Below are 115,016 nucleotides of genomic sequence, written 5' to 3'. Positions count from 1 at the left end.
GGAGCGCTCAAGCCGATCTCCACCGTCCCGCGCGCGCTGCGCACCATCGATGTCGCCACCGGCGAGCAGACCACCGCGAACCACCAGCGCTCGGACGTCTGCGCGGTCGCGCCCGCCGCGGTGATCGCGGAGGCCGTCGTCGCTCTCACCCTGGTCGACGCACTGCTGGAGAAGACCGGCGGGGACAGCGTCGAGGAGATCCGTGCCCATCTGGCGGGCACGGTGGATCTGCAGTCCCGGATCGTGGGCGGTGGCGCGGGCGCAGCATCGTGACCGACCTCGTCGGCCCGGCCGTGATCCTGCTCGGCCCGATGGGGGCCGGCAAGACCAGCGTCGGCAGAGTGCTCGCCGCCCGCCTCGAGGTCCCCTTCGACGACCTCGACGCGATGATCGTCGCCGAGGCCGGGCGCCCCATCCCGGAGATCTTCCGCACCGAGGGGGAGCCCGGCTTCCGCGAGCTCGAGGCGCAGATGCTCGCTCGCGCCCTCACCACCTGCCGGGGCGTGCTCGCCCTGGGCGGGGGAGCGGCGATGCACCCCGCTTCGCGGGAGCTGCTCCGCGGCGGCCCCCTCGTGCTGCTCGAGATCTCCCCGGAGCTCGCCGCCGTCCGGCTTGGCCGGGGCAGCGGCCGCCCCCTGCTCGCCGGCGACGCCGATCCCATGGTCCGCTGGCGCGAGCTCGCCCTCGAACGTGACCCCGTCCACCAGGACCTGGCCCGCTGGCGCATCGACGCCGGCCGCGGCAGCGCCGCCGCTGTCGCGCGCGGCATCACCGACATGATGGGGCAGGACCTCCTGGCCGCCCCGGAGAAGGAGGATTCATGAGCACGACCGTGATCCCTGTGACCACCCCGACCGGCGGATACGAGGTGCACGTCGGCCGCGGGATCCTGGAGTCGATCCCGGGCCTGATCCCCGACCGCGTGCGACGCGTCGTCATCGTGCACCAGCCGAGCCTGCGCGAGGTCGCCGACGAGGTGCGCTCCGCGATCGTGGACAGCGGGCGCGAAGCCTTCGCCGCCGAGGTCCCCGACGGCGAAGAGGCCAAGACCGCCCAGGTCGCCGGCTTCCTGTGGGGAGTGTGCGGACAGGCCGAGATCGGCCGCGGCGACCTCGTGGTGGGGCTCGGCGGTGGCGCCGCGACCGACCTGGCCGGCTTCGTGGCCGCCTCCTGGCTGCGCGGCATCGACGTGCTGCAGGTTCCCACCACGGTCGCCGCGATGGTGGACGCAGCCGTGGGCGGCAAGACCGGGATCAACACCTCCGAGGGCAAGAACCTCGTCGGCGCCTTCCACCCGCCGATCGCCGTCGTGGCCGACCTGGACGTGCTCGCGGGCCTCGGCGCGCATGATGTCGCCGCCGGCCTCGCCGAGGTGGTCAAGGGCGGATTCATCGCCGATGAGCGGATCCTCGAGATCATCGAGGAGGACCCGCAGGCCGTGCTCGACGTGTCCACCGATGCCTTCCGGGAGGTCGTCGAACGCAAGATCCGGATCAAGGCCGAGGTGGTCTCCGAGGACCTCACCGAGCAGGGCAACCGCGAGATCCTCAACTACGGCCACACGCTCGCCCACGCCATCGAGCGCAACGAGCGCTATCAGTGGCGCCATGGAGCGGCCGTGTCGGTCGGCATGATGTTCGCCGCCGAGCTCTCCCACCTCGCGGGCAAGCTCTCGGAGGCCGACGTGGACCGCCACCGCTCCGTGCTCACCTCTCTCGGACTGCCCACCACCTACCGCGACCGCCAGTGGCCGAAGCTCGAGGACGCGATGAAGCGCGACAAGAAGACCCGCGCCGGCGTGCTGCGCTTCGTCGTCCTGGACCGGGTCGGCAAGGTGACTCGGCTCGAGGGCCCCGATCCTGTCCTGCTGCTGTCCGCCTACGCGGCGATCACTGCTGAATGAGGGAGGAACCGATGACCGAGAGCATCCCGATCACGGCCACCGTACGAGGCATCGAGCTCGGGCGTGCGCGCCCCGAGATCATCGTGCCCCTGGTGGGCGATGACCACGAGGCCGTCATGGAGCAGGCCGCTGCGGCGGTCGCGACCCCGGCGCGCATCATCGAATGGCGGATCGATCTCTTCCGCCCCGATCTCGACGACGCCGAGGACCATCGGGACGTCGTGCTCGCCACGCTCCCGCGGCTGCGGGCCGCGCTCGGCCCGGACCGCGCGCTGCTGGCGACCGTGAGGACCTCCGCGGAGGGAGGCGGCCGGCAGATCCGCGACATCGATCTGGCCGTGCTGCTCGAGGCCCTGATGGGGGAGCGGCGCGCCGGCACGCAGTCACAGGTCGACATGATCGACGTGGAGACCTCACGGGCCCCGGCGATCGTGTCCCGCGTGGTCTCGACCGCGCATCGCAACGGCGTGGTCGTGGTGGGGTCGTACCACGACTTCGAGGGCACGCCCGAGGAGGAGGAGCTGTGCGAGCTGCTGCGCTCCCAGCGACGCCTCGGGGCGGACGTCCCGAAGATCGCTGTGACGCCGCAGACCCCGCGGGACGTCCTGACGCTGATGTCCGCGAGCCTCACGGTCGCCTCGGAAGGGGCCGGGCCGCACATCGCGATCAGCATGGGGCCCCTCGGCGTCGCCAGCCGGGTCGCGGCCGAGACCTTCGGCAGCGCAGCGACCTTCGCGACCGCCGGGCCCCGCTCGGCGCCGGGCCAGCTCGAGGCGGACGATGTCGCCCGGATGCTCGAGCTGCTGCGCCCCTGACATCACCCGCACCTCACCGGCGCAGCACCGGCTCGGCGCGGAGCAGTGCCGATGTGCCGCGCCGACCTGCAGGGACGCTCCCAAGCCTGAAGCTCACGTTGAGGTTGAAGCCGTGGGTGCTCGAGTAACCCTGAACCCCATGTTGAGACTGAGGTTTGCGGGGTTCAGCAGGTCGGATGGTCACAGTTCCTCGGCAGGTGGTTCCTGCTCGTCGGCCTGCTCATCGGCGTCGCCCCGGTTCGGCCCCACGGTCGCGTCGCCGTCGGTGCTCGCCTGGCCCTGGGTGCCCACGACGCGTCCGGCGGAGCGGTCGTGCCCCTCCGTGTGATCGCCGTCGTGGAAGGTGCGCTCGGCGTACTGGCCGGAATCAGGGTCCAGGAAGCTCACGTCATCGGCGAGGTCGTCGGTGGTCGCATCGATCACCGGGATCGCGCCGGTCTCCAGAGCCACCCGCTCCCGCTCGGAGCGTCGGGTGCGGCGCACCAGTGCCTTCAGCTGCGAGGCCGACATGGTCACCTCCCACTCGCCGTGCTTGGGCAGCGACCAGCGCCGCCACGACGCGAGACCCGCCAGCAGCGCTCCGAGCGCTACGGCGACGAGCACGAACGGCGACGGGATGCCGAGCGCGATCACGACCCACGTGATGATCGCGGTCACGAGCGCCCCGGTCGCATACAGGGGGCCGCCGCCGAAGATCGCCGGGATGCGGCCGACGAGCACATCACGGATCACGCCTCCGCCGACGGCGCTGGTGATCCCCAGCAGGATCGCCGGCAGCGGATCCAGCCCGTATCCCATGGATTTCGCCGTGCCGGTCGCGGCCCACAGCCCCATCGCCGCGATGTCCAGCGCCGTCACCGTACGGCGCCACCACGGGCCCTCCGGGGAGATCAGGAACGAGAACAGCGAGCCGGCGAGTGCGCAGGCCAGGTACCAGGGGCCGTCGAACGCCGCCGGAGTCCCGTAGTCGAGGATCAGGTCTCGCACCAGACCGCCGCCGAGTCCGGCGGCGATCCCGATGATCGCGAAGCCCACGGCATCGAATTTGAGCCGGGCGGCCAGGGCTCCCGACGCCACTCCCATGACGAACACGCCGATGAGATCCAGCACGCGCAGGAAGTCATTGGAGATGAGCAGCTCGAGGGGGTCCACGCCTCGACGGTAGCCCGCGGCGAGGGCAGGCGGCCCGCCGTCCGCGGAAGGAGTCGTCCGCCGGGCTCTTCGCGGGGGGCCGGGCCGCCAGCTCGTCCGGCGCGTCCGAATGATCCGACGCGAGTGAGCCGTCTGAGCCGTCTGAGCCGTCTGAGTCGTCTGAGGCGTCCGATCACCGCGTCCGATCACGCCGTACGATCGCGCTATGACCGCGTCCTCGCCCTCGTCCCTGCTCCGCATCGGCCTGACCGGCGGCATCGGCTCGGGGAAGTCCACCGTGGCCGAGCAATGGCGTCGGGCCGGGCACCGCGTGGTCGACCTCGATGCGCATTCACGTGCTGTGCTGGACGTGCCCGGCGCGGGGGTCGAGGAAGCCGTCGACCGCTTCGGGGAGCGCTATCGGGATCGTCAGGGGACGATCGATCGTGCGGCCCTCGCGACCCTGGTCTTCGCCGATGACGAGGCCCGCGCAGCGCTCGAGGCGATCGTGCTGGGCCGGGTCGACGAGGCGGTCGCCGCCGAGGAGCGTGCCGCGGTGCTGGCGGGGGAGACGCTGGTGGTGCACGACAGTCCGCTGCTGCTGGAGAAGGACCACGAGGACGACTATCTGGCCGTCATCGCGGTGCTGGCCCGGCGGGAGGACCGCATCGATCGCGTGGTGCGTGATCGTGGCCGGGACCGCACCTATGTCGAGTCGATCATGGCGGCTCAGGTCACCGATCTCGAGCGGATCCGGCGCGCCGATCGGCTGATCCTCAACACCGGGGACCGGGAGGTCCTCGCCTGCCGCGCGGACCGGGCGCTGGGCGCGGTGCTCCAGCAGGCAGAGGATTCCGCCGTGCGCTGACTCCGGCATCGCGTCGTTTCGTGTGTCGGAGACGGGACGTAGGCTCGGATCATGCGTCCTGTCACCGATCTGGTCCGCGCCGAGCATCCCTTCGAGGTGGTCTCCGAGTACTCGCCCTCGGGAGACCAGCCGACGGCCATCGCGGATCTCACCCGCCGCGTCAACGACGGCGAGCAGGACGTCGTGCTGCTCGGTGCGACAGGCACCGGCAAGTCCGCGACCACTGCGTGGCTCATCGAGCAGGTGCAGCGCCCCACGTTGGTGATGGCCCACAACAAGACGCTCGCCGCGCAGCTGGCCAGTGAGTTCCGTGAGCTGCTGCCGCACAACGCGGTGGAGTACTTCGTCTCGTACTACGACTACTACCAGCCCGAGGCGTATGTCCCGCAGTCGGACACCTTCATCGAGAAGGACTCCTCGGTCAACGCCGAGGTGGAACGGCTGCGCCACAGTGCCACGAACTCGCTGCTGACGCGACGGGACGTCGTCGTGGTCTCCTCGGTCTCCTGCATCTACGGCCTGGGCACCCCGCAGGAGTACGTGGACCGGATGGTGCAGCTCAGCACCGGTCAGCAGATGGACCGTGACGAGCTGCTGCACCGCTTCGTGGACATGCAGTACGACCGCAACGACGTCGCCTTCGAGCGCGGCACGTTCCGGGTGCGCGGCGACACCGTGGAGATCATCCCGATGTACGAGGAGCTCGCGATCCGCATCGAGTTCTTCGGCGACGAGATCGATGCGCTGTACACGCTGCACCCGATGACCGGCGAGGTGATCCGGGCGGAGGACCACATCCACATCTTCCCGGCCTCCCACTACGTGGCCGGCCCCGAGCGCCTCTCCCGGGCGATCGGGACCATCGAGGTCGAGCTCGCCGAGAGGCTCGAGGAGCTCGAGGCGCAGAACAAGCTGCTCGAGGCGCAGCGCTTGCGGATGCGCACCACGCATGACCTGGAGATGCTGCGGCAGGTCGGCTCCACCAACGGCGTCGAGAACTATTCCCGCCACCTCGACGGTCGCGATCCCGGCAGCGCGCCGAACACCCTCATGGACTACTTCCCGGAGGATTTCCTGCTGGTGATCGACGAGTCCCATGTGACCGTCCCCCAGATCGGCGCGATGTTCGAGGGCGACCGCTCCCGCAAGCGCACGCTGGTCGACTTCGGCTTCCGCCTGCCCAGTGCCCTGGACAACCGCCCGCTCACCTTCTCGGAGTTCACCGAGCGCACCGGCCAGACCGTCTACCTCTCCGCGACGCCGGCGGACTACGAGCTGGGCAAGGCTCAGGGCGTGGTCGAGCAGATCATCCGGCCCACCGGGCTCATCGACCCCGAGGTCATCGTCAAGCCCGTCAAGGGCCAGATCGACGATCTGCGCGAGGAGATCGACAAGCGGGTCCAGCGCGACGAGCGCGTGCTGGTGACCACGCTGACCAAGCGCATGGCCGAGGACCTCACCGATTTCCTGCTGGAGAACGGGGTGCGGGTGCAGTACCTGCACTCCGACGTGGACACGCTGCGCCGCATCGAACTGCTGCGCTCCCTGCGACAGGGGGAGTTCGACGTGCTGGTCGGCATCAACCTGCTGCGTGAGGGCCTGGATCTCCCCGAGGTGTCGCTGGTGGCGATCCTCGACGCGGACAAGGAGGGCTTCCTGCGCTCGCGCACCTCGCTGATCCAGACGATCGGGCGCGCGGCCCGCAACGTCTCCGGTCAGGTGCACATGTATGCCGATCGCATCACCGACTCGATGGAGTCCGCGATCGAGGAGACGAACCGCCGCCGCGAGAAGCAGATCGCCTACAACACCGAGCACGGCATCGATCCGACGCCGCTGCGCAAACGCATCGCGGATGTCACGGACATGCTCGCCCGCGAGGACATCGACACCGACACCCTGATGGCCACCGACTACCGCTCCGGCAAGGAACGGGTGGCTCGCGACCGTGCGCGCTCGAACGCCGTGGACGCGGTCAGCGGTCGCACCGTCGATCTCGGGGACGACCCGGTCGCGTCCCTCACCGGCATGATCGACGAGATGACCGCTCAGATGCATCAGGCGGCCGAGACCCTCCAGTTCGAGCAGGCTGCCCGACTGCGCGACGAGGTCCAGGAGCTCAAGAAGGAGCTGCGCGCGATCCAGCGCTCGTCGTGACGACGTGAGAGACTCGTCCGGTTCGTCCGCAGCGAACCGGACAGCTCGACGTCGACGACGGGGGAGGGCACGTGCGGACCATCGCGTGGGTCTCCCGGCGCGCCGTGTCGGCGGCTCCGTTCCTGATCATCTCGACGACGCTGCTGTCGCTGGCCCTGGCCGCCGTGCCTGCGCTGCAGGTCCTGCTCATCGCGGCACTGATCTCGGCGCTCGGGGACACGGAACGTCTTGTCGACGTGGCAGGCCTGCTCCTCGCCATGATCCTGGTGGTCGGGCTGAGTCCGTCGGCATCGTCGATATGCGGCGACCTCCAGCACCGTGCCGCCCAGCGGCTGCAGGCCGAGCTGAACTCCTCGCTCGTCCGCGAAGCATCGCGGATCCCACCGGAAGAACTGGTCAACTCCGCGGTCGCCTCCCAGGTGGAGCGGCACTCCCGCGCCATCGGAGAGGGCATCGCCTGGTCCTTCAAGCAGTACATGGATGCGCTGATGGCACTGCTGTCCTCGCTCGGAGTCATCGCCGCCGTCTTCGCGTTCAGCCCGCTCGCCGGTGTGCTCACCCTCATCGCCCTCATCCCTCCGCTGATCTATTCTCGGCATCTCTCGCGCGTCTGGGAATCGCAGTGGGAGACGGTCAGTCCGCATTACGACAGGGAGCGCTACCTGCGAGAGCTCATCGTGCGTCAACGCTCGGCGACGGAGCTGGCCGGTCTGGGGACCTCGGAGCGAGTCGGGCAGATGGTGGCGGATCGCTGGCGGGCGATCGACTCCATCATGGCCAGGGCGGTGCGCCCACAGATCACGGGGAGCCTGCTGAGCGGCCTCGTGGCGGCGCTGCTCCTCGGGGGCGCGATCGTCTCGGTCGTCGTCGGTGCCCGGTTCGAGTCGCCGGCCGTGGCCGGCATCTACGGGGTGATGGCGGCGATGACCGCGTCCGCCGGAGCGGGGTTGAATGCAGGGCTCGCCATCGAGACCCTGCCGCTCGCCCGAGGGTTCCATCGGTTCCTCTCCGTGGGCAGACCGAGCCGGATGCACGCGGTCGCGCCTGCGGTGCGAGAACTTCGCGGGGAGCATCTCACGCATCGATACAGCGGCCGAACCGTCGACGCGATCACCGACGTGAGCATCGAGGCTCGCCTCGGTGAGGTGATCGCGCTGGTCGGGGTGAACGGTGCCGGGAAGACCACCACGGTCAACGCACTGCTCGGTCTGGTGACGCCCCGAGCAGGTGAGGTCCTCCTGGACGGGGTGGGTCGCTCGGAGCTCAGCGAGGCCGCGTGGCTCGCGAGGTTCGGTCTGCTCACCCAGGAGTTCGGCCGCTTCGAGCTCACGGTGCGGGAGGCCGTCCGCCTCGGCTCTCCCCGGGAGGACGTGACGGATGCGGAGATCTGGGACGCCCTGCGCTCCGCGCACGCGGCGGAGATGGTCGCTGCGATGCCGGATGCTCTGGATCAGCAGCTCGGGGAGCAGTGGGGCGGTGTCGGGATCTCCGGGGGCCAGTGGCAGAGGCTCGCGCTCGCTCGCATATATCTGAGGGACGCCCCGGTCTGGGTGCTGGACGAGCCGACGTCAGCGATCGACGCGGAGGCCGAGCAGGAGATCTTCCACGAGCTGCAGCGGACGAAGCACCGCAGGATCACGATCGTCGTCTCCCATCGGGCATGGACCCTCAAGGAGATGGACCGGATCTACGTCATCGACGAGGGCCGGGTCGCCGAGCAGGGGACCTACGAGGACCTGCTCGCCCTTGACGGCAGGTTCGCCACGATCTTCGCCGAGCAGAGGTGACGGACCGGGGCAGAGCTCTCGCTCAGAGACGGCGCTCAGAGCCATCGCTCCGGGCGGGCTCCCTCACCGCGCGGCGCGTTCCCAGGGCTCGACGTCTCCGGGGACCGCCTCGAACAGCGGGTGCAGCTCGGGCCCGGTGCGGGCGGACTCCCGCTCCCAGCGCTCAGGGTCCCGTCGGGACAGCTTGAGCAGCAGATGCTCCCACTCCACCGCGATCTGTCCCTCGGTCACCGGGATCCGGTCGACGGACACAGGCGCGCCGTGGTCCCCTTGCCCGTCGGGCCCATGCCCGGCGGCCCCTTGGTCCGCCGCCGTGCGTGGGCGGTCGATACGGGAACGGTCGAAGCGGTAGCCCCTCTCGGCGGCTTCCTCGGCAAGTGCCTCGAGGTAGGCCCCGACGGCGGCGATCGGGTCCTCCTGGGCGCGGAACCGCTCGAGCTGAGGGTGGGAGCGGTAGCCCGTGGTCCTGCCGGCGAGGACGGCCTGGGCGAGCAGCGACTCCCGCCAGCAGCCGGTCAGCCCCGGGCGATCGAGGTGACGGGGGTGCAGGGTCCACAGGCGCATGCCCCTATCCTCCGTCAGATCCGAGCGGACGACCGCACCGTCCTCAGCGTGCGGAGGCCGGCGCACGCCTGCGGCCGGGTGATCCCGGCATAGCGCGCACCGTGCGGGCCCCCTGCGGCGCCGCCCGCTGCGTGCCCTGCGAGCGTCGCAGGAGATCCAGCCGTTCGTCGGGGCCGAAGGCCGGCCCCTGTTCGGTACCGTCGAGACCCGAATCGATGGCCGTGCCCCCAGGCTGCGGCCCACGCCACCGACCACCAGGAGCGATCCACCGATGCCTGCAGCACGACGCCCGACGATCCTTGCCCACGTCGTGGGAGGCGCAGCTGCGGCGGCGCTCGGAAGCATCCCGCTCCATCGGCTGCCGCGGCCGGTGCAGGTCTGCTACGTCGCGGTCCCCGCAGCCCTGGCAGGGCTCGTCGTCTATGTCGGCCAAGGTCCCGGAGGCGGCGGGGAGCCCGTCGCCCCGGAGACGAGCGAGCCGGCGGACTCCGGACCCGAGGAACCCTCTGCGCGGCGTGCGGCGGAGCCCGGAGCCGCCGAGGGTGCCGCTCCCGTGGTGGACGAGGCCGGTGAGGCCCTCCTCGAGCCGGGAGGACCCGCCTCCGAGCGCTTCCGCATCGGCCTCGCCCTCGGGCTCGGAGGCCTCACCGCGGCAGCGGGCGCTGCCGGGATCTGGGTGGATCGCCGGGTGGAGGGAGCTCTGCGGTCCCGGGGCGTCCCCGTGCCGCGACTGGTCATGGGCGCGGCGACGGGTCTCGTCAGTGTCGGGCTGGCCGCGCTGGATCAGGACGAGGCCGGCGAGATCGAGACGGGGCGGAGCCGAGCCGGCGGCTGAGAAGACCCCGTGCCAGGGACGAGCCCGCGCCTATGACGCCGGGGAGCGCTCGGTGATCGTGAGGTCCAGTGGGAAGTCGACCGGACTGCCGGGGAACAGCAGCCGTCCCGCAGCGTCGGCCGTCGCACGGATGGCCTCGGCGGCGGCCTCGGCCTGATCAGCCGGCGCATGCACGATCACCTCGTCGTGGAGGAAGAACGCGAGGTGCGCACGGCGCGCGAACACGGGGCCCGAGGCGGGTGCCGCGGCCTCGGGGGCCACCGGTTCGAAGCGCCCCAGCGCGAGTCTCAGCGCCGCGAGCCAGGACAGCGCCCATTCCGCAGCCGTGCCCTGGACGACGAAGTTGCGGGTGAAGCGGCCACGATCGCGCGCGGAGCGTCGCGCCCGCTCCTGCTCGCCGGAGGACGCTTCGGGGCGGTACGCACTGGTCTGGGCCTGCGTCCAGGCCGCCTCGGGAGCGGGGGAGGAGCGACCCAGCCAGGTCGAGACCGTCCCTCCGCGCTCACCGGTGGCGGCGGCGCCGTCCACCAGGGCCATGGCGTCGGGGAAGGTCCTCCGCAGCCGCGGGACCACCCGGCCGCTGTCCCCGGTGGTGCCGCCGTACAGCGCGCCCAGCACGCCCACCTTGGCCTCCTGGCGGGAGGCGACGATCCCGGCGTCGACGATCCCCGAATAGAGGTCCTTCCCGGCGCCGGCGGTCGCCATCGCGGTGTCGGCGGACATCGCGGCGAGCACCCGTGGTTCGAGCTGGGCGACGTCCGCGCTCACCAGGCGCCAGCCCTCGTCGGCCCGGAGCGCCGGTCGCAGCTGCCGGGGGATCTGCAGCGCGCCGCCACCGCTGCTGGCCCAGCGCCCGGTGACGACGCCGCCGGGCACGTACACGGGTCGGTAGCGACCCTCGTGCACCCACTCGTCCAGCCATGCCCAGCCGTTCGCGGCGAGCAGGCGGGACTGCTTCTTGTAGCGCAGCAGCGGCTCGATCGCCGGGTGGTCGTAGCGCGTCAGCTCCCATTTCGAGGTGGACTCCACATCGATCTCGGCGCGGTGCAGGGCGCGCAGGAGCCGCGGCGGGGAGTCCAGGCTCAGCTGAGGATCGCCCAGGGCCTCCCGCACCTGGGCGGCGGATTCCACCATCCGCGCCGGCGGATGCCCGGGGGAGGGCCGGGGCCCGAGGGACTCGGCGAGGATCCGGTCGTGCTCGGCGACGTCCCAGGGGATCCCGGCGGCGTGCAGCTCGGCCGCGATCAGGCTCCCGGCGGACTCCGCGGCGACCAGCAGCCGCAGGCGCGAGGGATCCGTGGCGCCGTCGATCGCGGCGCGCTGACGGGCGAACTCCGTGAGCGCTTCCTCGATGCCGTGGGGGACACCGCCGGGACGAGCCGAGGAGGCGTCCAGCTCGAAGAGGGTCTCCCCGGCGCTGCGGTCCTCGAGCTGCAGTTCGATGGGCGCATCCCAGTCCACGGCCTCGCGGAGCGCCCGGGCCTCACGGACCATCTCGGAATGACGCAGGATCACGTGGATCAGGCGCAGGTCATGACCGCGGGAGACCGTCACCCCGGCGTCGAGGAGACGGGCGTACCAGGTCGGGGTGTCGCTCCAGACCCAGCGCGGGGAGACCGCGGACTCCCGGCGCGCCACCTCGTCGGCCAGCTGCTCCGGTTCGACCTCGACCTCGCGGAGCCGTGCACCCAGCGCATCGAGCTCGACGAGCGCGCAGCGCCCGCCCGTGCCTCGGCCGACGACGCACCAGGCGGGCCTCTCGTCGGAGGTCACCAGCCCCGCTCTCGCCACTGGGCGAGCGAGGGCCGCTCCGCACCCAGCGTGGTGTCGTCCCCGTGGCCCGGATACACCCAGGTCGAATCCGGCAGCACGTCGAACAGCCGCTGCTCGACGTCGTCCATCAGCTGCGCGAAGCGCTGCGGATCCTCGTTCGTGTTCCCCACCCCTCCGGGGAACAGCGAATCCCCGGTGAAGAGGTGGCTGGAGCGCTCGCCGTCGTCGTCCGAGCCCTCCCACAGCACGGCGATCGAGCCGGGGGTGTGGCCGCGCAGCGCGATGATCTGCACCGACTGCTCCCCGAACCGCAGCTCGTCGCCGTGGGAGAGCGGCAGGTCGATCTTCGCGGCGATCTCCTTCGCGTCCTCCGCTCCGGCCGCCGTGCGGGCACCGGTGGCAGCGGCCATCTCCTCGAGCGCGCCGATGTGGTCGTGGTGGCTATGGGTGGTGACGATGAGGTCGAGCCAGTCGTGCTCGGCGCCCTCGGCGAGCAGCCGCCGCAGCCGGTCCGGCTCCGCGGCGGCGTCGATCAGCAGCTGGGCCCCGCTCGACCGACAGGTCAGCAGGTAGGCGTTGTTGTCCATCGGCCCGACGGAGGTCTTGCGGATCTGCAGCCCGCCGATCGAGCGCACGGCGCTCTCACCATGGGGTTCGACATGTCCGGTGTAGGCGTTCTCAGTCATGCCCCCAGTATGTCGCCTACGTCTCCGACGAACAGAGGTTCGAATGTCGTGTCCCGCTCGTAGGATGGTCCGGTGACTGATTCTCTCGTCGTCCGCGGTGCGCGCGAGCACAACCTCAAGAACATCGACATCGACATCCCCCGGAACCGCCTGGTGGTCTTCTCCGGGCTGTCCGGTTCCGGCAAGAGCTCGTTGGCCTTCGACACGATCTTCGCCGAGGGCCAGCGTCGCTATGTCGAATCGCTCTCGGCCTACGCCCGGCAGTTCCTGGGCCAGATGGACAAGCCGTCCGTCGATCTCATCGAGGGACTCTCCCCGGCCGTGTCGATCGACCAGAAGTCGACCAACCGCAACCCGCGCTCGACGGTCGGCACGATCACGGAGATCTACGACTACCTGCGTCTGCTGTTCTCGCGCACCGGCGTGCAGCACTGCCCGATCTGCGGCGAGCCGGTCAGCTCCTCCTCGGCCGAGCAGATCGTGGACACGCTGATCGAGCAGCACGAGGGCACCCGCTTCCAGCTGCTCGCGCCCGTGGTGCAGGGACGCAAGGGCGAGCATGCCGATCTGCTGTCCTCGCTGCGCTCCCAGGGCTATGCGCGCGCCCGGATCGACGGGACGACACGCCGCCTGGACGAGGAGATCTCCCTCGACAAGAAGTTCAAGCACACGATCGAGGTCGTGGTGGACCGCCTCGCCGCCAAGCCCGACGCGCGACGGCGACTGACCGACTCCGTCGAGACCGCACTGCGACTCTCCGAGGGCCTGGTGCTGGTGGACTACGTCGACGTCGACGAGGACTCCGAGGAGCGCACGCGCCGCTTCTCCGAGAAGCGCGCCTGCCCCAACGACCATCCGCTGGCGATCGACGACATCGAGCCGCGCACCTTCTCCTTCAACGCCCCCTACGGTGCGTGCCCCGAGTGCACCGGCATCGGCATGCGTCTCGAGGTCGACCCGGAGCTGGTGATCCCCGACGAGGACCTCAGCCTCGCCGAGGGCGCCATCGCCCCCTGGACGATGGGTTCCACCGACCGACATGTCGAGGTCATGTCCGCGCTCGCCGAGGAGCTCACCTTCTCGATGGACGTCCCATGGAGGGCGCTGCCCGAGCGCGCCCGCGATGCGCTGCTGCACGGCAAGGACCACAAGGTCCACGTGAAGTACCGCAACCGCTTCGGCCGGGAGCGCACGTACTCCACGGGCTTCGAGGGCGTGATGCACTTCCTCGAGCGCCGCCACTCCGACACCGAGTCGGACTGGGCCAAGGAGCGCTACGAGCAGTTCATGCGCGAGGTGCCCTGCCCCGCTTGCCGGGGCGCCCGGCTGCGCCCCGAGGTGCTCGCCGTGACGGTCGGCGGCCGTTCGATCTCCGAGGTCACGGAGATGTCGATCCGCGACGCGCTCACCTTCCACGAGGAGCTCGAGCTCGGCGTGCGCGAAGCCGCGATCGCCGACGAGGTGCTGCGGGAGATCCGGTCCCGGCTCGGCTTCCTGCTCGACGTGGGCCTGGACTACCTGAACCTCGCTCGCGCCGCCGGCACCCTCTCGGGCGGCGAGGCGCAGCGCATCCGCCTGGCCACGCAGATCGGCTCCGGCCTGGTGGGCGTGCTGTATGTGCTCGACGAACCCTCGATCGGGCTGCACCAGCGTGACAACGCCCGCCTCATCGGCACGCTCGAACGGCTGCGCGACCTCGGCAACACCCTGATCGTGGTCGAGCACGACGAGGACACTCTCAACTCCGCCGACTGGGTGGTGGACATCGGTCCGCTGGCGGGCGAGCACGGCGGGAAGGTCGTCCACTCCGGCAGCGTCGAGGAGCTCAAGAAGAACGCCGACAGCCTCACCGGGCGCTACCTCTCCGGCGACCTCGCGATCCCGCTCCCGACGGCCCGGCGCCCGGTGGACCATGACCGCATGATCAAGGTCGTCTCGCCGCGCGCGAACAACCTCCAGGGCCAGGACGCCAGCTTCCCGCTCGGCGTGCTCACCGCGGTGACCGGTGTCTCCGGATCGGGGAAGTCGTCCCTGGTCAACGACATCCTCTATGCGGTCCTCGCCAAGGAGCTCAATCGGGCCCGCATCGTGCCGGGACGGCACAAGCGCGTCAGCGGCCTCGAGCACCTCGACAAGGTCGTGCACGTCGACCAGTCGCCCATCGGCCGCACTCCGCGGTCCAACCCCGCCACCTACACCGGCGTGTGGGACCGGGTGCGCACCCTGTTCGCGCAGACCACTGAGGCGAAGGTGCGCGGCTACACCGCCGGGCGCTTCTCCTTCAACGTCAAGGGCGGCCGCTGCGAGGCCTGCTCCGGCGACGGCACGCTGAAGATCGAGATGAACTTCCTGCCCGACGTCTACGTCCAATGCGAGGTCTGCAAGGGTCAGCGGTACAACCGCGAGACCCTCGAGGTGACCTTCAAGGACAAGAACGTCGCCGAGGTGCTGAACCTGTCGATCACCGAGGCGCTCGACTTCTTCGACGCGGTCCCGGCGATCCGTCGGCAGATGCAGACCCTGGTGGACGTGGGCCTGGGCTACGTGAAGCTCGGCCAGTCCGCCACCACGCTCTCCGGCGGCGAGGCCCAGCGCGTCAAGCTCTCCTCCGAGCTGCACAAGCGCTCCAACGGTCGCACGATCTACGTGCTCGACGAACCCACCACGGGCCTACACTTCGAGGACGTCCGCAAGCTGCTCGAGGTGCTCGGCGGGCTCGTCGACAAGGGCAACACCGTGATCGTCATCGAGCACAACCTCGACGTCATCAAGACGGCCGACCACGTCATCGACCTCGGCCCCGAGGGCGGCGCCGGCGGCGGCCGCATCGTCGCCACCGGCACCCCCGAGGACGTCGCGACGGTGAAGGGCTCCTACACCGGGCAGTTCCTCGCCCCGATGCTCGGCAGCGGACGAGCAGGCCGCGCCGAGCGGGCATGAGACCGTACCGCCATGGCTGATCCGTCCACCTACCGCCCCGCCACCGGCTCGATCCCCACCCGTCCGGGCGTGTACCGGTTCCGTGACGAGCACGGTCGCGTCATCTACGTCGGCAAGGCGAAGAACCTCAGGCAGCGCCTGTCGAACTACTTCCAGGACCTCGCCGTCCTGCACGAGCGCACGCGGCGCATGGTGACCACGGCTGCGAGCGTGGAGTGGACGGTGGTGGGCACCGAGGTCGAGGCCCTGACGCTGGAGTACACTTGGATCAAGGAGTTCGACCCGCGGTTCAACGTGAAGTTCCGCGACGACAAGTCGTACCCGTATCTCGTCCTCACAATGGGGGAGAAGGTGCCGCGGGTGCAGATCACCCGTCGGCCGCGCACCAAGTCCGATCGCGTCTTCGGGCCCTATCCGCAGGTGGGCGCGATCCGGGAGACGCTCGACCTGATGCTGCGGGTGTTCCCCGTGCGCTCGTGCAGCGCAGGCGTCTACCGCCGCGCCGAGCGCTCGGGCCGGCCCTGCCTGCTCGGATTCATCGGCAAGTGCGCCGCCCCCTGCGTGGGCGACATCTCCGAGGCCGAGCATCGCCGGCTCGCGGAGCAGTTCGCGGATTTCATGGCCGGGAACACCGCGACCTACACCCGCCGCATCGAGAAGGAGATGCGCGAGGCCGCCGCGGCGATGGACTACGAGCGCGCCGCCGGACTGCGCGATGACCTCCAGGCCCTGACCACGGTGATGGAGAAGAACTCCGTGGTGCTCTCCGACGCCACCGACGCGGATCTCGTGGGCTTCGCCCAGGACGAGCTCGAGGCCTCCGTGCAGGTCTTCCACGTGCGCGGCGGCCGGATCCGCGGGCAGCGCGGCTGGACCGCCGAGATCCTCGACACCTCGACGGCTGCGGACCTCATCGAACGGGCGCTGACCACGCTGTACACCGAGGGCGCCGCCCCCAAGGAGGTGCTGGTCCCGGTGCTGCCCACGCACCGCGATCAGGTGCTCGAGCTCATCGGCCGTCCCGTGGACCTGCGGATCCCGCAGCGCGGTGAGAAGAAGGACCTGCTGGCCACGGTCACCGAGAATGCGCTCGAGGCGCTGCGCCTGCACCGGCTCAAGCGCACCGGCGACATCACCGCGCGCACCAAGGCGCTCGAGGATCTCGGGGAGGCGCTCGAGCTCGCCGAGCCGCCGCTGCGCATCGAATGCTTCGACATCTCCCATTCCCACGGGACCAACGTGGTGGGCTCGCAGGTCGTGTTCGAGGACGGGCTGCCGAAGAAGAGCGAGTACCGGCGCTACTCGGTCACCGGCGACGCGGCCCGTGACGACACCGCCTCGATGTACGACGTCATCACCCGCCGTCTGAAGCACCACCTGGATCCGCCGGAGAAGACCGAGGAGGAATCGCGCCGCTTCGCGTACCCGCCGTCGCTGATCCTCGTCGACGGCGGCGCCCCTCAGGTGGCCGCCGCCCAGCGGGCCTTCGACGAGCTCGGGATCACCGACATCGCCCTGGCCGGGATCGCCAAACGCCTCGAGGAGATCTGGGTGCCGGGGGACGAGTACCCCGTGATCCTGCCGCGCACCAGCGAGGCGCTCTTCCTCGTGCAGCGCCTGCGCGACGAGGCGCACCGCTTCGCGATCACCTACCACCGCTCCAAGCGCGGCCGGGCGATGCAGGCCAGCGCCCTGGACGGCATCCCCGGGCTCGGGCCCGCCCGACGCCGCTCCCTCCTGGATCGCTTCGTGACCGTCTCCGCGATCCGCAGCGCCTCCGAGGAGGAGCTCCAGCAGGTCGACGGGATCGGCCCCGCGTTGGCCGCGCAGATCCTGGCCGCGCTACGATCCGAGGAAGCCCCGGAGACGGACGCCGCGTCCGCGTCCGCCACGGACGACGACTCGCTCGGCGTCACGGTGGACATGGCCACCGGCGAGATCCTCGACACCTGACAGCCGTCAGTCGGCCGCCGTCAGCGGAGTGCTTCGCACCCGACGTCCCCGACATCCGCCGTTCTTGGAAGGAGCGATCCGTGCACGACGAGTCCTCGAGGGTGCCCGATTCCGATACGACAGGTGACATCGTCATCATCACCGGCCTCGCAGGAGCTGGCCGTGAGACCGCGGCCCATGCCCTCGAGGACATGGGCTGGTACGTCGTCTACAACATCGCGCCCCAGCTCATCACCACCCTGTACGACCTGCAGGCATCGGCGGAGGGCCGTCAGAACCGCTTCGCCGTGGTGGTCGACCCGCGCTCCGGCCCGTTCTTCTCCGAGCTCTCCGACGTGGTCGCCCAGCTGCGCCGCGCCGACCTCCGCCTGCGACTGCTGTTCCTCACGGCGGACGAGGCGACCCTCGTGCGCCGCTTCGACTCCGTGCGCCGTCCCCACCCGCTGCAGGGGGAGGAGGGAGTGCTCGAGGGGATTCGCCGCGAACGCGAGATGCTCGCGCCGTACCGCCGCATGGCGGATCTCGTCATCGACACCGCTCCGCTGAACGTCCACCAGCTGACGATGAAGATGCGCTCCACCTTCGGGACCAGCCTGGAGCAGCAGCTCACCGTCACGATGCTGTCCTTCGGCTTCAAGTACGGCATCCCGCTGGAGGCCGATCACGTCAGCGACGTGCGCTTCATCCCGAACCCGTACTGGATCCCCGAGCTGAGGGACAAGCGCGGGCTGGACCCGGAGGTCGCCGACCACGTGCTCGGCGATGCCAACGCCACCGAGTTCGTCGAGAAGTACCTCGAGATGATCACCCCCGTGCTGCGCGGCTACACCGCCGAGAACAAGCACTTCACGACTCTCGCGATCGGTTGCACCGGCGGCAAGCACCGCTCCGTCGCCATCTCGGAGAAGATCGGTGAGGAGCTGCGACGGGCCGGGCACGCCGTCCGCATCCGCCACCGGGATCTGGGGCGGGAATGAACAGCATCGCGCCCCGCGCGGGGGGTCATCGGATACGCGGCGCGGACCGCTCGGGCAACGCCCGGCGCGGTCGACGCGGCGACCCGCAGAGGCCCCTCCGGGTGGTCGCGCTCGGAGGCGGCCACGGCCTCGCGGCGAACCTGCGTGCGCTGCGCCTGCTGGCGGACGACATCACCGCCGTGGTCACCGTCGCCGACAACGGCGGCTCCTCCGGCCGGATCCGCACCGAGATGCCGGTCCTGCCGCCGGGCGACCTGCGCATGGCGCTGGCAGCGCTGTGCGAGGACTCCGACTGGGGCACGATCTGGGAGGACGTGATCCAGCACCGCTTCGAGACCGACGGCGAGCTGGGCGGGCACGCCCTGGGCAACCTGCTGATCGTCTCCCTGTGGCAGATCCTCGACGACCCCATCGAGGGCCTCGACCAGATGGCCGAGCTGCTCGGCGCCCGCGGACGCGTGCTGCCGATGGCCCTGGACCCGCTGGACATCGAGGCGGACGTGCGCGGGGCCGACGGGGAGCTGCGCCTGGTCAGCGGCCAATGGCAGGTCGCCACTGCCGAAGGACGGGTCGAGCAGGTGCGCCTGGTCCCCCCGCGGCCGCGGGTCCCCGAGGACGTCCTGGAGGCGATCGCCCGGGCCGACTGGATCTTCGTGGGCCCCGGGTCCTGGTACACCTCCGTGCTGCCGCATCTGATGATCCCCGAGATCGCCGAGGCGATCCGCACCAGCCCCGCCCGGCGCTGCATCACCACGAACCTCTCGGTGGGTGCGCAGGAGGCGGAGGGGATGACCAGCCTGGACATGCTCGACGTGCTGCTCGAGCATGCGGATGGGTGTCGCTTCGACGCCCTGGTCGCCGACCCGACCACGCTGGACGACGCCCTGGAGCTCGCCCAGACGGCGAAGGCGCGGGGCATCCGCGCCCTGCTGCGCCAGGTGAGCGTCGGCGATGGCAGGCCGCACCACGATCCGGTGCGACTGGCCGCCGCGTACCGGGATCTCTTCGACGACGCCTATGGCGACGTCGAACCGGAACAGGACGGATGGGGAAGCCCGGCGCCCCCGCTGACGGACCGCGCGTCGATCGCCGACGCCGCATCGAACGAGGAGGACCTGCATGGCACTGACGGGTGATGCCAAGGAGGAGCTGAGCCACCTCGAGGTGACCCGGCCCTCGGCACGCAAGGCGGAGGCGGCAGCCATGCTGCGCTTCGCCGGGGGGCTGCATCTGGTCGCCGGGCGCGTCGTGGTGGAGGCGGAGCTGGATTCCGCCGCCGTCGCCCGACGGCTGCACGCGATCATCGGCGACATGTACGGCCACCGCGCCGATCTCGCGGTGCTCGCCCCCTCGGGGATCCGGCGCACCACCCGGTACATCGTGCGCGTGGACCGCGAGGGCGGGATGCTCGCGCGCCAGACCGGGCTGCTCGATGCCCGCGGTCGTCCCGTGCGCGGCATGCCGCCGTTCGTCGTGGGCGGCGCGACGGTGACGCCGAGGCCGCGTGGCGCGGGCGCGTTCCTGGCGCGCGGCTCGCTCACCGAACCGGCGCCGCTCTCGGCCCTCGAGCTCTCGTGCCCCGGCCCGGAGGTGGCGCTGGCGATGGTCGCGCGCCGCACGCCGCCTCGGCGTGGCCTCGAAGGCCCGGGAGGCGCGCGGCGCGGACCGCGTGGTGCTCCGCGACGGTGACGCGATCTCCGCGCTGCTGGCCCGCATGGGAGCTCAGCAGACGGTGAGGACCTGGGAGGAGCGCCGCACCAAGCGCGAGGTCAAGGCGACCGCGCACCGTCTGGCGAACTTCGACGACGCCAACCTGCGCCGCTCCGCGCGGGCAGCGGTCGCGGCCGGGCAGCGGGTGCAGCGAGCCCTCGAGATCCTCGGCGACGAGGTGCCCGAGCATCTGCAGGCCGCCGGGCAGCTGCGCCTCGAGCACCGCCAGGCGAGCCTCGAGGAGCTGGGCCGTCTCGCCGATCCTCAGCTCACGAAGGATGCCGTCGCCGGGCGGATCCGCAGACTGCTCGCGATGGCTGATAAACGTGCGGAGGACCTGGGACTTCCGGGCACCGAGCACGGCGTCGACGACGGGCAGCTCCCGCCGTCTCCCGATCCCGTGGGATGAACGTCCTGCGGAAGCACTCTGTGACATTGATAGGATCTACTTCGGTCGTCGGTCACAGCCGGCGCCGTCCGAGCGTACGAGGGCGTGCGCGCCACTGTCCATATTTCGCAGATCCCCTGTGAATCTAGGAGGAACCGTGACCATTAAGGTCGGAATCAACGGATTCGGTCGTATCGGGCGCAACTACCTGCGCGCGGCGCTCGAGCAGAAGGCTGACATCCAGATCGTCGGGGTCAACGACCTCACGGATAACGCGACGCTCGCGAATCTCATCAAGTACGACTCCATCGGCGGTGTGCTGCCCTACGAGGTCACCCACGACGAGGACTCCATCACCGTCGGCGACCTCACCTTCAAGGCGTACGCCGAGCGCGACCCGAAGAACATCCCGTGGGGCGAGATCGGCGCGGACGTCGTCATCGAGTCCACCGGCATCTTCACCGACGCCGAGAAGGCCAAGGCCCACCTCGAGGCCGGCGCCAAGAAGGTCATCATCTCCGCTCCGGCGAAGAACGAGGACGCGACCTTCGTCATCGGCGTGAACGAGGGCGACTACGACCCCTCGTCGCACCACATCGTCTCGAACGCCTCGTGCACCACCAACAGCCTCGCACCCGTGGCCAAGGTGCTGAACGACGAGTTCGGGATCGTCAAGGGCCTCATGACGACCATCCACGCCTACACCTCCGACCAGGTGCTGCAGGATGGCCCGCACAAGGACCCGCGCCGTGCACGCGCCGCCGCCCTGAACATCATCCCGACCACCACCGGTGCGGCCAAGGCCGTGGCGCTGGTGCTCCCTGAGCTCAAGGGCAAGCTCGACGGCTACTCGCTGCGCGTGCCGGTCCCCACCGGCTCGATCACCGACCTGACCTTCGAGGCGAGCCGCGAGGTCACCGCCGACGAGGTCAACGCCGCGGTGAAGAAGGCCGCAGAGGGCCCGCTCAAGGGCGTCCTGCGCTACACCGAGGATCCGATCGTCTCCAAGGACATCGAGGGCGACCCGCACTCCGCGATCTTCGACGCGCAGCTGACCAAGGTCATCGGCAACCAGGTGAAGATCTTCTCCTGGTACGACAACGAGTGGGGCTTCTCCAACCGCCTCGTCGAGCTCTCGCAGCTCGTCGGCAAGTCCCTCTGATCTCCCTCTGATTCCCGAGCTGTCGCCCTGACGGCCAGGACATCCCCGGAGCCCGCCGGTCGCCACCCCGAGGGGTCGGCCTCCGGCGGGCTCCGCTCGTCCCACGGTCCCCGCGCGCATCCCATGCGTCGGGACCACGAAACGAAGGAACCATCATCGTGCTGAAGACCATCGATTCGCTCGGGGAGCTGCGCGGCAAGCGCGTGCTCGTCCGGGCCGATCTCAACGTGCCGCTGGACGGCACCACGATCACCGACGACGGCCGCATCCGCGCCGCTCTGCCCACTCTGACCCGTCTCGTCGAGGCCGGCGCCCGGGTCGTGGTCATCTCCCATCTCGGCCGTCCGCAGGGCGCTCCGGAGGACAAGTACTCCCTCAAGCCCGTCGTGGGTCGCCTCGGCGAGCTGCTGGGCCAGGACGTCGCCTTCGCGACCGACACCATCGGGGATTCCGCGCGCGAGACCGTCTCCGGTCTCCAGGACGGCGAGGTCGCCGTGCTCGAGAACCTCCGCTTCAACCCCGGGGAGACCGCGAAGCAGGATGGCGAGCGGCATGTGTTCGCCCAGGCCCTCGCCTTGCTCGGCGACGCCTTCGTCTCCGACGGCTTCGGGGTCGTGCACCGCAAGCAGGCCTCCGTCTACGAGCTCGCCTCCCTGCTGCCCTCGGCGGCCGGAGAGCTGGTGCTCGGTGAGGTCGAGGCCCTGCGCAAGGTCACCGAGGAGCCCGAGCGCCCCTTCGTCGTGGTCTTGGGCGGTGCGAAGATCGCCGACAAGCTCGGCGTCATCGACGCGCTCCTGGGCAAGGCCGACCGCATCCTCATCGGCGGCGGCATGGCCTACACCTTCCAGAAGGCCAAGGGCTTCGAGGTCGGCAAGTCGCTGCTGGACGAGAGCAAGATCGACGTGGTGCGCGAGTACATGCAGCGCGCCGAGGCCAACGGCGTCGAGCTCGTGCTGCCGGTCGACACGATCGTCGCGCCGGAGTTCTCGGCCGACGCTCCCACGACCGTGGTCAAGGCCGGCGACATCCCGGCCGATCAGGAGGGCATGGACATCGGCCCGGAGACCGCGAAGCTGTTCGGCGAGAAGATCGCCGATGCGGCCACCGTGTTCTGGAACGGCCCCATGGGCGTCTTCGAGTTCGAGAGCTTCGCCGGTGGCACCAAGGCCGTCGCGCAGGTCCTCTCGGAGGCCGACGCCTACACCGTGGTCGGCGGTGGCGACTCCGCCGCTGCGGTCCGCATCCTCGGATTCGACGAATCCGGATACTCGCACATCTCCACCGGCGGCGGAGCGAGCCTCGAACTCATCGAGGGCAAGGACCTGCCGGGCATCTCGATCCTCGAGGAGGGCACCAAGTGAGCACCCGTACCCCGCTGATGGCGGGCAACTGGAAGATGAACCTCGACTGGAAGCAGGGCCTGGCCCTGGTCGAGGAACTGGGCGACCAGCTCAAGACCGTGAACACGGACGCCGTCGAGGTGGCCGTGCTGCCCCCCTTCGTCGACCTGCGCACCGTCCAGGTGGCCGTCGAGGCCGGCAAGCTCCCGATCTCCTACGGCGCGCAGGACATCTCCGCGCACGAGTCCGGTGCGTACACCGGTGAGGTCTCCGGCCCGATGCTGGCCGCGCTCGGCGCCACCTACGCGACCGTGGGCCACTCCGAGCGTCGCCAGCTCCACGGGGAGGATGAGCAGGTCACGAATGCCAAGGTGAAGGCAGCCTTCGCCGCGGGCCTGACCCCGATCCTGTGCGTCGGCGAGCCGCTCGAGGAGCGACAGGCCGGCAAGCACGTCGAGTACACCCTCGCGCAGCTCGAGGGCGGCATCGAGGGCGTCAGCGCCGAGCAGGCTGCGAAGATCGTCATCGCGTACGAGCCCGTTTGGGCGATCGGCACCGGCGAGGTCGCCAGCGCCGACGATGCGCAGGAGGTCTGCCGCGCGATCCGTGAGGCGCTGCGTGCGCTCCACGGCGACGTCGTCGCCGATGCCGTGCGCGTGCTGTACGGCGGCAGCGTGAAGTCCTCCAACGTGGTCGAGCTGATGGGCAAGGAGGACGTCGACGGTGCGCTCGTCGGCGGTGCCTCGCTCAAGGCCGAGGAGTTCGCCAAGATCGCGGGCTACCAGGGCTGATCGCGTCGGATCCGGCCCTGTGGGCCGGATCGACGACCGGGCGCGGGCCTCGCTGAGCGAGAGCCGTGCCACGCGGGCCGGGTCCCTCCGGGGCCCGGCCCGTGGCGTATGCTTGATCGGTCCGCTCGTCTCCGTGGAAGGTGTCTCCCCTCGTGGATCTGCCCCTCCTGAAGCTCATCCTTCAGATCTCGCTGGCCGTGTTCAGCCTGCTGACCATCATGCTCGTGCTCCTGCACAAGGGGCGCGGCGGTGGCCTCTCCGACATGTTCGGCGGCGGTGTCTCCTCCTCGGCCAGCGCCTCCGGTGTCGCCGAGCGCAACCTGAACCGACTGACCGTCACGGTCGCGGTGCTGTGGGGCGTGAGCTGCGCGGGTCTCGCGATGCTCGAGCGTTTCCTCTGAGTCCTCGCCTCTGATTCGTCACGCAGCGGGCCGGTCACCATGAGGGTGACCGGCCCGCTGTGCTGTGCAGGGCGGGTACGGCGCTGCGGCACGGCACGGCCGGGCCCTGCGGAGGATCCTCCGCGGGGCCCGGCCGTTCGTGGCGGATCCGGTGCTGCTGCTCTCAGCCCTTCAGGCGGGACGCCGCAGCGGTGTCCAGGAACCAGGTGGTCGTCTCCAGCCCGCGCACTGCGGAGGCGGGCACCGGCCACGGATCGATCTCCCCGTGCCCGTCGGCCACCGCGTCGGCCTTCTCGCCACCTGCGACCAGCAGGGCCACGTGGCGGGAGGAGTTGAGCACGGGCCAGGTCAGGGAGACCCGCTCCGACGGCGGCTTCGGGGACCCCTTGACCGCGATCGCGCTCGCACCGACCTGACGCTGATCCGGATGCTCCGGGAACAGCGAGGCGACGTGGCCGTCCGGGCCGACGCCGAGCATGAGCACGTCGAAGAAGGCGCCACCGCGGGTGCGGAACGGCTCATCGCCGCCCAGCAGATCCAGCTGCTGCCCGTACCAGGCGGCCGCGTCCTCGAGGGACATGCCGTCGGCGGGGGAGGGCATGACGTGGATGTTGCGGCTCGGCAGCCCGGCCTCCTGCAGAGGCTCGAGCAGACCGGCGCGCACGGCGACCTCGTTGCGGTCGGCGGATTCCGGATCCACGAACCGCTCGTCGCCCCACCAGATGTGCAGGTGGGTGAGGTCGGCCCCCGTGGACCGGAGTGCCGCCGGGAGGGCCCCGGCGGTCTTCGTGCCGACGGTGCCGCCGGTGACCACGAGATGCGCGACCGAGCGCTCCTTCAGGGCCGTGGCGAGCTGGGAGGCGGCGGATTCGGCCGCAGCGACCGCCACCGCGTCCGCGTCCGCGACCACCGTGTCGGTGGGGGCGGGCTTGCCGGTCGCGAAGGTGCCGGAGTCGACGATGTCGCTGAAGGTGCTGGCGAGGACCTCGCCGTAGACCTCATCGGGATCGAGTCGCCGCAGCTCCTCGGCGAGCAGCTCGTTGAGCGTGCGTCGGGGCATCGTCACATGCTGGCCGGAGTCGTCCGTGGGGAGGGTCAGCACGATCGCTTCGTCGCTCACGCGGGTGAGGTCGATGGTGCCGTCGGCCCGGAGGAGCCGCACCCCGTGCACGCCCGCGTAGTCGGGTGCGTCGTCGGAGGGATCCACGATCTTCGCGTCGACGCCCAGGGTGTGGGAGAGCCAGGCCGCCATGAGCACCACGGAGGGGTTCTCGGCGGAGCCGGCGACCTGGACCTGCTTCGGCACGGAGACCGGCGGCACCTCGTAGGCGCTCGCGACCAGCCCGCGCCAGCGCGTCAGCCGGGCCCAGGCGAGGTCGGAGTCGCCGTGGGAGTAGCCGCGGCGCAGACGCTTCAGCGTGGCGATCGGCGCCGGGCAGGCCGCGGAGTCCGTGATCCGGCGCTGCGACATCGAGCCCAGCACGTCGTGCACGGGGGCCGAGGGAGCGCCCTCGGGCCACCAGGTCACGATCGGGGCGTCGGGCAGCAGGAGCGCCATGACGAGCGTGTCCAGTGAGGACATGATGTCCCCCCGGGCCCGGAGGATGACGATCTCGCCGGCGCCGGCATCGCGGCCCACACGGATCTCGGCGTCCAGCCCGGAGACCTCGGCCTCGGGATCCGCGTCGACCACGAGCACCCGGGCCGGGTGCTCGTGGCTCGCGCTGATGGCGGCCTCGAGGGGCTCCTCGATGTCGCCGGTGGCGATGATGATGAGCGTGAGGACCCGGCCGATGGTGTTGGCGCCGAAGGTCTCCCGCATCTCGATCATCTTCTTGTCGATGGCCGATGCGGTGGTGTCGGTCAGGGTGGTGATCACGGTCGCCTCCAGGTACGTCCGTCACGGGCGAGCATCTCGTGCGCGGTGTCGGGGCCCCAGCTGCCGGGGCGGTACGGAGCCGGGTCCATCTGCTCGGCCCAGTAGTCGGTGATGGGGTCGAGGATCTTCCAGGAGAGCTCGACCTCCTTCTGGCGGGGGAACAGCGGCGGGTCCCCCAGGAGCATGTCCAGGATCAGACGCTCGTAGGCCTCGGGGGACTCCTCGGTGAAGTTCATGCCGTAGGCGAAGTCCATGGTCACGTCCCTCACCTCCATCTGGGTCCCGGGCACCTTGGAGCCGAACCGGATGGTCACGCCCTCGTCCGGCTGGACACGGATGACGATCGCGTTCTGGCCGAGGTCCGCGGTGTCCGTGGAGCGGAACGGCAGGAACGGCGCCCGCTTGAAGACCAGGGCGATCTCGGTGACGCGGCGCCCCAGGCGCTTGCCGGCACGGAGGTAGAACGGCACGCCCGCCCAGCGACGGGTGGCGATGTCCAGCCGCATGGCGGCGAAGGTCTCCGTGGTCGAGTCGGCGGGGATCCCGTCCTCCTCGAGATAGGGACGTACTTCCTCGCCGCCCTGCCAGCCGCCGACGTACTGACCGCGCGCGGTGTGCTCACCGAGATCCTCGGGCAGCTCGATGGCGGAGAGCACCTTCTCCTTCTCCGCGCGCAGGTCCGAGGCGCGGAAGGAGACGGGCTCCTCCATCGCGGTCAGGGCGAGCAGCTGGAGGAGGTGGTTCTGGATGACGTCACGCGCGGTGCCGATGCCGTCGTAGTAGCCGGCACGCGAGCCGATGCCGATGTCCTCGGCCATCGTGATCTGCACGTGGTCCACGTATCCCGCGTTCCACACCGGCTCGTAGAGCTGGTTGGCGAAGCGCAGCGCGAGGATGTTCTGCACCGTCTCCTTGCCCAGGTAGTGGTCGATGCGGAAGACGTCCTCGGGCCGGAAGACCTTTTCGACGACAGCGTTGAGCTCGCGAGCGGACTCCAGGTCGTGGCCGAAGGGCTTCTCGATGACCACCCGGCGCCAGGAGCCGTCGCGCGGGGTGTTCAGTCCCGACTCGGCGAGCTGGCCGCACACCTTGGGGAAGGCGTCCGGGGGGATCGAGAGGTAGAAGGCGTGATTGCCACCGGTGCCACGGGTGCGGTCGAGCTCACCGACCACCTCGGTCAGCCGCTCGAAGGCGGCGGAGTCGTCGAACGTGCCGGTGACGAAGCGCAGGCCGCCCCGGAGCTGCTCGAAGACGCTCTCGGAGAAACCGGTGCGGGAATGCTCGGAGACGCTCTTGCGCACGTACTCGGCGAAGTCGTCGTCGGACCATTCACGACGGCCGAAGCCGACCAGTCCGAAGCTGGGCGGCAGCAGGCCACGATGGGTGAGGTCATAGATCGCCGGCAGCAGCTTCTTGCGGGCGAGGTCGCCGGTGACGCCGAACATCACCATGGAGCTGGGCCCGGCGATCAGGGGGAGGCGACGGTCGCGGGGGTCGCGCAGGGGATTGAGCAGATCCTCGGCGTCTGCCCCGACCGGGGGAGTGTTGGTATCGGTCACGATGGTCCTTTCTCGGACACACACGGCGCGAGCACGGCCCGCCGATGGCGGGACCGTGCTCGGCAGTCGGCTCAGGCGCGGGCGTCGTCGATCGAGGCCGACACGGTCTCGAGCAGCTCGTTCCAGGCCTTCTCGAACTTCTCGACGCCCTCGCGCTCCAGGAGTGCGAAGACGTCGTCCAGGTCGACTCCGGCCTGGGCGACGCGCTGCAGGACCGTCTCGGCCGAGGCGGCCTTCTCAGCGGTCAGCGGCGCGGCCGGCTCGGAGTGATCGGCGGTGGCCTCGAGGGTCTTCTCCGGCATGGTGTTCACGCTCGGATCGGCGACCAGGTTGTCCACGTAGAGGGTGTCCGCGTAGTCGGGGTTCTTCACCCCGGTGGAGGCCCACAGCGGACGCTGCACGTGCGCGCCCTGGGAGCTCAGCGCGGTGAAGCGCTCGGAGCCGAAGACCTCGAGGTACTTGCCGAAGGCGACCTGGGCGTTGGCGACGCCGGCGCTGCCGCGCAGCGTCTCCGCCTCTCCGCCGAGGTCGGCCAGGCGCTTGTCGATCTCGGCATCCACGCGGGACACGAAGAAGGAGGCCACGGAGTGGATCGTGGAGAGATCCTTGCCGGCCTGCGCGGCCTGCTCGAGACCGGCGAGGTAGGCGTCCATGACCTCGAGGTAGCGGGTCACCGAGAAGATGAGGGTGACGTTGACGCTGATCCCCTCGGCGATGACGGCCGTGATCGCCGGGATGCCCGCGGCGGTGGCCGGGATCTTGACCATCACGTTCTCGCGGCCGACGACCTCGAACAGGTGCTTGGCCTGCTCGATGGTCTTCTCGGTCTCGTGCGCGAGGCGAGGATCGACCTCGATGCTCACGCGGCCGTCGAAGCCCTTGGTCGCGGCGTGGACGTCGGAGAACAGGTCGGCGGCGCTGCGCACGTCATCGGTGGTGAGCACCTCGACGACGGCGTCGACGTCCTTGCCCTCGCCCGAGAGGCGCGCGATGTCCGCGTCGTACTCCGAGCGGCCGGAGATCGCGGCCTGGAAGATCGAGGGGTTCGTCGTCACGCCGACGACGTTGCGGGTGTCGATGAGCTCCTGCAGGTTCCCGGAGGACATCCGCTGACGCGAGAGGTCGTCGAGCCAGATGGACACACCGGCGTCGGAGAGGTTCTGGGTATTGGAGTTCTGAGTCATGAGCGTTCCTTCCGGGCGCTGGGCGCCCTGTGTCGAACTGCGGTCGTCATGGTCAACGCGGAACGGCCCGTCGGACTTCCCTCCTGTGGCGGACGGAACCCATGGGGCCGGGTCGAGCGACGGCGGGGCGGGGTCCGCGGACCCCGCCCCGCTGCGGATCAGGCGTGTGCTGCGGCGAGGGATTCCTTCGCGGCGGCGACGACGGCCTCGGGCGTGAAGCCGTACTCGCGGAACAGCGTCTTGGCATCGGCCGAGGCACCGTAGTGCTCGAGCGACACGGCGCGACCGTGGGTGCCGAGGAAGCGATGCCACGGCATGGCGATACCGGCCTCGACGGTGACGCGAGCGGCCACCGAGGACGGCAGCACCGACTCCTTGTACTCCTCGTCCTGCTCGTCGAACCACTCGACCGACGGCATCGAGACGAGGCGCGCGGGAACGCCCTCCGCCTCGAGCTGCTTCTGCGCCTCAGCGGCGTACTGCAGCTCGGAGCCGGTGCCGATGAGGATGACCTGCGGCTCCGCCGAGGCCTCCTTCATGACGTACCCGCCCTTGGCGAGGTTCTCGGCGCCGGCGTACTCGGTGCGGTCGAAGGTGGGCATGGCCTGACGGCTCAGGATGAGGCCGACGGGACCGTTGTCCCGCTCGAGCAGGACCTTCCAGGCCTGGCTGGTCTCGTTGGCGTCCGCGGGGCGCACGATCGACAGGTTCGGGATCGCACGGTAGGCGGCCAGGTGCTCGACCGGCTGGTGCGTCGGGCCGTCCTCGCCCAGGCCGACGGAGTCGTGGGTCCACACGTAGGTGGCCGGGGTCTTCATCAGCGAGGCGAGGCGCACGGCGCCGCGCATGTAATCGGCGAACTGGAAGAACGTGCCGCCGTACGGGCGGGTGAGGCCGTGCAGCGAGATGCCCGAGAGGATCGCGCCCATGGCGTGCTCGCGGATGCCGAAGTGGAGCGTGCGGCCGTACTCGTCGCCGGAGAACTCGGAGGAGCCGATCTCGGACGGGAGGAAGGACGGCTCGCCCTTCATCGTGGTGTTGTTCGAGCCGGCGAGGTCGGCGGAGCCGCCCCACAGCTCGGGCATGACCGCGGCGAGCTCGCCGAGGACCTTGCCGGAGGCGGCGCGGGTCGCGATGCCCTTCTCGTCGGCCTCGAAGGCGGGGAAGGCCTCGGCGAAGCCCTCGGGGAGCTCACGGGCGACGAGGCGGTCCAGCAGGGCCGCCTGCTCGGTGTTCGCGGAGCGCCAGGCCTGGTAGCCCTTGTCCCACTCGGCCTTGTCCGCGGCTGCGCGCTCGGCGAGGGAGCGGGTGTGCGCCAGGACGTCCTCGTCGACCTGGAACTGCTGCTCCGGGTCGAAGCCGACGGCCTTCTTCAGTCCGGCGACGCCCTCGGCACCCAGCTTGGCGCCGTGCACGGCGTGGCTGCCGGCGAGCTCCGGGATGGGCCAGCCGATCACGGTGCGCAGACGGATGAAGGTCGGCTTGTCGGTGACCTTCTGCGCCTCGAGGATCTCGGCCTTGAGCGCGGCGACGTCCTCGAGGTACGCGGTGCCGCCCTGGGTCCAGTCCACGGTGCGCACGTCCCAGCCGTACGCCTCGTAGCGCGCCGCGGTGTCCTCGGTGAAGGCGATCGAGGTGTTGCCCTCGATGGAGATCTCGTTGTCGTCCCACAGGACGATGAGGTTGCCGAGCTGCTGGGTGCCGGCGAGCGAGCTCGCCTCGCTGCTGACGCCCTCCTGGAGGTCGCCGTCCGACGCGATCACGTAGGTGAAATGGTCGAACGGGCTGGTGCCGGGGGCCGCATCGGGATCCAGCAGGCCGCGCTCGCGGCGCTGGGCCATCGCGAAGCCGACGGAGGAGGAGATGCCCTGGCCGAGCGGGCCGGTGGTGATCTCCACGCCCTTGGTGTGGAAGTTCTCGGGGTGGCCCGGGGTCTTCGAGCCCCAGGTGCGCAGCTCCTCGATGTCCTTCTTCTCGAGGCCGAAGCCGCCGAGGAAGAGCTGGATGTACTGGGTCAGGCTGGAGTGCCCGGCCGACAGCACGAAGCGGTCGCGGCCCAGCCAGGTGGGATCGGTCGGATCGTGGCGCATCACGTCCTGGTAGAGCAGGTACGCGGCGGGTGCCAGGCTGACGGCGGTGCCGGGGTGGCCGTTGCCGACCTTCTCCACCGCATCGGCAGCGAGGACGCGGACGGTGTCCACCGCGCGCTTGTCGAGCTCGGTCCAGCCCTCGGGGGCCTTGAACGTATCGGTCACGTCGATGAGTTCCTTTCAACGGAGTGCGGCCGCAGCGGCCGCTCGGATCCACAGCTCCGGCACGGGCCCCGACGTGATCGCGTCGACGAGGGGCCCTGCGTGCAGAGCGATGCCCCTACCTTAATGCTGGTGGCGCCCGATCACCTCTTTTGTTCAGCCTGTTGCCCCGCGGACGGGGCGAACCGCCGCCCGGGAGGGCCCCGGAGGTTCCGTAGGTCACCGTCACGGTGCGGGGACTCACCCCGGGAACACTGGGTCCCGGTTCCGTGACGGCCTAGACTGGGGTCGTTCACGCGACGACATCGTCGCGCTCAGAAGGGGAAGGACGGTGGGCGGTGACCGCCACCCAGGGAGCTTCGATCCGGCACGCAGGCCCGGGCGGTGAGCATTCTCCGCAGCGCACTGCGGGGGCCGTGATCCGGGCGTACGTGGCGCTCACCAAGCCGCGCATCATCGAGCTGCTGCTCATCACCACGATCCCGACCATGTTCCTGGCCGCAGGAGGGTTCCCCTCGCTGTGGCTGATCGTGGCCACGGTCGTCGGCGGGTATCTCGCCGCCGGCGGTGCGAACACGCTGAACATGTACCTGGACCGTGACATCGACGCGAAGATGAAGCGGACCAAGAACCGTCCGCTGGTCACCGGTGTGGTGACCCCGCGGGCCGCGCTCATCTTCGGCATCGTCCTGTCGATCTTCTCGAGCGTCTGGCTCGGCGTGCTCGTGAACTGGGCATCCGCTGCCCTCGCGCTCGGCGCGATCCTGCTGTACGTGGTCTTCTACACGATGATCCTGAAGCGCCGCACCAGTCAGAACATCGTCTGGGGAGGCATCGCCGGCTGCATGCCGGTGCTGATCGGCTGGTCGGCGGTGACCGGCACGGTCTCCTGGACCGCCGTGCTGCTCTTCCTCGTCATCTTCTTCTGGACGCCGCCGCACTACTGGCCGCTCGCCGAGAAGTTCTCCAGGGACTACGCCGACGCCGGCGTGCCGATGCTCCCGGTCGTCGCTGCGCGCAGCAATGTCGCCCGGCAGATGATCATGCACACGGTCTTCATGGTCGCGTCCAGCCTCGCGATCATCCCGCTGGGCCACACCGGCTGGGTGTACGGCGTCAGCGCCGTCGCCGTCGGCGCCTGGTTCCTGTTCCTCGTGATCCGGTACGCCGTGCGCGTGCGTCGGGGCCTGACCGGCAAGAAGCTCGGTCCCATGACGGTCTTCCACGGCTCCATCACGTACCTGACGCTGCTGTTCGTCGCCCTCGCGATCGATCCGTTCGTCGTGCTGTGATCTCGAGGTGACCCCCAGCAGCGGTCCGTCGTCCTCCGGGGAGCAGACGCTGCGCCCGGGGGACACCCGGATCCTCGAGCAGTACCTGAGCCATCTGCGCATCGAGCGCGGGCTCTCGCAGAACACGCTGTCGGCCTACCGTCGCGACCTCGAGCGATATCTCGCCGAACTGGCCCGGGAGGACGTGGACCCCGCCGACGTGGATCCGCAGCGGCTCACGGACTGGGTGCAGACGCTGCGCACCGGGAGCGACGGGGGCAGTGCGCTGTCGGCCTCATCGGTCGCCCGGGCCCTCGCCGCCGTGCGCGGCCTGCATTCCTTCCTCGACGCCGAGCGGGTCTCCACCACCGGGGACCCCTCGCGTCTGGTCCCCACGCCGTCGATCCCCTCGCGGCTGCCGCACCCGCTGTCCATCGACCAGGTCGAAGCCCTGCTCACGGCCGCCGGGAGCCCCGGCACCGGGCGGGACTCCGCCGAGAGGGCGCTGCGCGACCGGGCCCTGCTCGAGCTCCTCTACGGGATCGGAGCCCGCATCTCCGAGGCCATCGGGCTGGACCTCGACGACGTGGACCGCGACCAGCGCTGCGTGATCCTGCGCGGCAAGGGGGACAAGCATCGGATCGTGCCGGTCGGACGCTACGCGCTCGAGGCCCTGGACGCGTACCTCACCCGCGGGCGTCCCGCCCTGGCCGCTCACGGCGCCGGCACCGCGGCCATCTTCCTGGGCTCCCGCGGGACCCGCCTCACACGGCAGGCCGCCTGGCAGGTGGTCCAGCGAGCTGCTGAGGACGCCGAGCTGGGGGAGCTGCCCACCCCGATCAGCCCGCACACGCTGCGTCATTCCTATGCGACGCATCTGCTGCACGGCGGCGCCGACGTGCGCAGCGTCCAGGAGCTCCTGGGGCACGCATCGGTGACCACCACCCAGCTGTACACGCAGGTGACGGTGGACTCGCTGCGGGAGACCCATGCCGGTGCCCACCCCAGGGCGCGGCGAGGGGCTTAGACTTGTCCGGCACGGCGACCCCGCACGACCCCATCAGCGGGCGTCGTCGCCGATCTTCCGGCGACTGCATGCAGCCGCCTCTTCCCGGGCTGGGTCCGGAGCCCGTCGGCAGGCACGACGGCTCCTCCCGCCCGCGCACCGCCCTACGACGCCGACGACAGGACACCGACGTGAGCTCGACCTCCAATCAGCAGCTGGACATCGACCTCGGACCCACTGGTCGACCGATGCCTGAGCTGCCGGAGCCAGCACCGCTCGACGGCCACGGACCGGCCCGCATCATCTCGATGGTGAACCAGAAGGGCGGGGTCGGGAAGACCACCAGCGTGATCAACCTCGGAGCCGCTCTCGCCGAGCTCGGGCGCAAGGTGCTGCTGGTGGACCTCGACCCGCAGGGCGCACTGAGCGCCGGCACCGGGGTGAACCCCTACGACCTCGATGTGACCGTCTACAACCTGCTCATGGAGCGGGACCACGACGTGCGCGAGGTGATCCGCTCGACCTCGACCGACGACCTCGACGTGCTGCCGGCGAACATCGACCTCTCCGCCGCGGAGGTCACTCTCGTCAACGAGGTCGCCCGCGAGATGGCGCTCGCCCGCGTGCTGCGTCCCGTGGTCGACGACTACGACGTCATCATCATCGACTGCCAGCCGTCCCTGGGACTGCTGACGGTCAACGCGCTCGCGGCGAGCCACGGCGTGATCATCCCGCTGGAGGCCGAGTACTTCGCACTGCGCGGTGTGGCGCTGCTGGTCGAGACCATCGAGAAGGTCCAGGACCGGATCAACCCGCGCCTGGAGATGGACGGGATCCTCATCACGATGTTCGATCCGCGCACGCTGCATGCCCGTGAGGTGTGCCAGCGCGTTGTCGGGGCCTTCCCCGACAAGGTCTTCCACACCACGATCAACCGCACGGTGAAGTTCCCCGACGCCTCCGTCGCGGCCGAGCCGATCATCTCCTTCGCCTCCTCCACCAAGGGCGCCGACTCCTATCGGCAGCTGGCCCGGGAGCTCATCGCTCGCGGCGCCGCGGCCTGATGGCCGCCGCGAAGGGCCCCCAGGGCCGGGGACCTCGACGACGCAGCGCCTTCACGCCGCCCCGGAACGTGAAGCTGCGCGACGGCGAGGGCACGAAGCGTCCCGCGCCTGCGGACAGGGGCGGCGAGGGACCGGATCTGCACCGTGCGGAGGGGGAGCGCCTCCAGAAGGTGCTCGCCCGCGCCGGCTTCGGCTCCCGCCGCGCGTGCAAGACGCTGATCTCGACCGGCCGGGTGATGGTCGACGGCGTCGCCGTGCGGGAGCTGGGCGTGCGCGTGGACACCGCCACCCAGGTGCTCCACGTCGACGGGCGGCGCCTCCAGCTGGACGACGCGAAGGTCACCGTCGTGCTCAACAAACCGCGCCACGTGGTCTCCGCGATGAGCGATCCGGAAGGGCGGCGCGACCTCACGGAGTTCGCGGAGCGCTACCCCCATCGCCTCTTCCACGTGGGCCGGCTCGACTACGAGACCGAGGGTCTGCTGCTGCTGACCAATGACGGGGACCTCGCCCACCGGCTCACCCATCCGAGCTTCGAGGTCGACAAGACGTACGTGTGCCGCTTCGACGCCCCGGGCGGCCCGCCCCGGGGCCTGGTGAAGACCCTCCGGGACGGAGTGGAGCTCGACGACGGCGCCGCACGCGCCGACAGCGCCCGGGTGCTCGCGCAGAACGGTCGTGAGGCCGTCGTCGAGATCACCCTGCACGAGGGCCGCAATCGGATCGTGCGCCGCATGTTCGCCTCCCAGGGCTTCGAGCTCACCGCCCTCGTGCGCACCCGGATCGGTCCGGTGGTGCTCGGGGACCTCGACGAGGGGGAGACCCGCGAGCTGACCGGCCGCGAGCTGGGCACGCTGATGGCCGAGGTGGGTCTGTGACGACTCTCGTGCCCTCGCCGGTGCGGATCATCGGCACCGGCCTGATCGGCGGCTCGCTGGGGATGGCGCTGAGCAGCTCCGGTGCCGCCGTGCAGGTCGAGGACATCTCCCCGGGCACCAGGTCGCTCGCCGTCGAGCTCGGCGTGGGCTCGCTGCCCTCGCCCGAGGACCCGGACCCGCAGCTCGTCCTGGTGGCCGCACCGCCGGACGTGGCCGCACAGGTCATCGACCGGGCGCTGCGCGCCTGGCCGCAGGCCGTCGTCGCGGACGTCGCGAGCGTGAAGACCACGGTGCTCGAAGGGGTGCGCGCACTCGCCCGCGGGGAGGACCTTCCCCGGTACATCGGCGCCCACCCCATGGCGGGCCGTGAGGTCTCGGGCGTGATCGCCGCCCGCGGGGACCTCTTCCAGGGACGTCCTTTCGTGATCGTGCCGCACCAGGGCTCCCGGGCCGAGGCGGTGACCGCGCTCAAGGCCGTCGCCACCGAGATCGGCTCCGTGCCGGTCACGATGGACGCCGCCGCGCACGACACCGCGGTCGCCCAGGTCTCCCACGTCCCGCAGGTGATGTCGAGCCTGCTCGCGAGCACTCTGCTCGCACCCACCGAGACGGCCCTCGGCCTCTCCGGGCAGGGTCTGCGCGACACCACACGCATCGCCGACTCCGACCCACGGCTATGGGTGGAGATCCTCGGCGCCAACGCCGCCTCGGTCGCCGGGGTGCTCGGCGAGGTGCGCGATCGGCTCGACGGGGTGATCGGGGCGCTAGAGTCGCTGCGCGGCTCCCCGGACCCGTCGATCGGATCGCGCAGGGCGCTCGCGTCGCTGGTCGCCGACGGCAACCGCGGGGTGCGACGGATCCCCGGCAAGCACGGAGGCCGCACCGACGCGTTCGCGACGCTGACCGTCCTGGTCCCGGACCGTCCCGGGGAGCTCGCGAGGCTGCTCACCGAGATCGGGCAGATCGGGGTCAACCTCGAGGATCTCCGTCTCGAGCACGAACTGGGCCGTGCCGTCGGGCTCGCGCACGTCGCCGTGGACGCCACCCGTGAGGAGCTGCTCACCCGATCGCTCGGAGAACGCGGCTGGACCGTCGCGGAGGCGTGAACTCCCCGTATCCTTGAACGATGCACACCAGCGCGCCGCACGATCCCTCTGCCCTCGCGATGCCCGGCTCCGAGTCCGGCATCACCATCGCGATCGACGGTCCTGCCGGATCGGGCAAGTCGACCGTCTCTCGCCTCGTCGCCGACGCCCTGGACGGCGGGATGCTCGACACCGGCGCCATGTACCGGGCGATCGCCTGGTTCTGCCTGGACCAGGGGGTCGACCTCTCCGACCGTGAGGCCGTCGCCGCGGTCGCCGAGTCCCTCGACCTGGACCTGGGCACCGATCCCGCGGGGGCGACCGTCGCTGTCGGCGGTACGGACATCACCGCCGCCATCCGCGAACCGCGGATCTCCCAGCAGGTCAGCACAGTGGCCACCAACACCCTCGTGCGCCCCATCCTGCAGCGCCGTCAGCGCGAGGTGCTGTTCCGCACCGCCGCCGAGCGCGGCTTCTGCGTCGCCGAGGGACGGGACATCACCACGGTCGTCGCGCCCGACGCCCACGTGCGCATCCTGCTCACCGCGTCCGACGAGGAGCGCATGCGGCGCCGCGCCTCCGAGCTGCAGCTCGAGGACACCGAGGAGACCCGTGCCCAGATGGCCGATCAGGTGCTGCGCCGCGACCGCGACGACTCCGAGGTCTCCCAGTTCCTCACCGCCGCGGAAGGCGTGCACGACCTGGACACCACCGGCCTCGGCATCGACGACGTGGTCGAGCAGGTGCTGATGCTGGTCGCCGAGGCGGAGTCGGCCCAGGAGGAGGAGCAGCACGGCGCCCCGGAGCCCGTCGTCCGCACCCCGTCGGCAGGCGCCGTCGGGGCACCCGGCCAGCGGGACGCCGACGGCCCGTCGGACGAGGACGTGGAGACCGCGCTGCGCGCCGGGCTGAGCGACTACGCCCTCGACGACGAGGACATGGAGCTGCTCCTGGGCGAGGAGGGCGAGGGTCCCCGGCCCACCGAACAGCGCAACCTCCCGGTGGTCGCGGTGGTCGGTCGTCCGAACGTCGGCAAGTCCACCCTCGTCAACCGCATCCTCGGCCGCCGCGAGGCCGTCGTCGAGGACCGTCCCGGGGTGACCCGCGACCGCGTCTTCTACGAGGCCGAGTGGACCGGCACGGACTTCTGGCTGGTCGACACCGGCGGCTGGGAGGATCGCGTCCAGGGCATGTCCTATCGCGTCGCCGAGCAGGCCGAGGTCGCGATCTCCCTGGCGGACGTCGTCCTGTTCATCGTCGACGCGAACGTCGGGATCACCACCACCGACGAGCAGCTGCTGAAGGTGCTGCGCAAGGCGAAGTGCCCCGTCGTGCTGGTCGCCAACAAGGTCGACGATCCCCGCGGCGAGCTCGAGGCCGCCGCGCTGTGGAACCTCGGGCTCGGCGAGCCCTTCCCGGTCTCCGCGCTCCACGGCCGTGGTTCGGGGGACATGCTCGACGCCATGGTCGCCGTGATGCCCGAGGAAGGGCGCGGCGCCGCCGTCGACCACGGGCCGCGTCGTGTCGCGCTGCTCGGACGGCCGAACGTCGGGAAGTCCTCGCTGCTGAACCGTCTCGCACGGGAGAACCGCGTCGTGGTCGACGACGAGGCGGGCACCACCCGCGACCCCGTCGATGAGCGGATCACCCTCGGTGGCAAGGACTGGACCTTCGTCGACACCGCCGGCATCCGCCGGCGCGTGCTGCAGTCGCAGGGCGCCGACTACTACGCCTCGCTGCGCACCCGGGCCGCGCTGGACCGCGCCGAGGTCGCCGTGGTGCTGCTGGAGGCCTCGGAGCCCATCTCCACGCAGGACCTCAAGATCATCGACATGGTGCTCGAGTCCGGCCGTGCGCTGGTGCTCGCCTTCAACAAGTGGGACCTGATCGACGAGGAGCGCCACAAGCAGCTCGAGCGCGAGATCGAGCGCGATCTCGCCCACGTCGCCTGGGCACCGCGGGTGAACATCTCCGCCCAGACCGGTCGCCACGCGGAGAAGCTGGTCCCGGCGATCGAGCGCTCGCTGAAGTCCTGGGACGTCCGCATCCCCACCGGCCGCCTGAACGCGTTCCTCGGGACGCTGGTGGCCGCGCACCCGCACCCGCTGCGCGGCGGCAAGCAGTCCCGCATCCTGTTCGCGACGCAGGCGCGCACGCGTCCGCCCCGCTTCGTGATCTTCGCCAGCGGTTTCCTCGAGCACGGCTACCGTCGGTTCATCGAGCGTCGCCTGCGCGAGGACTTCGACTTCACCGGTTCGCCGATCGTCATCGGCGTGCGCATCCGCGAGAAGCGCCGCGACTGACCAGGCCCCCAGCCGCTCCAACTGCTCCAGCTCTCCCCACCGCTCCAGCTTTCCAGCCCTCCCGCCGTCCCCGCCACGAGGAGCACGATGCCCGTCCAGGATCCGGAACACACCGTCGACCGCGGGTCGCTCCAGACCAGCGCCATCATGTTGATCGTCGTCGGATTCCTGTGCGGGGCGATGATCCCGTCGGTCTTCGGCATCATCGCCCTCGTCCAGCTGGACAGCGACTCGCGCTCCGCGCGGCAGATGACCAAGATCGGCTGGCTGATCTTCTGGGTGCTCCTGGGGATCGGCGTGCTCTTCATCGTCGGCTGGCTGCTGGTGTCGCTGCTGATGTTCGGCGCGGTCGCCCTCCCGTTCGTCGTCGGCACCTGACCGTTCGTCGAGTCCCTGAGAGAGCCCCCGAGGAGTCGTATGCCCACCCCGGACTTCGTGCTCGCCCTGCGCGAGCACGTCGGTCATGACCTGCTCTGGATGCCCGGTGTGACCGCCTTCGTGCTGGATGCGGACAGGCAGCACATGCTCGCGGTGCGCCGCGCCGACACCGGGGCGTGGACCCCGGTCACCGGCATCATCGATCCCGGGGAGGAGCCCGCCTCGGCGGCCGTCCGCGAGGTCGCCGAGGAAGCAGGCGTGGACTGCGCTCCGCTGCGGCTCGTCGACGTGCGCACGCATCCGCCCCTCACCTTCCCCAACGGCGACCACGCCCAGTTCCTGGACCTGTGCTTCGTGTGCGAGCACACCGGCGGCGAGCCGTATCCGGCCGACGGGGAGAACACCGAGGCCCGCTGGTTCCCGCTCGAGGACCCGCCGCCGATGAACGATCGGTTCCTGGCGCAGCTGCAGATCGTCCTGGCCGATCGCCCCGAAGCACGGTTCCGTCGATGAGCCCCGAGGCACCGCTGCGCCGTCGCGACGGCACTGTCGATCCGCTGCCCGGCACCCGTGCCGCGTTCCCGCTGTCCGACCGCGAGGGCGACATGGCAGTGATGCGTGTCCTCGCCGCCCCTCGTCGGGACATGGCACGGGCCGGCCGGCTCAGCAGACCGCTGCAGCCCTTCGCGGACTCCCTGCTGATCGACGTCGAAGTGGCCGGGCGGATCGTGCTGCCCGGCGCCTGGGTGCGCCACGACGCCCTCGCCCGAGGCACCGCCCTCCCGCCGGCCACCGTCGGTGCAGGGGACCTGCGCCCGCCCGCGGTCATCGTCGGCACCGCCGACGCGGCGCAGCTGCACTGGGGGGAGACCGTGTGGCCGCTGGACCTCGGCGGAGTGGTCGCCATCCCGGACGTCGCCCGGGCCGAGCCGCATCCGTTCTCGCGCCTGCGACGCCTCACCCTCGTCGCGGCGGGACGTCGCGCCGACATCGCGCTGACCCTCTGGCAGGCACCGGGCTTCGAGATCCCCTGGCACGACGTGCGCCTGCTCCCGCGGGCCGCGCGCTGGTTCGAGCTCGCGCAGGTGCCCGCCGGCATGCGCTATGCCGATGCCGAGCGCGCCCAGGGGGTCGGACGGGCGCGCGTCCGGCCCTGATCCGTCTGCTCCCGGCGCGGGCGGCGCTCGGTGCGTGAGCGCATGCACCGGCATCGCCGCGATCGATCCTGGTCACGAACGGAGGTCCGCACGTCGCCGCGCCGAGCCGATGATTTGTGATCCGCCTCGCACCGGTTAGGCTCAAGCGCGTGAACGACGTCGACGAGGAGGTCTTCGTGGCCCACCGACCACCCCACCGGCTGCCCACCGGCCGCCGCACCTTCCTGCGCTACACCGCCGGCGTCGCAGCGGTGCTCCCTCTGGCCGCCCTCGCCGGATGCTCCGGGAACTCGCGGGATCCGAACCTGATCCGGATCGCCTTCCAGCAGTTCGGCTCCGGCACGATCAAGGAGGAGTGGATCTCCGCAGCCGCCGAGGAGTTCTCCGCGGAGAACCCTGATCTGGTCGTCGAACTGGTCCCGATCGTGGCGGCGGAGAACGACTACTTCACCAAGAACGAGCTCCTCATGAGCTCCCCGCGCACCAGCCCCGATCTGGTCTACGAGGACTCGTTCATCCTGCTCTCCGACGTGGGCGCCGGCTATCTGCAGCCGATCACCGACCTGGTCGAGGGCCTGGAGAACTGGGACGACATCGCCGACGCCTCGAAGGACGCCGTCACGGGGGAGGACGGCGAGATCTACGGGGTGCCGATCACCACCGACACCCGCGCGCTGTGGTTCCACCGCGAGGTGTTCGCCGAGGCGGGCCTGCCCGAGGACTGGCAGCCCGGCAGCTGGGACGACATCCTCGAGGCGGCGCGCGCGATCCGCGACTCCGACAGCGAGGCGATCCCCTTCTTCATGTTCGCCGGCACCCCGCAGGGCGAGAAGGCGTCCATGCAGGGCTTCGAGATGTTCATGTACGGCACCGGCGACGGCACCGGCCTCTACGACGGCGAGGCGGAGAAGTGGGTCCTCGGCAGTCAGGGCTTCGTGGATTCGCTGGCATTCCTCAAGACGCTGTTCGACGAGGACCTCACGGGCTCGCTCGGCCAGCACCTGGATCCCAACATCTCCGAGACCATCTACTCCTCGCTGCTCCCGGACGGCAAGCTCGGGATGCTCATCGACGGGTCCTGGATCTCCCAGAACTGGACCGAGACCGCCCCGACGCCGTGGCCGGAATGGTCCGACGTGATCGGTCTGGCGGACATGCCCACCCAGGACGGCGGCGGCACCGGGACGGTGACCCTCGCAGGCGGCTGGGGCCTGTCCATCCCGAAGCACGTCACCGATCGCGAGGTCGCCTTCGGCTTCCTCCAGAAGCTGGTCTCCACCGAGACCCTCGTGAAGTACGCGATCGCGGACAACCACATCACGGTGCGTGCTGATGTCGCCGAACGCGAGGAGTACGCGAGCTATTCGCCGGCGGTCGAGTACTTCACCGACCTGCTCGAGAGCGCCTACTACCGCCCTGCGCTGCCGGCCTATCCGGAGGTCTCCTCGGCGCTCCAGGAGGCGATGGAAGCCGTCATGACGGGATCCACGCCCGAGGCCGCCGCAGCCGCCTATGACGCCACCGTCACCGACATCGTCGGCCCCGAGAACGTGCAGGAGGCCACCGCATGACCACCGATGCACCACCCGTCGCCGCCCGGGCCGGCAGCCCGGCGCCACGTCGGCGCCGCAGCCATCTCGGAGACCGCCTGACCCTCTCGCGCGCCCTGCCCATGGTGCCCGCCGGACTGCTGCTGATCGGCTTCATGCTCGGCCCGATCATCTACTCGCTGTACCTCGCCTTCACGGACAGTGCCATCCGCGGGGACGGGGCGGCCGAGACCAGCTTCGTCGGCTTCGACAACTTCATGGACGCCTTCACCGACGGGGACTTCTGGAACGCGGTGGGCCTGACCCTGATCTTCACCGTGGTCTCCGCCGTGATCGGTCAGAACGTGATGGGCATGCTCCTGGCCCTGCTCATGGAGCGCGCCAACCGGGTGGTCTCCTTCCTGGTCACCTCCCTCATCATCGCGGCGTGGATCCTCCCCGAGGTGGTGGCCGGCTATCTGCTCTACACCTTCTTCGCGAGCGAGGGCAGCCTCAACACCCTCCTCACCTCGGTCGGACTCCCGGCGCAGGACATGCTGTTCACCGCACCGATCCTGGCGGTGTCGTTCGCGAACATCTGGCGCGGGACGGCGTTCTCGATGCTGGTCTACTCCGCGGCGCTCAGCTCCGTGCCGGGGGACGTCTACGAATCCGCGGCCCTCGACGGGGCCGGGCCCGTCCGCCGCTTCCGATCGGTGACGCTGCCGCTGATGCGGCCGGCGATCGCGACCAACCTCATGCTGACGACCCTGCAGACCCTGTCGGTCTTCGGACTGATCTTCATCATGACGGGCGGCGGTCCGGCCCGGCAGAGCCAGACCCTGCCCCTGTACATGTACGAGCAGGCGTTCTCCTACGGTCAGCTGGGCTACGGCACCGCCGTGGCCCTGCTCCTGCTGCTGATCGGGGCCGTCGCCTCGATCGTGTACCTGCGTCTGCTGCCGGAGGAGGACAAGCGATGAGCGCGACGACCACCCGTACCAGCCCGCAGGGTCGGACGAGAGCCACCCCGAAGGCCGCGAAGCAGGGATCCCGTGCACGCAGCGCGTCGGTCGCGAGCACCGTGGTGATGATCGTGATCGGTCTCGGCTTCGTGGTGCCGCTGCTCTGGGTCGTGCTGGCCTCGTTCGACACCGAGGCCTCCCTGTCCGTGGCCTGGCCCGACCGTTGGAGCCTGGGGAACTTCTCCGCCATCTGGAACGCGGAGACGACGTTCCGGCCGCTGCTGAACTCCCTCATCCTGTGCGGCGGCGCGACGATCGTGACGATGTGCGCGGCGATCCTGTGCGCCTATCCGATGTCACGCTTCCGGTTCAAGGCGAAGCGCCCCCTGCTGCTGACCGTCATCTTCTCCACGGGTCTGCCGATCACCGCGATCATGATCCCGGTCTACTCGCTGTTCGTGCAGGTGAACCTCGTGGACTCGATGGGCGGGGCGATCCTCTTCCTCGGTGCGAGCTCGCTGCCGTACGCGATCTTCCTGACCAAGGGGTTCATGGACGGTGTGCCGGTCGAGATCGAGGAGTCCGCGTGGACGGAGGGCGCCGGGGTGCTGCGTGCCCTGTGGTCGGTGGTGATCCCGCTGATGCGCTCCGGCCTGGCGGTCGCCACGATCTTCACCTTCGTGAGCATGTGGGGCAACTTCTTCGTCCCGTTCATGCTGCTGCTGAGCCCGGAGAACCTGCCGGCGGCCGTCACCCTGTACACCTTCTCCTCGCAGTACGGTCAGGTCGCCTACGGACAGCTCGCCGCGTTCTCGATCTTCTACTCGCTGCCGGTCGTGGCGCTGTACCTGTTCCTGGGCCGCAGCCTGGGCCAGGGCTTCGCCGCGGCGGGCGGCGTGAAGGGCTGAGCGGGGACCACGAGCCCTGATCGTCACCGGCGCACGAAGACGGCCCGCGGCCGACGGTGCCCGTTCAACCATGCGCCGATCCAGGTCGAGCGCACGAAGAGGTCGTAGCTCAGCAGAAGGACCGCCATCACCACGATCAGAGCAACGGCGAGCTGAAGCAGGATCGGCGCGCCGAGCGCGGCGAGCGGCACCTCGACGAGGAGCAGCAGGGGGAAGTGGACGAGGTAGATCCAGTAGGAGGCGTCCGTCAGGTAGCGCACCCAGGGGATCGCACGCTGCACGAGCCGTGCGGTGAGTCCGAGCAGCCCGTACACCCAGGCCCAGCCGGCGAGCGCGGCGAACGCGGCGGTCAGGAGCGCAGGGGCGAACATCGGTGCCGCCAGCGCGAGCGGGCTGAGCAGGACAGCGATCACCAGCTGCGGGATCCACTGGCGCTCCAGCCGGGCCAGGGATCCGGATCGCGCTCGCAGGAACCAGCCAGCCAGGAAGGCGCCGCTGTAGCCGATGCTGGCCCCGGCTACCGGGACCAGGGTGTACGGCTCGATGATGCTGGCGTCGCTGCTCTCCTGGACCATGAGACCTGCGGCGTACGGCACCGCGGCCAGCACGACGCCTACGGGCGAGGCGAGCGCCCCACCGATCCGTCCGGCGGCTCCGGCGGCTCGTTCGGTGCCCAGCATCCGCAGCAGGACGGCTCTCACCGCCACCACGACGAGCGCGATCTCCAGCAGGAGGAGCAGGAACCACAGGTGCATCGTGGGCACGGCGAGGAATCCGGGGGTCGCAGCAGGGCCGGTGTCCGCTGCGGCGATCGGTGCGGCTCCGCGGACCACCCCGTTCAGGACCACGGCGGCGATCATGAGCGCGAACAGTCCGGGCCAGAAGGCGACCAGGGGGAGCCCGATCCGGGTGAGACGGTCCTTCACATAGGCCGCGACGCCTCGGCGGTGCAGCACCATGTGGCCGAAGTAGCCCGCCAGCATCATGAACAGCGCCATGCGGAACAGATGGATGACGCCGACCGCGCCTGCCGCCGCCCAGGACTCGTGGGCGTCGTCGACCAGCCAGTTGCCGCCGGGGAGGAAGGGCATCAGGGCGTGGAGCAGCACGCCGAGCAGGAGGGCGCCGCCGCGCAGCGCGTCGAGGTGGTGAAGTCGGGTCGTCGGAGCCCGGGCGGGGATCGTCTCCGTGGGCTCGGGCGAGAGGCTCTGGGACATGCACTCGACATTAGGGGTGCCGAGTCCGGTGCGCCTCGGCCGATCGGGAGCCGACGCATCCACCGATCGGCGGATGCCCGTGCCCTGGCGCCGACGAGGGTCCCAGGGAAGACTGGACGCCATGGCACGATTCCCTGCGCTCGATCCTGCCTGGGTCGGGACCGCGGCCCCGGGCGCACCCCGGGGTCCCACCGGTGGGACCTCGTCACGGCCGCTCGACCCGATGCTCGGCGTATGGATGCCCCCGGTGCTGCTGCTGGTCGCCTGGGCGGTGGGCTGGATCGGTGCGCAGTCGTGGCTGCTGCCCGAGCATGTGCTGTGGGCCCTGGTGCCCACGACCCTGCTGCTGGGCCTGCGCGCCGTCATGGAGACGGTCCTGCGCCGGACCGGTCAGGATTCGACCGCGTTGAGAGCGCTGTACTCGGTTCACGTGGCACTGGTGGCGATCGGGCTGCTGCTGAACCCGCTCACCTGCATCTATGCCTTCGTCGGATATCTCGACTCCGCGAGATTCCTCGACGGGGCACGAGCACGCGCCGTGGTCGTGGCCACCGCGCTGCTGTGCGCTGTCGGCCAGGTGGGCGGCATCCATGTGGTGAGAGCGGAGACGGGACTCTTCGTGGGCCTCGCGGTGGTGAACCTCCTGCTGGCTGCCGGGATGCTGTTCCTCGCCGCCGAGCGCGAGAGGGTCCTCGCCCAGCGGGAGCATGCGCTGATCGAGGTCGGCCGCGTGAACGCGGAGAACGCGGAGCTGCATGACGAGCTGATCGCCGGGGCGCGACGGGCGGGGGCCGACGAGGAGCGCACTCGGCTCTCCCGCGAGATCCACGACACCGTGGCCCAGGGCCTCATCGGGGTGATCCGGCAGCTGGAGGCCGTCGGCCCGGATATCGACGCCGAGTCACGTCATCGGGTCACCGTGGCGGAGGAGGCCGCACGCGACTGTCTGCTCGAGGCCCGGCGTGCGGTGGAGGCGCTCGGTCCCCACCAGCTCCATGACACCGACGTGGTCGACGCGCTGTCGGGGCTCGTGGCCCGCTGGACGCGGACCCATCGGGTGGTCGCCACCTTCGATGCCGACGAGGCGACGCGCGATGGCCCTCATGGGGACGTCCTGGTGCGCATCGCCCAGGAGGCCCTGGCGAACGTGGCCCGGCACGCCGGGGCCACCACGGTCACCGTGACCCTCGCCGGGGACGAGCACGGGTCGCTCCTGCGGATCAGCGACGATGGCGCCGGATTCGAGGCGGACCATGCTCCGCGGGGCCACGGCCTGGCGAACATGGCCGACCGTGCCCGACGGGCCGGCGGCAGCCTCCGCGTGCTCTCCGCGCCCGGTCAGGGGTGCACCGTGACGGCGAGCGTGCCGCGATGAGCGCACGGGCCCCGGTGCGTGCCGTCGTCGTGGACGACCACCCGGTGGTGCGCGACGGCCTGGTCGCGATGCTCGGTGCCGACACCGGCATCGAGGTGGTCGGAACCGCCGCGGACGGTGCAGAGGCCCTCGCGGTGATCGCCGCCGCCGCACCGGACGTCGTGCTCATGGACCTGCGCATGCCCGGGACGAACGGCATCGAGGCGATCCGCGCGCTGCGAGCCCGCGATCCCCGCGCGCCGAGGATCCTCGTGCTCACGACCTACGACACGGACCGGGACATCCGCGGTGCGCTCGAGGCGGGCGCGGACGGCTATCTGCTGAAGGACACCCCCGGCGACGAGGTGACCCGCGCCGTGCACGATCTGGTCGCCGGCCGCGCGGTGCTCGCCCCGGCCGCGCTCGCGGCCCTCACCGGGTCCGGCGGCACGCGCGTCCAGCTCAGCGCTCGGGAGGCCGAGGTGCTGCGGCTCGTCGCCGACGGCTGCACGAACCGGGCCGTGGCGTCGCGGCTGGGTATCGGCGAGGCGACCGTGAAGACCCATCTGATGCACGTGTACGAGAAGCTCGGCGTGGGGGATCGCGCCTCCGCGGTCCGCACCGCGTGGGAGCTCGGGCTGGTCTGAGCGGGCCGACCGCTCGTTCCGTCCCGTGATCGAGCCGGCGCCGAGCGCTACCGTGAGCGGATCGGTCGTGTCCTCGACGTACGAGCCCCGTTCTCGACGAAGGAGTTCCCATGCCTCAGCATGCTGAGCAGTCCCTGCCCTCCGAGGTCGCCCGGAGAGCTCGCGACCTCTCGACCCGCGGCGGCGAGCCGTCGTTCCCCGCGCAGGACCAGCAGCCGCCAGGCCTCACCGCACCGATGCGTCCCGTCCCCGATCACGGTGAGCGCACCTATGAAGGCCACGGTCGTCTGCAGGGTCTGGTCGCCCTGATCACCGGCGGGGACTCCGGCATCGGCCGGGCGGTCGCGATCGCCTACGCCCGTGAGGGCGCCGACGTGGCGATCTCGTACCTTCCCGAGGAGCAGGAGGACGCCGAGCAGACGGCGGCCTGGATCCAGGACGCCGATCGGCGTGCGCTCCTGCTGCCCGGCGACCTCCGCGAGGAGACGACGGCACGCTCCCTCGTCACCCGCACCGTCGAGGAGTTCGGCCGACTGGACATCCTGGTCAACAACGCCGCCTTCCAGTGGGGCCGGGCCGAGCCGAAGGGTCTCGCGGGCATCGCCTCCGAGCGGCTCCATCGCACGCTGACCACCAACCTCGAGGCCCTGTTCTGGATCACCCAGGAGGCGGCGGAGCACCTGCACGCCGGGGCGAGCGTCATCAACTGCTCGTCGATCCAGTCCTATGATCCCTCGGTGCCGCTCATGGACTATGCGGCGACCAAGGCAGCCATCAACAACGTCACCGTGAACCTCGCGGCCGACCTGGGACCTCGGGGGATCCGTGTGAACGCCGTCGCCCCGGGGCCGATCTGGACCCCGTTGAACGTCGCGACCAGGGAGTCCGACGACTACGTCGAGTTCGGGGCGAACACGCCCCTGGGACGCGCCGGTCAGCCGGCCGAGTGCGCCGGGGCGTTCGTGTTCCTGGCGAGCCCGGCGGAGGCCAGCTATGTCTCCGGCACCGTGCTCGGTGTGACCGGTGGGCGTCCCGTCTTCTGACAGCGCACCCGCGGGCCGTCAGCGGAAGATGACGGTGCGGGTGCTGTCGAGCAGCACGCGCGACTGGGCGAACCAGGTGACGGCCTGGCGCAGCGTGCGCACCTCGGCATCCTGCCCGATCGCCATCAGCTCCTGCGGGGAGCGCGTGTGGTCCACACGGATCACGTCCTGCTCGATGATCGGCCCCTCGTCGAGGTCGCTCGTGACGAAGTGGGCGGTGGCGCCGATCTGCTTGACGCCGCGCGTGTAGGCCTGCCGGTAGGGATTGGCGCCCTTGAATCCGGGCAGGAAGGAGTGGTGGATGTTGATGCACCGGCCGGCGAGCTCCGCGCAGAGCTCCGGCGAGATGATCTGCATGTAGCGGGCCAGCACCACCAGCTCGATGTCGTGCTCCTCGATCGCCTCGCGCACCCGGTTCTCGAAGGCCTCCTTCGCGCCCTCGCCCTTGGTGGGGAGGTGCTCGAAGTCGATCCCGTGGAAGGTCGCGAGCGGTTCGAGAGTCGAGTGGTTGGCCAGGATCAGCGGTACCTCGATCGGCAGGTGCCCTGCATCGATCTGGAACAGCAGATCGTTGACGCAGTGCTTCGCGGTGGACCCGAGCACGAGGGTGCGCAGCGGGCGCCCGACCACGTCGAGATGGTGCTCGATGCCGAACCGCTCGATCACCGGGCTCAGGGCCGCGGTGACCTCCTCGGCCGTCGCGGTGGTGACCAGCTGCAGACGCATGTAGAAGCGGTGCGTGGTGCCGCTCTCGAACTGCCTGCTCTCCGTGATGTTCCCGCCCACCTCGACGATCGCGCCGGTGACCGCGTGGACGATGCCGGGGCGGTCCTCGCACACGAAGGTGAGGACGTACTCGACGGCGGGGGAGGGGATGCTGATGGCGGCGGTCGGACTGCTCATGGGGGAAGTCTAGGAGGGCGCCCCGCCGAAGCGCGCCCCGGCCCCGGCGCGGCCCCCGATCCTGGGACCGAGGTCACGGTCGCCCGCCTGTCCGCTCGGCGTCACCGAGGCGTCCTGCGGGAGAGCCGGGAGGGCCACCAGATCGCCCGTCCCAGGTCCAGGGCGAGCGCCGGGACCAGCAGGGTGCGGACCACGAAGGTGTCCAGCAGGACCCCGAAGGCGACGATGAAGGCGATCTGGACGAGGAACAGGATCGGGATCACCGACAGCGCCGCGAAGGTCGCCGCGAGCACCAGCCCGGCGGAGGTGATGACGCCGCCGGTGACGGCCAGGCCGCGCACCACGCCCTCGCGCGCTCCGTGGTGCAGCGCCTCCTCCCGGACCCTGGTCATGAGGAAGATGTTGTAGTCGATCCCGAGTGCCACCAGGAACACGAAGCCGTACAGGGGCACTGCCGGGTCTGCGCCCGGGAAGGCGAAGACATGCTGGAAGACCAGGGCGGCGACCCCGAGCGCGGTGCCGAAGGAGAGCACGGTGGTGGCGACCAGCATGATCGGGGCGAGGACCGAGCGCAGCAGCATCATCAGGATCAGCAGGATCACCACGAGCACGACGGGGATGATCAGCGCGCGGTCATGCGCGGAGGCGTCGTTCGTGTCGAGCGCGGTGGCGGTCTCCCCGCCCACGATCGCCGTGAAGCCCTCGTGGCCGAGGGCTGCTCGCAGGTCGCGCACGGTCTGCTCGGCGGCAGCCGAATCCGGCGCGTCGGTGAGGGTCCCCTGCAGCAGGACCCTGCCGTCGACCACGGTCGGCGACGCGGCGGGAGACCCCGGTGGGCCCTGGGCCTGGACGCCGTCGGCGGTCACCGGTGCGGAGCCGCTGGGGGAGTCCTCCGCGGTCACGGAGACGGAGTCGATGCCGTCGTCCTGGAGGAGGAGATCCGTCGAGGCCTGCAGGTCCTCCTCGTCGACGATGACCTGCACCGGGCTGCCCGCCCCGGCCGGGAAGTGCTCCCCGAGGGCGACCTGTCCGTCGCGAGCGGAGGACGAGCCGATGACGAGATCCGACTGGGGGACGCCGTCGGCCTTCAGCTGGAGGGCGCCTGCGCAGCCGACGGCGAGGACGATCGCGGTGAGCATCCAGATCGTCCGAGGACGCCGGGCCACCGCCGTGGCGATCCGGCCCCACACCCCGTGATCGAGGACCGGCGACGAGACGTCGGACGTGCTGGGGTCATAGACCGGGTGACGGGGCCAGAACGCGACGCGCCCGGCGACGTAGAGGATGGCCGGGAGGAGCGTGAGCGCGGCGAGCATCGCGAAGACGATCCCGATCGCCGCGACCGGCCCCAGGGTGCTGTTGGACTTCAGGTCGGACAGGAGCAGGCACAGCAGGCCGGCGATCACGGTCCCGCCCGAGGCGAGCACCGGCTCCACGGTGCCACGCAGGGCGGTGACCGTGGCGGCCCCCTTCCGCTGCTGACGACGCAGCTCATCCCGATACCGTGCGACGTACAGGAGCGAGTAGTCGGTCGCAGCCCCGATGACCAGGATGAACAGGATGCCCTGGGTCTGACCGCTCAGCAGCAGCACATCGGCCGCGGCGAGGTGCCAGATCAGCAGCAGGGCCGCGCACAGGGCGAACATGCTGGTCGACAGCACGATCAGGGGCAGGAGCACGGATCGGTAGACGATGACCAGGATGATCAGCACCGCGGCCAGCGCGACGCCCAGCAGGAGCCCGTCGATCCCTGCGAAGGCGGCCCCGAGATCCGCGGAGAAACCGGCGGGGCCGGTGACACGGGCCGTCAGCCCGGCGGGAAGGTCGGAGGACAGCTCCTCCTCGAGCTGCGGGACCAGGTCGCCCAGATCGGCGTCGGCGTCGAGCGGGACGAACACCTGAACCGCCAGGCCGTCCTCCGACGGGATCGGCGGGGAGATCTCACCCTCCACCCCGTCGACGTCATCGAGCGCCTCGGTCGCGTCCGTGATCGCCCCCAGCTGGTCCTCTGTGAGCTCCTGCTCGCCGGTGATCACGATGATCGCCGGGATCGCGTCGGAGCCGCTGAAGTCGCCGGCCAGCGCCTGGGCCCGCGTGGCCTCCGCGGAGTCCGGAAGGTACGCGGTGCGGTCGTTGGAGGAGACCTCGTCGACCCGTCCGAAGTAGGGACCGCCGATGCCCGCGGCCGCCAACCAGACCAGGATCAGCACGGCCGGGATGAGGCTGCGCAGCGCACGGGGGACGCGCGGACCGCTGCCGCGGTGGGTGGGGCCGGAGGGGCCGGGGGGAGTGGGCATGGGGTTCCTTCGGGGATTCCTTCGACGCTCGACGGGCCACAGCAGTCTCCCACAAGTTGCTAGACAGGCTAGATAAGTTCTGGGCGAGACGGTTGATCGCTACGATGCCTCGCATGATGTCGTCCGCGCCGGAAGACCCCCGCACTTCCCGTGCCCTGTCCTCGCTGTACAGCCTCGAGGGGAGCGATCCACAGGGAGAGCTCGTGGACCGTGCCGGCCTCTCCGCGGCGGATCTGGGTCAGATCGACGAGCTCATGGCGGCGCTCGCCGGGCTCCGCGACGCGGAACGTGCGCTCTCGGAGGCGTCGCGGCGCTACATGGACCTCGGCGAGACGGACATGCGGGCGCTGCATTTCCTCATCGTCTGCGAGAACACGGACGCCGTGGCGACGCCCAGCGCGATCGCGCATTCGCTCGGCATCTCGAGCGCGTCGACCACCAAGCTGCTGGACCGCCTCGAGCGCGCGGGCCACATCCGGCGCCGGCGGCATCCCTCGGACCGTCGTGCCCTGATGATCAGCATCGAACCGGCCACCCGCGCCTCGGCCATGCGCACCGTCGGCGCCCAGCACGCGCGTCGGGTCCATGCCGCTCGCCGGTTGAGTCCGAGCGAGAGGGGCGTCGTGATCGATTTCCTCGAGGACATGACCGCCGAGATATCGCTCGATGGCACGGAGTGGGGCGGGGCTGCGGCCGAGCACCCCTCGTCACGGCGATCACGCTGATCAGGCCCGGTCGGGCACGCTGATCAGACCAGTCGGACCCACCGGCGGCACACCTCCCGATCACTGCGGCAAGGGCGTCCCTACCATCCGGTCGGCGCAGTGACCTGCAGGGCGTGCTCACGCGGTCTCCCGCGCCTGCTGAAGACTTGACGGGGCGCGACCTGGCGAGTGATGGTCGGCACACCGGTCCACACTTGCCAGACGGAGCGATCTTCGCTATGAGGGCCGGGCATGGAGATCGAGGTCGCTCCCCTCATGAGACGAGGTCTCCCATGGACACGACCGTTTTCGAAACGCACGAATCCGCCATCCGGGGCTACTGCCGGAACTTCCCCACGGTGTTCGAGTCCGCGTCGGGCGCGCGGCAGGTGGATGAGGACGGGAAGTCCTACCTCGACTTCTTCGCGGGGGCCGGGGTGCTGAACTTCGGGCACAACAACCCGAGGATGAAGGACGCTCTGATCGAGTTCATCCAGGCCGATGGCGTCGCCCACAGCCTGGACACCTACACGACCACGAAGCGGGACTTCATCTCGCGCTTCCAGGAGGTCATCCTGGAGCCGAGGGGCATGGACCATCGGATGCAGTTCATGGGCCCCACCGGGTCCAACGCCGTCGAGGCGGCGATGAAGCTGGCCCGACGGGTGACCGGGCGGCGAGAGATCGTCGCCTTCAGCCACGGCTTCCACGGCATGACGCTCGGCTCCCTCGCTGCGACCGCCAACGACGCCTTCCGCCAGTGGGCCGGGGTCCCGCTCGACAACATTCTGCGCCTCCCCTTCGAGTCCGCACCGGGCGGAAGGACGGCGATCTCCGAGTACGCCGCGGCGCTGAAGGACCCCTCGAGCGGCCTGCTGCCGCCGGCGGCCTTCCTGGTCGAGCCCATCCAGGCCGAGGGTGGCGTCAACGTCGCCAGCGCGAGCTGGCTGCATGAGGTGCAGGACCTCGCCCATGAGGTCGGGGCACTGCTGATCTTCGACGACATCCAGGCGGGCATCGGCCGCACCGGCAGCTACTTCTCGTTCGACGGGATGGGCCTGGATCCCGACATCATCACGCTCGCCAAGGGCCTGGGCGGCTTCGGCACCCCGATCGCCATGAACCTCAACAAGCCCGAGGTCGACGACCACTGGGCGCCGGGCGCGCACACCGGCACCTTCCGCGGGCAGGGGCTGTCCTTCGTCGCCGGCACCGTGGCGCTGGACTACTTCACGGACGAGTCCTTCCTCGCAGACGTCCTGGCCAAGGGGGAGGTGATGCGCGAGCGGCTCACGCGGATCGCCTCCGCGCACCGCGACGACGGCTGGGAGGTGCGCGGGCGCGGGATGATCCAGGGCCTGGACACCGGCGACGGCGCCTTCGCCAAGAAGCTCCAGCAGGAATGCTTCGACCGCGGCCTGCTGATCGGCCCCTGCGGCAGCGGCGGACGCGTGATCAAGCTGATCCCGCCGCTGATCATCCCCGACGAGGAGCTCGCAGAGGGTCTGGACCTGCTCGAGCAGGCCATCGACGCCACCGTGAAGGACCTCTGATGCGCCGCCGGTCCGATATGACCTTCGCTCCCGAGGAGTACGAGCGGAGGCTCTCGGAGCTGCGGGAGCGGATGGAGCAGCGAGAGCTCGACGCCGTGATCATCACCGACCCCGAGAACCTGATGTACCTCACGGACTATCAGACCACCGGGTACTCCTTCTTCCAGGCCCTGATCGTGCCGCTGGAATCGGACTCGGTGATGATCACCCGCGCGCTCGAGGAGTCCAACGTGATCGCGCGGACCTGGCTGGAGCACTCCCGTGCCTACCCCGACAGCGGTGACGCGATCCTCGAGCTGGTCAGCACTCTGCGCGACCTGCGCCTCGGGGATGCCCGGGTGGGCTACGAGCGCAACAGCTACTACTTCCCCGCCTATCAGCAGGATCGTTTCCACGATGCCTTCGGGGAGGGCCTGGTGGACTGCTTCGGGATCGTCGAAGAAGGGCGGATCCGCAAGTCGTCGGCGGAGATCGAGGTCATGCAGCTCGCCGCGTACGCCGGGGAGGCCGGGATGGCCGCCGGGCTGCGCGCCGCGATGGCCGGGGCCACCGAGAACGACGTGGCCTCGGCGATCACCGCGGCGATGTTCCGCGCCGGCGGAGAGTTCCCGGCGGTGCTGCCGTACGTCGCGTCCGGCCCCCGCTCGATGATCGGCCACTCCACGTGGGAGGGGCGCATGATCCGTCCTGGGGAGCACGTGTTCCTCGAGGTGGGCGGGTGCTACCGCAGATATCACACGGCCATGATGCGCACCGCGGTCAACGGGGCGCTCTCGGACTCGATGCGCTCGGCGCAGGAGCTGATGAAGCAGACGCTGGCCGAGCTGCGCAGCCTCATGAAGCCGGGCGTGACCATCTCCGAGGTCGCTGAGCTGACCCGCACCCGCATCGAGAGCAACGACGTGGGCGCTCAGCTGGTCACCCGCGCCGGCTACTCCATCGGGATCGCGTTCCCGCCCTCCTGGGACGAGGGATACATCGTCTCCCTCCTGGAGGGGGACGAGCGCCCGCTCGAGGAGGGCATGACCTTCCACCTGCTCCCCTGGATGTGGGGCGTGGACGGGAACAAGACCGTCGGCATCTCGGACACCGTCCACATCACCGAGGACGGCTGCCGGTCGTTCTTCACGCTGCCCGAGGACTTCACCGTCCATGACAGCTCCGCGCGGAGCTTCCGCACCTCCGCCGTCGTCGCGCCGAGCTTCTGAGAGGAGCCGCACCATGACCATGCTGACCGCCATCGACCCCACCACCGGCCGCGTCGTCCGAGAGGTGCCCGCCGCGACCCCGGCGGAGATCACCGCACTCATCGACCGTTCCCGGACCGCCTACACCTCCTGGAAGGAGACCACCCTCGCCGAACGCGCCGAGGTGCTGCGCCGCGTCGCCGCCCATCTGCGCGAGCACACCGACGAGCTCGCACCGCTGATGACCGAGGAGATGGGCAAGCCCATCGGGGAGGCCCGCGGCGAGGTCGCCAAGGCCGCCTGGGCGGCCGAGCACTACGCGGAGAACGGGGCGGAGTACCTCGCGGACGAGCATCTCGACTCCGATGCGACGTCCTCCTACGTCCAGTACCTGCCGCTCGGGCCGGTCCTGGGGATCCTGCCCTGGAACGCCCCGTTCTGGGTCGCGTTCCGCTTCTGCGCGCCGGCGCTGATGGCCGGTAACACCTGCGTCATGAAGCACGATCCCCATGTGCCGGGCTGCGCCGCCGCGCTCGAGGAGGTGTTCCGTGCCGCCGGCGCCCCCGAGGGGGTGTTCCAGACCCTTCTCGCAGTCACCGAGGACGTCGAGCAGGCGATCCGCGACCCCCGTATCCAGGCCGTCTCCTTCACCGGCTCCGACCGCGCCGGGGCCCAGGTCGCCTCGATCGCCGCGAGTGAGATCAAGCCCGCGGTGCTCGAGCTCGGCGGCTCGGATCCCTGCATCGTGCTGGCCGACGCGGATCTGCCCAAGGCCGCGGAGGTCTCGGCGCTCTCACGGATCATCAACGCCGGCCAGTCGTGCATCGCGGCGAAGCGCGTGATCGTGGAGCGTTCTGTGCACGACGAGTTCGTGGAGCTGCTGACCGCGCAGCTCAGAGATCTGGTGGTCGGCGACCCCCGCGACGAGGCCACCAAGGTGGGGCCGATCGCCCGAAAGGAGCTGCGCGAGAACCTCCATCGCCAGGTGAGCACGAGCGTCGAGGCCGGGGCGACGTGCGTGCTCGGCGGCGAGATGCCCGAGGGGGACGGGTTCTTCTACCCGGTGACGCTGCTGACCGGGGTCGAGCCGGGCATGACCGCCTGCGCCGAGGAGACCTTCGGGCCGATCGCCGTGGTGATCGCCGCGGACGATGCGGAGCATGCCCTGGCGCTGGCCAACGACACCCCCTACGGGCTCGGTGCCGCGATCTGGACCGAGACGGAGCGCGGGGTCTCCATGGCCCGTCGCATCGAGGCCGGGCAGGTCTCGGTCAACGGCATCGTGAAGTCGGATCCGCGACTGCCCTCGGGCGGGATCAAGCGCTCCGGCTACGGTCGTGAACTGGGCCCGCACGGGATCCGGGAGTTCACCAACGCCCAGCAGATCTGGGTGGGACCGGTCCGTTCCTGAGATCTGGCACATCACCCTGAGATCTGGCCGACTCCCGGGGACGACGAAGGCCGCCGATCCGCATCTGCGGTTCGGCGGCCTTCCTCGATCTTCGGTCGGGCTGACAGGATTTGAACCTGCGACCCCCTGACCCCCAGTCAGGTGCGCTACCAAGCTGCGCCACAGCCCGTGGTCCTTCACGAGCGAAGGACCGTGCCCTCCGTGGCAGGAGGACCGTGGAACACAGTACCCCGCCCATGCCCCCGGGAGCGAATCGAGACGTGCGTGACCTGCGGCACTCTTCCCGAACGGATGCTCGCAGCGACCCTCCGGGAGGGCGGAGGACACCGTGCCCGGCGCTCCCCGCGGGCCTGCGCGCCCCGAGACCTCCGCGGCATTAGTCTGCGGACATGCGTGAACCCCGGCGCTCGACTCCTCACGGTGAGACCCCCTACTCGCCGTCGTCGCTGCTGCGCGCCCTCACGGCGAACCCCTACGACGTGGACGCCCTGAGACGGCACGCACCGACGCCCGCGGAGGACACGCCGCCCGACAACCGGATCACCCGGACCGTCACGGTGCTGCTCGCGCTGGTGCTCGGCTTCACGGTCGCCGTCGCGGTGACCGAGCTGCGGCGCGATGCCGCTGCGGAGGACAATCCGCGGGCACTGCTCGAGCAGGAGGTGCTCGACGCCCGCGCCGAGATCGAGGAGCTCGAGGCGCGCCAGGAGACCCTCGACGGGGAGATCGCCGATGCCCAGGCCGTCGTGCTGGACGGTGCGGACGCGAACGATGCCGAGCATCTGCAGGCCGAGGAGGGGCTCAGCGCCGCGTCATCCCTGGAGGGCACCGGGGTGGTGCTCTCGCTCCAGGACTCCGTGCCGCTGCCCGCGAGCCCTGGCGTCGCGGAGGGGACCGTCAACCGCGTCACCGATGGGGATCTGCAGATCACAGTGAACGCCCTATGGGCGGCCGGGGCCGAGGCGATCTCGATCAACGGGCAACGTCTCAGCGCCACCAGCGCCATCCGGACCGCCGGATCGGCGGTCCTCGTGGACTTCCGACCGCTCTCGCCGCCGTACGAGGTCACCGCCCTCGGGGACCCGCAGGCGCTGCGCGAGGGCGTCGACGCGGGGGAGGGCGGCGAATACCTCTCCGACCTCTCGAGCCGCTTCGGCATCCGCGCCTCCTGGACGACGGGGGAGGAGCTCACGGTGCCGGCCCGCGCGATCGGCAGCCTGCGCGAGGCCTCCGCTCCGTCGACAGAGGACACCAAGGACTCCGAGGATTCCGAGAACCCCGAGAACCCCGAGAACCCCGAGAACCCTGAGAACCCCGAGAACCCTGAGAGCTCCAAGAACTCCACCGAACCGACCGCCGGCACCGTCCCCGAGGACGAGGCCAGGAAGGACACCGAATGATCGCCATCATCGGCCTGATCCTGGGAGTCGTGCTGGGCGTCGTCGTCCAGCCCGACGTCCCCGTGGTGCTGCAGCCCTATCTCCCGATCGCCGTCGTCGCGGCGTTGGACACCCTCGCCGGCGGCCTGCGGGCCAGCCTCGACGGAGCGTTCGATGCCCACGTGTTCATCACGTCGTTCCTGTTCAACGTGCTGATCGCCGCGTTCCTGGTGTTCCTCGGCGACCAGCTGGGTGTCGGCGCGCAGCTCTCCACCGCGGTGATCGTGGTGCTGGGCATCCGCATCTTCTCCAACGCAGCGGCCATCCGCCGGCTGCTGTTCCGGTCATGAGCGACGGAACGCGCACCCCGGAGAGTCCCGAGCAGCAGAAAGTGGCGTGGACGCGGCTGCGGGAGACCCTGCGCCCCCAGGCCACCTGGACGCAGCTGATCGTGGGACTGCTGTGCGTCCTGCTCGGACTGGCCATCGCGGCGCAGCTGCGTCAGTCCGACGACTCGCTCGAGGGCGCTTCCCAGCAAGAGCTGGTGCGTCTGCTGGACGAATCCGGACGCCATGCCGCAGGGCTCGAGGTGGAGAACGCGGAGCTCGACCGCACGCTGGAGTCGCTCCGCTCGGGCGCCGGGGACGACGCCGCGGCCCGGACCGCCGCCGAGGAGCGCCTGGAGGACCTGGAGATCATCGCGGGCACGTCTCCCGCGCACGGCAGGGGGATCGTCGTATCGATCTCGGACCCGGACGAAGGGGTGCGGGCCTCGACGCTGCTCGGCGTCGTCCAGGAGCTGCGCAACGCCGGCGCCGAGGTGATCCAGATCGGTGATGTCCGCGTGGTGGCCTCCACGTCGATCACCACCGCGCCGTCCGGCCGTCTGCAGGTCGACGGGACCCCGGTCCCCGTCCCGTACACGCTCAGCGTCATCGGCGATCCGGAGGTGATGGAGCCGGCACTGCGCATCCCCGGGGGAGCCGCGGACTCCGTCACGGCCGACGGCGGGACCCTTGCCGTGGCGTCCGAGACGGACGTGCAGATCGACGCGACGGTCGAACTCTCCGAGCCCGAGCACTCCCGAGTGGTCAAGTGATCGTCAAATCCTGCCCTGGGTGCTGTGGATGGACGCATCTGCGCTTCTCGGCGTGCGAAGATGGGTCAGTCGGATCCTGAGTGCACGAAGACCACAGGAACAGGGTCGACCGCTGGCCAGGAAGGGGTGCGGAGTGTCCGGGAACACCGAGTGGAACGATCAGAACCTCGATCACACGTCGAAGCTGAGTGCGATCTCGCCCAGCGACCCGGTGGAGGAGGACGCCGACTCCGGCCTCTCGTCCCAGGATCGTCGGGCGATCGAGAACCTGCCCCCGCGCAGCGCGCTGCTGATCGTGCGGAAGGGCCCCAACCTCGGAGCCCGCTTCCTGCTGGACTCCGAGACCACGATCGCCGGCCGCCACCCCAACAGCGAGATCTTCCTCGACGACGTGACGGTCTCTCGCAAGCACGCGGCGTTCGTGCGCGACGACGACGGCTTCCTCGTGCGTGACCTCGGGTCGCTCAACGGGACCTACGTGGGCAAGGATCGCGTGGACGAGGTCCGCCTCCAGTCCGGCCAGGACGTGCAGATCGGCAAGTACCGCCTCACGTACCACCCCTTCCACGGGGCGGTCTGATCCGATGCCCGCCTCCGCGGCGCACAGGTCGGCCTCGTCGGCAGCAGCACGGCTCAGCATCGGGCAGGTGCTCTCGGCACTGCGCGATGAGTTCCCCGACCTCGCCCACTCCAAGCTGCACTATCTCGAGTCCGAGGGTCTGATCTCCCCGGAGCGCACCGCTGCGGGATATCGCAAGTACACCCGTGAGGACGTCGAGCGCCTGCTGTTCGTGCTGCGCGCGCAGCGAGACCGGTTCTGGCCCCTCAAGGTGATCAAGGAGCACCTCCTCGAGCATGGCCTGGAGTCCGAGGTCACCTCGATCGCCTCCCGTCCGGGGCCGACCGCTGCCGTGCAGCCCGTACGTCTGGATCGACGGGGGCTTGCCCGTCGGGCCGCTGTCGAGGAGGACTTCCTCGAGGAGCTCGAGCAGTACGGGATGCTCTCCGAAGGCTTGGAGAACTACGGGTCCGCCGAACTCGAGATCGTCACCTCCGCGCGGGAGCTGGCCGACGTGGGGCTCCACCCGCGCCATCTGGTGATGCTGCGTACCTCCGCCGAACGGGAGGCGCACATGATCCGCTCCGTCGCCAAGCCCCGGGACCGGCCCGGTGACTCCGCGGCCCGCGGCGAAGCCGAGGATTTCGCTCGTGACCTGGGGGAATCCATGATCTCGCTGCACGGCGCGGTGTTCCGCACGAAGCTCCGGGACAGCTGAGGCCCTTTCCCGGCGGCCACGCCGCCCCGGCGAGTTGCCGTCGACGGCGGGCGCGGACACGCTACTCTGGTCGCGTGCTCTCATCCTTCCCCCTGTGGAGAGCCGGAATACGGAGGTAGCTGTGAACGCCACGCGCGGAGAGGATCGCACCGAGCAGTCGACGGTGCCCGCCGAACCTGCACAAGGTGTCCTGTTCGACGACGTCGTCGACACCCCCGGCGAGCTCGGCTATCGCGGCCCCGCCGCCTGCAAGGCCGCCGGTATCACCTACCGTCAGCTGGACTACTGGGCTCGCACCGGCCTGGTGGAGCCCGGCGTGCGCGCGGCCTCCGGCTCCGGCAGCCAGCGCCTCTACGGCTTCCGCGACATCCTCGTGCTCAAGGTCGTCAAGCGACTTCTGGACACCGGCGTGTCCCTCCAGCAGATCCGCGTGGCCGTGAGCGCATTGCGCGAGCGCGGGATCGACGATCTCGCCGAGATCACCCTCATGAGCGACGGCGCCTCCGTCTACGAGTGCACCACCGCGCAGGACGTCTTCGACCTCGTCCAGGGCGGCCAGGGTGTCTTCGGCATCGCGGTGGGTCGGGTCTGGCGCGAGGTCGAGAACGACCTGTCGGTGCTGCCGGGCGTGAACCCGGCCGATGACGCGGCCCTTGCGCTGCAGGACGAGCTGGCCGCACGGCGCCGCTCGCGCCAGGCAGGCTGACACCACTCACTGCGTCACCGCAGACGACGACGGCGAGTCCCGGGAAGGGGCTCGCCGTCGTCTGTGTGTATGTGTGTGTCCGGCATGCACCGACCGTGCGGGACGATGACGCCGTGCGGCACCGCTCCCGCTCAGGAAGCGCTGGTGCTCAGGAGTGCTGGCGAGAATCCAGCACTGTCTTCAGCAGTGCGTCGAAGTCCTCCGTGAGGCGCTTGCCCGAGGCTCCCTCGTAGCGGTGCAGCGGCACGGCGCCGCCCTGCGCCTGCTGCAGCCCCACACGCTCCTCGATGACGGGGGAGAGCACGGAGTCGCCGAAGAGTTCACGGAGCTCGGCGAGCCGATACTGGTGCTCGACGGAGCGCGGCCGGTAGCGGTTGACCACGAGCCCGAGGGTCTGCAGGCGAGGGGCGATGCCGTCGTCGTGCATCTCGGAGGCGAGTTTGAGCGCGCGATCCGCGGCGGTCACCGCGAAGAACCCGGGCTCGGCGACCACGAGGGCACGGTCCGATGCGGCCAGCGCCATCTGCGTGAGACCGTTCAGCGAGGGCGGACAGTCGATGAGCACGAGGTCGTACTGGTGCGTGCGCTTGTCCAGCGCGTCGTGCAGCCGGCGCACGTCCTTGGCGCTCTGCGACGGGGCATCCATCACCGAGGAGCGGCTGGAGCCGGGGATCACGTCGAGATGGGACCCGGCATCGGCCGACCACGGCGCCGGAAGGATCGAGCGGTCGATCGTCTCGGTGCGCGGGGAGGACAGCACCTCGGCGATGTCGACGGTGCTCGCGGGCTCACCCAGCAGACCGAGCGTCGAATCACCCTGCGGGTCGAGATCGATCACGAGAGTGTTCACCTCCTGGTGGAGGGCAGCAGAAGCCAGGCCCAGGGTCACCGACGTCTTGCCGACGCCGCCCTTCAGGGAACACACACTCACGATGAACACATCAGGAAGTCTACCGACCCGAGGCTGATCATCGGGCACCGCCACGGGCGGTAACCTGCATGAATCGTGTTCAGATCCCGTGGAGAGAGGCCGACGATGTCGCAGATCACGCACGACCTGGTGCTGGAGGTGCTCGACGGCTGCGGGTCCAGCGCCCTCGCGGAGTCCCGGGAGCTGGGGTTCGTGCAACAGGTCACGCCGACGGAGCTGACCCTGCGCACCGACGACCTCGACGGGGTGCGAGGTCTGCGCCGCGTGGTCGCGGCCTCGAGCGGGCTGACCGTCACGGCCCGCCGGCCCCGCGAACTGCTGGAGACGTCCGTGCAGCAGCGCCTGAGTGAGCTGTACGAGGACATCGGGCGTCAGCGCCCGCGACAGCGCTTCCATGGACTGCGGCTGGAGGCGGCCGGCTCGGACACCCCGGACATGCGGCGTCTGGCGGAGGCCATCGCCGAGCTCGCGGGGCTCCCCGTGGCCGAGGACGGCGATCTCGTGGTGCGCGTTCGTCGGGGCGCCCCGCAGCACACCTGGCAGGTGCTGCTGCGCACCACGCCCCGTCCGCTCTCCGCCCGGTCGTGGCGCACCGTGAACTATCCGGGCGCCGTGAACGCGACCATCGCCGCGACCGTCATGGATCTGCTCGAGGTGGACGAGGACGACTCCCTGCTGGACATGACCTGCGGTTCGGGCACGTTCCTCGTCGAGCAGCTGCACGACGTGGTCCCGGCCCGCGCGATCGGGGTGGACCTGGATGCGGACGCGATCCACGCCGCCGAGCAGCACCAGCGGGCTGCTCGGCGGAAGGGCCGGATCGACTGGGTGGTCGGGGACGTGCTGACCACGGAGCTCGAGCCCGGGTTCACGCGCCTGGTGACGAATCCGCCCTGGGGCGAGCTGCATGGCGAGCACGAGACCAACGAGGAGCTGCTCGCCCGCCTGGTGGATCGTGCGGCAGAGCTCGCCGCACCGCAGGCCCGGCTCGGAGTGCTCACCCATGAGATCACGCGCATGCACCGCGTGCTCGAACGGCCAGAGAGCCCCTGGCGCCCGGTGGGCGAGCACCGCTTCTTCCAGAAGGGGCACCACCCGCGCCTGTTCGTGCTCGAGCGCGGATGATGCCCCGGAGACGGTGAGCATCGGGCCGAGGCAGCCGCGACAGGCATGCCTCCTGGGCTCAGAGCCCTCAGAGCCCTCAGAGCCCTCAGAGCCCTCAGAGCCCTCGTCGGCCGGTCCGGAGCGCCTGCAGTGCGTGCTCGTCGCCGTGGACCTGCACCCGTGCCACGTCATCGCGACCGCTGGCCCACAGCAGCAGCTCGAGCGCGTCGCCGTGCACCCGCAGCGAGCCGTCCGCACCGCGAGAGGTGCGTCGCAGGCCGCCGAGCGGCGAGACGAAGGTGATGTCGGTTGGCACCTTCAGACTGACCCGCGAGGTGAGGGCCAGCGCCCGCCAGGCCTGCGCATCCGTCGCGGGGGTCAGGCGGCGCGGTTCCCAGTCCTCCTGGGCCCGACGCAGGTCCTCGTGATGGATGAGCAGTTCGCCCTCGCCGATGAATCGGTCCAGGCGGCCGATGGGGGAGAGGCGGCCCGGCCCCTCCCGAAGTCGCTCGACGAGCTCCTCCCAGCCGGTGTCACGCAGCCTCTCCAGGGCGGACTCCGCCCGGGCACCGAGCGGCCCGGGGAGTCTCGAGCCCACCGTCAGATGCGGGGACCGCTCCCGGACCAAGAGGTGCTCGAGCAGGTCCGGGGCGTCCCAGCCCGGAAGGATCGTGGGCGCCTCGGGCCCGAGGGCGAGGAAGGAGTCGGCAAGGGCGAGGCGTTCCGGGCTGGGATCCATGGGGGACATGCTCTCAGCTCTGAGTGCTGAAGGCAGCGTCGAAGGACAGCTCGGATGCGGGATAGTCGAGGTCCCGCAGCACCTCGATCGCCTCGGCGGCGCCGTGCAGACGGTCCATGCCGGCGTCCTCCCACTCGATCGAGAGGGGGCCCTCGTAGCCGATCGAGCGCAGCGCCCGGAAGGCGGCGTCCCACGGCACGTCCCCGCGACCGAAGGAGACGAAGTCCCATCCGCGCCGGGGATCGCCCCAGGGCAGGTGCGAGCCCAGGCGGGTGTTGCGACCGGTGACCCGCACTCGGATGTCCTTGCAGTCCACGTGGTAGATGCGGTCCGCGAAGTCCGTGATGAAGGAGACCGGGTCGATCTCCTGCCACATGAAGTGGGAGGGGTCCCAGTTCAGACCGAAGGACTCACGGTGCCCGATCGCCTCGAGCGTGCGCTGCGTGGTCCAGTAGTCGTAGGCGATCTCGGAGGGATGGACCTCATGGGCGAAGCGCACGCCGCACTCCTCGAAGACGTCGAGGATGGGGTTCCAGCGGTCGGCGAAGTCCTGATATCCCTCGTCGATGACGTCCTGGGGGACCGGCGGGAACATCGCCACGTACTTCCAGATCTTCGACCCCGTGAAGCCGATGACGGTCTTCACACCGAGCTTCTGGGCGAGGCGGGCCGTGTTCTTCATGTCCTCGGCCGCCCGCTGCCTCACGCCTTCGGGGTCGCCGTCGCCCCAGACGTCCCGGCCCACGATCGCCTGATGGCGGAAGTCGATCGGATCGTCGCAGATCGCCTGGCCCTTGAGATGGTTGGAGATGGCCCAGCACGACAGGCCGTGCTTCTCGAGGATCCCGATGCGGTCGGCGATGTACTCGTCGTCGTCCCAGCGGCTGGCATCGAGGTGCTCGCCGGAGACCGAGATCTCGAGGCCGTCGTAGCCCCAGCCGGCTGCGAGCTCGGCGACCTCGTCGAGCGTGAGGTCGGCCCACTGGCCGGTGAAGAGGGTATGCGGTTGCGCCATGATGGTGCTCCTTCTCTGCGGTGAGGGGGTGGAGATCAGAGGGTGATGGTCGCGCCGTCGGCGGCGTCGGAGGCGATGACGGCGTCCAGGACGCGCTGCAGCGCGAGGCCGTCGGCGAAGTCGGGGGAGAAGCCGGAGGCGTCGGGCCTCTCACGGTCGCGGATCGCGATCAGCAGATCGCGGACCTGGTGGGTGAAGGCGTTCTCCCAGCCCAGCACGTGGCCCTGCGGCCACCAGGCCTCCAGATAGGGATGCTCCGGCTCGGTGACGAGGACGCGCCGGAGGCCCTGCTCGGCGACCGGGAGGGTGGCGTCGTGGAACCAGAGCTCGTTGGGACTCTCGAGGTCGAAGCGCAGTGCGCCGGCGCTGCCGAACAGCTCCACGCTCAGACGGTTCTTGGCACCGGTGGCCATTCGCGAGACCTCCACCGAGGCGAGAGCGCCGCCGTCGAGCTCGAGCGACGCCCAGGCGGCGTCGTCGACGGTGACGTCCTCGATGCCGTCCTCACCAGGACGCCGGGGGACGATGGTCGCGAGACGGCCCCGCACTGCGGTGACCTGCTGACCCGTCAGGTGCTGCACCTGGTCGACGGCATGCGATCCGATGTCCCCGAGGGCGCCGGAGCCCGCCGTCTCCCGGCGCAGCCGCCAGGACATCCCCGCGTCCTCGTCGACGAGCCAGTCCTGGAGATAGGACGCCTTGACCTGGCGGATGGTGCCGAGCCGCCCGTCCTCGACGAAGCGCTTGGCCAGGGCGAGCGCAGGGACGCGACGGTAGGTGAAGCCGAGCGCGGCGATCTGCCCGCGGGCCTGCGCGGCCTCGGCGGCCGCCACCATCTGCTCCGCCTCGGCGGTGTCATTGGCCAGCGGCTTCTCGCACAGCACATGCTTGCCGGCTTCGAGCGCAGCGATCGCGATCTCGGCGTGCAGGAATCCGGGGGTGCAGATGTCGACGATGTCGATGTCGTCACGGGCGATCACCTCGCGCCAGTCGGTCGCGTGCTCCTCCCAGTCCAGGCGCTGAGCGGCTGCGGCCACCGCGTCCTCATCACGGCCCACGATCACGCGGCGCGCGATCTCGGGCACGTCGAAGGCGGCGGCGACGGTGCGCCAGGCCTGGGAGTGGGCACGCCCCATGAAGGCGTAGCCGATCATCGCGACTCCGAGCGGTCGGTCGGAAACGGGGGAGGGCACGGTCAACAGGATCACCTTCGAGTCGAGACGGGTCGAGCGGAATCAGCGGGATGAACAGCGGACGCATGAGGGACGGCGGATGAGCGAGGGCCGACGTGGAGAGCGGCCCACGGGACGCCTCCGGTCCGTCAGCGGATCGGAGGCGTCACTGGGTCAAAGGGTCGGGGCGAACGGGTCGAAGTCCTCCGGGAGCAGGTCGGGGACGGTGACGCTCGAGGCGACGGCGATCGAGCCGTCGGTGCGGGTCGCCTCGTCGAGGCTGATCATGATGTCCAGGACGTGTGCGGCGAGGTCGCCGGAGAGCCGATGGGGACGATCTGCGCGGAGCGCGCGGGCCATCTCGAGCGTGCCGAGGCCGCGACCTCCCACCGCGCCGACGGGCTCCCGTTCGGTCCAGTCCTCGTCACCGCTCGCGGCGTGGGAGGTCTCGCCGGCGAACTGATTGGGGTCGGGCAGGGCGAGGGTGCCCGCAGCTCCGGAGAGCTCGAGCACGTGGGGCTGATCGATGGCCGCGTCGAACGAGAACTCGACGGCGGCGCCCGTGCCTCCGGCGAAGCGCAGCAGTCCCTGCACCCGGGTGGGCACCTCGACCTCGAAGCTCTCCCCGGCGCGCGGACCGGAACCGATCGTGCGACGGCTCAGCGACTGCGACCCCACGGCGGAGACGGAGACGACGGGACCGTAGGCGAGCACGAGCGAGGTCAGGTAGTACGGACCCATGTCATACAGGGGACCACCGCCGACCTGGAACAGGAAGTCGGGTTGGGGGTGCCAGGATTCCGGCCCGCGGGAGCGGAACTGGGCGAGCGCGGAGCGCGGCTCGCCGATCTCCCCGTCGTGCAGGGCCCGCAGTGCCGTCTGCACCCCGGCGCCGAGCACCGTGTCCGGCGCACCGCCGACGCGAAGCCCTCGCTCCTCGGCGGCGGAGAGCAGGGCGGAGGCGTCGTCGCGTGTCGTGACCAGGGGCTTCTCGGTCCACACGTGCTTGCCGGCGTCGAGGATGCTCAGAGAGACCGCGAAGTGCGCCGCCGGGATCGTCAGGTTCACGACGATCTCGATCTCCGGATCCTCGAGCACCACGTCGACGGGCCCGTGGCGGGGCACGTCGTACTCCGCGGCTCGTGCGGCGGCGGCCTCGGGACGCAGGTCGCCGATCGCGCGCACCTCGATGTCCGGATAGGTGGTGAGCTGGTCGAGATATTGGGCGGCGATCACACCGGCGCCGATGATGCCGACGCCGACGGGTCCTGACGAACGGGTCATTCCGTGTCCTCCTGGAGGTGCTGGGTGAGTTGGTCGTGGCGACCGGTGGCCGCGCGAGCAGCGACGCGCGTGCCCCCTCAGGCCTGACGACCCGACATGGGGGATCCGTGGTCCGCCGGCCGGCGGAGGATGCTGCCGGCGGCCATGGAGGAGCTGTCCCGCACACGGTGGAGCTGGACGGAGATCTGCACTGACTGCTCCTCGGCATTCGTCGACGAATAGGTCACAACCCTATGTCGGCCCGCACCCTGCGGCAAAGATCTCCCGCCCCCGGCATGGCGGCCATGCCACACACTGGTGTCTATGGAGAGACATGTGCGCGCCTGGATGACGGCGGAGGTCGTCCAGGGGACCGACATCGCCCTGCTGGTCGCGCCGTCGGCCGCACCGGCGTCACGCGAGTCGCTGACGGTGCGCGCCGGGGGAGCGGAGCATCCCGTGACGGAGGCCCGCGATCGCTACGGGAACCGTATGCACCTGGTCTCGGGGCTCCCGGCCGGGACGGTCGAGATCGTCCACACGGCCGACGGGATCGCCGCGGCGCCGGTGCCGCCGACGAGCGAGGCCGACGCCGTGCTGCACCTGCGCCCCTCGCGATACTGCGAGGTCGACGAGCTCACGAGCGTCGCCCGGGAGCTCGTGGGGGAGCGCGGCGGCATCGACGCGGTCCGGACCGTCGTGCGCTGGGTGCACGAGCACCTGGAGTACGTGCCCGGCTCGAGCACCGTCACCGATTCCGCCCGCAGCACCTATGACGCCCGCCGCGGGGTGTGCCGGGACTACGCCCACCTCACCGCCACGCTGCTGCGCGCCGCGGGGATCCCCGCGCGCTGCGCCTCGGTCTATGCGCCGGGGCTCGACCCGATGGACTTCCACCTGGTGGTGGAGGCACTGGTGGGGGAGGAATGGCTGGTCGTCGACGCGACGGGGCTCGCTCCCCGCTCGGCGATGGTGCGCATCGCGACCGGGCAGGACGCCGCCGACACCGCCTTCATGACCACCCTCGCCGGAGACGTGCAGCTCACCGGGATCCAGGTGACAGCGGTGGTGGATCCGGCGCTGCCTCGCGAGGATCCCAGCGCGAGCGTGCAGCTGCGCTGAGGCGGCGTCCGGGACGTCGAGGTCAGCTCTCGGGGGCGTCCGGATCGTCGTCGCTGTCGTCACCGGTGCTGCCGCCGTGGGGGCCGTCGTCCCCGGGCGGGGCGTCGTCCTCGGTGAAGCCTGCGAGGTACTGCTCGACCTCGGCGGCGATGTCCTCCGCGCGAGGCACTTCGGTGCCCGCACCGGAGGTGATCATCCGGTCGTACTGGTGCTCGAGACCGGCGACCATCTCCTGGAGCTGCTCCTGCGCGGCGACCGTCTCGCGGATGGGGATCGCCTGGGCCTCGAGAGCGTCGACGGGCAGCCGTGGACCCTTCTCCTCGCCGACGGCGGAGAGCAGGGCGATCGCCGCGTCGGGGTAGGACATCTCGTGGAGGTACTGCGGCACGTGCGCCACCAGGCCCACCACCTCGTGGCCGGACTCGGCGAGCCGGATCGTCAGCAGCGCCGTGAACGGGGCGCGCAGCCGGAAGGTGCCCGGCATGGTGCGCCGCACCTCGATAGAGTCCGGGTCGCCGGCGAACCGGGTGACCGGCAGCTCGCGGGTGTGGGGGACCGGCGCGGGGAAGCTCTGCGCCATGAGGGTGCGCTCGATGCCCAGCTGGTCCACGACGATCCGCAGCGCGCTCGCGACCCGCTCCCACTGGAAGGACGGCTCGGGTCCGGTGAGCAGGAAGAACGCCTCGCCGTCGGGGTCGGTCACCTCGTGGAGCAGGATCTCCGGCTTCTCGTAGCCGTCGAAGTGGTCGAGCTCGAGCGTGACCTCCGGGCGCCGCCCCGCGTAGTCGTACACCTGATCCAGGTCCAGACGGCCGACGACCCGGCTGGACAGGGTGTTGAGCAGATGATCGTCCAGGAGGTCCTGGGCGCTGCCGGCATCGCTGAAAGCGCCGAGGGTGACCAGGAGCGTGCGCCCGTGCAGAGAGCGAGAGTCGACGTGACGCTCATAGGTGAACAGGGTCGTCGGATCCATGATGACCTCCAGGCAAGAGCCGCCGCGGCGGGCGGAACGGGTGACGTCCTGCTCAACGGTGCGCTCCGGACTCCTATTCCCTTCGCGCCGCGGAGCTCACGTGAGCAGCGCCACGGTGTCGAGCGAGAGCCGGATCGCGAGCGCGCCGATGAGCACGAGGAAGACGATCCGCACGAAGCGCGAGCCGAGCCTGATCGCGAGGCGGGCGCCGAGGAAGCCGCCGAGAACGTTGGCGCACGCCATCAGCGCACCGAGGAGCCACCACACCTCGCCCTGCAGCCCGAAGACGAGGAGCGAGCCGATGTTCGTGGTGAGGTTCGCGAGCTTGGCGTGCACGCTGGCCTCGAGGAACCCGTAGCCGAGCAGCGCCACCATCGCGATGATGAAGAAGCTTCCGGTGCCCGGGCCCAGGATCCCGTCGTACACGCCGATCACGCCACCGATCCCGCCGGAGCGGAGCACCTGCGCCCGTCCCCGGTGCCGCGGATCGTGCACCAGTCCCATCGCCGGTCGCAGCAGGGTGTAGACCCCGACGGCGAGCAGTGCGACCAGCACGATGGGGGAGAGCCATGGCCGAGGGATGAAGGAGGCGAGGCCCGCCCCGGCCGCACTCCCGAGGAGCGCGCACAGGACCAGCGGAAGCGCGGTCGCAGCGATCGGCGTGATCCGTCGGACGTAGGTCCAGGAGGACACTGCCGTACCCGCAGCGGAGGCGACCTTGTTGGTGCCCAGCACCGTCGCCGTCGAGGTGTCCGCCGGCAGGGAGGTGAGCAGCGCCGGGAGCTGGATCAACCCGCCGCCGCCCACCACGGCGTCGACCCAGCCGGCGAGGAAAGCGGCTCCGACCAGGAATATCAGTGTCAGCACGGAGATCTGGAGCAACTCATCGAGCAGGGGCACGGTCCCAGTGAACACCCAGCATGCGGCGACCGCGAATCGTCCGCGATAGCGTGGACCCATGGCGATCATCTATCAGGCTGAGCTCACCCCCTCCAAGCCCGAGATCCTGCGCAGCTTCCTGACCTCGCGCTCCTGGGGCGAGACGGGGGAGCTCGAGGTGCTGGGCGCCTATCGCTTCGATGACCCGGACGGCGAGGTCGGTGTGGAATGCCATCTGGTGCGGGTCGGCGAGACGATCTATCACCTGCCGCTCGCGTATCGCGCCGAAGCGGTCGACGGCGCGGAGGACGGTCTCATCGGCACCCTCCAGCATTCGGTGCTCGGCGAGCGGTTCGTCTACGACGGGCTGCAGGACGAGGTCGCCCTGGACTGCTTCCGTCGCGCCCTGAGCGGCGAGCAGCAGCAGGCGGACCTCGAGATCCATTCGGCCGACGGCGAGCTGGTCGAGCGCCGCTCGCAGAGCGTCACGCTGAGCCTCGAGGTCGACGAGGGCGAGGAGCCGCCGACGGCCGAGCAGCTGCTGGACGGTGAGCCGTTCACGATCGTCCGCACCGTCGGCGGTCTCGATGGCACCGTGCGACTGGTCGCCGAGTGGTCGGACGGCACGGGCGTCCTCGCCGCGTTCTGAGCCGATCCGTGCACGGCACGTCGCGATCCTCTGAGGCGCTGCGGCAGTCCAGGGGAGCGCTCACCACGCGTCTCGTACCCCTGACTTTACATAACGTACATTATCGGCGTACTGCCGAAAGGGGTGCGAGCGGCAGGTAGTGCCACGTCGAGCATCGTCGGTCGAGCCGATCGATGAAGCGCACATGCGCTGTGCCATGCGCTGCCACGAACTGCGATGAGCCGCTGCGAGCCGTCAGAGCAACTCTGGCTATGGTCGGCTGCAGTCCGGGCGGCGTCACCGGGCGCCCGCCGCACATCGTCGGGCGCCCGCCGCTCATCGGAGACTCTGCTGCCGCAACGACCCTGCTGTCTCAAAGACCTGCTATCGCAAGATTCTCCGGCTCGCATGTGTGCCGCGCCACATTTCCTCGTTGCGACATGCCTATGATCCGGTAAGGCCCCTGACGATCATCCGACGTTCGCGCAGGCCCTCTCGTGAGGCGGGGCCCGGCACGCAGCGTCGCGTGCCGCTCGCGGGCGATGGACCGCGCAGGATCGAGGTCTGATGTCCCGCACTGCGACCCCCGAGAAGACAGCCGGCGGTGCGACTCCGGAGAAGACGGTCGAGTCCAAGCACCCCCGGCGACCGCGGACCAGCAGACGTTCCCGACGCGATGCGCTCGTCTTCCTCGCCCTCGCGCTTCCGAACATCACGCTGATCGCCCTGTTCACCTATCGGCCGCTGCTGACGAACATCTACTACTCGATGCTCGACTGGACCCTCGGGTCGACCTCTGCGGCGTTCATCGGCCTGGACAACTACAAGGAGTTCTTCACCAGCAGCGCCGGGCTCACCAGCCTGCGGATCACCATCATCTTCACACTCGTCACGGTGGGCGGGTCGATGCTGCTGGGACTGCTGCTGGCGCTCGCGCTGAACTCGAGGATCCCAGGAGTGACCATCGCACGCTCTGCGGCCTTCGCCCCCTACGTGCTTTCGGGCGTGGGCGTCGGTCTCGTGTGGCTGTTCATCTTCGATCCGTCGTTCGGCGTCCTCGCGTACTTCCTGCGCATGATCGGGCTGTCGAGCCCTCAATGGGTGCTCGACCCGGACATGGCGCTGATCATGGTGATGGTCGTATACATCTGGAAGAACCTCGGCTACTGCGCGATCGTCTATCTCGGCGGTCTGCAGTCCCTGCCCACCGACGTCCTCCAGGCAGCCTCGCTGGACGGTGCCGGCCCGGTGCGGCGCTTCTGGACGATCTCCCTGCCGCTGCTCTCCCCCACCACGTTCTTCCTGCTGATCACGACGATGCTGAACAGCCTCCAGGCCTTCGACCTGCTGCGGATCATGACCCCGACGGGACGTGGCACGAACGCGCTGATCTTCGAGTCCTACCTGCAGGCCTTCGGCGGATATTCGCGCGCCGGCTATTCGGCGGCGATCTCCGTGGTCCTGTTCGTGATGCTCATCGTCATCACGGTCGTCCAGATCCGCTACGTGGAGAAGAAGGTGCACTACGCATGAGCAGCTCCGTCGACTCCCCCGTCACCACGCCCACCCGGAAGCACGGGCCCTTCTCGAAGGAGAATCTCGTCGGGACGCTCACTGCGGGGTATCTCCCGCTGCTGGCGGCGACCGCGATCGTCGTGCTCCCCCTGCTGTGGATGGTCATCAGCTCCTTCAAGGCGCCCTCGGAGATCCTCACCCAGGATCTGGTCGTGCTTCCCGAAACACCGACGCTGCACAACTACGACGTCGCGCTGAACTCCGTGCCGATCCCCCGCTTCTTCCTGAACTCGGTGATCGTCACCACCGTCGGCGCCTCGATCAAGGTGGTCCTCGCGGTGATGACGGCTTATGCGCTGGTGTTCGTGCGCTTCCCGTTCAAGCGCATCATCTTCATCGGCATCCTCGTCGCCCTCATGGTCCCGCCGCAGGTCGCCATCCTGCCCAACTACGTGCTCATCGCGGGCTGGGGCGGCGTCAACACCTACTGGGGCATCATCCTCCCGGGCCTGGGCACCGCCTTCGGCACCTTCCTCCTGCGCCAGTACTTCATGACCATCCCGGCCTCGATCCTCGAGGCCGCCTCCATCGACGGCGCCGGGCATTGGCGCACCCTGTGGCGGATCGTGGCACCCATCTCGCTGCCCTCGGTCGCGACCGTCGCGCTGGTGACGATCGTGACCGAGTGGAACGACTACATCTGGCCCCTGATCATCACGACCGACTCGAGGATGATGACCCTCCCCGTCGGGCTCACCGCGCTGCAGAACTCCGAGGGCAACACCGGTTCCGGCTGGGGCATCCTCATGGCCGGCACCGTCATCGTGATCGTCCCGGTCCTGCTCGTGTTCGCCCTGCTCCAGCGATACATCGTCTCCGGCCTCACCCAAGGGAGCGTGACCGGATGAGCGGTGACACCGCGCCACGCCCCCTGTCCGCTCCTCGAAACCACCTCGTCGGCACCATCGTCCCGGAAGGACATCTCTCATGAAGCACACCCAGCGAACCACCCAGCAGCCCCTGAGCAGGCGAGGCCTGCTCGGCATGGCCTCGGCAGGAGCCGGCGCGGCCGCCCTCGCGGCCTGCGGCGGCCCTTCCGTCGGCGGGGACGACGGCGGAGGCGGCGGCGACGAGGACGCCACCGACTACTCCGACATCGAACCCGCCACCGAGATCGCCTTCTGGTCCAGCCATCCGGGCGGGTCCAAGGACGTCGAGGCCGAGCTGCTGAAGCAGTTCACCGAGAAGACCGGGATCACCGTCAACCACGTCACGGCGGGGTCGAACTACGAGGAGATCGCGCAGCGCTTCCAGACGGCGCAGGCCGCCAAGGACGATCTGCCGGCCGTCGTGGTGCTCAGCGACGTGTGGTGGTTCCGCTACTACATCAACGGCAACATCGCGCCGCTGGATCCGCTGATCGAGCAGCTCGACATCGAGATCTCCGACTACCGCGAGACCCTCGTGGAGGACTACCAGTACGAGGACAAGCAGTGGGCGCTCCCCTATGGGCGCTCGACCCCGCTGTTCTACTACAACAAGGACCACTTCGCCGCGGCGGGCCTCGAGGACCGCGCCCCGGAGACCTGGCAGGAGTTCGAGGAGTGGGCTCCGAAGCTCACCCAGGGCGAGGTCGCCTACATGTATCCCGACCTGGCCGGATACGCCGGGTGGACGTTGCAGAACGTGCTGTGGGGACAGGGCACCGCATGGTCCGATGAATGGACGATGACCTGCACCGATCCGACGACGATCGAGGCCATGCAGTGGGTGCAGGACTCCGTGTACTCCAACGGATGGGCGCAGGTGTCCTCGAGCGACTCGGCCGACACCTTCGCGGCCGGCGTGTGCTCGGCCACGATCGCGTCGACCGGGTCCCTGATCGGGGTGCTCGAGGCCGCGTCCTTCGAGGTGGGAGTGGGCTTCCTGCCGGCCGGTCCGGTCGACGGCCCCGTCTGCCCGACAGGCGGCGCCGGCCTGGGTATCCCCGCCGAGATCTCTCCCGAGGAGCAGCTCGCCGGGGCGATGCTGATCCAATTCATGGGCGAGGCGGAGAGCACCGTCGCCTTCTCCGGTGCCACCGGATACATGCCGGTGCGCAAGAGCGCGGACATCTCCGAGCTGCTGGAGAAGACCCCGCAGATCCAGACCGCTATCGATCAGCTCGAGGTCGCTCGCACACAGGACTACGCGCGCGTGTTCCTGCCGGGAGCAGACCAGGAGATGGCGAACTCCGTGGGCACCATCCTCACCGCCGAGGGCGACGTCGAGGACGCTCTGACCGACCTGCAGGCCACCCTCGAGGAGATCTACTCGAGCCAGGTCGAGCCCAAGCTGTCCTGAGCCGTCTCGCGCCGAGGAGCCCGGCCGCTGCTGCACGGATCCCGGCTCTCGGCGCGAGCGGGCTCAGGCCGCCGCGGTGTGGGGATTGGGAGTGCCGCTCCCCCGTCCGGCGATCACGAAGAAGGTGCCGGAGATCAGGCAGCCGGCCACCATGGCGATCGCCATCGGCAGCGACGAGTGGGTTCCGGCGATGCCCACCAGCGGGGCGGCGACGGAGGCGGAGAAGGAGAACCCGAGCCCGAGCATCGCCGAGCCGGTGCCGGCGAACTCGCGTGCCTGATCCGAGGCCAGGGCTCCTCCGTTGCCGAAGATCATGCCCTGGGGCGCGACCGTGAAGAAGAACGCCGGGAGGACGATCCAGGCCGGGGTATCCAGGAAGAGGCTCCCCATCAGCAGGGAGAAGCTTGCCAGCGACACGACGATCAGCCCTACCCGGATGAGCGCGCGGGGATGGATCGTGCGGGTCAGCTTCGCCGAGAGCAGCGAGAGCGCCATCATGCCCATCGAGTTGATCGCGAAGCTCACCGAGTACTCGCTCGAGGTGAAGCCCAGCATCTCCTGGACCACGAAGGAGGAGGCGGAGACGTACGCCATCAGGGCGAAGGCCGAGAAGGCGTTGACCAGCATGTACGCGACGAAGATGCGTCGATGCAGCAGCTTGCGGCAATTGCGCAGGAACGTCCGGAAGCCGCCTGAATGGCGTCGGGAGGCGGGAAGGGATTCCGGGATCAGGAAGATCACCCCGATCAGCGATATCAGCGACATCGCCGCGATCACGAGGAAGATCTCGCGCCACTGCCCGAACACCAGGATGATGCCGCCCAGCAGGGGCGCGACGATCGGGGCCACGCCGCCGACGCCCTGCATGATGTTCATGACCCGGAACAGCTCGGGGCCATCGGTCATGTCGATCAGCACGGCACGCCCCAGCACCATGCCGAAGCCGCCGCCGATGCCCTGGATCACGCGCAGCACCAGCAGGACCTCGACGCTGGGAGCGAGGGCGCAGCCGATCGACGCCAGCAGGCACAGGATGATCCCGATCAGCAGTGGAGCCCGGCGGCCCAGCCGGTCCGAGAGCGGGCCCGCCACGACCTGGCCGCTCGCCGTGCCGAGGAAGAAGGCGGTGATGGTCAGCTGCATCCGCGAGGCCGTGGTGGACAGCTCCCCGGCGACGTCCGGGAACGCGGGGATGTACATGTCGGTCGCGAGCGGCCCGATCGCGCTCAGGGTGGTGAGCACGAGGATCACCAGTGCGGTGACCTTGCTGCGGGTGCGGCGCAGCTCCGCCTCGCTGGGCAGGTGCGCCTGATCGTGATCGGCAGGATCCTCCATCACCGGGATCGCACCGGTGATCGTCGGGATGGAGCCGGTCTGGGTGGGGAGTGACCCGGTGGAGGTCAGGGGTTCGTCGCGATCGTCATCGCGTCCAGGGGCAGGGGCGGCGGGAGCCACGGGTGTCCTTTCGAGCGGTCACAGAGCGAGCCGGGCGGATCAACGCGGATCGCGCCCGGCTCGTCCGGACCATCCTAGGGACGTCGTGAGCGTTCACGGAAGGGGGTTTCCGTCGTGGATCCGGATCGCTCCGAGGATCGACGGGCGCTCACGCGGCCGACGCCGCGGCCAGCCGCTCCTGGTAGGTCGGATCGGTGCGCTTGAGCCAGCGGATGACGCGTGAGGTCACCGGGATCATCGCGTACTGCACGAGGACCTTGTAGACGAAGCCGAGCACCGTGTACTCGGCCCACTGCTGGATCGAGGTGATGCCGATCGCGGTCGCGGCGATGGAGCAGAAGATGATCGTGTCCACGAGTTCACCGAGGCCGCTCGAGGTGAACAGGCGGGCCACCAGGCCCCGCTCCCCCGTGCGTCGTTTCATGCGGCTGACCACGAACGAGTTCAGGGACTGTCCGGCGAGGAATCCGAGGAGGCCGGCGAGCACCACGATCCACACGGGGCCGAGTGCGAGCTCGAGGGCCGCCTGCTTGGCGAGGCCGTAGTCATCCGGGAACGGAGGCAGGGCGATGATCACCTGATAGCAGATCGAGGCGAGGATGCTGACGCTGAAGGAGGTCAGGATCGCGCGGCGGGCGGCGCGAGGGCCGTACAGCTCGGTGACGATGTCGCCGAGCACATAGGCGAGGGGGAAGAGGAAGAAGCCGCCGTCGGTGATGATCTCGAAGCCGGTGCCCGGGACGTCTCCGAAGCTGACGCCCTTGGCGGCTCCGATCCCGGAGAGGATGACCACGGTGACCATGGCGGCGAGAAGGATGTCGAAGTGCGAGGCTCCCCGGTCGGCGTAGACGGCGCCGGCCGGGCCTCCAGACGGGGGTGGGTTTCTGTGCGTGTTCACCGGGGCAGGGTACACAGCGGGCCGGGTCCTCCACATCCGTGGGTGACCCGGCCCGCAGCGGCGGAGCTCAGATGCCTATGGCGTGATAGTCGGCGTCGCCGACGAAGCTCTCGAACTCGGATTCGCTGCCGTGCCAGACGTTGGAGTCGCCGGCGAAGGGCCCGGAATCGGAGTACTGCCAGACCTCGTAGGCCCACCAGCGACCCGGCAGCGTCGTGGGGGCCGAGCTGCTGTACGAGGCGAGGAACAGAGGGGAGTTCACCGGGGTCCAGTCCCCCACCACGTCATTCCACCAGTTCAGGCTGGTGTAGAGCACGGGCCGGCGGCCGGTGGCGTCGTGGTACGCGTTCGAGAAGCCCATGATCCAGTCGCGCATCTCCTGCGGGCTGAGGCCGTAGTCCCGAGGAAGACCGGAGTACGCCTCGAGGTCGAGCATGCCGGGCAGGGTGATGCCATCGCCGGTCCAGCCTCCACCATTGTTGAGGAAGAACTCGGCCTGCTCCTCGGGAGCGCCGGAATCGGGCCGCGCGAAGTGGTAGCCGCCTCGCGCCAGACCCGCGTTGCCGGCGCCGAGGTACTGGTGGTCGAAGTCCGAGCTGCGGAAGGTGCGGCCCTCGGTGGCCTTGACGTAGGCGAAGCGGGAGCCGAGCTCAGCCTGGGCGGCCCAGTCGACCTTTCCCTGCCAGCCGGAGACGTCCTGGCCGTAGATGCTGCCGGCGGCCTGAGCGACGGGTGCAGCGAGCGCGGCCGTTCCCGCGGTGAGCGCTGCCGCGCCGAACACGCCGCCGCGCAGGATCGAGCGTCGGGAGGTGGCGGAGGAGGGGGTGGAACCCGCAGCGAGGACTGCGGGGACTGCGAGGTGTCGGGGAAGGTAGGGAGGCATGAGTGTCTCCTGAGGAGGGGGAAGCACAGTGCGACGGACGCCACACCAGTCACACCGTAGGCATCCCGACCAGGGGTTTGGCAAGCCCCGCATCTGCGGAGGAACACGACGAATCGGGCGGGAACGGGCAGGAATACCCGTCGTATCAGGCGTTCCCGGGCTCCACAAAGGCATGCAGGGTGCCCAGGATCGTCGTCGCCGCGAGCTCGGTGACGTCCCGCCCGTCCATCTGCTCGCGCACCATGAGATCGACGAAGACACCGACCAGGAGCTGGGCGAGATCCTCGGCCGGCAGGAGCAGGCGGCTGCCGTTCTCCCCCATCCGCGTGGTGAGCATCTTGCCGATCCGGTCCCGGAGGCGCTCGCGCTGGACGGCGAGCTCCGCACGCATGGTCTCGTCGCGCAGCGACCGGGCGACGGCATCGGAGTAGAGCAGGTACCACTGGCGCCCGAAGGGTCGGATGCCCTCGAAGACGGCGACCATCATCTGCGCGTCCTCGTCGCCATGGGCGCCCTCGACGGCCTTCTCGACCGAGCTGTCGGCGATGGTGAGCATCTCCTCGGTGACCGAGGCGAACAGCGCCGCGAAGACTTCCTCCTTGGTGGAGAAGTTCGAGTAGAACGCTCCGCGCGTGAACCCGGCGGCGCGCACCAGGTCGTCGACGGTCGCACCGTCGACCCCCTTCTCGACGAACACGTCGAGCGAGGCCCGCACCAGCTTCGTGCGGGTGTTCTCCTTGCGTCGCGTGCCCGCCGATTCGGGCAGCGGCTCGAAAAGATCGGTCATGGCTCCTCGGGGTGTCCGGCAGTCGGGGTGGGGAAGGTCTCAGGCCTGCCCTCGAATGGGCAGTCGGCTTCGCGTGACTCCAGAGTATCCCATCGATACAATCGTGTATTGAATGCGGGCTCGTTCCGGATACGCCAGTGCATCACAGCGGCGATCCGAGTGCTGGTCGGCTTCACGCCCGTCTGCTGTACCCCGCTCTGGAGGTCGCGTGTCCTCGTCCCTGTATCGTCTCGGCCTCCTCATGGCCTCCCTGCGGTGGAAGATCGTCGCCGTCTGGGTGATCCTCCTGGTCGCCCTCGGAGGCCTGGCCGTCGGACTCGGCGGAACGTTCTCCTCGGAGATCGAGATCCCGGGCACCGAGGGCCAGCGGGGCATCGACTCGCTCGCCAACCGGTTCCCCGAGATGGGAGGCACCTCCGGGCAGGTCGTACTGGTCACCCAGGACGGCTCCACGATCGACGACCATCAGTCGGAGATCGACGACCTCATGGAGGAGATCGATGACGTCGAGGGCGTCGCCACTGCGCCGTCCCCCTTCGACGACCTCTCCCCCGGCACCCGCACGGACGACGACACCGCCATCATCGGCCAGTTCCAGATGGACGGGCAGCAGGGGTCCTACCCCGAGGAGTCCGTCGACGAGCTCGTCGACCTGGTGGAGTCGGCAAGCACCCCGGAGATGGAGGCCAACATCGGCGGGCAGGTGCTCCAGGACGCCGAGGTCCCCTTCGGTGCGGGCGAGGTCGCGGGCATCATCATCGCCCTGATCATCCTGGCGATCGTGTTCCGCTCGTTCGTGCCCGCGTTCATCCCGATCGTCACCGCGATCGTCGGCGTGGGCGTGTCGATGCTCGCCGTGGTGGCGCTCTCGGCGGGCGTCGAGATCGCTTCGGTGACCACGGCGCTCGGCGCGATGCTGGGCCTCGCCGTCGGCATCGACTACGCGCTGTTCATCCTCTCCCGCCATCGAGACCAGCTGGGCCGCGGGGAGGACGTGCAGGAATCCATCGGGCGCGCCCTCGCGACCTCCGGCAGCGCCGTGATCTTCGCCGGTCTCACGGTGATCGTGGCGCTGGTGGGCCTGTTCGTCACCGCCATCCCGTTCCTCACCATCATGGGCGTCGCCGCGGCGGCGACCGTCGCGCTCTCGGTGGTCGTCGCCCTGACCATGCTGCCCGCCCTGATGGGCATCATGGGTGAGCACCTGCGCCCCCGGAAGATCCGCAGGCTCATGGCCGAGAACGACGGCGTGCTGCCCCCGGTGGAGGACACCCATCGTCGGCGTCGGCCCTTCGGCACCGGATGGATCCGCCTGGTGACGAAGGTGCCTGCCCTCACCATCCTCGTGGTCGTGATCGGCGTGGGCGCCCTGGCGATCCCGATCAAGGACCTCGAGCTCGCGCTGCCGGATCTCGGCACCGAGCAGCCGGGCACCCCGGCCCGCGACACCTACGACCTGATCGCCGAGGAGTTCGGCCCCGGGTACAACGGGCCTCTCCTGGTGACCGCGGACATCATCAACACCACGGATCCGCTGGGCGTCGTCGACGACCTCGAGGCCGAGATCGCCGACCTCGACGAGGTCAAGGAGATCCAGATCGCCACCCCGAACCAGGGCGCGGACCTCGCCGTGATCGCCGTGGTCCCCGAGGGCGGGCCCACGGCCCAGTCCACCAAGGACCTCGTGCACGAACTGCGCGACAGCGGCCCGGGCTGGGAGGACGAGTACTCGATCTCCGACGTCACGGTCACCGGCTCCACAGCGGTCGGCATCGACGTGACCGACAAGCTCAGCTCCGCGCTGCTCCCCTTCGCGATCTTCGTGGTGGGGCTGTCGCTGATCCTGCTCGCGATGGTGTTCCGCTCCGTCTGGGTCCCGATCAAGGCGTCAGTGGGCTACCTGCTCTCGGTGGCCGCCGCCTTCGGCGTCACCTCGATGGTGTTCGAGTACGGCTGGTTCAACGCCCCGCTGTCGGTCTCGGTCAACGGCCCGGTGGTCGCCTTCATGCCGATCATGGTGATGGGCGTCCTGTTCGGTCTCGCGATGGACTACGAGGTCTTCCTGGTCTCGCGGATGCGCGAGGAGTTCACCCACACCGGCGACGCCCGCGGATCGATCGAGAAGGGCTTCACCGCGAGCGCCCCGGTGGTCATCGCGGCCGCCCTGATCATGGTCGCCGTGTTCGCCGGCTTCGTGACCTCCGGCTGGTTCATGCTGCAGCCGATCGCCGTGGGCCTGGCCGTCGGGGTGCTGGTGGACGCCTTCGTGGTGCGCATGACCCTGGTGCCAGCCGTGCTCGCACTGCTCGGCAAGCACGCCTGGTGGCTGCCCGCCTGGCTGGACCGGCTCCTGCCGCGCGTGGACGTCGAGGGCGAGGGTCTGCACGCGGTCCTCGAGCACCGTCACTGGACGCAGGAGCACGGCGTCCATGCGCTGCGCCTGCAGGACGTCGTCGCCCCGCTGGTCGGCGCGCGCGGTGAGATCGGCCCGCTCACGGGCGCCGTCACGCCGGGCACGCTCCTGGTGGTGCGGTCGTCCGACGATCCGGCCCGTGCCTCGTTCCTCGCCCTGGCCGCCGGCCGGCTCGCGCCCTCCTCCGGTGTGCTCGCCGGCCACGACCGGCTCGCCCCCGATGATCTCGGCGCGATCCAGGGACGCGCCCACTGGATCCCGACGGGCTCCGATGTCGCCGCGCGGCTGCGGGACGTCCCCGGTCGCGGCCTGGACACCGCCGTGATCGTCATCGAACGCCTCGAGGACCTCGTGCACGGCGCCACCGCCCTGGACGACACCCTCGTCGAGCGTCTCGACGCACTGCTGGAGAAGGGTGCCACGGTCGTCGTCGGCTCCCGCACCACCAGCGTCTCCGAGGCCGAACATCATCTCCAGGGCACGCTGCGCGACCCCCGTCGTCTGCTCGCCCTCGCCGTTCAGCGCTCCACCGCTTCCGTTTCCGAAGGAGCTCTCGCATGACCCGCCTCAAGCATCCCCGCACCCTGATCGTGGTGCTCCTGCTCCCCCTGCTGGTGGCAGGCATCGGACTGTGGGCGCTCAGCGGCCGCGTGGACCGGCTCGACGCGGTGCCGGCCGCCGTCGTCAACCTCGACGAGGGCGCCGAGGTCACCGATGCCGACGGCGAGACCCAGGAGGTGCCCTTCGGGCGTCTGCTCGCCGGGTCCCTCACCCAGCCGGGAACCGTCGACGAATCCGATGCCCCGGAGACCACCGGCTTCGACTGGCAGCTCACCTCGGAGGACGACGCCGAGGAGGGCCTGACCGACGGCACCTACTCCGCCGTGGTCGTGATCCCGAAGGACTTCTCGGAGAAGCTCGCGACGATCGGCTCCCCCGAGGCCGCGCAGGCGATCCTCGAGGTCACCACGAACGACGCCAGCGGGCAGATCAACGCCCTGGTGGGCACCGCGGTCGCCGATGCCTCGTCCTCCACGATGGGCGGGCAGATGGCCGAGCAGTACCTCGACGGTCTCTACCTCGGGTTCAACGACCTCCACGACGGGTTCTCCGGTGCCGCCGACGGCGCGGAGGAGCTCGACGACGGCGCCTCGGACCTCGCCGACGGCACCTCGGGCCTCGCGGACGGGAGCCGCGAGCTCGCCGACGGCACGCAGCAGGCCGCCGAGGGCTCGAGGGAGTTCAGCGGGGGCGTGTGGAGCCTCGCCGACGGCTCCCGGCAGACGGCCGACGGCACCCGCGAGCTCGCGAACGGGCTCGATGAGCTCGCCACCGGCGCCGAGGGTCTGGCCGACGGAGCCGGCGAGCTCCGGACGGGCATGAGCGGCACGGACGGCCAGCCCGGACTGCTCGACGGCGTGGACCAGCTGGCAGCCGGCGTCGAGGGCGACGGCACCGAGCAGAATCCGGGCCTGGTCGCGGGCGCCGATCAGCTCGCCACCGGGGCCGAGGACTATGCCGGCGGTGTCGCCCAGGCCGGTGACGTCGTCTCCGGCGACGGCACCGCGGAAAACCCCGGCCTGGTCACCACCGCCCAGGGCGTCGCCGACGGCACCGCCGAGCTCGGTCAGGGCGCACAGCAGGCAGCCGATGGGCTCGATGGCACCGCGGAGGATCCGGGCCTGGTGCAGGGCGCTGAAGGCATCGTCTCCTATTCCGACGGGCTCCAGAGCATCCTCGACGGGGACGGCAGCGACGAGAACATCGGCATGCGCGAGCTCGCGTCCCAGATGGATGCCACCGCCGATGCCCTGCTCGCTGAAAGTCCCGAGGATCCTGCCGCGAACGCCATGAAGCAGCAGGCGCAGGGCATGATCGCCTATGTCGACGGCGTGGACACCGCCCTGAACGGTGACGGCAGCGGGGAGAACCCGGGCCTGGTGACCACCGCGCAGGGAGTCGGGGACGGCGCTTCGCAGGCGTCGGACGGCGTCCAACAGCTCGCCGACGGTGTCAACGGCACCGACTCCGAGCCGGGCCTGGTCCAGGGCACCGAGGGACTGGTCGCGTATTCCGAGGGCCTGGACACCGCGTTCGCGGGCGACGGCACCGACGCGAACCCGGGCCTGGTGGCGGGCGCGGACGAGCTGGCCACCGGTGCTCGAGCGAGCGCCGACGGCGCGGGTGAGCTCGTCACCGGTGTGACGGGGCTGCAGGACGGGCTCCACCAGTACTCCGACGGTGTGGATCAGCTCGCCGACGGGGCGGACGAGCTGGCAGTCGGTGCTCGTTCGAGCGCCGACGGGGCGAGCACGCTCGCCGACGGCAGCGAGGAGCTCGCCGGTGGCGCCGGGGAGCTCGCCGGTGGCGCCGGGGAGCTGGCCGACGGCACCACGTCGCTCTCCGAGGGCACCGGTGAGCTGGCGACCGGTCTGCGCGATGGTGCGGACGACGTGCCGACCTACACCGACGACGAGCGCAGCCGCATGGCGGAGATGGCCTCGAACCCGGTCACGACCGAGGCGGAGCGGCAGAACGAGGCGGACGGCGCCTCGACCGCCACCTTCCCGTTCGTCACGGCGCTCGCCCTGTGGCTCGGCGCCTTCGCGAGCTTCCTGCTGCTGCCGGCGCTGTCGCGCAAGCTGCTGGATCGTGCGGTCCCGATGGGTCGGGTCGTGCTGCGCTCGCTGGCCCCTGCTCTGCTCATCGCGGTGGTGCAGACCGTCGCGGTGCTCGCGGTGCTGGCCGCCGTGGGCATCTCCCCGGTCTCCCCGGCGACCGTGGGGGTGGTGGCCTTCGCCGGAGCGGGCATGTTCGCCGCGCTGCACCAGGCGCTGCTCACGGTGCTGGGCGACCGCATCGGACGCATCGCCTCCATCGTGGTGATGGTGCTGCAGGTGGTGACGCTGGTGGGCATCGTCCCGCTGGCCACCGCTCCCCCGCTGCTGCAGTCGGTCAGCGCACTGCTGCCGCTGCCGATCGTCACCGAGGGGCTCGTGCACGCGGCCCTCGGCGGGTCGTTGGTCTCGACCTCGGGAACGCTGCTGTCGATCCTGGCCTGGGCTGCGGTATCACTGCTGGTGACGCTCGCGACGGCACGGTCGGCCCGACGCGCCGACCGCTCGGACCGGGTGCTGGTGGACGCGGCGCCGGCCGCCGTCTGAGCCCCGCTGACCGTCGTCACCGCTCCCCGTCGTCCCTGGTCACTGGAAGTCCCTGGACCGGCCCGCCGCGGCCAGGTCCAGGGACACGACGTCATCGGCGACGAGGTTCACCGCCCCGGTGCGGTTCTCGACGACCCCGCGCAGCACGATCGCCCGGGCGGTGCGCAGCACAGCCCGATGACGCACCCAGAACCCCTGTGAGCACACCACGTTGAGGATCCCGGTCTCGTCCTCGAGGCTGAGGAAGGTGACGTTCCCGGCGGTCGCCGGACGCTGCCGATGCGTGATCACGCCGGCCACGCGGATCCGGCTGGAGTCCTCCGCCGCGCCGGTGCCCCGGATCGAGAGGATCCCGTCGGCCGCGAGTCGTTCGCGCACCAACGCCATCGGGTGATCATCCAGCGTGATGCCGGTGGCCCAGGCGTCGGCGGTCGCGAGCTCGGCCTCGCTCATCCCCGGCAGCATCGGGGCCTGGGCGCCGATGGCCAGGTGCGGCAGCGTGTCCGGGGATTCCTGGGCCGCCGCCCCGGCGGCCCACAGCGCCTGGCGTCGGGAGCTCGCGAGCGCGTCGAGCGCTCCGGCGGTGGCCAGCGCCTCGAGCTGGCGAGCGGTCAGCCGCACCCGCCGGGCCAGATCCGTGACCGAGACGAAGGCCCCTCCCCGCTCCCGCTCGGCAGTGACCTGCTCGGCGGTCTCCGTACTGATCCCCCGCACCTGGTCCAGGCCCAGCCGGATCGCCGGGCCCTGTGCCGCCGCCTCGCCCTGGACCTGGGCACGGGGAGGGTCCACCCGGTAGCCGAGGTGCTCGTCGTCGGTCTCCAGATCGGTGCGGGCACGACTGCGCAGCACGTCGGGCCCGCGGGTGAGCACGCCGTGCCGACGGGCATCCGCGACGAGCGACTGCGGCGAGTAGAAGCCCATCGGCTGGGAGCGCAGCAGCGCCGCGGTGAACGCCGCCGGATAGTGGCACTTCAGGTACGAGCTCGCGTACACCAGGTAGGCGAAGGAGTAGGCGTGGGATTCGGGGAAGCCGTAGTTGGCGAAGGCCAGCAGCTTGCGGTGGACCGCGTCGGCGTCCTCCCCCGTGATGCCGTGGTTCGCCATCCCGGAGAACAGCGCATCGGAGAGCTCGAGCATCTTCTGCGTGGAGCGCTTGGAGCCCATCGCGCGGCGCAGCTGGTCCGCCTGGGCCGGGGTGAAGTCGGCGACGTCGACCACCATCTGCATCAGCTGCTCCTGGAACAGCGGGATCCCCAGCGTCCGGCCCAGGGACTTCTCCAGCAGCGGATGGAGGAAGGTGACCGGCTCCTCCCGGTTCCGCCGACGGATGTACGGGTGGACGGAGCCGCCCTGGATGGGTCCGGGCCGGATCAGGGCGACCTCCACCACCAGGTCGTAGAACTCACGGGGCTTCAGCCGTGGCAGGGTGGAGATCTGCGCGCGGGACTCCACCTGGAACACGCCGATGCTGTCCCCCGCGCAGAGCATGTCGTAGACGGCGGGGTCCTCCTGCGGCAGGGTGTGCAGCTCGAAATGCTGGCCGTGGTGCTCGGCGACGATCCGCAGCGCGTGGTCCAGCGCCGTGAGCATCCCCAGACCCAGCAGATCGAACTTCACCAGGCCCGCATCGGCGCAGTCCTCCTTGTCCCACTGCAGCACGCTGCGGTCCTCCATCGCCGCCCACTGGACGGGGCACACCTCGATCACCGGACGGTCGCACAGCACCATGCCGCCGGAGTGGATGCCCAGATGACGCGGGGCATCGCGCAGCTTCCGGGCCAGCTCGACCACGTCACGGGGGATGTCGGCGTCCGCCAGCGAGGAGAAGGACCGCTCGATCCGTCGGGAGAAGGCGTCCTGCGCCCCGGGGTCGTAGCCGAGCGCCCGCGCGGCGTCGCGCACCGCGAGCTTCGCCCGGTAGGTGATGACGTTGGCGACCTGCGCGGCGTTCTCCCGGCCGTAGCGGGCGTAGACGTGCTGGATGACCTCCTCGCGACGATCGGAGGCGATGTCGATGTCGATGTCCGGCGGGCCGTCCCGCTCCGGGGCCAGGAACCGTTCGAACAGCAGATGATGGCGGACGGGCTCGACCGCGGTGATGCCCAGTGCATAGCAGACGGCGCTGTTCGCGGCCGAGCCTCGGCCCTGGGCGAGGATGCCCTCGCCGGCGCAGAAGTCGACGATCTCGTGGACGATGAGGAAGTAGCCGGGGAAGTGCAGGTCGACGATGACCTTCAGCTCGTGGTCGATCTGCGCCCACGCTCCGGGGGTGCGTTCGGGCCGGTCGGGGGCGGGCCGTGGCCCGTAGCGCTCGCGACCCTCGATCTCCACCAGCTCCACCAGCCAGCTGGCCTCGTCGTGCCCGGAGGGCACCGGGAAGGGCGGCAGGTCCGGGGCCAGCAGCCGCAGGTCCAAGGCGCAGTCCCGGCCCAGTCGGGCGGCCGCGGCGATCGCCGCGGGATAGCGCGGCAGCAGCTGGGCCATCTCCTCCCCGCTGCGCAGATGGGCGGGCCGTGAGGCCAGGTACGGGTCGGCGTCCGCCAGGGGGACCCCGGCGCGCAGGGCGGCATGGGTGTCGGCCAGGCGCTTGTCCGCCGGTCGCGCGTAGTGGGCGTTCGTGGTCGCGACCAGGGGCAGGGAGACCGTGTCGAGCCCGTGGGACTCGCGCACCAGACGGGTGCCCTGGGCCAGGGCGTCGTGGAGCTCGTCTGCCTCTCCCCCGCCGCCGACGACCAGCTCCACGGCGACGTTGCCGGCGCCGAACAGGTCCACCAGACGGGCGATCGCGTCGGCCGCGGCGTGCGCGGCCCCCTCCAGATCGCCCGTCTCCAGATGCGGCGCGGCCGCTCGGGTCACGGCACCCTTGCGACAGCCGGTGAGGATCTGCCAGTTCCCCTCATGGGCCAGGCGGGAGAGCTCCGCGAGGCGGTAGCGCGGGACGGCCTTCTCCCCGCTGTCCAGATGCGCGCGGGCGATCGCGGCCGACAGCTTCCGGTACCCGGCGGTGTCCCGCACCAGCACCAGCAGGTGCTCCCCCTCGGGATCGGGGACGCCGGTGCGGGGCGCGGAGACCACGGGAGTCGCGCTCGCGGCGTCGGCCCCGGGCTCGAGGCCGAGGGTGAGCTCGGCGCCGAACACGGTGGCCACTCCCTGCTCCTCCGCGGCGCGGGAGAAGCGCACCGCCCCGGGCAGGCCGTCATGGTCCACCAGGGTGATCGCGCCCAGACCCAGCCGAGCGGCCTGGCGAGCCATGTCCTCGGGACTCGAGGCGCCGTCGAGGAAGCTGAAGTGCGAGTGGGCATGCAGCTCCGCGTAGTCGACCAGCCGGGCAGGCCGGTACGCGTCCTCGACGACCTTGCCGGTGCGCTCGACGACGACCGGCGGGGAGACCGGCTCGGCCGGACGATCCGAGAGGACCGCCTCGAGGTCCTTCCACGCGGGCGGGCCCAGGAACCAGCCGGCCATCAGGCGTGCTCCTGCGTGATCTGCCCAGCCTGGGCGTTCTGTGCGCTCTGCCTAGTCATACAGCCCCTCCAGCATCCAGTTCCCGGTCCGCGACAGCGCCAGCACCGCGGTCTCCTCGTCGCCCGCGGAGCGCACCACCAGCTGCAGCCGGGCGGAGCGGACGCCCGCCGGGGTCCACCAGCGCTCGTCGATCACCGTCGGCGCACCGTGGGCGAGCACCGGGTGCTCCGACCCGGCGCGGAGCCCGGCACGCTGCAGGACCGGAGCCCCGGGCGCGAGGACCAGCAGCCGGGCCGGAGCGGCGCTCAGCAGACCCCGAGCAGTGACCACGACGGGCCGTCCCGCGGCATCCTGGAGGGCGACCGACGGCGGCTCGCGGAACACGGTGGTGGGCACCGGACGCGGCAGGGAGCCCGGCCAGGGTCCGGGACGCGCGGCCGGCTTCTCGCTGCGCCAGGGCACCCGCGTCGTCTCCTCGGCCAGCAGACGTCCGCCCAGCCGCGCCGGGACCTGGACGGCATCCTCGCCCGCCAGTCCCTGCGCACGGGCGAAAGCGCGCGAGGCCCGGACGGCGGCTTCGCCGGCGCTGCCCCACAGGGCCGGTGCACCCTCCCCGGCCGGTGCGAGCTGCAGCGGGTGCAGACCGATCCGGGTGATCGCGCCGGTCGCGGGGCCGCCGAGCCGGGAGCGGGTGATCCAGCCGTCGCACTGCCAGCGGATGCGGTCCACGACATCGGCCACGGTGAGTGCGCCGTCGTGGCGCCAGGTGCGCTCCATCTCCTCGCCGCCCTCGGTGCGGGCCACGATCCTCAGCCGGGTGCAGATCAGTCCGCGCTCGACGAGCATCGTGTGCAGCTCCTCCGCCAGCGGACGGGCGATGAAGGCCGCCTGGTCGGTGCGGACCAGCGGGGTCTCCAGGGTGGTCTCGGCGAGGAGCGGCTGGGTGGGATGGTGCGCCGCGGGCGGGGCGGGCTCCCCGCCGCGGGCCAGCAGGTGCAGGGTGGCGATGTCGGGCCCGAAGCGATCGGCGACCGCTGCGGAGGGCAGGGCGGCGAGATCTCCGAGACTGGCGATGCCGAGCCGCTGCAGCAGGTCGACGGTCTCGGCGAGGTCCAGCCGCTTCTCAGGACGAGTCGCCGAGGGCTGCCCGCGGTGCCCCCATCCCGGGCCGACGGGCGCGCTGCGCAGTGCGGTGATCGGGTGCGGGGCGAGATAGTCGGCGCTGCGGCCCTCGCGCACGATGCGTCCCGGCGGGGAGGCCAGCAGCGCGGCGAAGGGTCCGTCGGCGATCCCCACGGCGGCGTCCCAGCCGGTGAGCTCGGCGACCGCGTCGAGGATCCGCTCGGCCAGCGCCTCCTCCCCTCCCTGGTGACGGGCCGGACCGCGGGCCGACATCAGCAGCACCCCGGGGCGCAGCACGTCGACCCCGGCGGCGATCGTGTCCACCGCGGCTGCGACCAGCTCGAACAGAGCTGATTCGTGCTCCCTGTCCGCCTCCAGCACGAGTGCCTCGGGGCAGGCGGCGCGGGCCGCCCGGCGTGTCATCCCCGGCAGCGCCCCGGCCTCCTGCGCCGCGGCCCCGGCGAAGGTGACGCGGTGCTGGTCGAGCAGGATCACCGGGTCGACGGAGGGGTCGAGAGCGGGAGCGGCATCGGAGGGCCCGTCGGCGCCGTCCGTCCTGTCGGCGCCGTCTGTCCTGCTGGCACCGTCGGCCGTGCGGCGCTGATGGCGATCCAGTGCGGCCACCAGCGGCCAGTCCGGGACGGTGACGGCGACGGTACGGGTGGCCGTGCTGGTGCTGCTGGTGCTGGTGCTGGCGCTGATGTTCGTGTCGATGTTGGTGTCGATGCCGACGTTGAGGTCGGTGCTGAGGTCGGTGCGGGGGTCGGCGGCAGCAGTCATCATCCGGCCCTCTGCACGGGTTCCAGCAGCCGCATCCCGGAGGAGGCGGCGCGGGGCTGCGGCACCGACGCGATCATCCCGCCCACCTGCGGCAGGAGAACCTCGACCTCGCGCTGCCCGGCAATCCCTCGGCCGACGGCGGAGACCGCCAGACGGCGCGATCTCAGCCGCCCCGAGCCCGCCCCGAGCCCGGTCCAGCTGCGCGTGGTGGAGCGCAGCGAGAGATCGGCCCGACCAGGGGGGACGGCGGCGAGGACCAATGTGTCTGCGGTGCGGGCGCGGCCCAGCAGGCTGCGCCACAGCGCGGGGGCCAGGTCCAGGCCCGGACCGAGCACGAGCACGCCGACACCGTCGGCCAGCGCGGAGAGCACCTGAGGACGGTGCTCCCCGTGCGCCGGGGCGAGCGCGAGGCGTGTGGGGTCCAGGCCTGCGTCGAGGGCGGCTCGCAGCCCCAGATCGGGTATGCCGGCGATCGCGCACCAGGAGTCCTCCCCCATCGCCGCGATCGCGAGGGACAGCAGCAGGGAGGTGCTCGCCGCTCCCTCGATCGCGACAGAACTGCCCGCGCGCAGACTGCTGCGAGGGAACAGCGCGGACAGCGGCCCCGGCACCGCCAGCCGTGTGCCCAGCCCGTCCTCGGACTCGAGCTCGGGGAAGGTCGTGGACGCGGATCCGGGCTTGGAGCCGGCATCGGGCCGCACCGGATGCAGGGAGCTTCCCCGCAGAGCGGTCCGGTCGATCTTCCCGCCCCAGCGGGCAGCGCTGCGCTCGGCGGCCCCGAGGGTGGCACGAGCCAGGGCCAGACGGTCCTCCCGGTCCACGGGCTCCGCCTCGCGAGCAGCCACCTGCAGACGCGTGCTCATCGATCCACCTCCTCCCGACATCCCGTGCACGACGGGAACCGTGCCGGGCTCGAACTACAGTTCGAACGTCTGTTCGAACTGTACGCCTCATTACTGCTCTCCGGTCAAGCCGTGCAGGCCCCGGCTTCGAACGTACGTACGGAGTCTGATGGTGGGGTGTGACAGGTGGCGTGACGGCGGGGCGACATGGTGGCGGAGTGGCGTGGCGGCGGGGCGATGCGTCGGGGAGTGCGGAAGTGGCGGACGGTGTGCCGATGGGGTGGCAGGGAGGGCGTGAGGGCGTGAGTCCATGCTGGCGAGAATCCCTCGGAGGGGGCGCCGAGGCAGACAGTGAACCTCAAGTGCGCATTGAGGAATTCGCTCCTCTCCTCCCCAGAGACAATTTATGCACACCGCGCAGGTCATTCACTGAAATGCACCCCTGGGTCAATTCGGGAGTCAGCGGCACCGGGCGCCGTGCGCGACGACGGACGAGTGGTCGCCGTGTCCTGGGAGAGCGGCATGGGCGGCGCGACCAGCCCGGGCTGCCCGGCGGTGGGCACTTCCGTCCGAACGTGTAAAGCGGCTCTGCCAGCGCTTATGTGGCACTCTCTGCGGAATGAGTGCTGGTGACGACCCCCGAGAGCGTCCATGCATCTGCGGTTGCGAGCCCCCGCATCTGCCATTCATGGACCGTCGATGAGCCCGTCTCCATGCTCCTCGAGGAGCTCACCTTTCCTCCCCATGGGCGGGTTGTCCACATATTCATCCCCATTGCGTCGGTGCTCTTTCGGTGGCGGTGTTCTCGACATAAAATGGGGGGAGTTATCGGCGTTGAGGTCGATACTCCTGGCGCTGAGGATGCGCGTGTGGGTCACGGGGTTGGGTGTGTGGGAGGAGGGGTCACGGTGGGGGAAGAGTTCGAGCGTGAAGAGCAGCGTCCCGACATAGCAGGCAGGAGTGTGTTCGGTCCGCTCGGAACTCCGGTCACGCCCCCGCGTCCGGCTGCCATCGACGCGTCCGCTCCCCGGTCTGCTGGCAGTCCCGGCCCGGATGACGCCACCGAACCGGATACTGCTGTTGTTTCGGGGCCGGATGAGGCTCCGGTGGAGGGGATGGTTCCGCAGATCGAGGCGTGGCCGGTGCTGGCCCGTCGGGAGCTCACACCGGACTGGATCATCGAATCCAGTGCCGCAGAGCCCGGCAGCGAGCAGGCACTGCGGGTGCTCGCACTGCATGACACCCTGCGCGAACGCGCGATCCTCTACGCCCACCAGCACGAACTGCTGGCCTCGTTCCTCACCCGCGACCCCGATACCGAGGGCTGTATCGATTCCGCGGACATCACCGCCGTGAAGGTCGCGGTCGGGCTGCGTGTCTCCACGCATCGCGCGGAATGCTTGGTCCGGGACGCGCACCGCGCCGTGAGACTCATGCCCGCCACGTTCACTGTGCTCCTGGCCGGGGATCTGCCCGAGGAGTTCCATCAGCATCTGCTGCGCAAGGTCCGTGCCCTGACCGAGGAACAGACCCGGGTGGTCGATGAGCATGTCGCCTCCTGGGACCTGGCCTCGATCTCCAGGGACCAGTTCGGTCGCCACCTCAACACCCTGGTCGCGATGGTCACCGCCGGCACGGTCCCCACGCCCCCGCGCATGCAGCGCCGGATCGACCTCGATGTCCACGGCCCCGCCGCGGGACTGGCCACCCTGTCGGTGACCGGACCGATCCTGGAGATCAAGGACCTCGCCCACCGCCTGGACACCTGCGCCCACACCCTCCAAGCAGCCCAGCGCCACGCCCTCGACCACGGTGACGAGGAGATCCCGTTCGACCTCGACGGGACCCTGCACACCCTGGGCAGGCCCCTGTCACTGGCCGCTCTGCGCTACGCGGTCCTCACCCACTCGCTGCTGGACATGGACCCGGTGCCCGCCCCGAAAACGTCCTACACCCTCCTGGTCACCGTCCCCGCGCTGACCCTGCTGGGAGTGTCCAATGCTCCCGGGATGCTCGAAGGCATGATCCCGGTCCCCGCCGACCAGGCGCGAGCCCTCGCCGCGGGACAGGCGGTATGGCAGCGGATCCTCACCGACCCCACCACCGGTGCCTACCTCCCGGTAGCTGCAGAGACATATACGCCGACCAAGCAGATGCGGCTCCAACTGCGTCTGCGCCACCCGGTCTGCGCCGCGCCCGGCTGCACCCGCCCCACCGTGCTCGCCGCGGAAGACGACCACATCGAGGAATACCACCACGCTCAACCCGCGCTCGGCGGCCCCACCACGCTGGACAACCTCCACCGCCTGTGCTGGCTGCACCACCAGATCAAAACCGACGGCCACATCGACCCCGAACGCCCCACGACCAGCGATGACCCCGAGATCACTCCCCCGCCACTCGGCCTGATCCCCGAACACCATCCCACCGTGTTCCCACCGCTGGAGACCCAATGGGTGATCGACGCGGAGATCCGTGCCCGCACCCGCGAGGACACCGACCTGCTCACCCCCTTCCTCGCCCGCGCACTGGACCACGCCTGGACCACCCACCTCCGCGCCCACGACGACGCCCTCCGCACCGCCACCACCGAAGCCGCACGTCCCCGCCACGACCGGATCATCGAACAACGCCAACAGATCCACACCCGCCGACCCCGCACCCGCCGACACCCGAAATACCCCGACCCCACCCCCGACCACTACAACAACCCACCCCCATTCTGAGCACAGGCGGGTGCGGACCGAGAGGTGCCCCGACTCGCAGTGCAGGCCCTGGGACCAGGGCCGCTGACCTGCCGTGCCATGAACGGCCTGTGATGACCGTCCGTTCCTCTGCGATCATGAGGGCTCCAACACATCGCCTCGAAAAGGAGTCCCATGCGTGCGCTGGTGCTGCAGGAGAAGAACCGGATGTCCATCGAGGAGGTCGAGCCCGTCGGCTCGCCCGGTCCCGGAGAGGTCCGCATCGCGATGCATACCGTCGGGATCTGCGCCTCCGACGTGCACTACTGGACCGACGGAAAGATCGGCCCGTTCGTCGTCGAAGAGCCGATGGTCCTCGGACACGAGGGCTCCGGCACCGTCGTCGAGGTCGGCGAAGGTGTCACCGACCTCTCCCCCGGCGACCGCGTCGCCATGGAGCCCGGCGTCCCGAACCCCTCCTCCCGCGCGGTGCGCGAGGGCAACTACAACGTCGACCCCGACGTGCAGTTCTGGGCCACGCCTCCCGTCGACGGATGCCTCACCGACGAAGTCATCCACCCTGCGTCGTACACGTTCAAGCTCCCCGACAGCCTCAGCTTCGCCGAGGGCGCCCTCATCGAGCCGTTCTCCGTGGGCATGTTCGCCGCCACCAAGGCCGGCATCAAGCCCGGTGACGTCGCGGCCGTGGTCGGCTCCGGCACGATCGGCATCATGACCGCGATCGCCGCCCGCGCCGGTGGTGCCAGCCAGGTCTTCATCAGCGATGTCCTGCCGGAGAAGCTGGCCCTGCTCGACGGGCTCGAGGGCATCATCCCGGTCGACGCCACCAAGGAGGACTTGGGCGAGCGGGTGCGAGCCGAGACCGGAGGCTGGGGCCCGCAGGTCGTCTTCGAAGCCACCGGTGCCGCGCCCGCCTACAAGAGCCTCTGGTCGCTGCCCGCGCCGGGCGGACGCATCGTGCTGGTCGGCATGCCCGTGGATCCGGTGCCCTTCGACATCGCCACCGCCCAGAGCCGCGGCATCTCCCTGGAGACCGTGTTCCGCTACGCGAACGTCTACCAGAAGGCCATCGATCTCGCGGCGACCGATGCCGTGGATCTCAGCCGCTTCGTCTCGGAGACCTTCACCTTCGACAACGCCGTCGGTGCCTTCGAGCGCTTCCTCGAGGGGCGCCCGACGGATGTGAAGCTGCAGATCACGCTCTGAGTCGAGGTGGACGGGTCGAGGTGGACGGCATGCGGGCGGAGCGGAGGATCCATCTGCTCCGTCACGCCATGCCGGTGCCGGACCCCACCTCATCTCCCTCCGACTGGCCGCTGAGCTCATCGGGGCGATTTGCAGCGGCCGCACAGCGTGACCGTGTTCCCGACGTCGACCGGGTGCTCAGCAGCCAGGAGATCAAGGCCGTCGAGACCGCGCGCCTCGCAACAGGCAGGGAGCGGCATTGCGACCCCCGATTCGGCGAGGTGATCCGGCCCGGAGAGCCGTACGACGATGACGTCCGAGCCCGTCGGCGAGCGTGGGTGCAGAGCCTGCCCGATACGCGCCATCACGGCTGGGAGACGCTGGAGGAGGCTGCGCGGCGATTCGGCGACGCAGTCCAGGAGCATCCTGATGAAGATCTGCTGATCGCCACGCACGGCATGGTGATGACCGCCTGGCTAGCCGGTATCGGGGCACTTCGCCAAGGGCGATCGGCGGCTGACTACTGGGACGCGCTGCCCTTCCCAAGCCTCGTGACCATTCGGATCTCGGCGGATCCGCGAATAATTCCGTCGCTCACCCCGACCCTGCCCCGTAGCCTCGAGCGATGAGCACCTATGAGGAGACCCGTCGGGCCTGGGACGACGCCTCGCACAAGCACGTGCGCGAGTACGACGATCACCTCGCGCAAGCACGCACCGTGCGACTGCTGCCCCTCGAGGAGGAGCTGCTGCGGCCCCTGCTCGAGGGAGCGGAGGTGCTGCATCCGCAGAGCGGGCACGGCCTCGACGACCACGCCCTGATCCGGCTGGGTGCCCGCAGCGTGCTGGGGCTCGACTACAGCCCGACCGCAGTCTCCGCTGCTCAGCGGCGGGCCGATGATCTCGGCGTGCGCTGCCTGTACCAGGTCGCCGAGCTGCCGCACACCGGACTGGACCCGTCGGTCGCCGACGTCGTCTACACCGGCAAGGGCGCGCTGACCTGGATGGAGGACCTCGACGCCTGGGCCGCCGAGATGCACCGACTCCTACGACCCGGCGGGCACCTCTTCGTCTACGAGGCCCATCCCCTGGTCCCGCTGTGGTCCTGGGACGCCGAGGAGACATGGGTGCGCAGCGATCGCAGCTACTTCGCCGCGAGCCACGTCAACGACACCTTCCCGGCGCGCGGAGCGACCGAGCACCAGCGCACTCTCGCGCAGGTCGTGATGACGGTGCTCGGTGCCGGATTCGAGCTGCTGCACCTGGCCGAGCACCCGGACCCGTTCTGGAAGCCAGAGGACCAGATTCCGGCCGCGGCCTGGGACGGCCGGCTGCCCAATGCGATCAGTCTCCTTGCCCGTCGGGCCGACGCGCCCCGCACCTGATCTGAGCCGACCAGCGGTGCTGCGGCGGCTCGCGGTGATCAGCCGGCACCCGTGAGCGGGCCGAGCACGTCGATCACCGCGCTCCGGCCCTGTCCGTCGGCCGCAGCATGCTCCGCCCATCCCAGCGCGGTGGCGTGGTGATCGGTGTCGAGCACGTTCGGGTCGGCGCCCAGCTCGAGCAGAGCCTGCACCAGCTCGAGATCTCCGCGATGAGCAGCGACGTGCAGGGCGGTATGCCCTCGGTGCTCCCCTTCGGTCCGACCCCAGCCGATCTCCCTCCAGCCGCCGTCGACCGGCACGTCGGAGCGGCCGCGCGCATCGACGTCGAGGCCGAGCCCGACCAGCAGACGCACCGTCTCGCTGCGACCCTCGGCCGAGGCCGCCCAGGGAAGCAGGTTCGCGCCGCGTTCCCGGAGCACCTGGACGAGTCCAGGGTCGTTCCGGGCAAGATCGCCGACGGCGGTGCGGTCCGCACGGAAGGCCGCGGCGATCAGGGCATCGGCCGACGGGCCGGGTGTCGCGCCGGTCCTGTCAGGATGCTCCGCACCGGCTCCGTGGAGGGCGGAGATCACCTCCGGGCCGCCGTACATCTCGGCGATGGCCAGGGGTGTCCGGCCGTCCTCGAACGGCGAGAGCACGTCGACCCCGTGGGCGCCGAGCAGCCGGACCCGGCCCGGGAACCTGTGCTCGATCGCCCAGCGCAGCTGGATGCGCAGTGCGGTCTCACGGTCGTGGTGCACATCGTTCATGCGCTCCCGCCAGGGGCCCGGACGGTCCCCGGAGCCGAGGCCGTAGGCGAGCAGCAGCTCGAGGTGGTCGTCGTCTGCGAGGAACTGACGGTTGTAGAGCGTCTGGTGATCGACGGGATCCGCCCCCGCCTCCAGCAGCATGCGTGCCAGAGCGATCGAGTGCGGGTGCCGGGGCTGACGTCGCGGACCCTGCTCCCCTTCCCCGAAAACCCCGGTGAGCACGGTGAACACGGACGGTCCACCGTCCCAGAGGTAACCCTCGTGAGGATCGGCGCCCGCCTCCAGCAGCGCCTCGGCGATGCCCAGCACGCGCTCCTCGGGGACCTCGGGATCAAGCCGCGAGTAGGCGAGGGTGAACAGCGGACCCCAGGCCTGCGACGTGCCCCGGCGGGCGGCGAGCGACGGATCATCCCGCAGCAGCCGGGTCACCTCGGCATGATCGGCGGCGGCCGCGGCGGCACTGATGCTGCCCGACGTCAGATCGGGGTCCGCGGCGCGCATCTCCCGGGCGCGGGCCCAGCGCTCGGGACCGGCGGCGCCCGAGTACGTGAGGCAGGCGAGCCGGCAGAACTCCTCCACGGGGCCGTGCGTCGGCGTCGCGGAATCCCAGCGGTGAGCGGCGACGGTGCGCAGATAGCGCACGAGCCGGGGCCAGCTGGGGAAACCATGGTCACGAGCGATGACGAGCTGCGCCTGGTGGAGCCGGAACTCCCCGGGATTCGTCGGGGCCCCTCCGGGGAGACGTTCCTCGACCCGTGCAACGGCGTCGGGACGTCCCGCGCGCACCTCTCGCTGCAAGCGTCTGGCCTGGTGCCGCAGATGATCGGGGTGCGGGTGATCGGGCAGATGATGGGTCGGCATGCCGACCTCCTCTCGAGAAGCCCGATGTCCGCATCGACGGGCGAAAGGAGGCAGTGCCAGCACGCTCCATGATCCAGCGCCAGGTGGGCTGAGCCCTTCCCGCGGACCGGATGCTTCCTGACCAGCGCTCCTGACCGTAGCGTCGAGGGCACGAGCGATCAAGCGGGCGATCAAGAGGGGCAGCAGCTAGCCGAGCATCGCGCGGCGCTGCCAGAACACGACCGCACTGGCCGCCGCCACGTTCAGGGAGTCCACTCCCCCGGCCATCGGGATCACGACGTGCTCGTCGACCGCACGCAGGGTGGTCGGCTTCAGACCATGCCCCTCCGCACCGAGCACGAGAGCGACCTTGCGCTCCGGCCCCAGGTCGACCTGGTCGAGGGCGACGGCGTCGTCGGAGAGGGCGAGCGCGAGCACGTCGAATCCCGCCTCGTGCAGCAGGTCCACCCCGGCCCGCGGCCACTGCTCGAGCCGCGTCCACGGCACCTGGAAGACGGTCCCCATCGAGACCCGGATGGAGCGTCGGTAGAGCGGGTCCGCGCAGTGCGGGGTCACCAGCACGGCGTCGACCCCGAGCGCCGCGGCGGAGCGGAACATCGCGCCCACGTTGGTGTGGTCGACGATGTCCTCAATGACGGCGACGGTGCGGGCGGTGCGCAGCACCTCGGCCACCTCGGGCAGCTGCGGACGCTGCATGGCGGCCAGCGCGCCGCGGTGCAGATGGAAGCCGGTGAGCTGCTCGATCAGCGGCTCTGCCCCGACATACACCGGGACCTCGGGGAAGGGCGTGTACAGCGGCGCGAACTTCTCGAGCCACTTCTCGCCCATGAGGAAGGAGCGCGGTGCCATGCCGGCGTCGATCGCGCGAGAGATGACCTCGTAGCTCTCGGCCATGAACAGGCCTCGCTCGACCTCGACGCGGGACCGCAGGCGCACATCGGTCATGCGCAGGTAGTCGTCCAGGGCCGGATCCGAGAGGTCCGTGATCCGATGCAGCTGTGTGGACTCCACCGCCGGGTCAGTCCAGCGAGAGGGAGCGCGCGGTGTAGCGGTCCCCGCGCTGCTCGACGACCAGCGGCAGCCCGAAGGTGCGGGTCAGGTTCTGCGAGGTGAGCGTGTCCTCGATCGGTCCGGCCGCGACCACGCCTCCCTCGCGCAGCAGCACGACGTGCGTGTAGCCCGGAGGGATCTCCTCGACGTGATGGGTGACCAGCACGGTCACCGGCGTCGCGGGGTCCTTGGCCAGGCGGCCCAGAGTGCGCACCAGGGATTCGCGGCCGCCCAGGTCCAGGCCCGCGGCCGGCTCGTCCAGCAGCAGCAGCTCGGGGTCCGTCATCAGGGCACGGGCTGCGAGCACGCGCTTGCGCTCACCCGTGGACAGGGTGCCGAACATGCGGGTGGAGAGATCGCCGACGCCGAACGCCGCGAGCAGCGTGCGGGCCCGCTCGAGATCGAGCTCGTCGTACTGCTCGCGCCAGCGTCCCACCACACCGTATCCGGCGGTGACGACGACGTTCTCCGCGGTCTCCTCGACGGGGATGGTGTCGGCGAGCTCCTGGCTGGCCAGACCGATCATGGGGCGCAGCTCGAAGATGTCGACCTTGCCGAGCTGCTCGCCGATGATCTCGACGGTGCCCGCGGTGGGGTGCATGCGGGCGGAGAGCAGACCCACCAGCGTCGACTTGCCGGCGCCGTTGGGGCCCAGGACGGCCCAGCGCTCGCCCTCGGCGATCTCGAGGGACACGGAATCGAGGATGTTGCGCCCGCTGCGGCGGACGACGACATCGGTCAGGGAGGCAGCTGCGACGGACATGCCTCCGAGCCTATCGTCAGAATCGCTGCCAGGTCCCCTCATGCGCGACCTCACCTCGCCCGGGAACCGTGTAGTCGCACACGCCCTCGGGGAACGCGCCCAGGAGCCGCCGCCACTGCTCGTCGGTGAACTCCACCGGGTAGTCCTCGCGCACCGGCTCCGCGGTAGTGCAGGCGATGACGTCGGCCCTGACCGATTCCCCCGCCACCTCGCGGGGGAAGCTGGCCGAAGGATACAGCTGCTCGCACTCGGAGCCGGGATCGCGGTCCAGGGTCATGGCGAGGAACTCGGGATCCTCCCCCGGGCCCATGCAGCCCTCGACGAGCGTCTCCGGTCGGGCGGCACCGATCTCCTCGAGCGTCGGGCGGAGATCCGGGTCATCGGCCGGGTCGAGCGCGGTCAGCCAGGCGTCCATCTCCGTCACGGCGTGCATGAGCAGGGGGCTCTCGGTGGAGAACAGTCCGTACCGGTCGTCCTCGAGCAGGCTCACGTGGTTCGCGATCGACCCGTTCGCCTCGCGCAGGCGCTCCCGCATCGACGTCGTGTGGTATCGGACGTGGATGTCCCCCTCCGGCTTCTCGTCGGCATAGGCGCGGTAGTCGATGACCGGTGTGCTCGCGAGGCCCTGGCCGCCGTCCGTCAGGCGACCAGTGCGATAGGCGGCCTCGACGGCGGGGAGATCGGCGAGCGAACGATCGGGCCGGAAGTTCGCGTCCTGGTCGTATCCCCCGATGCTGTCGTTGAGATCGAGGAACTGGCCGACGTCGATGGTCCCGTCGTCCAGTGCGGAGAGTCCGTACTGGATGCCGACGTTGTCCAGCGGCCGCAGGGCGAAGCCAGTCTCGGGATCGGTGCCGTAGACGGTCGAGGTGTGGTCATACACGTCGCAGCGGACCCCGGTGGGATGGGTGTCGGGGTCGTACCTGTCCTCCTCGGGCAGGGTCGGCGGGCAGAACTCGCGCGGATCGATGCGCTGGGCGCCGACGGAGACGTTGTCCATGGTCGCGAGATTCTGGAATCCGGTGACCCGGCGCTTCTGCTCCGGCGACCACTCGACGCCTGCCCCCTCGGCGAAGTAGTGCTGGAGGAGACGGGCGTCGGTGATGGCGTCGATGGTGCCGAAGCCGACCTCGGGGAAGGAGGCGCCGACGACGACGCCGTCGAAGATGCCGGGGTAGTTGTCCGCCGCCTGGTGCCCCTGGTAGGCGCCTCCCGAGGCACCGAGACCGATCGTGAAGTCGTCACGCCCGTAGGTCTCGATGAACTCCTCCTTCGTCATCTGCGCGGTCTCCGAGGTCAGCAGGTCGTTGCAGTTGTTGCCGAACACGTTCAGGGACGACGAGACCATGGCGTAGCCCTCGGCCAGCACGTTCGGGTCGAGCACGCCTCCGGTCGACGGGCCCTGGCGGTACCAGCCCTCGGTGCAACCCCCGCCGAGCGTGTAGACGACCTTCCCGTTCCAGCCCTCGGGCCGGGCCGACGGGGTCACGGGATCCTCGGTGAGGGGGTCGTGCAGGGCGGCATGCTGGAAGATGCCGCGGTTCGCGGTCCCATGGGCGAGGCGGACGATGAACGGCACGTCGACCCCGTCGGCCGTCGTGGTGCGTGCGAGATCGTCGGGATAGGCAGTCGCGTCGGTGGGGAACTCCTCCCAGTCCCCCTGCGTCGTGTAGTAGACGTGGTCGACGCGGTCCTCGATCGAGCAGTTCGCATCGAGCGGCTCCCCGAGCGTCTCGTCGAGCCCGGGGACGGCGAAGTCGGCAGTCTCGCAGGTGAAGGGCTGCTGATGAGGCCCGCTGAACAGCGGTCCCTCGTCGGGGTTGTTCACCACCGTGAGCGATGCCCCGCCCCGTGCCTGCCCGGGAAGGTCCGCGCGCAGCTCGTTCTCGCCCTGCTCCATCCCCTCGACGAGGCCCACGAGGACCTCGCGCCGCTCGTCCCAGGAGAAGGCCCCGCTCACGTCCTCGCCGTTCAGGGAGATCTCCACCCGTTGGTGCGGGAAGCCATGAGCCGAGGAGATCTCGACCAAGGCATCATCGCCGGTGATGAGATCGGGAGCGCTCGAGACGGTGTCCAGGTGCAGGCCGCCCGGTCTCTGCGCGGCCGGGACGTCGGCGAGGACCTGGCCGGCGACGAGGACGCCGGCGGCCGCGAGGACAGCGGTGAGGAGACGGGCGGGGGCTCTGCGGGTGATCGGCACAGGGGACCTTCGAGGAGTGACGGGGGAGCGTCGAGGAGATCTCGGACACATCGAGGACGCTATCGATCGCCCGTGGCCCCGTCCGGCGAATCCGCGAGGTTTTGCCCCGTCGTGACTTCCCGGACCAGCCCCGTCCGCCCCTCGTGCCCCGTAAGCTGACCGCGCCCGAACCGCCCTTCCAGGAGGTCGCAGTGCCGCAACGCCCCGTCTCCCTGACCGCTCCGCGAGGATCGGTGGCGGCCGACGTGGTCCGCGAGGGCATCGACGCCCTCCTGGCGCCCGCCGCCGACGACCTGCCCCTGGGCTTCCCCGCCGACGCGCTCGCCGAGGCGGAGCAGGCGGCCGCCCGGAGCCTGGAGACCGCCGACGGCGTCGAGGCGGCTGAGCGGACGGACCGCACCGAGGTGCCCTTCGTGACGCTGGACCCCGCGAGCTCGACCGATCTGGACCAGGCGATGCACCTGGAGCGACACGGCGGCGGGTTCCGGGTGCTCTACGCGATCGCCGACGTGCCCTGGTTCGTGGCCCTCGGCGGGCCCCTGGACCGTGAGGCACGCCGACGCGGACAGACCGTCTATCTCCCCGATCGTCGGATCCCCCTGCACCCCGAGGTGCTGTCCGAGGGCGTCGCGTCCCTGCTGCCGGACCAGGACACCCCCGCGTTCGTATGGGTGCTGGATCTGGACGGCATCGGGGAGATCCGCGGTATCGGTCTCGAGCGCTCCCGGGTGCGGTCGGTCCAGAAGCTGGCCTACGAGGAGGTCCAGGCGGAACTGGACCGCGGCGAGGGGCATCCGATGATGGTCCTGCTGCAGGAGATCGGCGCGCTGCGGGCGCGGCAGGAATCGGTCCGCGGCGGTGCGAGCCTGAACGTCCCCGAGCAGGAGGTCGTCGAGGAGGGCGAGCGGCTGCATCTGGGCTGGCGTCGGCCCCACCCGATCGAGGATGCCAACGCGCAGATCTCCCTGATGACCGGGATGGCCGCCGCTCAGCTGATGCTCGAGCACGGCGCGGGGATCCTGCGCACGATGCCGCCCGCGCAGGCCCAGGCGATGGACCGGTTCCGCCGCCAGGCGGAGGCACTCAGGATCCCCTGGCCGACGGGCCAGGCCTATGGCGAGTTCCTGCGCTCGCTGGACTGGCAGGACCCGGCCCATCTCGCGCTCCTGAACCACGCCACGTCGCTCTTCCGGGGTGCGTCCTATGCGGCGTTCACGAGCGCCGACGAGATCCCCGAGGACACCGTGCAGGCCGCGATCGCCGCCCCGTACGCGCACGCCACCGCACCGTTGCGTCGTCTCGTGGACCGCTTCGTGCTGCTCGTGTGCCATGCCCATGTGCAGGGCCGGGCGCCGGATCCCGACCTGCTCGCCGCGCTCGGCGAGATCCCCGAGGCGATGCGCGGCAGCGGCGCGAGGGCGGGCGAGCTCGAGCGGGCGGCGCTCGACCTGGTCGAGGCCGCGGCGCTGGCCACCTGGCAGGGCGATACCTTCGCCGCCACCGTGATCGATCGGCGGGAGGGCAAGCAGGCGGAGGGCGCGGCTCCGACCCGCGTCGAGGTCCAGCTCACCGACCCGCCGGTCACCGCATGGGTCCCGATGGACGCCGATCTCGGCGCCGTGGTGCGGGTGCGGCTCGAATCCGTCGATACCGCCGCCCGGCACGCGGAGTTCGTCGCGGCCGACGGGGTCCGGTCATGAGCGAGGCGGCCGCCGGGAGGGACCTGGTCCCCCTGCCCCGGGCCGCGGTGCTCATGCTGTGGACCTCCGCCTATCTGCGCGGGGACATGGGGCCCGACGATGCCGCGGAGATGAGCCACGGCGTGGGCCGCAGCGGACCGGCCGGTGACGGCGAGGACCTCTTCGCCTGGATGACCGGCCTGCGGCGCCTGCCGCTCGCCCAGATGCGGCTCGTGCTGCCGGTGCCGGGAAGGATCGCCGGGCTGGTGGGGCCGCCTGCGGCGATCCCCGCGGCGATCGAGGCGGAGCAGGCGGTGGTGGTGACGGCCGCCGGGATCGCCGACCACACGCTGGTCCCGCTGATCACCCCGGTCGAGCATCCCAGCGGCGCCGTGCACGGCGTCTCGTGGAGCCGTCTGGAGGCACCGATCGGCACCCACGTGGCGCCACCGGCGACCTCCGGCCACGCCCGGGAGGAGCTGCTGCTGGCGCTGCGCCGCGTCGCCGAGGGAAGCATCGACCTCGACCTGGTGCCCGACGAGCCCGTCGAGCCGGCACGGATCCCTCCCACCTGGATCTCGACCGCGCTCCCCCGTCATCTCGACGAGCGTTCCGCCCACCTCCTGGTGCTCGCCTCGCGCACCCTGCTGCTCACCCGCTCCGAGATCGACGAGGGCCACGGGCACACCATCCATCTCGCCGAGGCGCTCGCACGTCGCGGACTGCTCGACGAGCTGCACGACGCCGCCCGCACGGCCCTGGTGGAGGCCGTGGAGCGGGTCGTGGCCTGAGAGCGCAGACCGGCCGTCAGGACTGCTGGGCGAGAACCGTGCGGTAGACCTCCAGCGTGCGCTCGGCGATCGAGGTCCATGAGAAGTGCTCGGCGGCGCGGCGGCGCGAGGCCTCCCCCATCTGCCGTGCCCGCTGCGGATCCGAGACCATCCGCACCAGCGCGTCGGTGAGGTCGGTGACATAGCGATCGGGATCCACCGGGGTTCCGGTGCCGTCGTCGAGCTGGTCGAGCTCGACCAGGTAGCCGGTCGTCCCGTCGTCGACGACCTCGGGGATGCCCCCGGTGGCGGAGGCGACCACGGGGATGCCGCAGGCCATCGCCTCGAGGTTCACGATCCCGAGCGGCTCGTACACGCTCGGGCACACGAACGTCGTGGCGTGCGTGAGGATCTGGGTGAGCTCGTGGCGCGGCAGCATCTCGGTGATCAAGTGGACGTTGCCCCGGTCTCGTGCCAGCTCCCCGACGAGCGCGTCGACCTCCGCGGCGATCTCGGGGGTGTCCGGCGCCCCCGCGCACAGCACCACCTGGTACTCGCTGGGCAGATCGCGCACGGCGCGCAGGAAGTAGGGCAGGCCCTTCTGCCGGGTGATGCGGCCGACGAACACGATCGTCGGCGCCTCCGGGTCGATGCCCCGGGAGGTCAGCGCCGAGGTCTCCGGATTCGGGGACCACTCCTCGATGTCGATGCCGTTGTGGACCACATGGACCTTCGCGGGGTCGACCGATGGGTAGGCGCGGAGGATGTCCTGGCGCATCCCGGCGGAGACCGCGATGACCCCCGCCGCGCCCTCGTAGGCGGTGCGTTCGGCGAACGAGCTGACGCGGTATCCCCCGCCGAGCTGCTCGGCCTTCCACGGGCGCAGCGGTTCGAGCGAGTGCGCGGAGAGCACGTGGGGGATGCCGTGGAGCAGCGAGGCCATGTGACCTGCGAAGTTGGCGTACCAGGTGTGGGAGTGGACCAGGTCCGCGCCGGCGCAGTCCGCGGCGATCAGCAGGTCGGTGCCGAGCGTGCTGAGGGCCGCGTTCGTGCCCGCGAGCTCGGCGGGCGCGCTGTAGGAGGTCGTGCCGTCCTCCTCGCGCGGCGCCCCGAAGGCGCGCACCTGCACGTCGATGGACGGGCGCAGCACCCGGGTGAGCTCGGCGACGTGCACCCCCGCACCCCCGTAGACCTCCGGCGGATACTCCTTGGTGAGCAGATCCACGCGCATGTTCGACCCCTGTCCTCTGAGATGTTCGAATGTGGCCCGGTGGCCGTGACCGGTGCCACGTCTGGTCTATCCTCGCACTATGTCGTCCAAAAAGGTCCTCGCCATCGTCCTCGCCGGCGGTGAGGGAAAGCGGCTGATGCCGCTGACCCTCGACCGGGCGAAGCCTGCTGTCCCGTTCGGCGGTATCTATCGCCTCATCGACTTCGCGCTGTCGAACATCGCGAACTCCGGATACCTCCGCGTAGTCGTCCTGACCCAGTACAAGTCGCATTCGCTGGACAAGCACATCGCGCAGACCTGGCGCATGAGCTCCCTGCTGGGCAACTACGTCGCCCCGGTGCCCGCGCAGCAGCGCATGGGCAAGCACTGGTATCTCGGGTCGGCCGACGCGATCTACCAGTCCCTGAACCTCCTCCACGACGAGAAGCCCGACTACGTGGTCGTCGTCGGCGCCGATCACGTGTACCGCATGGACTTCTCCCAGATGGTCGACGCGCACATCGAATCCGGCAACGCCTGCACGGTCGCCGCGATCCGGCAGCCGATCGACCAGTCCGACCAGTTCGGCGTCATCGAGACCGACTCGTCGGACCCCACCCGGATCACGGCCTTCGTCGAGAAGCCGACGGACCCGGAGGGCCTCGCCGACGATCCCGGCTCGATCCTCGCCTCCATGGGCAACTACGTCTTCACCACGGAGGCGCTCGTCGAGGCCGTCACCCGCGATGCGCAGGACGAGAGCAGCAAGCACGACATGGGCGGCGACATCGTCCCGTACTTCGTGGATCGCGGCGAGGCGGGCGTCTACGACTTCATCTACAACGACGTGCCGGGCTCGGGCGATCGCGATCGTGACTACTGGCGCGACGTCGGCACCCTGGACGCCTTCTACGACGCCCATATGGATCTCATCGCGATCCACCCGGTGTTCAACCTGTACAACTACGACTGGCCCACCTTCACCGGGCACCGCAACGAGCCGCCCGCGAAGTTCGTGCACGCCGGTCCCGGTCGGGTCGGGACCGCGGTGGACTCGATCATCTCGCCCGGCGTGGTCATCTCCGGGGCGCAGATCTCGAACTCCGTGGTCTCCCCCGGGGTGCGGCTGAACTCCTGGTCCAGCGTGTCCGACTCGGTGATCATGGACGGGGTGTCCGTTGGCCGCCACAGCCAGATCCACCGGGCGATCATCGACAAGAACGTCGTGGTCCCTCCGCGCACCCAGATCGGTCTGGATCCCGAGCAGGATCGCGCCCGCGGCTGGGTCGTCACGGAGTCCGGCATCACGGTGATCGGCAAGGGCACGGTCATCGAGCCGTGACCGCCGCAGCATCAGCGCGCCCGGCCGTCGCCGGGCTGCTCGTCTCCGATGTCGACTCGACCTTCCTCACGCAGGAGGTCATCGAACTGGTCGCGGAGCACGCCGAGGTCCGCGACCGGGTCGAGGAGATCACGACCGCCGCGATGCGCGGTGAGCTCGACTTCTCCCAGTCCCTGCGGGCCCGGGTGGCACTGCTCGAGGGGCTCGAGGAATCCGTGCTGGCCGAGGTGCGCGCCGTCCTGGTGCCGACGCCGGGCGTGCTCGAGCTGGTCAGCCGGGCGAAGGCCGACGGATGGATCGTCGCTCTCGTCTCGGGCGGGTTCCACGAGGTGATCGACGAGCTGGCCGCCGCCTCCGGCATCGACCATGTGCTCGCCAACCGGTTCGAGATCGAGGGCGGCCGGCTCACCGGGCGGGTCTCCGGCCCGATCATCGACGGCACCGCGAAGCGGCACGCGCTTCAGGAGTACGCCCGCATGTACCGCGTCCCTGCGGAGCGGATCGTCGCCATGGGTGATGGTGCCAACGACCGCGAGATGCTGCAGGCCGCCGGAACCGGCATCGCCTTCCGGGCCAAGCCTGCCCTGCGCGAGGTGGCGGACGTGAGCCTGGAGGGCCCGTCCCTGCTGGACGCGTGGCCGCACCTGCAGACCGCGGCGGTCCGCTGAGCCGTCAGCTCAGGGGCGCACCACGGTGTGCACGGTGAGTGCGTCCTCCCCCAGGTCCGACCAGTGGTCGAGGGCCCCGGAGAGCACGCCCATCCCGCCGGTGGGCATCCCGATGCGCGCCTGGGCGATGGACCCCGGATCGGAGTCCTCGCCCCCCAGGAGCGAGATCAGCGCGGCCATCGTCGGCTCATGTCCGATCACCATGACCACCCGATGCTCGTCGCCGACCTCGCGCAGCAGACCGAGCAGATCCCCGACCCCGCCGTCGTAGATGTCCTCGTGGAAGGTGACGGTCCCCTCGAAGCCCGGCATCGCCGAGACGGCGGCCTCCCAGGTCTGCACGGTGCGCACCGCATCGGAGACCAGGACGCGCGCCGGGAGCACGTGCTGCGACTCGAGGTACTCACCCACGAGTCTCGCCTGGGCCTCTCCTCGCTCGGCGAGCCGGCGCTCGTGGTCCATCTGGCCGGAGCCGCTCTCCGCCTTGCCGTGACGCATGATCAGCAGCAGACGACTGTCGGGGTCTGAGGATGACGAAGATGACGAGGTGGTCATGGAGGTGCGTTCACGCCTTCGTTCGGTGGAAGTTCCGGATCAGTGTCCCATGCCCAGACCGCCGTCGACAGGGATGACGGCACCGGAGATGTAGGCGGCATCGTCGCTCGCGATGAAGGCTGCGACCCGGGCGATCTCCTCGGGCGCGGCGAAGCGGCCCGCCGGGATCGCCTTCTTGTATCCGGCCTGCACCTCGTCGGCCAGAGCAGCGGTCATCTCGGTGTCCACGTAGCCGGGGGCGATCACGTTGGCGGTGATGCCGCGCGAGCCCAGCTCGCGCGTGATCGCGCGGGCGATGCCGACGAGGCCGGACTTCGAGGCGGCGTAGTTGACCTGGCCCGGGGAGCCGTACAGGCCCACCACGGAGCCGACCAGCACGATGCGGCCCTTCTTCTTGCGCATCATCGACTTGATGACCCGCTTGACGACTCGGAACGACCCGGACAGGTTCGTGTCGAGCACGGTCTCGAACGAGTCGTCGCTCATCCGCAGCAGCAGCTGGTCATCGGTCACGCCGGCGTTCGCGACGAGCACCTCGATCGGGCCGTGGGCGTCCTCGGCCGCCTTGATCGCGGCGTCCAGGCTCTCCCCGTCGGTGACCTCGGCCGGGACGGTGAGCGCTCCCTCCGGACCGCCCTTCCCTGAGCGGCTCGTCACGGTCACCCTGTCGCCGCGGCGGACGAACTCCTCGGCGATGGCGCGGCCGATCCCCCGGTTCCCTCCGGTGATCAGGACACTGCGCGGCTCGATGGTGGCGTCGGACATCTGGGCTCCTTGCGATGGGGGCTGCGAACTCGTAGGACGTGCGTGCTCTACGATACGTGTCGAGACAGTGTCGGGAATCGTGGGGTGCCCGTCCGCGCATTCCAGCCTCGGGAAGGTCCTACTCAGATGGCATACCGCTTCAATCCGCCGCCGAACTGGCCGATCGACGACGCGAACTGGAGCCCGCCTCCGGGATGGCAGCCGGATCCGTCGTGGGGCCCGGCCCCGGAGGGCTGGAACTTCTGGGTGACGTCCGACCTCGCAGACGACACCGCGGACGACACTGCCTCCACTGAGCCCGACGTGACGCCGGAACCCGCTGACGCCGGGAACGACGATGCGGAGGAGCCCGTCGAGACCTCCCCGCTCGAGGACTCGTCGACCGATGACGCGCTGGAGCCGCGTGCTGCGGAGACCGACGAGTACCTCGGGCCTGATCTCGAGGCCGATCTCGCGCAGGCCGCGCCCTATGAGTCGGCTAAATCAGCTCAGTCAGCTCAGTCAGCTCAGTCAGCGCCGCCCGTTCCGCCGGAGACTCCGGTCCAGGACCAGAGCTATGGCCCCGGCCAGAGCTACGACCAGCAGTACCAGGATTATGGTCAGGCGTCGCCGGCGCCCGCCTACGGCACTGGCTACCCGTCCTCGCCCGCCTACGGGCAGTCGCCTGCCGAGGGCCTGCCGAGCGCGGACTCCGGCGAGAACTGGACCGCGACCACTGCCTCCGGCGAGCCTCCCCGGAAGGGCGTCGTCGCCCGGTTCTGGTGGCTCGGATGCATCGTGCTGTTCCTGGTGGCCGCACTGGTCGTCGCGGTCGTCGGCGGGATCCTGCTGCTGGGCGGCGATGGGAACGCCGAGGAGGAGACCACCACCGCGCAGGAGCAGATCGCCACCGAGGAGGAGGCGGCGACCGAGGCGGAGGGTTCCGAGCCCGCGTCGCCGGAGCCGACCACCCCGCTGCCCACGATCGATCCCTCCGCCGAGCCCAAGCAGGTCACCGGCGAGAACGGCTCCGGCGAGGTCGCCGTGAGCATGGAGTGGAAGAAGGCGGAGGACCTGCCCAGCGCCTACGGCGGCACCGTCCAGCCGGCGGAGAACGGCGAGTACCTGGTGATGACTGCCGAGGTCACCGTGACCGAGGGGTCGATGAGCTTCGCGAACTACGCCTTCAGCGTCAAGACCCCGTACGGCGGGAGCGTCGACTCGGCGACGGAGACGTACGCCCTGGACGAGTCGGGACTCGACTACGACTCCTCCTACGAGTTCACCGAGGGCGAGACCTACACGATCACGGTGCTCTTCGACTTCGTGAAGGCGGGCGGCAACACGCTGCAGTACAACAACTACGTCGACGTGTACTCCTGGGACGTCCCTGCGTGACCGAGCAGTTCAACCCCCCGCCGAACTGGCCGGAGCCGCCCCGGGACGGGTGGACCCCGCCGACGGACTTCCGCCCCGGGCCCGGCTGGGGGCCGGTCCCGGCCGGATGGCGGCTCTGGGTGTCGCAGGGCGCACAGGCCTCCCAGGACGCAGCGGCGGCCCCGCTGCTCGACTCCGAGGACGTCCCGGCCAGCGGGGCACGTCCCCGCGATCGGGTCAGCACCTACCCGATCACCGTGGTCAACCCCGGGATGTGGAGCCATAACCACCTGGAGGACGAGGACTACGGCTTCCCACCCGCGAAGCCGGTCACGGACCGCCCTCGCCTGCGGCTGGGAGTCACCATCACGGTGACCGTGCTCGGCTTCGTGCTCGCTGCGCTGACCGCGATCGCCTTCGTGCTCCTGGTGGGCTTCGCCGTCGACGATCTCCCGGCAGCGCTCAGCGACAGCGGCACGCATCTGCTGACGACGCTGCCCGGGGCATACGGAACCGTCCTCGCACCGGTCGCCGGATGACCCAGCGATCAGCACTGCGCCGCACCCTCCTCAGCCGTGACTTCCTGCTGGCCGCCCTGGGGGTGCTGCTGGCCTCGGCACTGTGCGTGGGCCTCGGCTTCTGGCAGTTCGGCCGTTTCGAGGGCAAGCGCGATGTGGCCGCCGTGGTCGAGGCCAACTACGAGGCCCCTCCCGTTCCATTGGACGAGGTGCTCCCGAGCCCGGGAGCGGAGCTGGACGCCACGGACGACTGGACGCCGGTCGAGCTCACGGGCAGCTATTGCACCGACCCGGACTGCGTCCTGTACGTGAGGAACCGTCAGCTCGACGGCGACGTGGGCTTCTGGCAGCTCGCCCCGTTCCACAGCGACGACGGCGAGACGCTCCTCGTGGTCCGCGGCTGGGTGGGCTCGCAGGGCGACGTCTCCGCCCCCGCGGACCCGCCGGCCGTGCCCGAGGGCGAGCTGAGCATCACGGCCCGCCTGCGACCGGCCGAGCCGACGCTCGATCGGAAGATCCCTGCCGGTCAGGTCCACTCGGTCAACCCGCCCCAGGTGGCAGAGCAGCTGCCGGAGGAGGAGCCCCAGCTGGTCACCCGGGCGTACGGCGACCTCGCCCAGGAGGACCCGGAGCCCTCCGCCCGCCCCCGCGCGCTCCCGGATCCCGACACCTCGCTCGGCCCGCATCTGTCCTACTCGGTCCAGTGGTGGCTGTTCGCGCTGTTCTTCCCGGTCGCACTGACCCTCCGCACACGGCGTACCGTGCAGGAGCTGGCCGAGGACGACGCCCAGGACGGCTCCCCCGCTGCCGCCGACCACCGACCCCGACGTGTGCCGCGCACCCGTCGACCCACCCAGGACGAGGAGGAAGAGGATGCCCTCATCGACGACCAGCGGAGCTGACCGACGCACCGACCGCCGCGCTGACTCGCACCGAGCTCCCGCATCGAGGTTCCTGCCCGGCCCGCGGCCGCGCAGGATCGCCCACCGCGGCCTCGCGCTCGACGGTGCCGAGAACACCCTGCGCGCCTTCGAGGACGCTCTCGCAGCGGGCGCAGACATGCTCGAGACCGATACGCGCGCGACGGCCGACGGGCTGGCCCTCGCCGTTCACGACGAGGACCTCCTGCGCACCGCCGGGGATCCGCGACGGATCGCGGAGCTCACGGCCGAGCAGGCCGGAGGGGTGCGTCTGGCCGGGGGCGAGCCGCTCGCGATGCTCGAGGACGTGCTGGGGTCCTTCCCCGACGTGCCGGTGAACATCGATGTGAAGGCGCCCTCCGCGATCGGGCCGGCGGTCTCCGCGATCGCCCGCACACGCAGCGCCGACCGCGTGTGCATCGCGGGCTTCGAGGGCGCCATCGTGCGCAGGACGATCCGCACCGTGCAGGCGGCGACGGGGACGCTCCCGGTGCACAGTCCCTCGCGCGGCGTGATGGCGTCGTTCCTCGCCGCTCGCGCCGTCGAGGCCCCCGATCGGGTGATCCGTCGGATCCTCGCGCCGTACGGCGCGCTCCAGGTCCCGGAGCAGCACCAGGGATACCAGGTCGTCACCGAGGCGAACGTCGCCGCGGCCCACCGGGCCGGCTGCGAGGTGCACGTCTGGACCGTCGACGACCCGGTGACCATGCACGATCTGCTGGTCAAGGGCGTGGATGGTATCATTACCAACCGCGTCGACCTGCTCTCGGAGCTGCTCGACGGAGCGTGAGCACGAGACATGGCGAGCCGGAACAAATCCGGGCCATCGTGCGTTGCCACCCATAGACCTCACCGGGCGGGGTTCCGTCCGCCCGCCCTCATCCCCCGCCAGGAAGCGAGACCCGCATGAGCAGCCGAAGCTTGCGAGGCACCCGACTGGGTTCCCTCTCCATGGAGACCGACGAAGGAGTCCTCGCGGCTCCGCGTCAGGAGGCGGTCTACGACTGCCCCAACAACCACACGATCGTCCTCCCGTTCTCCGTCGAGGCCGACGTCCCCGCTGTGTGGGAGTGCCGGTGCGGTGCCTCGGCACTGCTGCGCGACCACGAGCGCCCCGAGATGAAGCCGGGCAAGCCGGTCCGCACCCACTGGGACATGCTCCTGGAGCGTCGCAGCGAGGAGGACCTCCAGGTGCTCCTGGACCAGCGTCTCGCGCTCCTGCGCGCCGGCAAGCTCCACCAGCGTCGGAACCTCTGACCGGTCTCCGCGCGAGAACAGCGCCCCCGTCCTGCCGTCTCGGCGGGGCGGGGGCGCTGTCGTGGTCGGCGGCTCGGGAGGGGCTCAGTCCTGCGCGATGGTGGGCGGCGTGGGGCCGTCGCCGTCCCGCGGCTTCTGTGCGTCGAGGATGATCTCGCCGTCGATGACCCCGTGGCCGCTGCGGCGGTAGAGCACCCGGCGGGCGCTGCCGGAACCGCTCGCGAGGCCCACCGCTTGGACCGACCTCCGCTGCACGGGGGTGATCAGGAGCACGATCCCGATCAGATCGGTGAGGATCCCGGGGAAGAAGAAGAACAGCGCCGACAGCAGGGTGAACGCGGGGCGCGAGAGATGGTCCTGGACGTCACCACGGCCCCGGACCGCCTGCACCAGGGAACGCAGGCGCACGAACGACTGCTGGCCGGCGGCGACCAGCAGGGCGATGCCCACCACCCAGCCGATGGCGATGATCAGCACCGACCACCACAGGCTGGTGTTGATCCCGATGATCACCAGGATCGTCAGCTCGAGCAGGCCGAGCACCACGATCCCGACGGGCAGCAGCGAGCCCCAGCGCGAGGATCGGCGCGACGGCGCGGTCCCGGTGGAGCTGTCGGCGGGTCGGGGGCCGGTCCCCTGTGCTGAGCTCATGCGAGTTCCCTTCCTGTGGTCCTCGGATGTCGCCAGACTAGTGCAGCACCTTCAGGACCTGCTGGGCGCCGCGTGAGAGTCCCCAGAACGTGACCAGCACGAGCGCTTCGCGCACGATGCGCGGGGACATCTTGCTGGCCCCTTCGGTGCGCTCGTCGAAGTCGATCGGCACCTCGGCGATCACGGCGCCCTCCGCCCGGGCCCGACGGGTCATGTCGACCTGGAAGCAGTATCCCTGGGAGGCGATGTCCTGCGCCACGAGCCGCTGCAGCAGCTCGGCGCGGAAGACCCTGAACCCTGCCGTCGCATCCCGCACGCGAAGGCCCAGCAGCGCCCCCACGTAGAGGTTCGCGACACGGGAGAGCAGCAGGCGCGACAGCGGCCAGTCGTGCACGCGGCCGCCCGGCACCCAGCGCGAGCCGATCGCGAGGTCGGCGCCCCGACGCACGGCCTCCAGCAGGCCGGGCAGCTGCTCGGGCCGGTGGGAGGCGTCGGCGTCCATCTCCACGAGCTGCGCGAAGCCGTGCTCGAGCCCCCAGCCGAAACCGGCCAGGTAGGCGGGGCCGAGCCCTTCCTTCCCAGCGCGGTGCAGGACGTGCACGTGGTCGTCGCGGCGCGACACCTCGTCGGCCCACTCCCCGGTGCCGTCCGGCGAGGAGTCGTCGACCACCAGGGCGTGGGCCTCCGGGACGGCGTCGCGCAGCCGTGCCAAGGTTCCCGGCAGCGCCTCGCGCTCGTCATAGGTGGGGATCACGACGAGGGTGGGCGGCAGGGGTGCAGTGGACGGTCGCATGCTCATTTCTCGGGGCTCTTCGTGGGGCTGTTCCGGGGGCCGGGACGAGTCCGTCCACGGGTAGGCGGGGCGAGGGCGCGGTGCCGAGTTCCCAGCGCGCCGAGGAGACCGAGGACCCCGAGGGCGGAGATCCCGACGGCGATCCACGGGCCGCCGGCGACCGCAGGGGTGATGCCGGTGCGCAGCGGCACGTCGGCGAGCACCGCGCCCTGGTCCCAATGGTCCACGTAGGCGAGCTGGCGCCCCTCCGGGGTGAAGATCGCGGAGTGGCCGACCGTCGAGACATGGACGACGCTGCGCCCGGAGACGACCGCCATGACCTTCGCCTCGGCGAGCTGCTGGATGGCCTCGTGCGAGTCGCCGAACAGAGCGTTGTTGGACTGCACCACGATGAGCTCGGCCCCGTCCTCGACGACGTCGTCGACGAGGTTGTCGTACGCGATCTCGAAGCAGATCAGGACTCCGACCTTGGCGTCACCCTCGCCGATGGCGTCCATGTCCATCACGCCGACCTCCTCACCCGGGATCATGTCGCGGGTGATGAGGTCGACCTTGTCGGTCACGGCACGGAAGACATCCCGCATCGGGACGAACTCGCCGAAGGGCACCGGATGGCGCTTGGCATAGGTGTACGGGGTCGATCCGTCGGCGGCGTAGAGCACCGATTCGTTCAGCCGCTGGGTCTCCCCCACCGCGCTCTGGGTGCCGATGAGCACCGGGGCGTTCGCGTCAGCGGCCGCGTCGCTGATCTGCTGCGCCATCCACGGGTCCTGGCGCGGGTCGTAGCCGGTGGAGTCCTCGGGCCAGACGATGAGGTCCAGGTCCTGGCCGTCGGCCGCCGCGTCCTCGATCGTGCTGCGGGTGACGTCGAGGTGGTGTGGGAAGACGTCGTCCGGCATCGCCATTGTGACCGGATCGATGGGGTCCATCGACCCCTGGATACCGGCGACGGTGAGCGAGGGGCGGTCGGCCGGAGCACGGTTCACGGGATGCGGGACCACCATCGTGGCGAGGATCGCGGCGACCGCGAGGGCGAGTGCCCAGACGCCGGCGAAGCCGGTCAGACCGCGGCGGCGCCGGCCCAGCAGGGACAGCACGCCGTACAGCAGCATCTGTCCCAGGAACGCGACGACGAAGGCGAGCCCTGCCATCCCGATCCACGGCCCGAGGTTCAGCAGCGGCGATTCGGCCAGGGCGAAGGCGGTGGAGCCCCAGGGCAGACCGCCCCACGGCGCATGGCTGCGCAGCGTCTCGACACCCACCCAGAGAGCGGAGATCACCACGGCGGTGGACGGGCACAGCCCGCGGCGATGCAGGACGGTGCGGGCGAGCAGGCCGAACAGCAGGATGTACAGCGCCTCGAAGAGCCCGAGGGCGATCCACGGCATCGTGCCGGCGTAGATGTTCGCCCAGGCCGTCAGGGGGATGAAGAACGCCGCACCCCAGGCGAGCGAGCCCAGCAGCGCCACCCACGTGCTGCGGGTGAGCAGCGCGGCCGTGAGCAGGGCGAGCGAGACCGGCAGCAGCATCCATTGCCCGTAGGGCGGGAAGGATGCCAGGGCAGCGAACCCTCCGGCGGTGCCGCACAGCAGGGCGACGGGCCAGGGCGTCGGATCGAACTCGTCGCGGCGCCGGGAGGGCATCGCGACACCGTGCGCCCGGCCGGCACCGGCGCGGGTGCGTGCACTCATGCTCCGTCCAGTCCGAGCCGATCGTGCACGACCCGTCCGTCGACGACCGTGCGCAGGGCGCGGGGCGTGCCGAGA

Annotated in this window: 98 protein-coding genes, 1 tRNA gene and 1 pseudogene (2 of these 100 cut by a window edge); 63 read left to right on the top strand and 37 right to left on the bottom strand. The window is 70.4% G+C overall.

The window, feature by feature from the left end:
- The 4 genes in view from aroC to aroD are tightly spaced (at most 11 nt apart) and all read left to right on the top strand, a layout consistent with a single transcriptional unit that may run on beyond the window.
- A protein-coding gene (aroC, locus tag CIK81_RS01270; protein WP_114355291.1) for a chorismate synthase crosses the window boundary here: on the top strand, positions 1-273 show its final stretch. The gene continues 978 nt to the left of window position 1, outside the view; 273 of the gene's 1,251 nt are visible here — the last part of the coding sequence; its start codon lies beyond the left edge, outside the window; the stop codon is at positions 271-273.
- On the top strand, positions 270-824 hold the full coding sequence (locus tag CIK81_RS01265; RefSeq protein WP_241963867.1) for a shikimate kinase: 555 nt from the start codon (positions 270-272) through the stop codon (positions 822-824). The genes aroC and CIK81_RS01265 overlap by 4 nt, the downstream gene beginning before the upstream one ends.
- A complete protein-coding gene (gene aroB, locus CIK81_RS01260; protein ID WP_096163182.1) occupies positions 821-1,903 on the top strand; it encodes a 3-dehydroquinate synthase in 1,083 nt (360 codons plus the stop codon). Before CIK81_RS01265 ends, aroB begins: the two co-directional genes overlap by 4 nt.
- A gap of 11 nt (positions 1,904-1,914) precedes the next feature.
- Positions 1,915-2,718, top strand: coding sequence for a type I 3-dehydroquinate dehydratase (gene aroD, locus CIK81_RS01255; RefSeq protein ID WP_114328439.1), 804 nt, complete (start codon positions 1,915-1,917; stop codon positions 2,716-2,718).
- A gap of 180 nt (positions 2,719-2,898) precedes the next feature.
- On the opposite strand, the gene CIK81_RS01250 is transcribed toward aroD, so the two are convergent.
- A complete protein-coding gene (locus CIK81_RS01250) occupies positions 2,899-3,870 on the bottom strand; it encodes a trimeric intracellular cation channel family protein (protein WP_158541871.1) in 972 nt (323 codons plus the stop codon).
- Between the two features lie 205 nt (positions 3,871-4,075).
- Between CIK81_RS01250 and coaE the strand changes: the two genes are divergently transcribed.
- From coaE to CIK81_RS01230, 3 genes are all read left to right on the top strand, one after another.
- On the top strand, positions 4,076-4,717 hold the full coding sequence (gene coaE, locus CIK81_RS01240; RefSeq protein WP_114328437.1) for a dephospho-CoA kinase: 642 nt from the start codon (positions 4,076-4,078) through the stop codon (positions 4,715-4,717).
- A 51-nt stretch (positions 4,718-4,768) separates the two neighbouring features.
- Positions 4,769-6,874 (top strand): excinuclease ABC subunit UvrB, encoded by a 2,106-nt coding sequence (uvrB, locus tag CIK81_RS01235; protein ID WP_096163179.1) that lies wholly within the window; start codon positions 4,769-4,771, stop codon positions 6,872-6,874.
- 71 nt (positions 6,875-6,945) lie between these two features.
- The gene (locus tag CIK81_RS01230; RefSeq protein WP_096163178.1) at positions 6,946-8,661 is read left to right on the top strand and encodes an ABC transporter ATP-binding protein; all 1,716 of its coding nucleotides are present in this window, start codon (positions 6,946-6,948) and stop codon (positions 8,659-8,661) included.
- 63 nt (positions 8,662-8,724) lie between these two features.
- Here the strand turns inward: CIK81_RS01230 and CIK81_RS01225 are convergent, their stop codons facing one another.
- On the bottom strand, positions 8,725-9,225 hold the full coding sequence (locus CIK81_RS01225; protein WP_114355290.1) for a pyrimidine dimer DNA glycosylase/endonuclease V: 501 nt from the start codon (positions 9,223-9,225) through the stop codon (positions 8,725-8,727).
- A 271-nt stretch (positions 9,226-9,496) separates the two neighbouring features.
- Between CIK81_RS01225 and CIK81_RS01220 the strand changes: the two genes are divergently transcribed.
- Positions 9,497-10,060, top strand: a complete 564-nt coding sequence (locus CIK81_RS01220) for a hypothetical protein (RefSeq protein ID WP_114355289.1) — start codon at positions 9,497-9,499, stop codon at positions 10,058-10,060.
- Between the two features lie 30 nt (positions 10,061-10,090).
- Here CIK81_RS01220 and CIK81_RS01215 read toward each other — a convergent pair whose 3' ends face one another.
- Together CIK81_RS01215 and CIK81_RS01210 are read right to left on the bottom strand one after the other, a co-directional pair.
- Positions 10,091-11,833 carry a bifunctional 3'-5' exonuclease/DNA polymerase gene (locus tag CIK81_RS01215; protein WP_114355324.1) on the bottom strand — a complete coding sequence of 581 codons (1,743 nt, stop codon included), beginning with the start codon at positions 11,831-11,833 and terminating at the stop codon, positions 10,091-10,093.
- On the bottom strand, positions 11,830-12,519 hold the full coding sequence (locus tag CIK81_RS01210) for an MBL fold metallo-hydrolase (protein WP_096163175.1): 690 nt from the start codon (positions 12,517-12,519) through the stop codon (positions 11,830-11,832). Before CIK81_RS01210 ends, CIK81_RS01215 begins: the two co-directional genes overlap by 4 nt.
- A gap of 72 nt (positions 12,520-12,591) precedes the next feature.
- On the opposite strand from CIK81_RS01210, the gene uvrA reads away from it, so the two are divergent.
- The 9 genes and pseudogenes from uvrA to secG all read left to right on the top strand — a co-directional run bounded on the left by uvrA (position 12,592) and on the right by secG (position 24,181).
- Positions 12,592-15,459: an excinuclease ABC subunit UvrA gene (gene uvrA, locus CIK81_RS01205; RefSeq protein ID WP_096163174.1), complete on the top strand. Its 2,868-nt coding sequence runs from the start codon at positions 12,592-12,594 to the stop codon at positions 15,457-15,459.
- Between the two features lie 12 nt (positions 15,460-15,471).
- Positions 15,472-17,412, top strand: coding sequence for an excinuclease ABC subunit UvrC (gene uvrC, locus CIK81_RS01200; protein WP_114307232.1), 1,941 nt, complete (start codon positions 15,472-15,474; stop codon positions 17,410-17,412).
- Between the two features lie 80 nt (positions 17,413-17,492).
- Positions 17,493-18,389: an RNase adapter RapZ gene (gene rapZ, locus CIK81_RS01195; RefSeq protein ID WP_096163172.1), complete on the top strand. Its 897-nt coding sequence runs from the start codon at positions 17,493-17,495 to the stop codon at positions 18,387-18,389.
- Positions 18,386-19,525, top strand: a complete 1,140-nt coding sequence (gene yvcK, locus CIK81_RS01190; protein WP_096163171.1) for a gluconeogenesis factor YvcK family protein — start codon at positions 18,386-18,388, stop codon at positions 19,523-19,525. The genes rapZ and yvcK overlap by 4 nt, the downstream gene beginning before the upstream one ends.
- A pseudogene (gene whiA / locus CIK81_RS01185) lies at positions 19,509-20,508 on the top strand (DNA-binding protein WhiA). The gene yvcK and the pseudogene whiA overlap by 17 nt, the downstream one beginning before the upstream one ends.
- Before the next feature lie 136 nt (positions 20,509-20,644).
- On the top strand, positions 20,645-21,649 hold the full coding sequence (gene gap / locus CIK81_RS01180) for a type I glyceraldehyde-3-phosphate dehydrogenase (RefSeq protein ID WP_096163169.1): 1,005 nt from the start codon (positions 20,645-20,647) through the stop codon (positions 21,647-21,649).
- A 158-nt stretch (positions 21,650-21,807) separates the two neighbouring features.
- Positions 21,808-23,010: a phosphoglycerate kinase gene (pgk, locus tag CIK81_RS01175; RefSeq protein WP_114355288.1), complete on the top strand. Its 1,203-nt coding sequence runs from the start codon at positions 21,808-21,810 to the stop codon at positions 23,008-23,010.
- Positions 23,007-23,780 (top strand): triose-phosphate isomerase, encoded by a 774-nt coding sequence (tpiA, locus tag CIK81_RS01170; RefSeq protein WP_096163167.1) that lies wholly within the window; start codon positions 23,007-23,009, stop codon positions 23,778-23,780. The genes pgk and tpiA overlap by 4 nt, the downstream gene beginning before the upstream one ends.
- A 158-nt stretch (positions 23,781-23,938) precedes the next feature.
- Entirely contained in the window at positions 23,939-24,181 is a 243-nt protein-coding gene (gene secG / locus CIK81_RS01165; RefSeq protein WP_096196604.1) for a preprotein translocase subunit SecG, read from the top strand.
- Between the two features lie 163 nt (positions 24,182-24,344).
- Here secG and pgl read toward each other — a convergent pair whose 3' ends face one another.
- The 4 genes from pgl to tkt form a co-directional block, all read right to left on the bottom strand.
- A complete protein-coding gene (gene pgl, locus CIK81_RS01160) occupies positions 24,345-26,060 on the bottom strand; it encodes a 6-phosphogluconolactonase (protein ID WP_096196574.1) in 1,716 nt (571 codons plus the stop codon).
- Positions 26,057-27,619 (bottom strand): glucose-6-phosphate dehydrogenase, encoded by a 1,563-nt coding sequence (zwf, locus tag CIK81_RS01155; protein ID WP_176485483.1) that lies wholly within the window; start codon positions 27,617-27,619, stop codon positions 26,057-26,059. The genes pgl and zwf overlap by 4 nt, the downstream gene beginning before the upstream one ends.
- A gap of 71 nt (positions 27,620-27,690) precedes the next feature.
- Positions 27,691-28,803, bottom strand: coding sequence for a transaldolase (tal, locus tag CIK81_RS01150; protein ID WP_096163164.1), 1,113 nt, complete (start codon positions 28,801-28,803; stop codon positions 27,691-27,693).
- 158 nt (positions 28,804-28,961) lie between these two features.
- The gene (gene tkt / locus CIK81_RS01145) at positions 28,962-31,058 is read right to left on the bottom strand and encodes a transketolase (protein WP_114311145.1); all 2,097 of its coding nucleotides are present in this window, start codon (positions 31,056-31,058) and stop codon (positions 28,962-28,964) included.
- A 335-nt stretch (positions 31,059-31,393) separates the two neighbouring features.
- Between tkt and CIK81_RS01140 the strand changes: the two genes are divergently transcribed.
- The 12 genes from CIK81_RS01140 to CIK81_RS01085 all read left to right on the top strand — a co-directional run bounded on the left by CIK81_RS01140 (position 31,394) and on the right by CIK81_RS01085 (position 43,599).
- Entirely contained in the window at positions 31,394-32,347 is a 954-nt protein-coding gene (locus tag CIK81_RS01140; RefSeq protein ID WP_158541870.1) for a heme o synthase, read from the top strand.
- Between the two features lie 7 nt (positions 32,348-32,354).
- Positions 32,355-33,353: a site-specific tyrosine recombinase XerD gene (locus CIK81_RS01135; RefSeq protein ID WP_096163162.1), complete on the top strand. Its 999-nt coding sequence runs from the start codon at positions 32,355-32,357 to the stop codon at positions 33,351-33,353.
- Between the two features lie 227 nt (positions 33,354-33,580).
- Positions 33,581-34,396: a ParA family protein gene (locus CIK81_RS01130; protein ID WP_241963889.1), complete on the top strand. Its 816-nt coding sequence runs from the start codon at positions 33,581-33,583 to the stop codon at positions 34,394-34,396.
- Positions 34,396-35,274, top strand: coding sequence for a pseudouridine synthase (locus tag CIK81_RS01125; protein ID WP_114355287.1), 879 nt, complete (start codon positions 34,396-34,398; stop codon positions 35,272-35,274). Before CIK81_RS01130 ends, CIK81_RS01125 begins: the two co-directional genes overlap by 1 nt.
- A complete protein-coding gene (locus CIK81_RS01120) occupies positions 35,271-36,380 on the top strand; it encodes a prephenate dehydrogenase (RefSeq protein WP_096163159.1) in 1,110 nt (369 codons plus the stop codon). The genes CIK81_RS01125 and CIK81_RS01120 overlap by 4 nt, the downstream gene beginning before the upstream one ends.
- Before the next feature lie 20 nt (positions 36,381-36,400).
- Positions 36,401-38,662 carry a bifunctional cytidylate kinase/GTPase Der gene (gene der / locus CIK81_RS01115; RefSeq protein WP_096163158.1) on the top strand — a complete coding sequence of 754 codons (2,262 nt, stop codon included), beginning with the start codon at positions 36,401-36,403 and terminating at the stop codon, positions 38,660-38,662.
- Between the two features lie 87 nt (positions 38,663-38,749).
- Entirely contained in the window at positions 38,750-39,040 is a 291-nt protein-coding gene (locus CIK81_RS01110; protein WP_114355286.1) for a hypothetical protein, read from the top strand.
- Between the two features lie 39 nt (positions 39,041-39,079).
- Positions 39,080-39,553: an NUDIX domain-containing protein gene (locus CIK81_RS01105; protein ID WP_096163156.1), complete on the top strand. Its 474-nt coding sequence runs from the start codon at positions 39,080-39,082 to the stop codon at positions 39,551-39,553.
- Complete coding sequence (locus CIK81_RS01100) at positions 39,550-40,197, top strand: hypothetical protein (protein ID WP_096163155.1); 648 nt, start codon at positions 39,550-39,552, stop codon at positions 40,195-40,197. Before CIK81_RS01105 ends, CIK81_RS01100 begins: the two co-directional genes overlap by 4 nt.
- A gap of 176 nt (positions 40,198-40,373) precedes the next feature.
- Entirely contained in the window at positions 40,374-41,768 is a 1,395-nt protein-coding gene (locus CIK81_RS01095; RefSeq protein ID WP_096163216.1) for an extracellular solute-binding protein, read from the top strand.
- Positions 41,765-42,709, top strand: coding sequence for a carbohydrate ABC transporter permease (locus CIK81_RS01090; protein ID WP_096163154.1), 945 nt, complete (start codon positions 41,765-41,767; stop codon positions 42,707-42,709). The genes CIK81_RS01095 and CIK81_RS01090 overlap by 4 nt, the downstream gene beginning before the upstream one ends.
- Positions 42,706-43,599, top strand: a complete 894-nt coding sequence (locus CIK81_RS01085; protein WP_096163153.1) for a carbohydrate ABC transporter permease — start codon at positions 42,706-42,708, stop codon at positions 43,597-43,599. Before CIK81_RS01090 ends, CIK81_RS01085 begins: the two co-directional genes overlap by 4 nt.
- A 23-nt stretch (positions 43,600-43,622) precedes the next feature.
- Here CIK81_RS01085 and CIK81_RS01080 read toward each other — a convergent pair whose 3' ends face one another.
- Positions 43,623-44,816: an acyltransferase family protein gene (locus CIK81_RS01080; protein WP_114328425.1), complete on the bottom strand. Its 1,194-nt coding sequence runs from the start codon at positions 44,814-44,816 to the stop codon at positions 43,623-43,625.
- 121 nt (positions 44,817-44,937) lie between these two features.
- Between CIK81_RS01080 and CIK81_RS01075 the strand changes: the two genes are divergently transcribed.
- The 3 genes from CIK81_RS01075 (at position 44,938) to CIK81_RS01065 (ending at position 47,860) form a co-directional block, all read left to right on the top strand.
- The gene (locus CIK81_RS01075; protein ID WP_158541869.1) at positions 44,938-46,191 is read left to right on the top strand and encodes a sensor histidine kinase; all 1,254 of its coding nucleotides are present in this window, start codon (positions 44,938-44,940) and stop codon (positions 46,189-46,191) included.
- Positions 46,188-46,817 (top strand): response regulator transcription factor, encoded by a 630-nt coding sequence (locus tag CIK81_RS01070; protein WP_114328454.1) that lies wholly within the window; start codon positions 46,188-46,190, stop codon positions 46,815-46,817. Before CIK81_RS01075 ends, CIK81_RS01070 begins: the two co-directional genes overlap by 4 nt.
- A gap of 110 nt (positions 46,818-46,927) precedes the next feature.
- Positions 46,928-47,860 carry an SDR family oxidoreductase gene (locus CIK81_RS01065; RefSeq protein WP_114328423.1) on the top strand — a complete coding sequence of 311 codons (933 nt, stop codon included), beginning with the start codon at positions 46,928-46,930 and terminating at the stop codon, positions 47,858-47,860.
- An 18-nt stretch (positions 47,861-47,878) separates the two neighbouring features.
- Here CIK81_RS01065 and CIK81_RS01060 read toward each other — a convergent pair whose 3' ends face one another.
- Both CIK81_RS01060 and CIK81_RS01055 read right to left on the bottom strand, forming a co-directional pair.
- Positions 47,879-48,763: a formyltetrahydrofolate deformylase gene (locus CIK81_RS01060; RefSeq protein ID WP_114328421.1), complete on the bottom strand. Its 885-nt coding sequence runs from the start codon at positions 48,761-48,763 to the stop codon at positions 47,879-47,881.
- A gap of 101 nt (positions 48,764-48,864) precedes the next feature.
- A complete protein-coding gene (locus CIK81_RS01055) occupies positions 48,865-51,060 on the bottom strand; it encodes an efflux RND transporter permease subunit (protein ID WP_114328419.1) in 2,196 nt (731 codons plus the stop codon).
- Positions 51,061-51,173: 113 nt separating this feature from the next.
- On the opposite strand from CIK81_RS01055, the gene CIK81_RS01050 reads away from it, so the two are divergent.
- The 4 genes from CIK81_RS01050 (at position 51,174) to CIK81_RS01035 (ending at position 55,915) form a co-directional block, all read left to right on the top strand.
- Positions 51,174-51,785, top strand: a complete 612-nt coding sequence (locus CIK81_RS01050; RefSeq protein WP_096163147.1) for a MarR family transcriptional regulator — start codon at positions 51,174-51,176, stop codon at positions 51,783-51,785.
- Positions 51,786-52,057: 272 nt separating this feature from the next.
- Entirely contained in the window at positions 52,058-53,317 is a 1,260-nt protein-coding gene (locus CIK81_RS01045; RefSeq protein ID WP_114355285.1) for an aspartate aminotransferase family protein, read from the top strand.
- Positions 53,317-54,525, top strand: a complete 1,209-nt coding sequence (doeA, locus tag CIK81_RS01040; protein WP_096163145.1) for an ectoine hydrolase — start codon at positions 53,317-53,319, stop codon at positions 54,523-54,525. The genes CIK81_RS01045 and doeA overlap by 1 nt, the downstream gene beginning before the upstream one ends.
- Positions 54,526-54,538: 13 nt before the next feature.
- Complete coding sequence (locus tag CIK81_RS01035) at positions 54,539-55,915, top strand: NAD-dependent succinate-semialdehyde dehydrogenase (protein WP_096163144.1); 1,377 nt, start codon at positions 54,539-54,541, stop codon at positions 55,913-55,915.
- A gap of 95 nt (positions 55,916-56,010) precedes the next feature.
- On the opposite strand, the gene CIK81_RS01030 is transcribed toward CIK81_RS01035, so the two are convergent.
- A tRNA-Pro gene (locus CIK81_RS01030) sits at positions 56,011-56,084 on the bottom strand.
- A 220-nt stretch (positions 56,085-56,304) separates the two neighbouring features.
- Between CIK81_RS01030 and CIK81_RS01025 the strand changes: the two genes are divergently transcribed.
- From CIK81_RS01025 to CIK81_RS01000, 6 genes are all read left to right on the top strand, one after another.
- Positions 56,305-57,315: a DUF881 domain-containing protein gene (locus CIK81_RS01025; protein WP_114355284.1), complete on the top strand. Its 1,011-nt coding sequence runs from the start codon at positions 56,305-56,307 to the stop codon at positions 57,313-57,315.
- Positions 57,312-57,644, top strand: coding sequence for a small basic family protein (locus CIK81_RS01020; protein ID WP_096166827.1), 333 nt, complete (start codon positions 57,312-57,314; stop codon positions 57,642-57,644). The genes CIK81_RS01025 and CIK81_RS01020 overlap by 4 nt, the downstream gene beginning before the upstream one ends.
- On the top strand, positions 57,641-58,393 hold the full coding sequence (locus tag CIK81_RS01015; protein WP_114355283.1) for a DUF881 domain-containing protein: 753 nt from the start codon (positions 57,641-57,643) through the stop codon (positions 58,391-58,393). Before CIK81_RS01020 ends, CIK81_RS01015 begins: the two co-directional genes overlap by 4 nt.
- A 133-nt stretch (positions 58,394-58,526) precedes the next feature.
- A complete protein-coding gene (locus CIK81_RS01010; protein ID WP_096166829.1) occupies positions 58,527-58,973 on the top strand; it encodes an FHA domain-containing protein in 447 nt (148 codons plus the stop codon).
- A 4-nt stretch (positions 58,974-58,977) separates the two neighbouring features.
- Complete coding sequence (locus CIK81_RS01005; protein WP_096166830.1) at positions 58,978-59,670, top strand: MerR family transcriptional regulator; 693 nt, start codon at positions 58,978-58,980, stop codon at positions 59,668-59,670.
- A gap of 121 nt (positions 59,671-59,791) precedes the next feature.
- Entirely contained in the window at positions 59,792-60,376 is a 585-nt protein-coding gene (locus tag CIK81_RS01000) for a MerR family transcriptional regulator (protein WP_096166831.1), read from the top strand.
- Between the two features lie 148 nt (positions 60,377-60,524).
- On the opposite strand, the gene CIK81_RS00995 is transcribed toward CIK81_RS01000, so the two are convergent.
- On the bottom strand, positions 60,525-61,316 hold the full coding sequence (locus tag CIK81_RS00995; protein ID WP_096166832.1) for a ParA family protein: 792 nt from the start codon (positions 61,314-61,316) through the stop codon (positions 60,525-60,527).
- Positions 61,317-61,412: 96 nt separating this feature from the next.
- On the opposite strand from CIK81_RS00995, the gene CIK81_RS00990 reads away from it, so the two are divergent.
- Positions 61,413-62,432, top strand: coding sequence for a methyltransferase (locus CIK81_RS00990; protein WP_096197853.1), 1,020 nt, complete (start codon positions 61,413-61,415; stop codon positions 62,430-62,432).
- 94 nt (positions 62,433-62,526) lie between these two features.
- On the opposite strand, the gene CIK81_RS00985 is transcribed toward CIK81_RS00990, so the two are convergent.
- From CIK81_RS00985 to CIK81_RS00970, 4 genes are all read right to left on the bottom strand, one after another.
- Positions 62,527-63,150 (bottom strand): TIGR03085 family metal-binding protein, encoded by a 624-nt coding sequence (locus CIK81_RS00985; RefSeq protein WP_096166834.1) that lies wholly within the window; start codon positions 63,148-63,150, stop codon positions 62,527-62,529.
- Positions 63,151-63,163: 13 nt separating this feature from the next.
- A complete protein-coding gene (locus CIK81_RS00980; RefSeq protein ID WP_096166835.1) occupies positions 63,164-64,165 on the bottom strand; it encodes a sugar phosphate isomerase/epimerase in 1,002 nt (333 codons plus the stop codon).
- 35 nt (positions 64,166-64,200) lie between these two features.
- A complete protein-coding gene (locus CIK81_RS00975; protein WP_114355282.1) occupies positions 64,201-65,319 on the bottom strand; it encodes a Gfo/Idh/MocA family protein in 1,119 nt (372 codons plus the stop codon).
- 192 nt (positions 65,320-65,511) lie between these two features.
- On the bottom strand, positions 65,512-66,621 hold the full coding sequence (locus tag CIK81_RS00970) for a Gfo/Idh/MocA family protein (RefSeq protein WP_096197851.1): 1,110 nt from the start codon (positions 66,619-66,621) through the stop codon (positions 65,512-65,514).
- Between the two features lie 303 nt (positions 66,622-66,924).
- Here CIK81_RS00970 and CIK81_RS00965 point away from each other — a divergent pair, with 303 nt between their 5' ends.
- Positions 66,925-67,722 (top strand): transglutaminase family protein, encoded by a 798-nt coding sequence (locus CIK81_RS00965; protein WP_241963866.1) that lies wholly within the window; start codon positions 66,925-66,927, stop codon positions 67,720-67,722.
- 22 nt (positions 67,723-67,744) lie between these two features.
- Here CIK81_RS00965 and CIK81_RS00960 read toward each other — a convergent pair whose 3' ends face one another.
- Both CIK81_RS00960 and CIK81_RS00955 read right to left on the bottom strand, forming a co-directional pair.
- Positions 67,745-68,695 carry a PAC2 family protein gene (locus tag CIK81_RS00960; RefSeq protein ID WP_114355281.1) on the bottom strand — a complete coding sequence of 317 codons (951 nt, stop codon included), beginning with the start codon at positions 68,693-68,695 and terminating at the stop codon, positions 67,745-67,747.
- Between the two features lie 96 nt (positions 68,696-68,791).
- On the bottom strand, positions 68,792-69,595 hold the full coding sequence (locus tag CIK81_RS00955; protein ID WP_096166850.1) for a TSUP family transporter: 804 nt from the start codon (positions 69,593-69,595) through the stop codon (positions 68,792-68,794).
- Between the two features lie 58 nt (positions 69,596-69,653).
- Between CIK81_RS00955 and CIK81_RS00950 the strand changes: the two genes are divergently transcribed.
- The 4 genes from CIK81_RS00950 (at position 69,654) to CIK81_RS00935 (ending at position 74,060) form a co-directional block, all read left to right on the top strand.
- Positions 69,654-70,223: a hypothetical protein gene (locus tag CIK81_RS00950; protein WP_114355280.1), complete on the top strand. Its 570-nt coding sequence runs from the start codon at positions 69,654-69,656 to the stop codon at positions 70,221-70,223.
- A 546-nt stretch (positions 70,224-70,769) separates the two neighbouring features.
- Positions 70,770-71,735 (top strand): carbohydrate ABC transporter permease, encoded by a 966-nt coding sequence (locus CIK81_RS00945; RefSeq protein WP_096197850.1) that lies wholly within the window; start codon positions 70,770-70,772, stop codon positions 71,733-71,735.
- The gene (locus tag CIK81_RS00940; protein ID WP_114355279.1) at positions 71,732-72,625 is read left to right on the top strand and encodes a carbohydrate ABC transporter permease; all 894 of its coding nucleotides are present in this window, start codon (positions 71,732-71,734) and stop codon (positions 72,623-72,625) included. The genes CIK81_RS00945 and CIK81_RS00940 overlap by 4 nt, the downstream gene beginning before the upstream one ends.
- A gap of 79 nt (positions 72,626-72,704) precedes the next feature.
- Positions 72,705-74,060, top strand: a complete 1,356-nt coding sequence (locus tag CIK81_RS00935; RefSeq protein ID WP_114305614.1) for an ABC transporter substrate-binding protein — start codon at positions 72,705-72,707, stop codon at positions 74,058-74,060.
- Positions 74,061-74,123: 63 nt separating this feature from the next.
- Here the strand turns inward: CIK81_RS00935 and CIK81_RS00930 are convergent, their stop codons facing one another.
- From CIK81_RS00930 to CIK81_RS00915, 4 genes are all read right to left on the bottom strand, one after another.
- The gene (locus CIK81_RS00930) at positions 74,124-75,515 is read right to left on the bottom strand and encodes a multidrug effflux MFS transporter (RefSeq protein ID WP_241963865.1); all 1,392 of its coding nucleotides are present in this window, start codon (positions 75,513-75,515) and stop codon (positions 74,124-74,126) included.
- Between the two features lie 148 nt (positions 75,516-75,663).
- A complete protein-coding gene (locus CIK81_RS00925) occupies positions 75,664-76,413 on the bottom strand; it encodes a queuosine precursor transporter (protein WP_241963864.1) in 750 nt (249 codons plus the stop codon).
- 67 nt (positions 76,414-76,480) lie between these two features.
- Positions 76,481-77,296: a GH25 family lysozyme gene (locus CIK81_RS00920; RefSeq protein ID WP_114355278.1), complete on the bottom strand. Its 816-nt coding sequence runs from the start codon at positions 77,294-77,296 to the stop codon at positions 76,481-76,483.
- A gap of 145 nt (positions 77,297-77,441) precedes the next feature.
- A complete protein-coding gene (locus CIK81_RS00915; protein WP_096166845.1) occupies positions 77,442-78,083 on the bottom strand; it encodes a TetR/AcrR family transcriptional regulator in 642 nt (213 codons plus the stop codon).
- Positions 78,084-78,291: 208 nt separating this feature from the next.
- Between CIK81_RS00915 and CIK81_RS00910 the strand changes: the two genes are divergently transcribed.
- The gene (locus CIK81_RS00910; RefSeq protein ID WP_114355277.1) at positions 78,292-81,057 is read left to right on the top strand and encodes an MMPL family transporter; all 2,766 of its coding nucleotides are present in this window, start codon (positions 78,292-78,294) and stop codon (positions 81,055-81,057) included.
- A complete protein-coding gene (locus tag CIK81_RS00905) occupies positions 81,054-83,660 on the top strand; it encodes a YhgE/Pip domain-containing protein (protein WP_114355276.1) in 2,607 nt (868 codons plus the stop codon). Before CIK81_RS00910 ends, CIK81_RS00905 begins: the two co-directional genes overlap by 4 nt.
- A 39-nt stretch (positions 83,661-83,699) precedes the next feature.
- On the opposite strand, the gene CIK81_RS00900 is transcribed toward CIK81_RS00905, so the two are convergent.
- The 3 genes from CIK81_RS00900 to CIK81_RS00890 are packed head-to-tail and all read right to left on the bottom strand — an operon-like array spanning position 83,700 to position 89,890.
- Positions 83,700-87,125 (bottom strand): error-prone DNA polymerase, encoded by a 3,426-nt coding sequence (locus tag CIK81_RS00900; RefSeq protein WP_096166848.1) that lies wholly within the window; start codon positions 87,123-87,125, stop codon positions 83,700-83,702.
- Positions 87,126-87,176: 51 nt separating this feature from the next.
- Positions 87,177-89,027: a DNA polymerase Y family protein gene (locus tag CIK81_RS00895; protein WP_114311903.1), complete on the bottom strand. Its 1,851-nt coding sequence runs from the start codon at positions 89,025-89,027 to the stop codon at positions 87,177-87,179.
- Positions 89,027-89,890 (bottom strand): hypothetical protein, encoded by an 864-nt coding sequence (locus tag CIK81_RS00890; protein ID WP_158541868.1) that lies wholly within the window; start codon positions 89,888-89,890, stop codon positions 89,027-89,029. Before CIK81_RS00890 ends, CIK81_RS00895 begins: the two co-directional genes overlap by 1 nt.
- Before the next feature lie 1,094 nt (positions 89,891-90,984).
- Here CIK81_RS00890 and CIK81_RS00885 point away from each other — a divergent pair.
- From CIK81_RS00885 to CIK81_RS00870, 4 genes are all read left to right on the top strand, one after another.
- Positions 90,985-92,595, top strand: coding sequence for an HNH endonuclease signature motif containing protein (locus CIK81_RS00885; protein WP_147272332.1), 1,611 nt, complete (start codon positions 90,985-90,987; stop codon positions 92,593-92,595).
- Between the two features lie 153 nt (positions 92,596-92,748).
- Positions 92,749-93,780 (top strand): NAD(P)-dependent alcohol dehydrogenase, encoded by a 1,032-nt coding sequence (locus CIK81_RS00880; RefSeq protein WP_096166217.1) that lies wholly within the window; start codon positions 92,749-92,751, stop codon positions 93,778-93,780.
- Between the two features lie 29 nt (positions 93,781-93,809).
- Entirely contained in the window at positions 93,810-94,388 is a 579-nt protein-coding gene (locus CIK81_RS00875) for a histidine phosphatase family protein (RefSeq protein ID WP_114355274.1), read from the top strand.
- The gene (locus tag CIK81_RS00870) at positions 94,385-95,143 is read left to right on the top strand and encodes a bifunctional 2-polyprenyl-6-hydroxyphenol methylase/3-demethylubiquinol 3-O-methyltransferase UbiG (protein WP_114355273.1); all 759 of its coding nucleotides are present in this window, start codon (positions 94,385-94,387) and stop codon (positions 95,141-95,143) included. The genes CIK81_RS00875 and CIK81_RS00870 overlap by 4 nt, the downstream gene beginning before the upstream one ends.
- 38 nt (positions 95,144-95,181) lie before the next feature.
- Here the strand turns inward: CIK81_RS00870 and CIK81_RS00865 are convergent, their stop codons facing one another.
- The 4 genes from CIK81_RS00865 to CIK81_RS00850 all read right to left on the bottom strand — a co-directional run bounded on the left by CIK81_RS00865 (position 95,182) and on the right by CIK81_RS00850 (position 100,766).
- On the bottom strand, positions 95,182-96,753 hold the full coding sequence (locus CIK81_RS00865) for an ankyrin repeat domain-containing protein (protein WP_114355272.1): 1,572 nt from the start codon (positions 96,751-96,753) through the stop codon (positions 95,182-95,184).
- Between the two features lie 186 nt (positions 96,754-96,939).
- Positions 96,940-97,764 carry an RNA methyltransferase gene (locus CIK81_RS00860; RefSeq protein WP_158541867.1) on the bottom strand — a complete coding sequence of 275 codons (825 nt, stop codon included), beginning with the start codon at positions 97,762-97,764 and terminating at the stop codon, positions 96,940-96,942.
- A gap of 7 nt (positions 97,765-97,771) precedes the next feature.
- Positions 97,772-98,566: an ABC transporter ATP-binding protein gene (locus tag CIK81_RS00855; RefSeq protein WP_096166209.1), complete on the bottom strand. Its 795-nt coding sequence runs from the start codon at positions 98,564-98,566 to the stop codon at positions 97,772-97,774.
- Positions 98,567-98,582: 16 nt separating this feature from the next.
- Positions 98,583-100,766: a DUF6351 family protein gene (locus CIK81_RS00850; RefSeq protein ID WP_241963863.1), complete on the bottom strand. Its 2,184-nt coding sequence runs from the start codon at positions 100,764-100,766 to the stop codon at positions 98,583-98,585.
- Positions 100,767-100,957: 191 nt separating this feature from the next.
- On the opposite strand from CIK81_RS00850, the gene CIK81_RS00845 reads away from it, so the two are divergent.
- Together CIK81_RS00845 and CIK81_RS00840 are read left to right on the top strand one after the other, a co-directional pair.
- Entirely contained in the window at positions 100,958-102,466 is a 1,509-nt protein-coding gene (locus tag CIK81_RS00845; RefSeq protein WP_114355271.1) for an RNB domain-containing ribonuclease, read from the top strand.
- Positions 102,463-103,236, top strand: coding sequence for a hypothetical protein (locus CIK81_RS00840; RefSeq protein ID WP_114328697.1), 774 nt, complete (start codon positions 102,463-102,465; stop codon positions 103,234-103,236). Before CIK81_RS00845 ends, CIK81_RS00840 begins: the two co-directional genes overlap by 4 nt.
- 16 nt (positions 103,237-103,252) lie before the next feature.
- Here the strand turns inward: CIK81_RS00840 and glgA are convergent, their stop codons facing one another.
- Complete coding sequence (glgA, locus tag CIK81_RS00835) at positions 103,253-104,446, bottom strand: glycogen synthase (RefSeq protein WP_096166206.1); 1,194 nt, start codon at positions 104,444-104,446, stop codon at positions 103,253-103,255.
- A gap of 79 nt (positions 104,447-104,525) precedes the next feature.
- On the opposite strand from glgA, the gene glgC reads away from it, so the two are divergent.
- The gene (gene glgC / locus CIK81_RS00830) at positions 104,526-105,767 is read left to right on the top strand and encodes a glucose-1-phosphate adenylyltransferase (RefSeq protein ID WP_096197700.1); all 1,242 of its coding nucleotides are present in this window, start codon (positions 104,526-104,528) and stop codon (positions 105,765-105,767) included.
- Positions 105,764-106,435: a phosphoserine phosphatase SerB gene (gene serB / locus CIK81_RS00825; protein ID WP_096197699.1), complete on the top strand. Its 672-nt coding sequence runs from the start codon at positions 105,764-105,766 to the stop codon at positions 106,433-106,435. The genes glgC and serB overlap by 4 nt, the downstream gene beginning before the upstream one ends.
- A gap of 9 nt (positions 106,436-106,444) precedes the next feature.
- Here serB and CIK81_RS00820 read toward each other — a convergent pair whose 3' ends face one another.
- On the bottom strand, positions 106,445-106,990 hold the full coding sequence (locus CIK81_RS00820) for a histidine phosphatase family protein (RefSeq protein ID WP_096197698.1): 546 nt from the start codon (positions 106,988-106,990) through the stop codon (positions 106,445-106,447).
- A 39-nt stretch (positions 106,991-107,029) separates the two neighbouring features.
- Positions 107,030-107,755, bottom strand: coding sequence for a 3-oxoacyl-ACP reductase FabG (gene fabG / locus CIK81_RS00815; RefSeq protein ID WP_096197697.1), 726 nt, complete (start codon positions 107,753-107,755; stop codon positions 107,030-107,032).
- A 126-nt stretch (positions 107,756-107,881) separates the two neighbouring features.
- Here fabG and CIK81_RS00810 point away from each other — a divergent pair, with 126 nt between their 5' ends.
- The 5 genes from CIK81_RS00810 to CIK81_RS00790 all read left to right on the top strand — a co-directional run bounded on the left by CIK81_RS00810 (position 107,882) and on the right by CIK81_RS00790 (position 111,806).
- A complete protein-coding gene (locus tag CIK81_RS00810) occupies positions 107,882-109,132 on the top strand; it encodes a hypothetical protein (protein WP_096197696.1) in 1,251 nt (416 codons plus the stop codon).
- Positions 109,129-109,650: a hypothetical protein gene (locus tag CIK81_RS00805; RefSeq protein WP_241963862.1), complete on the top strand. Its 522-nt coding sequence runs from the start codon at positions 109,129-109,131 to the stop codon at positions 109,648-109,650. The genes CIK81_RS00810 and CIK81_RS00805 overlap by 4 nt, the downstream gene beginning before the upstream one ends.
- Positions 109,647-110,531, top strand: a complete 885-nt coding sequence (locus tag CIK81_RS00800) for an SURF1 family protein (protein ID WP_096197695.1) — start codon at positions 109,647-109,649, stop codon at positions 110,529-110,531. The genes CIK81_RS00805 and CIK81_RS00800 overlap by 4 nt, the downstream gene beginning before the upstream one ends.
- The gene (locus CIK81_RS00795; protein WP_114328699.1) at positions 110,503-111,339 is read left to right on the top strand and encodes a glycerophosphodiester phosphodiesterase; all 837 of its coding nucleotides are present in this window, start codon (positions 110,503-110,505) and stop codon (positions 111,337-111,339) included. The genes CIK81_RS00800 and CIK81_RS00795 overlap by 29 nt, the downstream gene beginning before the upstream one ends.
- A 116-nt stretch (positions 111,340-111,455) precedes the next feature.
- Positions 111,456-111,806 (top strand): RNA polymerase-binding protein RbpA, encoded by a 351-nt coding sequence (locus CIK81_RS00790; protein ID WP_096166198.1) that lies wholly within the window; start codon positions 111,456-111,458, stop codon positions 111,804-111,806.
- Positions 111,807-111,890: 84 nt separating this feature from the next.
- Here CIK81_RS00790 and CIK81_RS00785 read toward each other — a convergent pair whose 3' ends face one another.
- The 4 genes in view from CIK81_RS00785 to CIK81_RS00770 are tightly spaced (at most 37 nt apart) and all read right to left on the bottom strand, a layout consistent with a single transcriptional unit that may run on beyond the window.
- Positions 111,891-112,457, bottom strand: a complete 567-nt coding sequence (locus tag CIK81_RS00785) for an FxsA family protein (RefSeq protein ID WP_096166197.1) — start codon at positions 112,455-112,457, stop codon at positions 111,891-111,893.
- A gap of 37 nt (positions 112,458-112,494) precedes the next feature.
- Positions 112,495-113,250, bottom strand: a complete 756-nt coding sequence (locus CIK81_RS00780; protein ID WP_096197694.1) for a polyprenol monophosphomannose synthase — start codon at positions 113,248-113,250, stop codon at positions 112,495-112,497.
- Positions 113,251-113,252: 2 nt separating this feature from the next.
- Positions 113,253-114,941 (bottom strand): apolipoprotein N-acyltransferase, encoded by a 1,689-nt coding sequence (lnt, locus tag CIK81_RS00775; protein ID WP_114355270.1) that lies wholly within the window; start codon positions 114,939-114,941, stop codon positions 113,253-113,255.
- Positions 114,938-115,016, bottom strand: partial view of an amidohydrolase family protein gene (locus CIK81_RS00770; protein WP_241963861.1) — the end only. 704 nt of this gene lie beyond the right edge of the window; only the last 79 of its 783 coding nucleotides appear in the window; its start codon lies beyond the right edge, outside the window; the stop codon is at positions 114,938-114,940. The genes lnt and CIK81_RS00770 overlap by 4 nt, the downstream gene beginning before the upstream one ends.

This window comes from Brachybacterium sp. JB7 (assembly GCF_003335205.1).
GTDB lineage: Bacteria > Actinomycetota > Actinomycetes > Actinomycetales > Dermabacteraceae > Brachybacterium > Brachybacterium alimentarium.
Note: the sequence above shows the minus strand (reverse complement) of the source record. Positions and strands in the feature narration are given on the sequence as shown.

What these genes read in the sequence shown, in the direction of transcription:
- aroB (WP_096163182.1), top strand. Translation starts at nt 821, where the DNA reads ATGAGCACGACCGTGATCCCTGTGACCACCCCGACCGGCGGATACGAG.
- aroD (WP_114328439.1), top strand. Translation starts at nt 1,915, where the DNA reads ATGACCGAGAGCATCCCGATCACGGCCACCGTACGAGGCATCGAGCTC.
- coaE (WP_114328437.1), top strand. Translation starts at nt 4,076, where the DNA reads ATGACCGCGTCCTCGCCCTCGTCCCTGCTCCGCATCGGCCTGACCGGC.
- uvrB (WP_096163179.1), top strand. Translation starts at nt 4,769, where the DNA reads ATGCGTCCTGTCACCGATCTGGTCCGCGCCGAGCATCCCTTCGAGGTG.
- CIK81_RS01225 (WP_114355290.1), bottom strand. Translation starts at nt 9,225, where the DNA reads ATGCGCCTGTGGACCCTGCACCCCCGTCACCTCGATCGCCCGGGGCTG.
- CIK81_RS01220 (WP_114355289.1), top strand. Translation starts at nt 9,497, where the DNA reads ATGCCTGCAGCACGACGCCCGACGATCCTTGCCCACGTCGTGGGAGGC.
- CIK81_RS01210 (WP_096163175.1), bottom strand. Translation starts at nt 12,519, where the DNA reads ATGACTGAGAACGCCTACACCGGACATGTCGAACCCCATGGTGAGAGC.
- uvrC (WP_114307232.1), top strand. Translation starts at nt 15,472, where the DNA reads ATGGCTGATCCGTCCACCTACCGCCCCGCCACCGGCTCGATCCCCACC.
- yvcK (WP_096163171.1), top strand. Translation starts at nt 18,386, where the DNA reads ATGAACAGCATCGCGCCCCGCGCGGGGGGTCATCGGATACGCGGCGCG.
- tal (WP_096163164.1), bottom strand. Translation starts at nt 28,803, where the DNA reads ATGACTCAGAACTCCAATACCCAGAACCTCTCCGACGCCGGTGTGTCC.
- CIK81_RS01130 (WP_241963889.1), top strand. Translation starts at nt 33,581, where the DNA reads ATGCCTGAGCTGCCGGAGCCAGCACCGCTCGACGGCCACGGACCGGCC.
- CIK81_RS01125 (WP_114355287.1), top strand. Translation starts at nt 34,396, where the DNA reads ATGGCCGCCGCGAAGGGCCCCCAGGGCCGGGGACCTCGACGACGCAGC.
- der (WP_096163158.1), top strand. Translation starts at nt 36,401, where the DNA reads ATGCACACCAGCGCGCCGCACGATCCCTCTGCCCTCGCGATGCCCGGC.
- CIK81_RS01110 (WP_114355286.1), top strand. Translation starts at nt 38,750, where the DNA reads ATGCCCGTCCAGGATCCGGAACACACCGTCGACCGCGGGTCGCTCCAG.
- CIK81_RS01105 (WP_096163156.1), top strand. Translation starts at nt 39,080, where the DNA reads ATGCCCACCCCGGACTTCGTGCTCGCCCTGCGCGAGCACGTCGGTCAT.
- CIK81_RS01100 (WP_096163155.1), top strand. Translation starts at nt 39,550, where the DNA reads ATGAGCCCCGAGGCACCGCTGCGCCGTCGCGACGGCACTGTCGATCCG.
- CIK81_RS01090 (WP_096163154.1), top strand. Translation starts at nt 41,765, where the DNA reads ATGACCACCGATGCACCACCCGTCGCCGCCCGGGCCGGCAGCCCGGCG.
- CIK81_RS01085 (WP_096163153.1), top strand. Translation starts at nt 42,706, where the DNA reads ATGAGCGCGACGACCACCCGTACCAGCCCGCAGGGTCGGACGAGAGCC.
- CIK81_RS01080 (WP_114328425.1), bottom strand. Translation starts at nt 44,816, where the DNA reads ATGTCCCAGAGCCTCTCGCCCGAGCCCACGGAGACGATCCCCGCCCGG.
- CIK81_RS01075 (WP_158541869.1), top strand. Translation starts at nt 44,938, where the DNA reads ATGGCACGATTCCCTGCGCTCGATCCTGCCTGGGTCGGGACCGCGGCC.
- CIK81_RS01070 (WP_114328454.1), top strand. Translation starts at nt 46,188, where the DNA reads ATGAGCGCACGGGCCCCGGTGCGTGCCGTCGTCGTGGACGACCACCCG.
- CIK81_RS01065 (WP_114328423.1), top strand. Translation starts at nt 46,928, where the DNA reads ATGCCTCAGCATGCTGAGCAGTCCCTGCCCTCCGAGGTCGCCCGGAGA.
- CIK81_RS01060 (WP_114328421.1), bottom strand. Translation starts at nt 48,763, where the DNA reads ATGAGCAGTCCGACCGCCGCCATCAGCATCCCCTCCCCCGCCGTCGAG.
- CIK81_RS01055 (WP_114328419.1), bottom strand. Translation starts at nt 51,060, where the DNA reads ATGCCCACTCCCCCCGGCCCCTCCGGCCCCACCCACCGCGGCAGCGGT.
- CIK81_RS01050 (WP_096163147.1), top strand. Translation starts at nt 51,174, where the DNA reads ATGATGTCGTCCGCGCCGGAAGACCCCCGCACTTCCCGTGCCCTGTCC.
- CIK81_RS01045 (WP_114355285.1), top strand. Translation starts at nt 52,058, where the DNA reads ATGGACACGACCGTTTTCGAAACGCACGAATCCGCCATCCGGGGCTAC.
- doeA (WP_096163145.1), top strand. Translation starts at nt 53,317, where the DNA reads ATGCGCCGCCGGTCCGATATGACCTTCGCTCCCGAGGAGTACGAGCGG.
- CIK81_RS01035 (WP_096163144.1), top strand. Translation starts at nt 54,539, where the DNA reads ATGACCATGCTGACCGCCATCGACCCCACCACCGGCCGCGTCGTCCGA.
- CIK81_RS01025 (WP_114355284.1), top strand. Translation starts at nt 56,305, where the DNA reads ATGCGTGAACCCCGGCGCTCGACTCCTCACGGTGAGACCCCCTACTCG.
- CIK81_RS01020 (WP_096166827.1), top strand. Translation starts at nt 57,312, where the DNA reads ATGATCGCCATCATCGGCCTGATCCTGGGAGTCGTGCTGGGCGTCGTC.
- CIK81_RS01015 (WP_114355283.1), top strand. Translation starts at nt 57,641, where the DNA reads ATGAGCGACGGAACGCGCACCCCGGAGAGTCCCGAGCAGCAGAAAGTG.
- CIK81_RS01005 (WP_096166830.1), top strand. Translation starts at nt 58,978, where the DNA reads ATGCCCGCCTCCGCGGCGCACAGGTCGGCCTCGTCGGCAGCAGCACGG.
- CIK81_RS00990 (WP_096197853.1), top strand. Translation starts at nt 61,413, where the DNA reads ATGTCGCAGATCACGCACGACCTGGTGCTGGAGGTGCTCGACGGCTGC.
- CIK81_RS00985 (WP_096166834.1), bottom strand. Translation starts at nt 63,150, where the DNA reads ATGGATCCCAGCCCGGAACGCCTCGCCCTTGCCGACTCCTTCCTCGCC.
- CIK81_RS00980 (WP_096166835.1), bottom strand. Translation starts at nt 64,165, where the DNA reads ATGGCGCAACCGCATACCCTCTTCACCGGCCAGTGGGCCGACCTCACG.
- CIK81_RS00975 (WP_114355282.1), bottom strand. Translation starts at nt 65,319, where the DNA reads ATGATCGGCTACGCCTTCATGGGGCGTGCCCACTCCCAGGCCTGGCGC.
- CIK81_RS00970 (WP_096197851.1), bottom strand. Translation starts at nt 66,621, where the DNA reads ATGACCCGTTCGTCAGGACCCGTCGGCGTCGGCATCATCGGCGCCGGT.
- CIK81_RS00965 (WP_241963866.1), top strand. Translation starts at nt 66,925, where the DNA reads ATGGAGAGACATGTGCGCGCCTGGATGACGGCGGAGGTCGTCCAGGGG.
- CIK81_RS00960 (WP_114355281.1), bottom strand. Translation starts at nt 68,695, where the DNA reads ATGGATCCGACGACCCTGTTCACCTATGAGCGTCACGTCGACTCTCGC.
- CIK81_RS00950 (WP_114355280.1), top strand. Translation starts at nt 69,654, where the DNA reads ATGGCGATCATCTATCAGGCTGAGCTCACCCCCTCCAAGCCCGAGATC.
- CIK81_RS00945 (WP_096197850.1), top strand. Translation starts at nt 70,770, where the DNA reads ATGTCCCGCACTGCGACCCCCGAGAAGACAGCCGGCGGTGCGACTCCG.
- CIK81_RS00940 (WP_114355279.1), top strand. Translation starts at nt 71,732, where the DNA reads ATGAGCAGCTCCGTCGACTCCCCCGTCACCACGCCCACCCGGAAGCAC.
- CIK81_RS00935 (WP_114305614.1), top strand. Translation starts at nt 72,705, where the DNA reads ATGAAGCACACCCAGCGAACCACCCAGCAGCCCCTGAGCAGGCGAGGC.
- CIK81_RS00920 (WP_114355278.1), bottom strand. Translation starts at nt 77,296, where the DNA reads ATGCCTCCCTACCTTCCCCGACACCTCGCAGTCCCCGCAGTCCTCGCT.
- CIK81_RS00915 (WP_096166845.1), bottom strand. Translation starts at nt 78,083, where the DNA reads ATGACCGATCTTTTCGAGCCGCTGCCCGAATCGGCGGGCACGCGACGC.
- CIK81_RS00905 (WP_114355276.1), top strand. Translation starts at nt 81,054, where the DNA reads ATGACCCGCCTCAAGCATCCCCGCACCCTGATCGTGGTGCTCCTGCTC.
- CIK81_RS00900 (WP_096166848.1), bottom strand. Translation starts at nt 87,125, where the DNA reads ATGGCCGGCTGGTTCCTGGGCCCGCCCGCGTGGAAGGACCTCGAGGCG.
- CIK81_RS00895 (WP_114311903.1), bottom strand. Translation starts at nt 89,027, where the DNA reads ATGACTGCTGCCGCCGACCCCCGCACCGACCTCAGCACCGACCTCAAC.
- CIK81_RS00890 (WP_158541868.1), bottom strand. Translation starts at nt 89,890, where the DNA reads ATGAGCACGCGTCTGCAGGTGGCTGCTCGCGAGGCGGAGCCCGTGGAC.
- CIK81_RS00885 (WP_147272332.1), top strand. Translation starts at nt 90,985, where the DNA reads ATGGTTCCGCAGATCGAGGCGTGGCCGGTGCTGGCCCGTCGGGAGCTC.
- CIK81_RS00880 (WP_096166217.1), top strand. Translation starts at nt 92,749, where the DNA reads ATGCGTGCGCTGGTGCTGCAGGAGAAGAACCGGATGTCCATCGAGGAG.
- CIK81_RS00875 (WP_114355274.1), top strand. Translation starts at nt 93,810, where the DNA reads ATGCGGGCGGAGCGGAGGATCCATCTGCTCCGTCACGCCATGCCGGTG.
- CIK81_RS00870 (WP_114355273.1), top strand. Translation starts at nt 94,385, where the DNA reads ATGAGCACCTATGAGGAGACCCGTCGGGCCTGGGACGACGCCTCGCAC.
- CIK81_RS00865 (WP_114355272.1), bottom strand. Translation starts at nt 96,753, where the DNA reads ATGCCGACCCATCATCTGCCCGATCACCCGCACCCCGATCATCTGCGG.
- CIK81_RS00855 (WP_096166209.1), bottom strand. Translation starts at nt 98,566, where the DNA reads ATGTCCGTCGCAGCTGCCTCCCTGACCGATGTCGTCGTCCGCCGCAGC.
- CIK81_RS00840 (WP_114328697.1), top strand. Translation starts at nt 102,463, where the DNA reads ATGAGCGAGGCGGCCGCCGGGAGGGACCTGGTCCCCCTGCCCCGGGCC.
- glgA (WP_096166206.1), bottom strand. Translation starts at nt 104,446, where the DNA reads ATGCGCGTGGATCTGCTCACCAAGGAGTATCCGCCGGAGGTCTACGGG.
- glgC (WP_096197700.1), top strand. Translation starts at nt 104,526, where the DNA reads ATGTCGTCCAAAAAGGTCCTCGCCATCGTCCTCGCCGGCGGTGAGGGA.
- CIK81_RS00820 (WP_096197698.1), bottom strand. Translation starts at nt 106,990, where the DNA reads ATGACCACCTCGTCATCTTCGTCATCCTCAGACCCCGACAGTCGTCTG.
- fabG (WP_096197697.1), bottom strand. Translation starts at nt 107,755, where the DNA reads ATGTCCGACGCCACCATCGAGCCGCGCAGTGTCCTGATCACCGGAGGG.
- CIK81_RS00810 (WP_096197696.1), top strand. Translation starts at nt 107,882, where the DNA reads ATGGCATACCGCTTCAATCCGCCGCCGAACTGGCCGATCGACGACGCG.
- CIK81_RS00800 (WP_096197695.1), top strand. Translation starts at nt 109,647, where the DNA reads ATGACCCAGCGATCAGCACTGCGCCGCACCCTCCTCAGCCGTGACTTC.
- CIK81_RS00795 (WP_114328699.1), top strand. Translation starts at nt 110,503, where the DNA reads ATGCCCTCATCGACGACCAGCGGAGCTGACCGACGCACCGACCGCCGC.
- CIK81_RS00790 (WP_096166198.1), top strand. Translation starts at nt 111,456, where the DNA reads ATGAGCAGCCGAAGCTTGCGAGGCACCCGACTGGGTTCCCTCTCCATG.
- CIK81_RS00785 (WP_096166197.1), bottom strand. Translation starts at nt 112,457, where the DNA reads ATGAGCTCAGCACAGGGGACCGGCCCCCGACCCGCCGACAGCTCCACC.
- CIK81_RS00780 (WP_096197694.1), bottom strand. Translation starts at nt 113,250, where the DNA reads ATGCGACCGTCCACTGCACCCCTGCCGCCCACCCTCGTCGTGATCCCC.
- lnt (WP_114355270.1), bottom strand. Translation starts at nt 114,941, where the DNA reads ATGAGTGCACGCACCCGCGCCGGTGCCGGCCGGGCGCACGGTGTCGCG.